Origin of the sequence: Streptomyces sp. NPDC101110 (assembly GCF_044759525.1) — a bacterium.
GTDB lineage: Bacteria > Actinomycetota > Actinomycetes > Streptomycetales > Streptomycetaceae > Streptomyces.
In genome coordinates, this window is the sequence record NZ_JBIVZM010000017.1 from 1 (window position 1) to 115,343 (window position 115,343).

Here is a 115,343-nt window from a genome sequence, read left to right on the forward strand (position 1 = left end):
TAGATGTCGCAATCCACACCGAACCCAGAAGGCCCTCACCTGTTCAAGCACCCAGCACGCGTGTCACCAACGTCCCGGGACAGCACACCTAGGCCGGTTCAGCGCTGGTAGCGGGCCAGCACCAGGTTGCCGTCCCGCTCCAGCCGCCGGCGCAGCTCCCCGATGCCGATCGCCCCGCTGTAGTACTCCTGGAAGGCGGGCGTGGCGACCTTGTCCTTCCACTCCGGGTAGCCGCGTACGGACTGGGCCAGTGCCGGTCTCAGGTGCTCGGCCAGGGCCGTGCCGGTGCCCCAGCCGTCCTTTCGCCGGTGCAGGGCGGGGTCCTTCAGGGCCTGCTCACCCGTGGGCAGCATCCAGTCGCCGAGGGCGAGCCGGACCATGTTCGCCGGCCGGAGGAAGAAGTCGAGGAACTGCGCGGCCTCCTTCTTGTGCCGGCAGTCCTCGGCGATGGAGAGGGTCTGCGGGCTGACGCCCTGGGTGAGCCCGGCGGCGCCCGCGGGGGCGGGCAGCACCTGCCACTCGAAACCCTTCGGGGCCTGCTGCGCGATCTGCTGGCGGTAGGAGAAGCCCAGCGGGACCATCGCGTACCGGCCCGCGAAGAAGCCGGGCAGCGTGTCGGAGCCACCGCTGCCCAGAGTCGTCGGCGAGGCGCTGCGGTCGGTGTTCGCCTGATCGTGGACGGTACGCGGCACCACCTCGTCGGCCGCCCCGAACCGGATCGTCACCTTGCCGTCCGGGCCCCGGTGGAAGAGCTGTCCGCCCGCCGACAGGGAGAGGTTGAGCGTGGCGGAGACGGGTTCCTTCAGGGGCCAGGCGACGCCGAACCTGCCCGGGCCGCTGAGGCGTTCGGTGATACTGCGGAACTCGCCCCAGCTCCAGGGCTGTTCGGGGGTCGGTATCCGCACTCCGGACCGCCGCAGCCACTTGGCGTTGGCGATCAGCACTCGGGGTTCCTGGAGGAACGGCACGCCGTAGACGCCGTCCCCGAAGGTGGCCGTCTCCCAGCTGCGCCGCGGGATGTCCGACGTGAGCCGGGCGGGCAGCAGCCCGGAGAGGTCGGCCAGGTAGCCGCCGTGGGCGAAGTCCGCGAGGTCGTCCGAGGCGTCGTGGACGATGTCGGGTGCCTCGCCGCCCTCGAACGCGGTCAGGAGCTGGTCGTGGACGCTGTCCCAGGAGCCCTGGACGTACTCGACCCGGACGCCCGGGTGGGTGGCGTTCCACTCCTTCACCAGCTGTTTGTTGGCCTCGACGGACTCCTCCTGCCAGGCCAGGGACTGGAACCGCAGCGTGATCCGGCCGTCGTCACGGGTGCCTCCGGCGGAGCAGCCGCCGAGCAGCAACAGCAGGACGAGGGCCAGCAGGCGTGTGCGCATCAGCTCTTCACCGCCCCCGTGAGCATGCCGCCGGTGATCCGCCGCTGGATGAGCGCGAAGACGGCCAGGGAGGGCAGGGTCGCGAGGAACGCGGCCGCCGCGAGCGGGCCGAGGTCGGCGACGCCCTCGGCACCGATGAAGTGGGTGAGGACCACCGGGAGGGTCTGTTTCTCCGGTGTCTTGAGGAGCACGAGCGCGAAGAAGAACTCGTTCCACGCGGTGATGAACGCGAACAGTCCGGTCGCCACGATGCCCGGCGCGAGCAGCGGAGCGGTCACCGACACCAGCGTCCGCACCCGGCCCGCCCCGTCGACCGCCGCGGCCTCCTCCAGCTCGGGTGGCACCGCCCGCACGTATCCGGTGAGCATCCACAGCGCGAAGGGCAGCGCCCACACCACGTACACCAGCACCAGCCCGGGCACGGAGTCGATCAGGCGGAGGTTCTTCAGGACGAGGAAGAGCGGGATGATCAGCAGGACGAAGGGGAACGCCTGGCTGACGACCACCCAGCTCGTCACCGCCTTCGTGAGCCGGGTGCGGCGGCGGGCGAGGACGTAGGCCGTCGGAGTCGCGATGAGCACGGCGACGACCGCCGCCGCGAGCGTGGCGACCAGGGAGTTGAAGGCGGCCCGCAGCAGCGGCTGTTCGCTGAAGGCCTGCCGGAAGTTGTCGAGGGTGGGATCCTCGGGGATCCAGGTGGGGTGCAGGCTGCCGAGTTCGCGCGGCGGCTTGAACGCGGTGGAGACCAGCCAGAGGAAGGGGAAGGCGAGGAAGACGAGGTAGGCGAGCAGCGCGGCGTACCGGCCGGCGCGGGCCGGGGTGGCGGTCCTCACGTCCGGTCACCTCCCCTGAGGTGTCCGGCGAGGAAGACGGCCAGGGCGATCGAGATCACGGCCACCATCACGCACCCCATCGCCGCCGCGTAGCCGAACTGCCCGTACCGGAAGGCCTCTTCGTAGGCGAAGAGCATGGGCAGCCGAGTCCGGCCTCCAGGTCCGCCGTTGGTCAGCACATAGACCAGGGCGAAGGAGTTGAAGTTCCAGATCATGTTGAGCGCGGTGATCGCGAGGGCGATCGGCTTGAGGGCGGGCCACGTCACCGTGCGGAAGCGGCGCCAGGCGCCCGCGCCGTCGACGGCCGCCGCCTCGTGCAGTTCGCGCGGGGTGTTCTGCAGCCCGGCGAGCAGTGCGACCGTCGTCTGCGGCATGCCCGCCCAGACGCCGACCATGATCACCGCGGGCAACGCGGTCGCCGGGCCACTGAGCCAGTCCCGGCCGTCGCCCAGGCCGAGGTCGCGCAGGGTCTCGTTGAGGATGCCCGCATCGGGGTTGTAGACGAGCCGCCACATGACGCCGACGACGACCTCGGGCATGGCCCAGGGGATGATCGCCAGGGCGCGGGCCAGCCAGCGCAGCCGCAGGTCCTGGTTGAGCAGCAGGGCGAGGCCCAGCGCCAGGAGGAACTGCGGCACTGTGACGCCGATCGCCCACACCAGCCCGATCCGGAACGACTCCCAAAACAGCGTGTCGTGCAGCAGGTCCCGGAAGTTCAGGGCGCCGATCCACTGTGTGGGTTCGGTGCGGCCCGCCTGGGCGTCGGTGAGGGCCAGCAGGATGCCGTACAGCAGCGGCCCGACGCTGAGGACGAGGACGGGGATCAGGGCGGGCAGCACCAGGAACCAGGCACCGTGGTCGACGCCCGGCCCGGGCCGGCCGGGGCCGGGTCTGCGGCGGGCGCGCCACCCCGGTGGCGAGGGCGGCGAAGGGGGTGCGGCCTCGGTCACCGATGTCACGGAATCAGCCCCTCTGCACGGCTCGCCGGCCCGGTCATGCTCGTGCAGGCCTTCTGCCTCGTCAAGGCACCGCGTACACCGTCCGACCTGTGCCGATGCGACACTGGCCGGTGGATGGCCGGAACCCGACGGCCGGGGCGTGGACGACGGAGGCGGACGATGGACGAGGCACGGGCACGGGACGTACTGGACGCGGCAGGGGTGCTGTCCGGTGCGGTCCGCGAGGCGCGGCTGCTCGCCCTGGGCGAGAACGCGGTGTTCGCCGCCGGTGACCTGGTCGTCAAGGTCGGCCGGGACGCGGAGCTCCTCGACCGGGCGCGCCACGAACTGGACGTCGCCCAGTGGCTCGCCGGGGCGGGTGTGCCGGCGGTGCGGGCAGCCGAGCCGGAGGCGCTGCTGGTCGACGGGCATCCGGTGACGGTGTGGCACCGGCTGCCCGATGCCGTGCGGCCCGCCGAGCCGCGGGATCTGGCCGAACTGCTGCGGGTCGTGCACGCCACGCCTCTTCCTCCCTTCGAACTCCCGGCCCGCGATCTGCTGGGCGGTGTGGAGCGGTGGCTGCGGCTCGCGGGGGACGCTGTCGATCCCGCGGACGCGGCGTATCTGCGCGAGCGCCGGGACGGGTTCGCCGCCCGGGCCGCCGCGCTCACGCCGCATCTGCCGCCGGGGCCGATCCACGGGGACGCGCTGCCGCGCAATGTGCACATCGGACCCGACGGGCCCGTGCTGGTGGATCTGGAGACGGTGTCCGCGGATCTGCGGGAGCACGACCTCGTGGTGATGGCGCTGTCCCACGACCGGTACGGGATGCCGGACGAGGCGTACGCGTCGTTCACCGAGACCTACGGCTGGGACGTACGCGGCTGGGAGGGTTGCGGGGTGCTGCGCGGCGCACGGGAGACGGCCAGTTGCGCGTGGGTGGCGCAGCACGCGCCGGGCAACCCCAAGGCGCTGGCCGAGTTCGAGCGGCGGGTGCGGTCCCTCAGGGACGGGGACGAGACGGTGCGGTGGTACCCGTTCTGACGGCCGGCGAGCCCTCCCGGACCGGTACCCCGGCCAACTCCCTCAGGGGCCAGGCCCCGTCGACCGAGGCCGTGGGGTCGCCCTTGCCGCGCAGGAAGCTCTGGAAGTCCGCAGCCCACTGCGCGTACCACTCGATCTGACGGTGGTGCAGGGCCGCCGGGCCGAGGGTGGCGATCTTGGGGTGGCGGTCGGCTATCGCACCGGCCAGGCGGGCCGCCGCCAGGGCGTCGGCCATGGCGTCGTGGGCGGTGTCGAGGACGACGCCGTACTCGGCGCAGACCGCTTCCAGGTTGCGTTTGCCGCGGCGGTAGCGGTCGACCCAGCGGTCGATGGTGTAGGGGTCGATGACCGGGGCCGGGTCCACGCCGCCCAGGCGGTCCCGCAGGGACGGCAGCCCGTGGCGCCGCAACTCCGCGGAGAGCAGGGTGAGGTCGAACGTCGCGTTGTAGGCGACGACCGGGACGCCCGACTTCCAGTAGGAGGTGAGGACGTCCGCGAGGGCGTCCGCCACCTGGTCGGCCGGTCTGCCCTCGGCCGCCGCCCGCTCGTTGCTGATGCCGTGCACCGCCACCGCGTCCTCGGGAATCGGCACCCCGGGGTCGGCCAGCCACTCGCGGTGCCCCATCGGCTCTCCGCCCCTGACCTCGATCACGGCCCCCGTGACGATGCGCGCCTCGCGCGGATCCGTACCCGTCGTCTCCAGGTCGAAGCCGACCAGCAGCTCCCGGTGCCAGCCCATGGGCGGTCCCCCTTCTTGTGGTGCGTTCCCCCAGTGGTAGCCACCTTCGCATGCACCACTGACAATCAGAGGATCGCGTTCCGCTCATGCCCGGCGCGGGCCGGAGAACCACCGTGCACCGGGACCCACTTCATGACACCGGCCGCGAATCCGCCCACATCACCTCGAACTCCTCGCGATAGGTGGGGAAGAGGCCGCTTTCGTCCGCCTCGCCCGACTTCACCACCTTGCTGCCGTTGCGCAGCACGAACACCGGCGCCTCCATGCCCCGGGTGCGGCGCAGATAGCTCTGCACGACCGCGATGCCGTCCGCGCCGTCCCCGTCCACCAGGTACGCCGTGAAGCGGGGCGTCTCGTCGAAGACCTGGATCTCGAAGGCGCCGGGGTCGCGCAGCCGGGCGCGGACCCGGCGCATGTGCAGGATGTTCATCTCGACGGCCCGGCTGAGTTCGCCGCGCTTGATGCCCAGTTCGCGCTCGCGGCGCTTGACCGCGCTGGAGGCCGGGTTGAGGAAGAGCAGCCGGACCCGGCAGCCGGACTCGGCCAGCCGCACCAGGCGCCTGCCGGAGAAGTTCTGCACGAGCAGGTTGAGGCCGATGCCAATGGCGTCGAGACGGCGTGCGCCGCCGAAGATGTCCTCGGCCGGGAACTGCCGCATCAGCCGCACCCGGTCCGGGTGCACGGCGACGACGTCGGCGTACCGGTCACCGACCAGGTCCTCGACCGCGTCGACGGGCAGCCGGCGTGCCGAGGGCACGTCACCGCCCGCGCCGAGCATCTCCAGCAGCCGGGCGGAGGCCCGCTCGGCCTGGTTCAGCACGGCCTCGGACAGGGCCCGGTTGCGGGAGACGACGTTGCGGGTGACCTCCAGCTCGTCCAGGGCGAGCTCGACGTCCCTGCGGTCGTCGAAGTACGGCTCGAAGCAGGGCCAGTGCTGCACCATCAGCTCGCGCAGCTGCGGCAGGGTGAGGAAGGAGAGGACGTTGTCGTCGGCCGGGTCGAGCAGATAGCCCTTGCGGCGGCTGACCTCGCGGACCGCGACCGCGCGCTGCACCCACTCCTGGCCGGCCGGTCCGGCGGCGGCCACCACCCAGTCCTCGCCGTGCACGGGTTCGTAGACGGGCCGCAGCACGGCGGCGACGACCGCGCGCAGCCGCTGCTCGACCAGGTTCAGCCAGATGTAGGCCCGGCCGGCCCGCTGGGCGCGGGTGCGCACCTCGCGCCAGGCGTCGGCGTTCCAGTCCAGTTCCGGGCCGATCGAGCCCGTCGCGTCCATCGGCCGTGCCAGGGACACGGCTCCGGTCGGGACATCTGTGGAGTTCCCCTCGTGACCCTCGTCACCAGGGGGCAGCTCCAGCCCTCCCGAGCCCACCCGCGCACCGCCTTCCGCTCCCCCGCACACTGCCCTTGTCAACGATCAAGGAAGGGTACTCCGGGAGCGGTCGGCGGTGCAGCCGGATGGGCAGGCTGATTCTCAACCCCGGGGCCGCCAGTGCCCGTTCTGCCATCCGAGCTCGGCCGGAGTGAGCGGATTCATGGCCGTGACGTCGCGCGGGACGATGGAGAAGCCCTGCCAGTGGACGGGCATGGGCTGCTGGTCCTCGTCCCGGGCTATGTGGTGGAAGCCGATGTTCGTCCAGACCACCGGGTGGGTCAGGGTCTGCCCGTTGACCCACTTGTCGACGGACTTCCCGGCGCCCGCGCCGCAGGCTCCGGGGTTGTTGCTGGCGAAGAGTTCGCACTTGTTGTACTGCGTGACGTACACGTCGTGCTTGGTGTAGCCGCGTCCCGGGTACCTGGTGGTGGGTCCGGGGACGATCTCGTAGGAGCGCGCGTGTCCGTCCTTGTTCTTGCCGGTGGCGCTGACCATGCGCCACCACCGGTAGCTCTTGCTGTCTCCGGCCAGCTCCTTGGTGACCTTGGTGCGGGTCGTCTTGACGGTGGGCGCGCGCTGACCACGGGTGGGGGCGGAGACGGTGGAGTCGTACTGCTCGACCCTGTTCTTGGTGGAGCCGTCCAGGGCGAAGTCGAGCCGCCAGAAGACGTTGTGGCTGTGACTGGTGGCCCTGGCGCTCGCCCCCTTGCCGATGGGCCACCCCCGGCCGTCGCCGGCGTCGTAGTCGTCCCAGGACAGACTGCCGGTCGCGCCGACGTTCATGGTGATGGTGCCGTCGTCCTGGAAGCGCCACTCGGTCATGTACTCGTACCAGCCGACCTGGTTCACCGTGTAGACGAGCAGGTCCTTGCCCTCGGCCTGGAAGACCTTGTTCGCGGTGTCGCCCTGCATGCGGTAGGCGTGGCCGCGGGATCGGGTGGTGGTGCACAGGCCCTTGACGTTCGGGTCCTCGTTCCAGGAGTCCGGGACCTTGACCGTCTTGATGGTGCCGCCGGGGCACTCGCCGGGTGCCAGGTTCATCAGGCCCTGGGCGAAGTCGAAGCCGGTGAGGTCGTCGTACTCGACCTTGCCGTCGTCGTAGGGGACGTGGATCTGGCCGAGGCGGGCGCTGTTGAGGACCTTGATCCGTTTGGGTTCGCCCTTGGGCTGGTACGAGATGTCGTCCAGCACGAGGCCGGCCTTGCCATCGTAGCGCCAGCACATCCGCCAGGTGGTGCCCGAGGAGAGCTTCTGCTCGATGCGGTAGGCGGCGCTGCAGTCGGCGGCCGGGGCGGGGGCGGCCTGCGGCCGGGCGGTGGCCGGTCCCGCCCCGGCCGTGGCGCCCGCGGCCAGCGCGGCCACGGTCAGGCCCACGGCCGCCCGCGTGCGGGCCTTGCTGTTGCTGTTCACGCGCATGACGAGATGACTCCCTGACGAGGAGGAGCGAGGGTGGACGGTGAGTGAAGCGGGCGGATCAGCGGCCGAGCCGGGCGACCTTGCGGCCGCTCAGGTCGATCACGAGCGACCTGGCGTCGACCCACGGACCGTTCTTGATCTTCGGGAACAGCCGGACGCAGCGGTGCTCCCCGCACTTGTCGAGCACGGCGGGCTGGGCGCCCGGCGCGGCCCGGTAGACGGCTCCGCTGAGCTGGAGCTGGTCGGGCGAGGTGAGCGCCTTGCCGGTGGCGTCCTTGTAGTCCGCCTTCAGGCCCGCGCCGAGCGGGTCGGCGATCAGAAGGCCGGCCGCCTCGGCCTTTTCGGCGCGGCTCAGCGGCGGCTGGACGCCGTGCCGGGTGTCGGTGTGCACCACCTTGCCGGAGCCGAGATCGACGGTACGGGTGACGAGGGTGTCGTCCCGGTAGTCGTAGAACGTCACGTCGGCGCGCCGGGGTGCGTCCGACCCGGCGGCCTCGTCGGCCTCGGGTTCGGCCAGATCGACGCCGAGGCGCTGCGGGCCCCGTTCCCCGTCGACGCTCTCACTGCTGCTGAACAGCTGCCGGCTGAGGGCGATCTTCTCGGCCCGCTCCAGCTCGTCGCCGGTCAGCGGATCGCTGCCCTCGCCCCTCTGCCCTTCGGAAGGGGCCGCCTCGACGACACCCGGTGCCACGGCCCGGCCGCCCGCCCGCGCGGCGCCCGCCCCCTGCGGGACGGACCGCCCCGCCCGGGTCCCGCTCTCGTCCGCCCCCGCCGTGCCCGGCAGGGTCACCGCCACCATCACAGCGGTCCCGGCCACCGCGATGGCCGTACCGGCCACCATCTTGCCCAGGTGGCGGTGCACTATGTTGCGCACGTTTTCCCCTTACTCCCCCAAGCCCCGGGAGTACGTGTCTGCCCCAATGGTTCGGCATATCGCGTATGCACTGGTCACTCGGTAGGAGGGAGATAAGTCATAGGAGGTTCCCTCACTTTCGGGGAGACTCGGGACCAAGGCGTCCCCACCGGCGCCGCACACCTGAAAGAGTCGTATCCATGCAGGTCTGGCCTGGCGAGGCGTATCCACTCGGTGCCACGTACGACGGCGCCGGTACCAACTTCGCGGTCTTCACGGAGGCCGCGGACCGAGTAGAGCTGTGTCTGCTGCACGACGACGGCTCGGAGACGGCGATCGAGCTCCGGGAGAGCGACGCGTTCGTACGGCACGCGTACGTGCCGGGCATCATGCCCGGGCAGCGGTACGGGTTCCGGGTGCACGGCCCGTACGCGCCGGAGCGCGGGCTGCGCTGCAACTCCGCGAAGCTGCTGCTCGACCCGTACGCGCGTGCGATCAGCGGTTCGATCCGCTGGGGCGAGGAGGTCTACGGCTACCACTTCGACGATCCCGACCGGCGCAACGATCTCGACTCGGCGCCGCACACCATGACATCGGTCGTGGTCAACCCCTACTTCGACTGGGGCGACGACCGCCGCCCGCGTACCGAGTATCACCACACGGTGATCTACGAGGCCCACGTCAAGGGCCTCACCATGCGGCACCCGGGCCTCCCGGAGGAGCTGCGCGGCACGTACGCGGCCCTCGCGCACCCGGCGATCATCGAGCACCTCACGGAGCTCGGGGTCACGGCCCTGGAGCTGATGCCCGTGCACCAGTTCGTGAACGATCACCGGCTGGTCGACATGGGCCTGAACAATTACTGGGGCTACAACACGATCGGCTTCTTCGCCCCGCACAACGCCTACGCGTCCTGGGGCGACCGGGGCCAGCAGGTGCTGGAGTTCAAGTCCGCGGTGAAGGCGCTGCACGAGGCCGGGATCGAGGTGATCCTCGACGTGGTCTACAACCACACCGCCGAGGGCAACCACCTGGGCCCGACCCTGTCCTTCAAGGGCCTGGACAACGCGCGCTACTACCGGCTGACGGACGACCCCCGCTACTACATGGACACGACAGGGACCGGGAACTCCCTGCTCATGCGCTCGCCGCACGTGCTCCAGCTGATCATGGACTCGCTGCGGTACTGGGTCACGGACATGCACGTCGACGGGTTCCGCTTCGACCTGGCGGCGACGCTGGCCCGCCAGTTCCACGAGGTGGACCGGCTGTCGTCGTTCTTCGACCTGGTGCAGCAGGACCCGGTGGTCTCCCAGGTCAAGCTGATCGCCGAGCCCTGGGACGTGGGCGAGGGCGGCTACCAGGTGGGGAACTTCCCGCCGCTGTGGACCGAGTGGAACGGCAAGTACCGGGACACCGTGCGCGACCTGTGGCGGGGCGAGCAGCGCACGCTCGCGGAGTTCGCCTCGCGGCTGACCGGCTCCTCCGACCTCTACCAGGACGACGGACGCCGCCCGCTGGCCTCGATCAACTTCGTCACCTGCCACGACGGCTTCCCGCTGCACGACCTGGTGGCCTACAACGACAAGCACAACGAGGCCAACGGCGAGGACAACCGGGACGGCGAGAGCCACAACCGGTCCTGGAACTGCGGGACCGAGGGCGAGACCGACGACCCGGACGTGCTGCGGCTCCGCTCCCGGCAGATGCGGAACTTCATCGCGACGCTGATGCTGTCCCAGGGCGTGCCCATGATCAGCCACGGCGACGAGTTCGCCCGCACCCAGGGCGGCAACAACAACGCCTACTGCCAGGACAACGAGCTGTCCTGGGTCGAGTGGCCGGAAGCGGACGAGGACGCGCAGGACGGTGCGGACACCGGGCTGCTGGACTTCACCCGCGCGATGGTGTGGCTGCGCCGCAACCACCCCGTCTTCCGCCGCCGGCGCTTCTTCCACGGACGGCCCGTGGAGGGCACGCACGACGACCTGTCCGACATCGCCTGGTTCACTCCCGACGGCCGGGAGATGACCCAGCGGGACTGGGACTCGGCGCAGGCGTCGGCGCTGACGGTGTTCCTCAACGGCAACGCGATCTCCGAGCCGGGCGCGCGCGGGGAGCGCATCACCGACGACTCGTTCCTGCTGATGTTCAACGCCTCGCCGAAACCGCTGGAGTTCGTCGTCCCGGTCAACCACGGGCGGCAGTGGGAGGTCGTGGTCGACACCGCCCTCGCCGACGGCGTGCCCCCGGACACCGGTCCCAAGGTGCAGGCCGGGGACCGGCTGACCCTGGCGGACCGGAGCATGACGGTGCTGCAACGGCCCGTGTGACCGCCCCCCGCGCGCGTCGCCCGGAAAGCCACTCGTCCGGGCGACGCGCGGCGCACCTGCCGCGGGAGATGACACGAACGGCGGCAGGGCGGGTACGTACGTTTCCATGACACCTGAGCGACTTGACCTGGTGGTGCCCACGGCCACGTACCGGCTGCAGCTGCAGCCCGAGTTCCCGTTCGGAGCAGCCGCGGCCGTCGTGCCGTACCTGGCCTCGCTCGGCGTCTCGCACCTGCACCTGTCCCCCGTGCTGGAGGCGGTGCCGGGCTCGACGCACGGCTACGACGTCGTCGACCACGCGCGCGTGCGCGCGGAGCTGGGCGGCGAGGAGGGGCTGCGGGCGCTTGCGCGCACCGCGCGCGAGCACGGTCTCGGTCTGGTGGTGGACATCGTCCCGAACCACATGGCCATGGCCCCGCGGCACAACCGCGCCCTGTGGGAGGTGCTGCGGGAGGGCCCGAAGTCGCCGTACGCCCGGTGGTTCGACATCGACTGGGAGGCGCAGGGCGGCCAGGTGCTGCTGCCGGTCCTCGGCGGGCCGCTCGCCGAGGTGCTCGACGAGCTGCGTGTCGACGGTGACGTGCTGCGCTACTACGACCACGTCCTGCCGCTGCGGGAGGGCACCGAGGACCTGCCGCTGCCGCATCTGCTGGACGCGCAGTGGTACCGGCCGGTCTGGTGGCGGCTGGCCCGGACCGAGCTCAACTACCGGCGGTTCTTCAGCATCTCGGAGCTCATCGGGGTGCGGGTGGAGGACCCGGAGGTGTTCGAGGCCACCCACGACAAGATCCTCGGGCTGCTGCACGAGGGCGTGATCGACGGGCTGCGCATCGACCACCCCGACGGGCTCGCCGACCCCGACGGCTACCTCCGCCGGCTGCACGAGGCGACCGGGGGCCGCTGGACGGTCGTGGAGAAGATCCTCGCCGACGGCGAGCACCTGCCGGCGTCCTGGCCCGTCGCGGGAACCACCGGCTACGACGCCCTGCGGCACGTGGACGGGGTGTTCACGGACCCGGCCGGGTTCGGGGACCTGCTGGGGCTCTACCGGCGCTTCGCCGCCCCGCAGACGGACCGGGGCGGGCAGTGGGAGGCGACGGTGCGCAGGGCGGCGTACAAGGTCCTCACGCACGAGCTGGCGACCGAGACCGACCGGCTCACCCGGGTGGTGAGCCGGCTGTGCGCGACCTCCCCGGAGCCCGCCCTGCGCGACCGCGCCCCCTGGGCGCTGCGCACCGCCCTCCAGGAGCTCCTGGTCCGCATGGAGGTCTACCGGCCCTACGAGTCCGTGGACGCCGCGGCCGTGGTCACCGAGGAGGCCGCCGCCGAGGCCCGCCACGCCTTCGCCGTCCCCGAGGAGGCCGGTGCGGTGGACGTGGTACGGGACCTGGTGCTGGGGCGCTACGGCGACGACCCCGGGCAGCTGGAGTTCCGGACGCGGTTCGCGCAGACCTCGTCGGCGCTGCGGGCCAAGTCCGTGGAGGACACCGCGTTCTACCGGTACCTGCCCCTGCTGTCGGCGACCGAGGTGGGCGGGAACCCGGGTGCTCCGGCCCTGTCGCCGGAGGAGTTCCACGCGTACTGCGCGCGCCTGCAGCGCGACTGGCCGGTCACCGGCACGGTCGCGACGACGCACGACACCAAGCGCAGCGCGGACGTCCGGGCGGCGCTGCACGTGCTCACCGAGTGCCCGGACCGCTGGGCGGACGTGCTCACGGAGGTCACCCGCACCGGGGAGGGCGTGCCGGACGCACAACTGGCGTGGGCGGCCTGGCAGACGGTGTTCGGGCTGGGGCCGGACCGGGAGGCGCCGGAGCGGGTGCGGGGGGCGCTGCTGAAGCACGTGCGGGAAGCGGGCCTGTATACGAGCTGGACCGAGCAGGAGCCGCCGTACGAGGAGGCGGTGGAGGCGTTCGTGGCGGCCGGGCCGTGCGGGGCGCCGGGTGAGCGGATCGCCGAGTTCCGCACGTCGCTGGCGCCGCACATCCGGGCCAACGTGCTGGGTACGGCCCTGGTGCAGCTGACGATGCCGGGCGTCCCGGACGTCTACCAGGGCACGGAGGCGGAGTACCGGGCGCTGGTCGACCCGGACAACCGGCGGGCGGTGGGCTTCCCGCCCGGGGAGTCCGGCGGCACCTCCGGGGAGAAGACCGCGGTGACACGGGCGGCGCTCGGGCTGCGGGCCCGGCGGCCCGGCTCCTTCGGTGACACGGCGACGTACATGCCGCTGCCGGCCGAGGGACCGGCGGCGGCGCACTGCCTGGCCTTCGTCCGCTCCGGTGCGGTGCTGACGGCCGTGACCCGGCTGTCCCTGCGGCTCGCGGAGGCGGGCGGCTGGCGGGAGACGCGGCTGCCGCTGCCGCCGGGCCGCTGGGCGGACGTGCTGCGGCCGGGGCGCGAGTTCTCGGGGCACGCGCGCGTGGCGGAGCTGTTCGCCGAGCTGCCGGTGGCATTGCTGGAACGGGTGGGTGACTGAGGTCAGGCGACCGCGGGGCCGTCCTGCGGGCAGTCCTCGTAGACGGGCAGCGAGGCCCTCGGGCGCGGCCAGGACGTCCGCAGCAGGCCGACGAACCTCTCCGCCGCGCCGGTCGGCGGCAGGCGCGAGAAGACCGTGAGGGTGCGCCGCCAGGCCGGGTCGGGGGTGAGGACGACACAGCCCCCGCCGACCGCGTCGCGGACCAGGTGGGCGGGGGCGGCGCAGACGCCGACCCCGGCGGCGGCCATCCGCACCGCTGTCGAGGTGTGCTCGGTGAACACGGCGGTGCGCGGGGTGAAGCCCGCGCGGCCGCACGCCCAGTCGAGGAAACGCTCCCCGTGGACGACCGGCTCCATGGCGCAGCGGATCCAGGGGCGGTCGGCCAGCTCCGGCAGGGTCACGGTCGTCCGGTCCGCGAAGCGGTCGTCGAAGGGCACCACGAGGACGATCTCCTCCTCGCCCACGGGGAAGACGGGGCCCGGCGGGTCGGCCGGCGCCGGGCCGACGGCGAGGTCGACGGTGCCGCGCCCGATCTGTTCCTCCAGCGCCTCGGCGGTGGCGTACTCGTGGAGGTGCAGCAGTACGCGGGGGTGGGCGGCGCGCCAGCGGGCGAAGACGTCCGGGAGGACACCGACCGCGACGGAGTGGACGGCGGCGATGTGGAGTTCACCGCCCTCGGCGCCGGCCGCGGCGCGGGCCGCGCGGCGGGCCTGTTCGGCGCTGCGCACCGCGAGTTCGGCGTGCGGGCGGAAGGCCCGTCCCATCGCCGTCAGTCGCACGCCCCGCGGCAGGCGCTCCAACAGGGCCCCGCCCACGGTCCGTTCCAGGGCCTTGACCTGGTGGGAGAGCGCGGGCTGCGAGACGTGCAGCAGCTCCGCCGCGCGGGTGAAGGACGCCTCCTCGACGACCGTCAGGAAGTACTCCATCTGGCGCAGGCTCACGGCCCCTCCCCCATAAACGTCCTGCATCGAATCCACAAAAACATTGCCTTGGACGCATGGCAAGGGCGGGGTGGAGGCTGAGGGCATGGACTCATCGGACGTCATCGTCATCGGCGGCGGCACGGGTGGTTACAGCACCGCCCTGCGCGCCGCGGACCTCGGCCTCGAGGTCGTGCTCGTCGAGCGGGACAAGGTCGGCGGGACGTGCCTGCACCGCGGCTGCGTCCCGAGCAAGGCGATGCTGCACGCGGCCGAACTCGTCGACGGGATCGCCGAGGCCCGCGAACGCTGGGGTGTGAAGGCGACCCTGGACGCGATCGACTGGTCCGCCCTGGTGGCGACCCGCGACGACATCGTGGCCCGCAACCACCGGGGGGTCCAGGCGCGTCTCGCGCGCGCGGGGGTGCGGGTGCTGGCGGGCGACGCGCAGCTCACCGGGCCGCGCTCGGTGCGGGTGACCGGCACGGGCACCCCGGGCGGCGGCCGTGTGGACCCGCACGGCGAACCCGGCGTGCGCGAACTCTCCGCGCGCCGTGGGCTTGTTCTGGCCACCGGCTCACGGCCGCGCACACTTCCGGGGCTCGAGCCGGACGGGCGGCGCGTGGTGACGAGCGACGACGCGCTCTTCGCCCCGGGCCTCCCGGCGTCCGTGCTGGTGCTCGGGGGCGGCGCGATCGGCGTGGAGTACGCCTCGTTCCACCGCTCCCTGGGCGCCGAGGTCACTCTGGTGGAGGCCGCCGACAGGATCGTGCCTCTGGAGGACGCGGAGGTGAGCCGTCATCTGACCCGGGGTCTGAAGAGGCGCGGCGTCGACGTGCGGGCGGGCGCCCGTCTGCTGGACGCGGAGGTACTCGGCGACGGGGTGCGCGCCCGCGTGCGCGGCGCCCGCGGCGAGACCGTCACGGTGGAGGCCGAACGGCTGCTGGTCGCGGTCGGGCGGGCGCCGGTCACCGACGGTCTGGACGTGGCCGCCGCCGGGCTCGCCACGGACGCGCGCGGGTTCGTCGTTCCGGCCGACTGGGACCGGCTGGAGACGGCTGTGCCCGGTGTCCACGTGGTGGGCGACCTGCTGCCGCCACCGTCGCCCGGACTGGCCCACGCGTCGTTCGCGGAAGGCCTGCTGGTGGCCGAGACGCTGGCGGGCGTGCCGTCCCCGCCGGTCGACTACGCGGCCGTGCCCCGGGTCACGTACTCGTCGCCGCAGACGGCGGCGGTCGGCCTGAGCGAGGCCGGGGCACGCGCGCGGGGCCACGAGGTGGAGACCGACTCCATGCCGCTGACGGCCGTGGCGAAGGGCATGGTGCACGGGCAGGGCGGGATGGTGAAGGTCGTCCGTGAGACCGGCGGGCGGGTGCTGGGCGTGCACCTGGTCGGTCCGCACGTGTCGGAGCTGATCGCCGAGAGTCAGCTGGTCGTCGGCTGGGACGCCGAACCCTCCGACGTGGCCCGGCACGTCCACCCGCACCCGACCCTGTCCGAGGCGGTCGGCGAGGTGTTCCTCACCCTGGCGGGGCGGGGGCTGCACCGGCGGTGAACGGCGGGCCGTGCTTCCGGGCGCCCCCTGGCGACTCCCTCGTCGCGCCCTTGACACCGCACCATGGCCGTGGGGTACTGCGATGGCGAACTCGGGCGGATGTGACGGGGGTGAGTGTCCTGCCGGAGCTGCGCTACCCGACGGTGACCGAACAGGTCTCAGCTGCCCGGGCGTTGACCGCTCAGCGCCCCGGGGTGTGCACCCTGCGGCAGGTGGGCGCCTCACGCGCGGGCAGGCCCCTGCACCTGCTGTCCGTGGGCCACGCCCGCCGTGCCGTCCTGGTGGTCGCGGGCGCCCACGCCAACGAGCCGACCGGCTCCTGCACGCAGCTCGACCTCGCCCGGCGGGTCCTGGAGCAGCGGGAGCTGCGCGACGGCGTCTCCTGGCACTTCCTGCTGTGCGCGGACCCCGACGGGGCGAGCCTGCACGTGACACCGGCGCCGCGCAGCCTCTTCGACTACCACCTGGGGTTCTTCCGGCCCGCCGGCCCCGAGCAGCCCGAGTGGGCGCCCTCGGTGCTGCCGCCGGACCGGTTGCCGCCCGAGACGCGGGCCCTGACGGGCGTCATCGACGAGCTGCGCCCCTACCTCCAGGTCACCCTGCACGGCACGGACCTGGGCGGCAGCTGGGTGCAGCTGACGAGGGACGTGCCCGGGCTGGCCGAGCCGTTCGCGAAGTCGGCGGCCGAGCTGCACATCCCGGTGGAGACCGGCGCCTCCGACGCCGCCGGATGGCCCGCGTCGGGGCCGGGCGTGCACGTGATGCCGGCGCCTGGGATCGGACCGGCGTACCCGAGCCTGCCGGACGACGCGCGGCACAGCACCTGGTACCACGCCCACCGGTACGGCGGGCTGACCGCGGTGGTCGAAGTGCCGATGTGGGCGAGCGACCTGGTGGACGACCCGGCTCCGCATCCGGCTCCGGCGGCGGCGATCGGGCGGCTGGCCCGCCGGCTGCAGCGTGACGCGCTGGAGGTGACGCGCGTGCTGGACCAGGCGCTGCCTCGGCTGGCGGACCTGGACGGTCCGTTGCTGCGGGCCGCGCGGTGGGGACTCGAGCTGGTGCCGGGGCTGGCCTCCGACCTGCTGCACACCCCGCCCGCCGATCTCACCCGGGCGTACGTCGGCAGCGTGGACGCGTTCGCGCGCCGTGTACCGCTGCGGGCGGCGGCCATGCTGCTGCGGGTGCTGCGCGGGACCGACGACCGGGCGGCGGAGCAGCTCGAAGAGCTCGTGTCGACCTGGAGCGACGCCTTCGCGGAGCGTTTCCGCGCCCGCTGGGTGCCTTTGGAACACCAGGTGGAGCACCAGTCCCGCACGGTCGTCGCGGCGGCGCTGCACGCCCGTGAGAGGGCGTGGTAGGGCCCGTACGGGGCGTACCGGGTACCGCGGGTGGCCGCCGAGCGGGGCCGGCCGGTGGGACAGGGGCCGGTACGGCCCGACGGCCACGGGCCACCCGGCTCAGTCGCGCTGCATCGGCACCGGCTCGCCCGGCCCGGGGCACGCGCGCGCGTGCCGGCCGGCCAGCTCGAACGCGGCGATCACCACGCGGGCCTGGTACTCCGCCTGGCGGGCGACCGGGATCCAGCGCGCCCCGCAGCCGTCGCGGTAGTCGGCGCACCACTGGTCGATCAGCCGGTCCAGCTCCGGCAGCGCCCCGGCCGGATCCCGGCCGGTGGCCCGGACGAGCTGGTGCAGCAGCCCCGCGGTGCGCAGCGCGAGCCGCCGCCCGGAGATCCGCAGGGCGACCAGGTGGGCGGTGCTCAGGGGCGGGAGGGGATGGGCCGGGCTGTCGCCGGTTTCGGGGTCCCAGGCGTCGGCGAGGCCGGGACAGACCAGCAGGTAGTCGTCGACCGGGGCCAGCAGACGGGCCGCGTCGGGCACGGCGGCGAGGTGCGGCCGGATCAGGGTCAGCAGGTGCCGCAGGAGGCCGGCGTCGTGGCGCAGGGTGCGGCTGACGGCGCGGAGCACGGCGTCCCGGTCCGCGGCCGGGGAGGCGTCCGCCACGGCCGGCACGCCCCACATGGGCGCCTCGACGACCGCGGTGACGGTGCCGTGCCGGTACGGGTGGAACCAGGTGGACTCGACGGCGGCCTCCGTGATGGCCGCGACCAGGTCGGCCCGGCGCGGCGGCGGGATGCGGTAGACGGCGGGCCCGAGGCCGGGCCAGTACAGGGCGTCGTACGCGCCGAGTTCGCGCGGGATGCCGAGCCGGGCGGCGATGTGGGCCAGGCGCCGGTCGAGGCCCGGAAGGTCGTGGGTGAGTTCGACGAAGCCGCCGCCGACGTCGACGCCGTGCAGGGAGCACTGGAGGAACGGGCGCAGCTCGTCCTGGAGGTCGAGCAGGGCCCGGGTCTCGGGCAGGGCGGCTCCGGCCGCGCCGTCGGGCAGCCACTCGGGCTGTTCGAAGAAACCGGGCCGGAAGAAGTTCCGGGCGTACTGGCCGAGGGTGTACGGGCCGGACAGCCAGCCCTCGTTGCGGCGCGAGCCGTCCGGATCGAGGCACAGCAGCAGGTTCCAGGTGGCATCGGCGCCCTCGGTGAGCCGCGGGTCGGCCAGGGCCCGCTCGGCCAGTCGCAGCACGGTGGCGCCGCCCACCGGTTCGTTGGCGTGCGGGCCTGCGACGACCAGGGCCTGACGGCTGCCGTGCCCCACCGAGAGCAACCACATGGGAGTGCCGGCGCGGGAGGTGCCGACCCGGCGCAGCCGTGCATCACGGGGGTGGCGGGCGACGAGGGCGGCGGCCCGGATGCCCAGTTCGTCGACGGTCGGGAAGCGCAGCAGGGGCGGCAGGGCACACCTCCCCGATGCGAAGCCGTCGGTTCACCAGCTGTAGATGGTGTACGCACAGTGAGTCACGACTTCGGGAGCGCGTCAACACCGTGAACCGCAAAGGGTTTTCGGCCAAGGTCACCGGGCCGGCGGTCGGCAAGGCCCAGGCCGGGACTGAGGTGTGACTCCGTTTCCGGTCAGCCGGACGACAGCCGGAACGTCATCCGGCCGAAGCCCACTTGGTCGCCCGCTCGGACGACGGCCGCGCCGACGACGCGCCGGCCGTTCACCGTCGTGCCATTGGTGGAGCCGAGGTCCCGCAGCACCCACAGACCGCCCTGGTGGCGGAGTTCGGCGTGGACGCGCGAGACCGTCTCGTGGTTGAGGCGCAGTCCGCTGGCGGGGTCGCGCCCTATGCGCAGCGGATGTCCGAGCGACGGGTGGGGCAGCTGCAGTTTGGGCAGCCGCTCGGCCTGCCAGGCCCTGCGCAGCCGCAGCGAGAATCCGGAGACCGCCTCGACGGTGCCGAACACCAGGCGCGAGACGCGGCTCTCGGTGCGCAGGTCGGCGGTGAGCACGGCGAGTTCGTCCGGGCGGCGGGCGGCGAGCGCCAGCTCCATGCGGCGGACGAACGTGTCATGGGAGAGGCGGCCCACGGCGACGCCATCGCGGAGCACCTTCAGCACCCGGTCGCGCTCCGCGTCGGAGAGCCGCGCGGGGGACGTGTTGAACTCGAAGGACGACGTCACGCTGGTGATTGTCGGGCAGCGCGAGCGGGCTGTCCAGAAAACGGGAAATCGGCCGCCACACGCGCGTACCCGGCGGGACCCGCCGCAAATGGGTGGATGCCCCGGCGGATTGATCTCTTTTGGCGCACCATGGACGGGCTACATCACGGTGAGCAGACGAAGGGGAACCGTCCGTGCAGTTCGAGGTGTGGGCACCACAGGCCGGCCGAGTGACGCTCAGGTGCGACGACGTCACGCACAAGTTGGAGCGCGATCCGGAACGAGCGGGGTGGTGGCGGGGCGAGGCCGATGCGCGCGAGGGATCCCGGTACGGATTCGCGCTCGACGACGGGCCCGTGCTGCCCGATCCGCGGTCGCGGCGGCAGCCGGACGGCCCGGACGGGCTGAGCGCGGTCGTCGACCACGAGCGGTACACGTGGCGCGCGCGGTGGCGGGGGCGGCCGCTGCCCGGCGCGGTGCTGTACGAGCTGCACGTGGGGACGTACACCCGCGAGGGCACCCTGGACGCGGCCGCCGAACGGCTCGGCCATCTCGCCGAGCTGGGCGTCACCCATGTGCAGCTGATGCCGCTGTGCCCCTTCCCGGGGACGCACGGCTGGGGTTACGAGGGGGTGTCGCTGTGGGCGGTGCACGAGCCGTACGGCGGGCCCGAGGCGCTGAAACGCTTCGTCGACCGGGCCCACGAACTCGGCCTGGGCGTGGTGCTCGACGTGGTGCACAACCACTTCGGGCCGTCCGGGAACTACCTGCCCGTCTTCGGCCCGTACCTCACGGACACCCACCACACCCCCTGGGGGGCCGCGGTCAACCTGGACGCGCCCGGCTCGGACGAGGTGCGCGCGTATCTGATCGGCAGCGCGCTGGCGTGGCTGCGCGACTACCGGATCGACGGGCTGCGCCTGGACGCGGTGCACGCGCTGGTGGACACGCGCGCGTACCACTTCCTGGAGGAGCTGTCGGCGGCCGTGGACACCCTGGCCGCGGAGACGGACCGGCCGCTGTTCCTGGTGGCCGAGTCGGACCTGAACGACCCGCGGCTCATCACCTCCCGCGCCGAGGGCGGCCTCGGACTGCACGCCCAGTGGAACGACGACTTCCACCACGCCCTGCACACCACGCTGACCGGCGAGTCGCAGGGCTACTACGCCGACTTCGCGCGTGCCCGGATCGGCGGGCTCGCCAAAACCCTGACCGGCGGCTACTTCCACGACGGGTCGTACTCCAGCTTCCGGCAACGGCACCACGGGCGCCCGCTGGACCGCACGCGGGTGGCCGGGCACCGGCTGCTCGGCTACGGCCAGACCCACGACCAGGTCGGCAACCGCGCCCAGGGGGACCGCCTTTCGGCCCTGCTCTCCCCCGGGCTGCTGGCGTGCGCGGCCACGCTGATCCTGACGGCACCCTTCACGCCGATGCTCTTCATGGGCGAGGAATGGGCGGCCGGCACGCCTTGGCAGTTCTTCACCGACCACACCGACCCGGAGCTCGCGGACGCGGTACGCCGGGGCAGGCGGCGGGAGTTCGCCGCGCACGGCTGGAAGGAGGAGGACGTGCCGGACCCGCAGGACCCGGCGACCCGGGACCGCTCCTGCCTCGACTGGTCCGAGCCGGAGCGCGAGCCCCACGCGCGCATGCTGGCCTGGTACCGGAGCCTCCTCGCCCTGCGCCACGAGCAGCCGGACCTGACCGACCCCGACCTCGCCGACACCAGGATGGCCTTCGACGAGGAGCGGCGCTGGATCGCCTTCCGGCGCGGGGACGTCCTGGTGGCGGTGAACCTGGCCGCCGAGCCGGCAGACCTGCCGCTCGGCGTGCCGCACGCGCGCGTGCTGGCGGCGTGGGAGCCGGTGGACGGGCCCGGGGAGGACGGCGTGGTGCGGCTGCCCGGGGAGTCGGCCGTGGTGCTCGCGCAGGACTGAGGACCGGGGAGGTCAGCGGAGTTTCGCGTCCTGTGCCTCGATCACGGGCGTGAGGAGCGCCGGCCTCCCGATGTGGGCACCGCCCAGCCGCGGTGCACACGGTGACGGTGTCCCCGTGGCGTACGACGGTGGTGCGAACCGGCCGGGTCGTGCCGCCCTCGGGCGTGACGACGGGCGAGGACAGCCGCACGGGAGCGTGGCATCGGCCGGCCCGGCGCCCGCCGTTGTCGTCACCGGGGCGGCGCCCGCTACGGGGCGTCGTGCGCGTCCCCCAGGTCCGTCACGCGTTCCAGCAGGATCGGTTCCCAGGCGCGCCGCAGCCGCGTCCGCAGCAGGGGGACATCCTTGCCTGCGAGGTCCTCGGCGAGGTGGACGACGGTGTCGCAGCGGGCGAGCCACAGACCGCGCAGGCAGGGGCGGGCACCGTAGCCGGCGAGGGTGGCGGCGCGTACGGCGGCGGGTGAGCCGACGGCGAGCGCGAGACCGGCGATGTCCTCGGCCGGGTCGCCGACGGCCGTTCGCGCCCAGCCGAGCACGCCGCGCACCCTGCCGTCGGCGCTGACCACGAGGTGGCCGCCCGTGAGGGCGTGGTGGGTGAGGACCGCCGAGCCGGGCTGGGCGGCGAGCTGGGACGCGGCGGGCGGGGTGAGCTGGTGCAGGCGCACGGGGTCGAACTCGTCGGCCTCGGCGAGGTGTTCGGCGGCGCGCACGGCGGCCCTGCGCAGCGCCTCCAGGGAGCGCGGCGCGGTACGCGGCACGCCGAGCGTCTCGGCCTGCCGGACCGGCACCTCGCGCAGCCCCGTGAGAAGCCCGGCGAGGTCGGCCTCGCCGACGGCGGACACGTCGTGCTCCTCGCCCGAGCCGCCGGGCACTTTGCTGTCCAGCGTGTAGCTCAGCCCGGGTGCCCACTCGCCGTGCGCGACGCTGATCGGCACCATCACCGGGACGTGCGGGCGGACGAGGTCGCGCAGGCGCAGTTCGCGGCGCTGGCGCAGGGTGGCCTCGCGGTCGGGGGCGAGGCGCAGGACGTGGCGGGCGCCGACCCACCAGGTGACGGGTTCGGCGTCCGGGGTGGCGGGCCTGACGTCCGGGCCGCTGCCGCCCTGCCGGGTCTTCGTGCCGCCCCCGCCGTCCTCGGCGTTCTTGCCCTGCTTGCTCTGCTTGCCGTCCCTGCCTTCCTTGAGGAGGGACCGGACCAGCCGTCGGACGGTGTCCGCGGTGGGGGTGGGTGCCTGGGTCATGGTCGCGCCGTTGCCGTTCGGGAGGCGTGCTGGGGACATCGGGGCCTCACTCCACTATGACCAGCTCGCGCGGGGTGGTGTTCAGGCGCCGCCCGCCGTCCTCGGTGACGGTCACGATGTCCTCGATGCGGACCCCGAAGCGGCCGGGCAGATAGACACCGGGTTCCACGGAGAAGCACATGCCGGGTACGAGGGGCCGTTCCTCGCCCTCGATCATGTAGGGCGGCTCATGGGTGGTGACGCCGATGCCGTGTCCGGTGCGGTGGATGAAGTACTCGCCGTAGCCGGCGTCGGCGATGACCCTGCGGGCGGCCCGGTCCACGTCCTGGCAGGCCGCCCCCGGCCGCACCGCGCGGAAGCCGGCCTCCTGGGCCTCGCGCACGACGTCGTGCACGCGCCGTTCCTCGTCGGTGGGTTCGCCCACGTGGACCGTGCGGGAGGTGTCGGATCCGTAGCCGTCGCGCAGACCGCCGAAGTCGAGGACGACCATGTCGCCGCGGGCGATGACGCGGTCGCCGGCCTCGTGGTGCGGATCGGCGCCGTTCGGGCCCGAGGCGACGATGGTGAAGTCGACCTGCTCGTGGCCGTGCCGGCGCAGCAGCCGGTCGAGGTCGGCGGCTACCTCGGCTTCCCGGCGTCCGGCGAAGGGGACGTTCCGGATCTCTTCGAACGTCGCGTCGGCGGCGGCTCCCGCGGCCGCCATGAGGTCCAGCTCGGCCGCGTCCTTGACGGCGCGGAGCATCGGCAGGGCCTCGGTGAGCGAGGCGTAGGAGCTGCCGGGCATGGCCTGCTGAAGGGCCAGCAGGTGCAGGGCCCAGGCGTTGTCGCTGATGCCGAACCGGCCCGAGGTGCCGAGGAGGGCGGCGGTGGCCGCGTAGGGGTCCTTGTCGTCGGTCCAGTCGCGCAGGGTCAGGGCGGCCGCACCGGCTGCCCGGTGCGCGTCCGGGGCCTCCAGGGCGGGCACCACCAGGACGGGGTCCTGTCCGGCGGCGAGGACCAGCAGGGTGAGCCGTTCGGTGACCGCGGGGGGTGTGTAGCCGGTGAGCCACACCAGGTCGGGTCCCGGGGCCACCAGCAGGCCCGCGAGACCGGCTTCGGCGGCCGTCCGCGCGGCGCGCTCCATGCGGGCCCGGTAGTCGTCGGCGGTGAAGGACGCTGCCGTGCTTCCGGTCATCCGGGCCTCCCAGGGCGGACGAAGGGGCTACGGGCAGCATCCTGCCCGGCCGGGGGAGGCGGCGCGAGCCGTCTGCGGTCATTCGCCCCGACAGGGCGGTCTAACGGCAGTGGGTTGCTCAAGCATTAGGCTAATGCTTGGATGCTGCCCTGCCGTTAACATTCGATCCAGGGGGCGTACGACGGTGCTGGTACTCGCACACATCAGCGATCTGCATCTGGACGGGAGCCCGCGGGCCACAAAACGGGCCGAGCGGGTGCGCGATCACCTCTGGGAGCTGCCGGGCCGCGTGGACGCGCTGCTGGTGACCGGGGACATCGCGGACCACGGCACTGAGGCCGAGTACGAGGAGGTCGCCCGCATCCTGGGGCTGCAGGCCGGTGACGCCCCCTTCCCGGTGCTGACCTGCCCCGGCAACCACGACAGCCGCACGGCCTACCGCAAGGCGCTGCTCGACCGCCCCGGGGGTGCGGGGCCGGTCAACAGCGTGCAGGTTTTCGACGACGGCGCGGTGCTGATGTGCGACTCCAGTGTCCCGGGCAGTGACGACGGGGAGCTGGACGAGGAGACGTACGACTGGATCGAGTCGACCCTCGACGAGCTCGACGAGAGCCTTCCGGCACTGCTCGCCTTCCACCACCCGCCGGTGGCACTGCACCATCCGCTGCCCGACTCGTACGCGCTGCGCGACCCGGGTGCGCTGGCCGGGCTGCTGGCCCGCCGGCCCGCCGTCGCGGGGCTGATCACCGGCCACGCCCACACCCCCGCCGCCACCTCGTTCGCGGGGCGGCCGCTGGTCGTCGGGCCCGGTGTGACGTGGACGCTGCGACTGCCGTGGGAGGGCGAGCAGATCGCGGACCGGGAGGCGCCGCCCGGGTTCGCCTTCCACGTCCTGGACGACTCGGGGCGGCTCACCAGCCACTTCCGCGTCGTGCCATGAGGGCGCATCTCGCGGTGATCGCGGCGCGCCGCGAGGGAACACGCTTCGCACGGTGATCACGCGTGCCGTGAAGGAGCACACATCGCACGGTGATCACGCGTGCCGTGAAGGAGCACACATCGCACGGTGATCACGCGTGCCGTGAAGGACCACGCATCGCACGGTGATCACGCGTGCCGTGAGGGCAGGCTTCATGTGGCGACGGCCGGTACGAGCGTCAGCTGCTCGTAGCCGCCGCTGCGGTGGCGGACCGTCAGCCTGACCTCGGCGCCCGGGCGGGCGCGGGCGACGGCCCTGACGAGATCGGCGGCGGTGTCGATCCGGGTCGCGCCGAAGGCGAGGAGGACGTCGCCGCGCACCAGACCGGCGGCCTGCGCCGGCCCGGGGACGTGCAGTCCCACGATCACGGCCCCCGGCTTGCGGGCGTCCATGACCTGCACGCCGAGCGTCACGGCGGCGGGCCCGGGAGGGGCGGAAACCGGCGTGCCAGCGGAGGCAGCGGGGGGCGACGGCGTGTGCCAGCCGCGCGGGACGAAGCGCACGCCCTCGCCGAGCAGCCGACCCCCCGTCGCCCCCAGACCGATCCCGCACAACACGAGGATCACGCCGGTGAGCCCCGCGAGCAGGACGTTCAGCAGCCGTCTCCCGCGCCGCCGCGCCGCGGGCGGGCGCGGCCGCGACGGGCCGGGCCCCGTCGTCGGCGCGGCCCCCTCGGGGTCCTGCCCGGGCATCGGCTTGGGTCGCAGCGCGGTCTGTTCCATGGCTCGCCTCCGGGTGGTGCCGATCGGCTCCGGCGGAGCCCGGAGCGATCACGGCAGGTGCTCTACCCGGCGCATCGGCGGCCGACGAGCCACGAACGAGTGAGACTGACCGGGACCCGGCGCGGTCAGGGATCAGCCGGTGTGCCCCTCCCCGTGGCCGCCGTGCGCACCGCCGTGGTCGAACTTCAGCACCTGGGCGGGCATCACGACGAAGGGCCGCATCATGCCCATGTCCTCGTGCTCCAGCAGGTGGCAGTGGTACATGAACCGGCCGTGCGCGCCGTCGAACTTCCCCATGACCCGCAGCATCTGATTCCCGGGCACCCGGAAGACGTCCTTCCAGCCGCGCTCGTTGGGCGCGAGCGGGATGCCTGTGCCCGCGTCGTAGCGGATCGGCGTACGCGTGCCGCCCACCGCCGGGTCGAAGCCCGACACGTCATAGGCATCGCGTCCGAGGAGCTGGAAGTCGGCCAGGTGGATGTGCATGGGGTGCACGATGGGCGCGAGGTTGAGGAAGCTCCACTGCTCGTGGCTGCCCTCGGCGAGGGTGTAGCCGAGGGCGTCGTTGAACGTCCGTGCCGTGCGCCGGTACGTCCTGGTCGTGCCGTCCGGGCCGGTGACCTGGATGACGCCGTCGGCCGGGACCTGAAGGCCGTCAGGGTGCTCGACCTCCGTCATCTCCCACATCTCGGGGTGCCCGCCGGCGCCCTTGGTGGCGGGCGGCGTCAGGACGACCAGGCGGTGGCCGTGCCCGATGTCGTGGGTGAGACGGCGGAAGGAACCCGAGAGCACCGCGGGCAGTTCGAAGGTGTCCGCCTCGCACGTCCGGCCGATCCGGAACTCCAGGACGGCCGGGTAGGGCACGTCACCCGCCGGGTCGGGCACGCCCGGCGGCTGGTTGCGGCCCTTGTTGACCAGGCGCAGGGTCCGGCCCGCGAGGCCGCGGAAGTCGGCCAGCAGGTCGAAGCGTTCGGCCGGGGCGGCGGTCAGCGTGGGCAGTTCCTCGTCGAAGTCGACCGGGACCGGGCGCGGCAGCAGTCCGCCGTCGCTGCCGATCTGGTGCAGTACGCCCGGCACCGGGTTGTTCTCCTCGTCGACGAGGACGAGGTCGTAGATGCGCGCGTTGGAGGCGTTGAGCAGCCGGAACCGGTACCAGCCCGCCTCGACGGCGGCGTACGGCCAGATGCGGCCGTTCACCGTGGTGTACGGGCCGGTGAACGGGATGGAGACCGGCTTGCCCGTCTCCGGGTTCGCGTCCTGGACGACGACGGTCTTGTGCAGCAGCCTGCCGTTGAGGCGGCCGTCCTCGTCGGTGTCGAGGTTGCGGTCGGCGAGCAGCAGCGGGAGCTCCCGCTCCCCGGACGGCAGACGCAGCGCGTCCTCCTCGTCGTCGCGGACGAGGTAGGTGCCGTACAGACCCGCCATCACGTTCCACCGGGTGATGTTCATGGCGTGGTCGTGGTACCACCACTGCACGGCCTGGTGGTCGTTCGGGTACTCGGAGAGCTGGGCGTCGCCGGAGGCGACCGCGTTGTCGGCCCAGCCGTCGTTGCCGCCGCCCGTCTGGGCACCGTGCAGGTGCGTGACGGACCAGGCGGGCAGCGCGGCGACGTTCTTGTCCGGCTCCACGCCCTCGCGCCCCGGTTCGGTGCTCGCCTGCGGGCGGCCGTCCCGGCGCAGCTTCACCTCGACGGAGGTGACCGGGTACTCGCCGTCCTCCGGGATGCGGTTGGTCCAGGCGATGCGGACCCGCTGCCCGCGCCGGACCTCGATGGTCGGGCCCGGCACCTGGCCGTCGTAGCCCCACATCAGGGTCGGCGGGAGCTGCGGGTGCAGACGTGTCCAGGCCGGGCGCAGCGCGATCTCGGTCTCGCGAAGGACGTCCCCGGAGGCCGGGCGCAGGACCGGCGGGACGGGTAACGGCGCGATGTACGGCGCCAGTTCGGCCGGTGCGGGTGCCTGTTCCGGAGTTTCCGTCTCCATGGCACCGTTCGGCTTTTCGATGATCTCGGTCAAGGTGAATCCCCCGTGGTGCGTCGTGTGTTCCCCTCACCCGGGAAGACCCCGGCGCACCACGGAGGGTTCCGTCATGTCCCGTTCCGCGTGGATCCGGCTGGAAATCGACGCCTCAGTTGAGGGCGGGCACGGCGGGCGGCCGGTCCGGCAGGAAGCGGTGGGTGCGCCGGGACAGCCACGCCTCCTTGTAGCGGTCGACCTCCCGGTGCCAGTGGAGGATGCCGGCCAGCCAGTTCCGCAGGTCCGCCACGTACGCCTCCATCGCCGCGCGCGCTTGCGAGTCGAGCTGGAAGTCCTCGTACAGGAGGGGCAGTTCGTGGGCGGCGACGTGCTCGAACTGGTGCATGCGCCGGCTCATCAGGTCATGCACGATGCCGAGCCCGGTCGGGTAGTCGCAGCCGAAGAAGGACTGCACGACGAGGATCGCGTTGTGGAACTCGCCCTCGAACTCGATCTCCTTCTGGTACGAGAAGACGTCATTGACGAGGCACGCGAAGTCCATCGCGGCGTTCTCCAGGGAGCGGACCGGCCCGCTGCGGTGGACCTCCGGCGGGACGGCCGGGCCGTGGCCCATCCGGCACAGGCTCAGGGTGAGGTCGGAGCCGAAGGTCGCCCTGCGCATCTCCAGGTAGTCGACGGGGTCGGGCACGCGGTTGTGCATCCGGTTGGACAGCTCCCACAGCCAGCTCTCGGTCATGACGTCGACCGCGGCCTTGAACCGGCGCCGCGCCCCGGGCGTCATCCGCGCGGTGGTGCGTGTCCACAGGTCGGCCAGCCCCCGCTCCAGGGCGTGGGCCGGGACCGGCGGTTCCTCGCCGTCGACCGGCATGCAGGCGGACAGGCGGGTCGTGGCCAGCCGGGCGGCGGCGAGATCGTGGCGGCGGCCGAAGACCAGCGGATAGTAGTCGTCGCCGTAGGTGCCCCAGGCGATCCACTGCGCGCTGAGGTCGAGGGCCTCGGACGTGGCGTCCGGGTCCAGGCCGGCCGAGCAGAGCGCGAGGTCGTAGGCGCGCAGCTTGTCCTCGTCCCAGACGCCCTCGGCGAGGAGGCCCACGCGGTCCGCCCAGACGCGCAGGCTCCGGCGGGCGTGGCCGAGGTGCGGGCTGAGCCGCAGGGGGAACGGCATGCGGATGTCGGGGATGCGCGACGGCCCCACCTTCTGGTGCGGCACGTGCGTGAAGGAGCGCAGCCGCTGCGCTCCGGCCGTCGTGAGCAGGGCGCGCACATCGGCCGCGGACGTGCCGATGCCGGTGTACCCCGGCCAGGGGCCGCCGCCGCGCACCGCGTTGCCGTTCATGTAGCGGCTGGAGCGCAGATGCCATTCGTGGCCGCCGGACTGCCAGTCCTGCAGTCCCTTCGTGTATGCCGCCACGGCCGCGAGTTCGTCCGGCCTGAGGCCCTTCTCCAGGGCCATTGCGGGCACTTCGGTGAGCGCCGTGTGCTCGAACTGGTGCAGGCGGGAGGTGAGGAGGTCGTTGACGGTGTCGGCGGCCTCCTGGGTGGTGCAGCCGAAGAACGTCTCCAGCACGAGCACGCCGTTGCTGTTCTCCCCCTCGTCCTCGACCTCGCGCTGGTAGGAGAACAGGTCGTTGCGCAGGTGCACGGCGTCGGAGAACGTCTCCATCAGCACCCTCAGCGGCCTGGTCCCGGCGACGCAGGAGGGCACTTCGGCGGTCGCGTACTCCACCAGCCCGGCCGACCAGGGGGCGCCCCCGACCTTGCGGCGCATCTCGATGTACTCGACGGGGTTGGCGATCCGCCCCTCGTCGATGTTGGACAGCTCCCACATCGACTCGTTGAGGAGGTTCTCGGTGGCCACGGCGAAGCGGCGGCGCCAGTCCGCGGACATCCTCGGCACCGTGCGCGCCCACAGGTCGGCGAGGCCCGCCTCGACCGGGTTCCGGGGTTCGGGTACGCGAGCGGACGGGTCCAGCGGCATGAAGAGGGGCAGCCGGTCCAGGTGGGCCTTGCCGGCGGCCCGGTCCGGGCTGCGCTTGTACCTCTCAAGGAAGTGGTCGTCGAAGAAGAAGACCCACACGTACCAGTCGGTGATGAGGGAGAGGGCGGGGCCGTCGCAGTCGGGGTGGGTGTACGCACAGAGCAGGCCGTAGTCGTGGGCGTCGAGGTCGGCCTGATCCCAGACGCCGGACCCTTCCAGCATGCCCGTCTCGCGCGCCCACGCGGTCGAATGGGCCCGGGCCTCGTCGACGTGCGGGTTCAGCCGCGCGGGGTGCGGCAGGTAGAAGTGCGGGAGCTCGAACGGCTGCGTCATGGCCGGGCCCTACCCGGCGCCCCGCGGCGGCATCCGCGGGGCCGGACATGATCACACCATCGCGTGAAGCGAACCTGACCCAGGCCTGGAGAGGCCGACTTGGCCTAGTCGGGGACCCTGACCTGGATCAGCGCGTGGGTGCCACCGGTGCGCCAGCGCCCCTCCTCCGCCGCGTCCAGGGCGGCCTCGGTGTGAGCGTCGAGGCCGGTGATCACGTCGGACTTCAGGGTGCGCAGGGCGGCGACCGGGCCGGGGAAGTGGGCGGTGACGTCGGCGAACGGCGTGGTCGGGGCCCAGAGCCTGTCGCCCACCAGGCGGCGGTAGTTGAGGTCGCCCTTGACGATCGTCAGCGTGGCCGAGGCGAACTCGGCACGCAGATCGGCGGGCATCTCCTCGTAGGGCAGCGGGGCGCTCGAGAAGGGGTGGGCGCGCAGGGTGAGGCGGCCGTCGGCCAGGGCGGACCACAACCGCCGCCCGTACCCGGCGGCGGCTCCCCCGGCGCTGGTCAGCCGGCGCAGTGCGTCGACGACGTCGGCGGTGGTCGCGTCGGAGACGTAGTAGGGGCAGGGCTTCACGTGCAGGACCGCCCGGCGGACGCGGCCGCTGTGCAGGAGGTGGGCGATGAGCAGGAGGTCGGGGACCAGTTCGCGGCCCGCGTTGTCGGCGACCAGGCACAGGGTGGCGCCGTCGGCACGGTCCAGGAGCGACCAGAGCCGTTCACCGTCGTCGGCGACCAGGCCGGGCGCGGCGTCCGCGGCCCGGGCGCCCTCGGCGGAGAGACGGAAGCCGAGGTCGGCGCGGTTGCCCCACAGGGAGCCGTGCAGCAGGGCCTGTGCCTGCTCGGCGGCGGGGCGGGCGGCGAGGTCGTCGAGGGCGGCGAGTTCCTCGTCGGTCTCGGCGGAGTCGAGTTCGGCGAGCTTGAACGGACGGAAGGGGTCGATACCCTGCCAGGGTCCGGGCCCGAACCAGCCGACGGCCTGCAGCAGTTGGCGGTAGAACCAGCTCTCGGACCAGAGCCACGGCACGTCGAACCAGGACCGGCCGGTGTACCCGGGCAGTCCCCACGCCTCCCAGTGGTCACGGTCCGGTGCGTCGGCGGGGAGGGGTTCGATCAGGCCCTCGGTGCAGTTGACGAGCAGGTCGTCGAGGGCGTGTTGCTGCGCGGGTTCGTACGGGAAGGCCTCGCGGACCTGCTTGATGATCGCGGGGTGCCGCTCGGCCAGCACGCTGTGCGGGAAGGAACCCGGCTGGTTGCCGAGGAGCAGGGGCGCGGAGGGGGTCTCGGGCATGCGCCTCACCGTAACGCGCGGGTCGCTCGCACGGGCCGAGCCGCCGCTCCGGGGGGTCAGACGGGCGCGATCTCCCGCTCCAGCCGCGCGGCCAGGCTCAGATAGCGGGCCCGGCGGGTCACCGGGACCAGGCCGCGGATGAGTATGTTCCACATCTCGGCCGTCCGGCGGGGCTGACGGGCGACCGGCTCACGGGAGCGGCCCACCACACGGGTGCCGACGAAGAAGCAGACCAACGAGTGGGCCACGACGTCGATGTCGACGTCGGGATGGACGTCGGCTTCCTTGACCGCGCCGACGAGCCGGGCCGTGACGATGTCCAGCCACTCGGTGAACGGGTGGCTCAGCGGCGGCCGGGGCCGGATCCCTCCCGTGGCCAGCCGCAGACCGGCGCGCAGCACCGGGTCCTCGACGGACATGCGGGTGATGCCGAACGTGAGACGCATCAGCGCCTCCAGGGAGGTGTGGCCGCGGTTGTCGGTCTCCGTCGCCAGTCGGCGGGCGGTGTGCGACTGCAGTTCGAGGATGGCGTGGGCGAGATCCTCCTTGGCCGCGAAGTGGAAGTACAGAGCGCCCTTGGTGACGTGGGCGTGCTCCACGATGTCGCTGAGACTGGTCGATTCGTAGCCGCGACGGTCGAACAGGTCAGCGGCGGCCGTGATGATCGTCGAGCGGGTCTGCTCGGCTCGCAACTGCCTCGCCATCGGCTGAACTCTCCCGGGACGGAAATGAACGGGTCATGCCGTTTGTTTTTACCCGCCGTACACGATAACTCACCCTGAGAGGGCTCTCACCACACCAGTGTGCCGGAGTGCGGGTGCACATCCGGCAAAACAAGCGCAACCGGTGAAAGAAAACAGCGCGTTCGGTATCTAACTGTGGGGGTTGTGGGGCCAGACGTAAAGGCGGGCCGGCCGGTGCCCCATCCGCACCGGCCGGCCCGCCCGCTCTGTGGCCTGCCTCGTTCAGCGTTCCCGCAGGAGGATCAGAAGGTCAGCTTCCATCCGTTGAGGGTGCCCGTGTCCTGCGCCGCGGTGTCCTGGACGCGCAGCTTCCAGGTGCCGTTGGCCGCCTCGGCGGAGGCGTTCACCGTGTACGTGGTGTTCACGTTGTCGGCCGAGTCCGACGCGGCGGACTTCAGGCGGTACGTCGAACCGTCCGGTGCGACCAGGTCGATGACGAGGTCCCCGCGGTAGGTGTGGGTGATGTCCACGCCGACCTGGAGGGCGGAGGGGGCGTTGCCGCTGCGGCCCGTGACGGTGATCGGCGACTCGATGGCCGCGCCGTTGTCCGGGATGGCCACGGCGGTGGTGCTGGAGAAGGTCGTGCCGGTGGACGTACTGCCCTTCACGGCCTGGACCGTCTTGGCGGCGTCCGCCAGGCCCGCGCCGCAGCCGCCGGAGCAGGTGCCGGGCAGCGCACGGGAGTTGGCCTTGATGGCCGACTCGATCTGGGCCGGCGTGAGGGCGGAGTTGGCCGACTTGACCAGCGCGGCGAGGCCCGCGACGTGCGGGGTGGCCATGCTGGTGCCCTGGTAGTAGGTGTAGTTCTCGCTCGACGGCGTCTTCGTGCCGGAGTTCAGCGTGGAGAGGATGCCGTTGGCCGTGGAGGTGCGGGTCTCACCGCCCGGGGCGGCGATGTCGACGAGCGAGCCGTAGTTGGAGTACGAGGCCCGGCTGCCGGCGCGGTTGGTCGCGGCGACCGCGATGACGTTGTTGCAGTTCGCCGGAGAGGCATTGGAGACGTTCTGGTTCTCGTTGCCGGCCGCGACGACGACCGTGGTGCCGCGGTTCACGGCGCCGTTGATGGCGCTCTGGGTCGCGGAGGAGCACGCGCCGCCCCCGCCGAGGCTCATGTTGATGACCTTGGCGACGTTGGTGTTGGCGGGCACGCCGGAGACGGTGCCGCCGGACGCCCAGGCGATGGCGTCGATGATGTCGGAGTCGTACCCGCCGCACTTGCCGAGGACGCGGACCGGGGAGATCTTCGCGCCGTAGGCGATGCCGGCGACACCCTTGCCGTTGTTGGTGGCGGCGGCGATGGTGCCGGCCACGTGGGTGCCGTGCCAGGAGGAGGTGGAGGCCGGGATGCCCTGGCCGCACTCGTTGTCGTTGTACCAGTCGCCCGGGTCGGCCGGGTTGCTGTCACGGCCGTTGCCGTCGACGGAGACGGCGGTGTCGGAGATGAAGTCGTACCCACCGACGATGTTCGCGGCCAGGTCGGAGTGGGTGACATAGCCGGTGTCGATGACCGCGACGGTGACGCCGCTGCCGGTGGTGGTGTCCCAGGCGCCGGGGACGTTCATGCCCGCGGTGGACTCGAACAGGTCCCACTGCTTGCCGTACTCGGTGTCGTTCGGGGTGACGGCCGTCGGCTTGTTGAGGCGGTCCGGGACGACGTAGGCGACCTGCGGGTCGGCCTTGTACTGGGCGACGACGTCGGCGACGGAGGCACGGGTGGGGTTGGTGCCCAGCTCGACGAGGGCGGCGCCGGTGCCGAGGCGGCGCTGGAAGTCGACGTCCTCGCCGGTCTTCTCGGCCTTGGACTCGGCGTCGGCGGCCGCGGCCTTGTTGGACTTGGCCTCGGTGGCGCCGGACTTGTAGCCGACGATGAGGCGCTCGGCCTGGAGGCCGGGGGCTGCCTCGGTCTGGGCGGCCGGGACCGCGGCCGCGCGGGGGGCGGACTCCTGGGCGACGGCGACCGAGGCGGGGACTGCGGTCAGCAGGGCGGCGGAGACTGCGGCGACGGATATCAGCTTCCGTCTGAGCTCTGGGGAGGTACGCACGGTCAATGCCTTTCGTGGCCGGCTCCGGGCTGGGCGGAGCGGCGGTGGACTCGCTTCGTCCTCGAAGCGCAGGGGGGTGGTTCGAAAAGCGAAGAGCGACGCGATGGCCGGCCAGGCGTGGGGTGGAAGCGGACCCGTTCGGGGTTACCTGTGGGTCAGCTGTGGTCGAACGATAGGCAAAGAGAAGGTCACCGGGATACGGGGGAAACCCTCGATCCGACGGGCACCCCACCCTCTATGAAGGGCAGTTGGGCGCCCAATGGACCCTTTTCGAGCGGGTCGTGGCGTGATGAACGCGTCGGGCCGTTTTCCCGTACTGCACTACCGAACGCCGCCGCCCCGGGCCGAGGAGAAGCAGACGGATGCCTCGTACGACCGCACACCGCACCGCACTCGCGGCCGCCCTCGTCACCCCGTTGCTGCTGCCGCTGTTCGCGGCGGGGCCGGCCCGGGCGCACGGTGCTCCGACGGACCCGGTGAGCCGGGTGGTGGCCTGCTCGCCCGAGGGTGGTGAGCGTGCGGGGACGGCGGCGTGCCGTGCGGCCGTCGCCGCGAACGGCGCGCCTTTCACGGCGTGGGACAACCTGCGGGTGGCGAACGTGAACGGCCGGGACCGGCAGGTCGTCCCGGACGGGAAGCTGTGCAGCGGGGGCCTGCCCGCCTACCGGGGCCTCGACCTCGCCCGTGCCGACTGGCCCGCCACGCGCATGACGCCCGGCGCGACCCTGCGGATGCGGTACGTCTCGACGATCCCGCACACCGGCACGTTCCGCATGTATCTGACCAAGCCCGGCTACGACCCGGCCCGGCCGCTGTCCTGGTCCGACCTGCCCGAGAAGCCGTTCGCCCAGGTGACGGACCCGGCTCTGACGGACGGCGCGTACCGCTTCGAGGCCACTCTGCCGTCGGACCGGACCGGGCGGCACATGCTGTACACGGTCTGGCAGAACAGCAGCACGCCGGACACCTACTACTCGTGCTCGGACGTGGTGTTCCCGGAGACCGAGAAGGAGTCGCAGAAGCAGGAGCAGGAGGAGAAGCAGGAGGAGCAGGAGGAGTCAAAGGAGCGGGCGGCGGGGCGGAAGAGCGAGGCGGTGAAGGAGAAGCAGAAGCCGGCGCAGAGCCCTGCCGTGCAGCCCTCCGGGCCCGCGCCGCAAGGCGACGAGGCGCCGCCGGCCACCACCTCCGCCTCACCGTCCGGCCCGTCCGCGCCCATGCTGGCGGGCGGCGCCGTCGCGGTGCTGTTGCTCACCGGCGGCGCCACCCTGGCCGTACGACTGCGGCGGCGCTGAGATTGCGCCCCGGCTGCGGCTAGTTGACGTTGACGGCGACGCCGCCCTTGTTGACCGGGGCGTACTTGGCGGTGAAGAAGGCGTTGGCGAAGCACAGCGACGAGCCGGACACCTTGGTGAACTGCTGGTTGGTGAAGGCGATGCTGTTGTCGGCGTTGCTCGCGGTGCCGGTCAGGCCGGGGGCCTGGTAGACACAGGTGACGCTGCCGAGCAGGGTGCGCAGCTTGACCGTGGACTGGACGGTGGAGCCCGCGGCCGGGGTCACGGAGACGGTGCCGCCGGAGGTCACGCTGGTGGTGTAGGGCAGGTTGTCGACGGTGATGCCGCTGACCCCGAGGACACCGACGACGTTGGTGGTGCAGCCGCTGGTGTCGAAGCTGTGCGAGGTCAGGGACTCGGTGGCGGTGCCGGGGGCGGCCGGGTTGTCGGTGACGGTGGCGGAGAACGCCGACTTGGTGCAGGAGATGCCGCTGGTGCCGGTCGCGCTGGAGTAGAAGGTGGCGGCGGTGCCGCTCGCCAGGGACGCGTCGAGCACGTCGCCGACCGCGACGGCCGCGCCGTCGGTGGTGGTCAGCACGGGGGTGTCGGCCGCGGAGGCGGGGGCGGCGAGGCCCAGGGCGGCGACGGCGGCGGTGAAGGTGAGGAGGGTGCGCGTACGCATGCGGGTGTACCTCTTTCGATAGCGGGGGGTGGGGGGTGCGCCGGGCGTCGGCCGTCGCCGGCCCGTCACGCCTTCTCCGTACGTGACGGGCCGGCAACGGCAGGCCGGTCACCGGCCGGAGGTTCACACGGGAGGGGACCTCCGGCCGGGCCGGGCGGGGGTGGCTGGTGGCGCGGCGCCAGGGAAGCGGCCGTGCCGTGGCAAGGGGGCTCGGGCGAGGAAGCCCGTGCGGACGCACCGGGCGACGAGATGCCCGTACGGGGACGGGCGGGTCCGGGACACGGGGACGTGCCGCGCGACGGATCCGGCGCCACGGACCCGGTGGGACGAGGAGAGTTGTAGACCTGCGTCTCCGCCAACGTCAAGGCCCCGCAAGGGAGTTGTCAGCAGCCTGAGCCTTTCGGAACAACGGCGACTCACCTGTGACGCACAATCACCACTCTTTGTCCACACTTCCCTTGACCCTTCATGTAACCCCCGGTAACTTCCTCATCGGCTACTGCGGCGTAACGAGAAAGCCCTTGCAACCTCCGGGAGTTGCGGGAGACGTGCGTACGCGGTCGATGTCCGCGCCAGGGCAACGTGCCACCGAAGTCCGATCCGCACCGACATGCACCTGGAGCAGACATGACCTCCGCCGAGCAGACCCCCGAAAGACCGGACGGCGTCACCGCCCCGGACGCCAGCGACGCTCCCGCGCGACGCGGACGGGTCCGCGCCCGCCGGGCCGCGGTGATGGCGGTGCCGGCCGCCCTGGCCGCCGCCAGCCTCGCGGTGCTCACCGCCCAGGGGGCGCTGGGCGTGCAGTTCGCCATCTCCGGCATGCCGTTCACCGTCACCGCGACCGAGCTGAACGGCACCGGCTTCGCGCAGTTCGGCGGCCTGGACGAGATGGCCGAAGGCAGCCCCAACGCCGGCGACACCGGTGGCCAGGTGCTGGTCGTCACGTCCGTGATCAAGAACGCCACCCTCTCCAAGCTGTGCCAGAGCGTCGATCTGGGCGGCACGAACCTGGTCATCCGGGCCGGTGAGGGCGCGCAGAAGGTCACCGCCAGCGACCTCACGACCGACTCGACCGAACTGACCGGCGACGCCGCGTTCAACAACATCGAGATCGGCAACGACGCCAGCACGCTCGACAAGGCCGGCCCCAAGGGCCGGGGGCCGAAGGGCGTCTTCAGCCAGCAGTCCGACACGGTGCACATCGCCAACCTGCGGCAGACCAACTACGCCACGACCGCCGGTGTGTTCAAGCTGCCCGGTCTGAAGCTGGGCTTCAGCGGATCGGGGTGCTGATGTCGCGCGGTCCGCGCGAGGGCGTCCGGCCCGCCTTCCGGCAGTGGCGGGCCGACCGCCCGTTCTGGGGCGGGCTGCTGCTCGCCCTGGGCGGGGCGGAGGTGCTGCTCACGCTGAAGGCGTCGCTGGACGTCATCCTGCACGTCGGCATGCAGGGCCTGGCCGGGTATCTGCTCCCGGTCGTGATGCTGCTGTGCGGGGTGCTGATCCTCTTCAACCCCGCCCAGCGGCTGTTCTACTCGGTCATCGGGGTACTGGCCTCCCTGGGCACCTGGCTGACCTCCAACCTCGGTGGCTTCTTCGTCGGGCTGCTCCTGGGCGTGGTCGGCAGCTGCCTCGCCTTCGGCTGGCTCCCCGACCAGGAACCCCGTGTCGGCCGCAGGCAGCGCCGCAAGGAGGCCAAGGCCGCGCGCACCGCATCTCATCCCCTGGAGCGGCAGACCGGCCAGACCGCCTGAATCAGGTCAGTGATCCTCCATCCCCTGGCGTCACCCGGCCACGGACCACTTGGCTGGACCTGGCGCGCGCCCGCCACCGGCGTGTGCGCGTCCCGTGACCCGCCGTCAGCCCAGGGAGATTCCGATGGAGTTCAGCCACCCGATGGTGATCGACCCGACCGGCCGCGACATCCACGGCGAGGCCGCCCGGATCCGCGCACGCGGCCCCGTCACGCCCGTCGAACTCCCCCACGGCGTCCCGGCCTGGGCGGTCAGCAGCGCGCCGCTGCTGAAGCGGCTGCTCACCGACCCGAGGGTGTCGAAGGACCCACGCCGGCACTGGCAGCGCTGGAACGACGGCGAGGTCTCCCCCGACTGGCCGCTGTACACCTGGGTCGCGGTGCGGAACATGTTCACCGCCTACGGCACCGAGCACAAACGGCTGCGCACCCTCGTCTCCAAGGCGTTCACCGCCCGCCGCACCGCCGCACTGCGGCCCCGGATCGAGGAGATCACCGAGGCGCTCCTCGACCGCGTCGCCAAGGCGGGGGAGGGCGGCCACGCGGTGGATCTGCGGGAGGAGTTCTGCTATCCGCTGCCCATCCAGGTCATCGGCCAACTGCTCGGCCTGCCCGAGGAGCTGGGCGCCGAGCTGCGGGTCGTGGTGGACGGTGTCTTCCACACCTCGGCCGACGCGGCCGAAGTAGCCGACATCTACGCCCGGTTCTACGCCGTCCTCGGTGAACTGGTCGCCGCGAAACGGGCGATGCCCGGCGACGACCTGACCTCGGCGCTGATCTCGGCCCACGAGGAGGAGAGCGGCACACGGCTCAGCGAGCAGGAGCTGCTCGACACACTGATGCTGATGATCAGCGCCGGTCACGAGACGACGGTGAACCTGCTCGACAACGCCGTACACGCCCTGCTCACCCACCCCGCCCAGCGCGCGCACGTCCACGAGGGGCGGGCCTCCTGGGACGACGTCATCGAGGAGACCCTACGGGCCGAGGCGCCGGTGGCCAGCCTGCCGCTGCGCTACGCCGTCGAGGACCTCCCCCTCGGCGAACTGGGCGGCCCGGACGGCGCGGTGATCCGCAAGGGGGAGGCGATCCTCGCCGCGTACGCCGCCGCCGGACGCGATCCGGAGCAGCACGGCCCGGACGCCGCCGTCTTCGACGTCACGCGCGCGTCCAAAGATCATCTGGCCTTCGGATACGGCGTCCACCACTGCCTGGGCGCCCCGCTGGGCCGGCTGGAGGCGCGCGTGGCCCTGCCGGCCCTGTTCGACCGGTTCCCCGGGCTCACGCTCGCGGCACCCGACGACGGGCTGCCGCCGGTGGACTCGTTCATCTCGCACGGCCATCGGTCCCTGCCGGTCCTGACGGGCTGACGGGCGGCACGGGGCCCGTGCGGTGCACGAGGCCGCCTCGCGGCACCGCCGGGCAGCCGTTTGACGATCATGGCATTCGCGCGGGCGAGGCGCGGCGCGGGCGGTGAGCGGTCCACCAGGAGCCGTACGGCCTCCACGATCTCGCCGGTCGTGGACGTCGTACACCTGGCGGGCCCGAAGGCCCCTCGGCGGCAACCGTTTCCGTCCGCCGTCAGGCCGGTCGCAGGGTCGGCCGAACCGCACGGACGGTACGGAAAGCCGAGGTGAGAGCATCCGCGACCGGGCATTGTTCGACCGGCCGGACAGATCATCACGATGCGGCAGCATCAACTCACGGCATGTGGCCGCTCACTTGACGACCGGTGGTCACACACGGTTGGCTCCGGGCCAGTGAGAGTCATCCGGTCGGTGCGCACCTGCGGCCCCGCCTGCGCTCTCCCCCTGCTCTTGCTCGGCCGCACAGCGAGGTCCGCCCCCCATGAACAGTCCCCGCCCGCCGCACACCTCCGCGAGAGGCCTGCGTGTCGCGGCCCTGGCGTCCGTCCTGTGTCTGCTGGTGTCGGGCTGCTCCCTCCTCGGCACCGCCGGGGACGGCCCGGACGGGGACGCGGCGGGCGGACCGGGCGGCGGGATGAAGATCGCCCTGGTCACACACGGCGGCAAGGGTGACGCGTTCTGGGACCTGGTGCGCAAGGGCGCCGAAACGGCCGCCGCGAAGGACGGTGTCGACCTGACGTACACCAGTGACGCCGACCCGGCCGCACAGGCCGCGCTGGTGCGCGACGCGGTCGACGACAAGGTCGACGGCATCGCGGTGACCCTCGCCAAGCCGGCGGCGATGCGCGGGCCGATCGCCCGGGCCAAAGCGGCCGGCATCCCCGTCGTCGGACTCAACTCCGGCATCGACGCCTGGCGGCCCGCGGGCCTGCTGGAGTACTTCGGCCAGGACGAGTCCGTCGCGGGCCGGGCCGTCGGCGACAAACTGGACGACGTCAAGGCCCGGCACGCCCTGTGCGTGGTGCACGAGCGGGGCAACGTCGCACTGGAGGCCCGCTGCGCCGGGATGAGGAAGACGTTCCACGGCGACACCGACAACCTGTACGTCGACGGCAGCGACATGGACGCGGTGACCGCCGCGATCGCGTCCCGGCTGCGCCAGGACACGAGCATCGACGAGGTCGTCACCCTGGGCGCCCAGTACGGGCTCAGCGCCGTCGACGCCGTGCGGCAGTCCGGCAGCCGGGCGAAGGTCGCCACCTTCGACCTCAACAAGGACCTGGTGGAGGCGGTGAAGAGCGGACGGGTGCAGTTCGCCGTGGACCAGCAGCCCTACTTGCAGGGCTACCTGGCGGTGGACGCCCTGTGGCTGTACCGGACCAACGGCAACGTCAGCGGCGGCGGGACGTCACCGGTGCTCACCGGGCCCGCCTTCGTGACCAGGTCGAACGTGTCCGCCGTCGCGCGGTTCGCGGCCGCCGGGACCCGGTGACCGGGCATGTCCTGTGACGGAGTCGCCAAAGATTCGGTCAGGCACGGCCCCCATGCCCACTTGTACGGATAACATCCTGCGCATCCCATGTGCCGCACCCGGGACGGCACCACCCACGCGCCCGTCCCCCACACCCTCCTACCGCTCCGCCTCCCCGCTCCTCACTCCCCGCTGATCGCCCTAGGACGACGATGTCTCGACGGACAGGTGCCCGGCGCCGCCTCGGTTCCATACGCCTCTCCCTGGTGCTCCTGGCCCTCGTGCCCAGCGTCACCCTCGCCGCCATGTGGGGCGTGACGACGATCCAGATGTTCTCGGAGGGCCTCAGGCTGCGCGACCAGACGGAGCTCAGCCGGTCGACCGGCGCCATGGGCACCGACGCGACGCTCGCGTTGCAGCGGGAACGCAGCCTGTCGGCCGCCTTCCTGGCCTCGCCGAAGAGCTCACGGGCGGCACTCGACGCCCAGCGCGAGAAGACCGACGAGGCGGTGGCCAAGCTGGTCGGGCAGGCGGACGCCATCGAGAAGGCGCCCGCGCGCATCTCCGACCGGCTGTACTCGGTCCTGGGCTCGGTGGGCAGCCTGGAGTACTACCGGGACCAGGTGGACAACCCGACCGACATCACCGCGCAGCAGGCGCTCGACCAGTACTCGTCGATCATCGACGACCAGATCCACGCGTTCCAGGAGCTCTCCCAGGTCGACGACGGCGACCTCACCTCGCAGGCCGGCCCGCTGATCGGTCTCGAGCACGCGGCGGAGCTGGTCTCCCGGGAGGACGCACAGCTGACCCTGGCCTGGCCGACGGGGCACCTGGACGACGGGACGTGGACCCAGTTCACGGAAATGGTCAACACCCGGCGCTGGCTGGTCCAGGACCAGGTCCTGCCGCAGCTGACCGGCAGCGCCAAGGCACAGACCGAGCGGATCCTGGCGAGCCCGGAGTGGCGGACGTTGCAGTCCGTCGAGGACCGGGTGCTGGCGTCGCGCAACGCGAGCGCCACCGCCGACCGGATCGCCCTGCCGGACGCGCACCGGCAGTGGTCCGCCGCCATGGCCAAGCTGTCCGACCGGTACGCGGGCCTCATCGAGCAGCAGACGTCGGGCCTGCTGCAGCGCAGCGCCGACAAGGCGGACGCCCTGCTGCTCAAGGCGGCCCTGCTGAGCGCCGGCGGACTGCTGGCGCTACTGGTGTGCGTCGGCATGTCGTGGCGGATCACCCGCTCGCTGTCCCGGCGGCTGCGCGGTCTGCGCCGGGCCGCCGTCAGCCTCGCGCAGGAGCGGCTGCCCGACGTGGTGGCGCGGCTGGAGCGCGGCGAGACGGTCGACCCGGAGTCGGCCACGACCCCACTGGACTACGGGCACGACGAACTCGGCCAGGTGGCCCGGGCGTTCAACACCGCCCAGCGCACCGCCGTGCACACCGCCGTCGAACTCGCCGACACCCGGCGCGGCTTCCAGAAGATCATCCTGGGCATCGCGCGGCAGAGCCAGAACCTGGTCAACCTCCAGCTGAGCAAGCTCGACACGCTGGAACGCGAGCACACCGACCCCGACATCCTCAAGGGCCTGTACGAACTGGACTCCACCGCCAGCCAGTTGCGCCGCTACGAGGAGAACCTCGTCATCGTCAGCGGCGAACGGCCCGGCCGCAGCTGGACCGAGCCGGTGGCGCTGATCGACATCCTGCGCAGCGCCGTCGGGGAGGTCGCCGAGTACAAGCGGGTGGAGGTGCTCACCGAGGAGGAGGTGTTCGTCGCGCCGCCCGCCGTCGCGGACGTCATCCATCTGCTGGCCGAACTCATCGACAACGCGACCGCCTACTCCCCCGCCCCGAGCGCCGTCACGGTGCGGGCCGGCATGGTGGCCAAGGGCCTGGCCGTCGAGGTCGAGGACCGGGGCCTCGGCATGTCGGAGGAGGACTACACGTCCTTCAACGAACAGCTGGCGGTGCCTCCGCAGTTCGACGTGGTGGCGCTCGCCGACGATCTGCGCCTGGGCATGTTCGTGATCGCCCAGCTGGCGCACCGGCACGGCATCGCCGTCACCCTGCGCTCCTCGCCCTACGGCGGGACCACGGCGATCGTGCTGGTACCGCACGAGATCGTGGTGCGGGAACTCTCGGACAGCGGGTCGACGGACGGCGACGCGCCGGAGGAAGGGCCGGGGGCCGTGCACGGACGGGGCGTGGGGGATGCCGAGCCGAGTGCGGAGCCGCAGCGCGGCGGGCCGGCGCGCGGGGGCGACAGCACCGCCGGGGCGGCGCGCGGGGGCGACAGCACCGCCGGGGCGGCGCGCGGGGGCGACAGCACCGCCGGGGCGGCCCGTGAACTCAGACCCCTCGTCACGGCCCGTACCGCCTCCACCGCCCCGTCGGCGGCCCGCGAGGTCCTCCCCCGCCGGGACGGTCTCGCCCCGCTCCCCCGCCGGGTGCCGCAGACCAGCCTGGTGGAGGAGTTGCGCGAGGAGGCCGCGCCCGCCGGTGACGACGACTCCCCCGACGACTTCACCGCGGAGGCCGCCGCGTCCTCCCTGGCCGGTTTCCAGCGCGGCACGCTCCGGGCCCGTGACGACGCCGCCACGTCGCCCCACTCCGACGAGACGCCCGTCGTACCCAGGCAGGCCGCCGCCGACCCCTTCCCCTCGACTCCGCCCGCCGACCGCTGACGAAGGACACCGCAATGACACGCCCCATCCCCGCCACGCACACCCAGCTCGACCAGCTGCTGACCGGACTCGTGGAGCGGGTCGCCGACGTGAACCAGGCCGTGGTGCTCTCCGAGGACGGCCTGGTGGTCAGCAAGTCCACCGGCTTCCTGCGCGACGACGCCGAGCGGCTCGCGGCGACCGCGTCCGGTCTGATGAGCCTCAGCAAGGGCGTCAGCATGGACTTCCGGGGCGGTCCGGTGCGCCAGGCGCTCATCGAGATGGCCAACAGCTATCTGATCCTGACCTCCGCCGGGCCCGGCGCGCATCTGGTCGTGCTGACCGGGCCGGGCGCGGACGTCGGGGTGGTGGCGTACCAGATGAACATGCTGGTGAAGAAGATCGGCGAGCACCTGAGCGCGGCGCCCCGGGGCGTGGCCGGCCCCGTCGTCGGCCCCGGCGTGTGAGGTGGACGTAGGTGATGCGGCGGCCCGGCTCGTCAGACCGTTCACTCTGACCCGTGGCCGGACCCGCCCGAGCCGCGCCGACTTCACACTCATCTCGACGGTCACGGCGGTCGATCCGCCGCCCGCCACGGCGGCCCGGTGCCAGCCCGAGCACACCCGGATCCTGCGGTTGTGCGCGGAGCCGGTCGCCGTGGCGGAGCTGGCCGCCCGGCTCGACCTGCCGGTGAGCGTGGTCGTCATCCTGCTGTGCGACCTGCTGGAGGCGGGCCGGATCACCGTCCGCCCGCCCCGCCCGGTCTCCCGTACCGCTCCGGACCTGGACCTGCTGCAGAAAGTGAGGGACGGCCTTGGCCGGCTCTGAGCTTGCCACTGACGCGTCTTCGGCACCCGACACGGTCAAGATCCTGATCGCCGGTGGCTTCGGCGTCGGCAAGACCACCATGGTCGGGTCGGTCAGCGAGATCGTCCCGCTGCGCACCGAGGAACCCCTGACCATGGCCGGTCTGGGCGTCGACGACCTCGACGGCATCGAGGAGAAGCGGGCCACCACCGTGGCCCTGGACTTCGGGCGGATCACCATCAGCCGGGAGCTGGTGCTGTACCTGTTCGGCACGCCGGGTCAGCAGCGGTTCTGGTTCATGTGGAACGACCTGGCCCTCGGCGCGCTCGGGGCCGTGGTCCTGGTCGACGTGCGCAGACCCCGGGCCAGCTTCGCCGCGATCGACTTCTTCGAGCGCCGGGGCATTCCGTTCGTCGTCGGGGTCAACGGCTTCCACGGCGAACACCCGTATCCCGCCGAGGAGATCAAGGAGGCGCTGGCGGTGCCGGACCATGTCCGGGTGCTGCTGTGCGACGCGCGGGACCGGGAGTCGTGCCGGGACGTGCTGATCGCGCTGATCGACCAGTTGATCGCGTCGGCGGTGCAGGCGTAGGGGCGGCCGCCGGAAGGGTCCGGCCCGGGTGGGAGCGGGTACCCCCCGGGCCGGACCGGCGGCCGCGAGACCGCCGGACCGCCGTGCCCGCCGGCCGTCAGGCACTCAGGCACTCGGCCCCTCAGGCCGTCAGGCCGTCTGTCACTCAGGCTCTCAGGCCGTCAGTTCAGGCCAGCCGACTTGAGCCACGTCGTCGCCACGTCCAACGGGTCCTTCTTCTCGAGCTGCACCTGCGCGTCGAGTTCCAGCAGGGTCTTCGTGTCCAGCTCGGCGGAGACGGCGTCGAGGGCGTCGACGCCCTTCGCGGGGAGGTCGCTCTTGTTGACCAGCGGGGTGACGTTGGCGAACCCGAAGAGGTTCTCCGGGTCCTTCAGGACGACGAACTTCTTCTTCACGATGGTCGGGTCCGTGGTGAAGATGTCAGCGGCCTGGATCGTGTTCCGGGCCAGGGCCGCCTGGGTCAGCGGGCCGCCCGCGTCGAGCGCCTTGAAGGACTTGAACTCCAGGCCGTACACGGACTTCAGGCCCTTCAGACCCTGCTGCCGGGTCTGGAACTCGGGGGAACCGCCGATCACCAGGTCCGGGGCGGCGTCCTTGAGGTCCGCGAGGGTGGAGGAGGCGGTGAGCCGGTACTTCTTCGCGGTCTCGGCGTTGACGGTGACCGAGTCCTTGTTCTCGGCGGGCGAAGACTGAAGCAGCGTCAGCTTCTTGTCCAGCTTGGCCTTGACGGCCGCGTTCACCGCGTCGGCGGACTCCTGCCCGGCCTTGGGGTCCAGGTAGGCCAGCAGCGAGCCGTTGTACTCCGGCAGTACGGTGACGGAGCCGTTCTTCATCAGCCCGTACGTCGTCTCACGGCTGCCGATGTTGTGCTTGTAGGTGACCTTGAGGCCCTTGGCCTTGAGCGCCTCACCGTAGATGTCGGCGAGCAGGGTGCTCTCGGCGAAGTTGTTCGAACCGACGACGACGGTCCCCGCCTTCGCCTTCTCGCCCGCCAGGGGGTTGTCGCCGGAGTCGCCGGACGAACAGCCCGCGAGCAGCGCCGCAGCGGCGGTGAGCGCGACGGCCGCCACGCTGGTGTGCCTCGTCCTGGACCTGCTGCTGTTCGCGGTGAAAGTCATTCACTGATCCAATCCAGCCGCTTTGTGATCAGTCAAGAGCGCCCTGGTCACGGTTTGTTACAGACTCCGGGCCGGTCTCAGCGTCGGCGCACCCCCGGTGACACGGCCACCCGGCCCGCCACCCAGAACAGCGCCAGCGTGACGAGGGCCAGGACCGCCACCAGGGTGGCGCCCCCGACCACCTTCTCGTAGTCGCGCTGGTAGAGCCCGTCGACGATGTACCGGCCGAGGCCGCCCAGGCTGACGTACGCGGCGATGGTGGCCGTGGACACGATCTGGATGGCCGCCGAGCGCAGACCGCTCAGGATCAGCGGAAGCGCGACCGGAAGTTCGACCTGGAACAGGATCCGCGACTCGTGCATGCCCATGCCGCGGGCGGCGTCCACCGGAGCGGGGTCGACGGTGCGGACCGCCTCGTAGGTGGTCACCAGGATCGGCGGCACGGCGAGGACGACCAGCGGGATCATCACGGGCAGCAGGCCGAAGCCCATCACGATGACGATCAGTACGAGCAGGCCGAAACTGGGCAGTGCGCGGGCCGCGGTGGCGATGAAGGCGAGGGCGTTGCCGCCCCGTCCGGTGTGCCCGGTCAGCAGGCCGACGGGCAGGCCGATCGCGGCGGCGAGGGCCAGGGCCAGCAGGGAGTACTGGACGTGTTCGAGCAGGCGTTGCGGGATGCCGTCGTAGCCGTGCCAGTGGGCGCTGTCGCTGAAGAAGGCGTTGACGAAGTTCAGTACGTTCACCGGGTCACGTCCTGCGGACGGGCGGGCAGGGGCTGCCGCGCTCCGGTCTTCGGGCGTCTGCGGGTGCCGCTCGGCATCCACGGGGTCAGGACCACGCGCAGCAGCACCAGCAGGGCGTCGCAGAGGATGGCCAGGACCGCCGTCGTGATCACGGAGTTGACGGCCAGTTCGGGCCGGTCGTACTTCTGCGCGTCGGCGAGCAGGTTGCCGAGAGCGCCCTGGTTGCCGATGAGGGTGCCGACGCTGACCAGGGAGATGCTGGAGACGGTGGCGACCCGCAGTCCGGCGATGATGGCGGGCACGGCGATCGGCAACTGCACCTGCACGTAACGCCGTACGGGCCCGAAGCCCATGGCGGTGGCCGCGGCCAGCGTCTCCTGGGGCACGGAGCGCACCCCGTCGACGATGGCCGGGACGAGCACCACGAGGCTGTAGACCGCCAGCGGGATCATCACGGTCAGCTCGGTCTGGCCGGTGTAGTCGATGAGGACCACGAAGAAGGCCAGCGAAGGGACGGCGTAGAGGATGGTGGTGGCGCCGAGTACGGGCGGGTACAGCCAGCGGAACCGGACGCAGAGCTGGGCGAGCGGCAGCGCGAGGACCAGCCCCGCCAGGACGGGCAGCAGGGCCTCACGCAGATGCAGTCCGATCAGGCCGGCGTAGCTGTGCTGGAGGTCGCTCGGGATGTCGAAGAAGCCGTTCACGAGGCGGCCTCGGCCTCTTCGGCGTGGCCTGCGGCGTGGGCGCTGCGGATCGCCTCGCCGATGGCCGCCTGGGAGACCACGCCGGTCACCCGCCCGGCGTCGTCCACGGCGACGGCCCAGCCGGCCGGGGAGAGCACCGCGCAGTCGAGGGCGGCACGCAGGGAGTCGGTGCCGGGGACGAACGGCCGTCCGTGCGGCAGGAGCCGGCCGGGGTCGATGTCACCGGCCGACAGGTCGCGCTGCTCGGCCCAGCCGAGGGGCCGGCCCTCGGCGTCGGTGACCAGCAGCCAGGGGGCGCCGGTAGCGGCGATCCGCTCGGCGCCGGCGTCGGCCGGGACGACCGGGCCGGTCGTCAGCGGGAGTTCGGCCGAGGGGAAGAACGACAGCCGCCGGATGCCGCGGTCGGCTCCGAGGAAGTCCTCGACGAAGGCGTCGGCGGGACTGGACAGCAACTCGGCGGGCGGGGCGTACTGGGCGAGGTGACCGCCTTCGCGCAGCACGGCGACCATGGTGCCGAGTTTGATCGCCTCGTCGATGTCATGAGTGACGAAGACGATGGTCTTGCCCAACTCTTCCTGGATGCGCAGCAGCTCGTCCTGGAGTCCCTTGCGTACGACCGGGTCGACCGCCGAGAACGGTTCGTCCATGAGCAGGACGGGCGGGTCGGCGGCGAGTGCCCGCGCCACACCGACGCGCTGCTGCTGGCCGCCGGACAACTGGTACGGGTACCGCTTGGCGAGCGCGGCGTCGAGACCCACGCGCTCCATCAGCTCCGCCGCCCGCTCCCGGGCCTTCTGCTTGCCCCAGCCCAGCACGCGGGGCACGGTGGCGATGTTGTCGAGGATCGTGCGGTGCTGGAAGAGGCCGGCGTTCTGGATGACGTATCCCATCGACCGGCGCAGGGTGGTGACGGGCCGGCGCTGGATGTCCTCGCCGTCGAGGAGGATCGTTCCCTCAGTCGGTTCGACCATCCTGTTGATCATTCGCAGGGTGGTCGTCTTCCCGCAGCCGGAGGGTCCGACGAGGACGGTGATCGAGCGGTCGGGTATCTCCAGGGAGAGCCGGTCGACAGCCACCGTGCCGTCCGGATAGCGCTTGGTGACTGATTCGATCCGTATCAAGGCGCCGGGGTCCTTCGGGTTGACGGAAGCGTTGGCCGATGGTCGTACGGGCTGTTTCCGGACGAGTCTAGTGCCGCGGCAGGAAACGTTTGCCCGCGGAGGAGCGGGGTCCGGTGCGTGCTCTCGGCGTGCCGGCCGGAAGCCCTCGTACTGGGCGTACTTGGGCTTTCGGACGGTGCGGCGGGAGGGCGTGCCGGGCGTCGCGCCGGGGCGAGCGTGCCTGCCGCGGCACTGGAGGGCGGCTTTCACCGGTCCGCGGGGCGTGCGCCGCTCCTGGGCAGGCGCACGGTGAACACCGTCGCTCCCGGTGCGCTGTTCACCTCGATGCGGCCGCCGTGGGCCCGGACCAGGGACCGGGCGACCGCCAGGCCCAGACCGCTGCCCCCTCGGTCGCGGCTGCGGGCCTTGTCGACACGGTAGAAGCGGTCGAAGACGCGGGCCCGGTCGTCGGGCGGGATGCCCGGCCCGGTGTCGGCGACCCGCACCTCGGCCTCGCCGGGTGTGACGGCCACCTCCACCGACACCTCCGTGCCCGCGGGGGTGTGCACGGCGGCGTTGGTCAGGAGGTTGTCGACGACCTGCCGGACACGCAGCGCGTCCATCGGCAGTGACACCGGGCCCGGCCCGGTGCGGACGGTCAGCGGATGGCCGGGGTGGCCGGCGCGGAAGGCGTCGGCGGCCTGCGCCACCAGCTCCACGAGGTCGGCTTCCACCAGGCGCAGCGGCGTCTCCACCTCCGCCGCGTCCAGCCGGGCGAGCAGCAGCAGATCGTCCAGGAGGATGCCCATGCGGGCCGCCTCGGCGCGCAGCCGGGCCAGGTGCCGGTCGCGTTCCTCGGGGGCGTTGGCGGCGGCGTACTGGAAGAGGTCGGCGTACCCGCGCACCGACATCAGCGGGGTACGCAGCTCGTGCGAGGCGTCGGCGACGAAGCGGCGCAGCCGCTGCTCGGCCTCGGCACGCACGGCGAGGGAGTCGTCGATGTGCTCCAGCATCGTGTTGAAGGCGGTGCGCAGTTCGTCCACCTCGGGCCCGCCGTCCCGGCCGTCGACGCGCAGCGGCAGCCGGGCCGCCGACTCGGACAGATCGTGTGAGGCGATGCCGTGCGCGGTGAACGCCATGTCGCTGAGCGGCTTCAGACCGCGGCGCAGCATCCGGCGGCCGAAGACGACCAGGGCGAGCAGCGCGAGCGCGAAGGTGACGACCTGGATGGTGATCAGCTGCTCGACCGTGTCCTCGATCTCGTCCATGGGCGCGGCGCTGACCAGGACCACCCCGCGCTCGACCTCGCAGGCGCGCAGCCGGTAGGTGCCGGCTCCCTTCAGGTGCTCGGTGCGCAGCAGTTCGGTGTGCGCGGCGGTCTGCGCCGAGGCCAGCGCGGTGAAGTCGTCGACGTCCTCGGGCAGGTCGACCGGGTCCTCGGGCCGGCGCAGTTCGGGTTTGCCCCCGGAGACGTCGTACACCGCGTAGAACCAGCTGTAGTACTTCTTGCCCGAGAGAGTGCCGTAGTCCGCGATGCTCTTGGACTGGGCGATCTGGGCCTGCGCCAGCTGGGTGTCGAGCTGGGCCGACAGATAGTCCCGCATGTAGGTGGTCAGGGCCGTGCCGACGACGGCGAACACGACCAGGGACAGGGCACCCAGGCCCAGGGCCAGCCGGGTGCCCAGCCGCATGGCGCGGTAGGCCCGTCGCAGCCGGGCGATCACTCGGCGGCCTGCCGCAGCACGTACCCGAAGCCGCGCACGGTGTGGATGAGCGCCGAGCCGCTCGCGTCGCCCTCGCCGGTCTCGTCGAGCTTACGGCGCAGCCGGCTGACGACCAGCTCGACGACGTTGGAGCGGCCGCCGAAGCCGTACTCCCACACGTGGTCGAGGATCTGCGCCTTGGTCAGCACGGTGGGCGACTTGCGCATCAGGTAACGCAGCACCTCGTACTCGGTCGGGGTCAGCGACAGCAGCCTCGCGCCGCGCCGGACCTCCCGGGTGTCCTCGTCCATCGTCAGGTCGCCGACCCGGAGCACGGACCGCTGGAAGGCGGGTCCGGCGCTGCGCCGCAGCACGGTCCGCAGCCGGGCCATCAGCTCCTCCACGGCGAACGGCTTGACCAGGTAGTCGTCGCCGCCCCGGGTGAGGCCGGCGACCCGGTCGGCGACGCCGTCGCGGGCGGTGAGGAAGACCACCGGCACCATCGTGCCGGAGGCGCGCAGCCGGTCCAGGACGCCGAAGCCGTCCACGCCGGGCAGCATCAGATCGAGCACCACGATGTCCGGGTGGAACTCGGCGGCCCGCCGCAGGGCGTCCTCGCCGGTGTACGCCGTGACCGCCTCCCAGCCCTCGTAGCGGGCGACGGTCGCGACGAGGTCGGCGATCGGCGGGTCGTCGTCGACGACGAGAAGTCGTACTTTTTCCACGCCCTCATAGTGCTGCACGCGTCCCGGGCCGCCACAGCCGCCCGCCCTCCCGCTGCCGGATCGATAAGCACCTGAAAGTCGAGTGACAGCTTCCCGACAGTTCCGGCGCGCCAAGCTCGGTGTACCAGGTGCCGATCAAGGAGCTGCCGATCGTGACGACCCTCCATCAACCTCCCGCGGCGACCCGCCCGGGTCCGCGCCCCCGAGTGGTGGGACGCACCGGCCTGTACGCGGTGCTGCTGGCGAACGCGGTCGCGGTGGCCGTGTTCTTCGTGCAGGCCGGTTTCGCCTCGAACGCGCTGATCGTGCTGGGCCGGCTGACCGGGCTGTACGCGGCGCTGCTGATGGCGTTCCAGCTGCTGCTGGTGGCCCGGCTGCCGTGGTTCGACCGGCGGATCGGCATGGACCGGCTGACGTCCTGGCACCGCTGGACGGGCTTCTCGGTGCTGTGGCTGCTGCTGTCGCACGCCGTGTTCATCGTCCTCGGCTACGCGCAGGCCTCGTCGCTGGACCCGGTGAACCAGCTGGTCGATCTCGCCGAGACGGTCGAGGGCGTGCTGCGGGCGATCGCCGCTCTGGTGATCATCCTGGTGGTGGGCGCGGTGTCGGCCCGGTACGCCCGGCGCCGGCTGGCCTACGAGACCTGGCACTTCATCCACCTGTACACCTACGTGGCGGTGGTGCTGGCGTTCACGCACCAGGTCGCGGAGGGGACGACGTTCGCCTCGTCTCCGGTGGCGGCGTCTTACTGGTACGGCCTGTGGGGCGCGGCCCTGGCCTCGGTGTGCGCCGGCCGGCTGCTGCTGCCGCTGTGGCGGAACCTCCGCCACCGGCTCCGGGTGACGGCGGTCGTCCCGGAGAACGACCAGGTCGTGTCGGTCTACATCACGGGCCGCGACCTGGACCGGCTGCCGGCCCGGGCGGGGCAGTTCTTCCTGTGGCGGTTCCTGACCAAGGACCGCTGGTGGCAGGCGAACCCGTTCTCCCTGTCGGCCGCCCCGGACGGCCGTACGCTCCGTCTCACCGTCAAGCGAGCCGGTGACGGCAGCGCGGCCCTGCGGCACCTGAAGGCGGGCACGCGCGTGTTCGCCGAGGGCCCCTACGGCGCCTTCACCGCACTGCACCGCACCCGGCCCGGCGCCGTGCTCATCGCCGGTGGCGTCGGTGTCACACCGATCCGGGCGCTCCTGGAGGAACTGGACGGGCACGCGGTCGTGATCCACCGGGTCGCGACGGACCGGGACGCCGTCCTCCACGACGAACTGCGCGACCTCGCGTCGGCCAGGGGCGCCGAGCTGCACCTGGTGACCGGCCCGCCCGTGCCCGACCGGCTGGCGCCGCGGGAACTCGCCGAGCTGGTGCCGGACCTCGCCGAGCGGGACGTCTTCCTGTGCGGCCCGCCGCCGATGATGAAGGCGGTGCTGGGCAGCCTGCGCGAGCTGGGCGTGCCCGGGCCCCAGATCCACTTCGAACGCTTCAGCCTGGCCGGATGACGAGGAGAGATTCGTGAAACGAGCCCTGCCCGTCCTCGTCCTCAGTGTCGCGGGCCTGATCCCGCTCTGGCGCTACTCCCCCTCGCACGACACCGGATCGTCGTCCGCGCCCGCCGAGGCGGCGGCGCCGGCGTCCACCCCCTCCGCGTCCTCCTCGGGCGGCACCACGACGACCGTCGTGCCGGGGCCCCTCGTCGACACCGAGAAGGGCCCGGTGCGCGTCGAGGTCACCTTCGACGGTGACCGGATCGCCTCGGTGCGGATGCTCCGGCAGCCGGACCATCCGCAGACCACGGCCGCCGTGCCCGAGCTGATCGAGGAGACGCTCCGGGCGCAGAGCGCCGACATCGACACGGTGTCCGGCGCGACGGTCACCAGTGACGGCTACAAGGAGTCGCTCCAGGCCGCCATCGACGCGAGGGGCTGAGGGGATGCGCCGCGTCGAGCACGTCATGGGGTTCCCGATGTCGGTGCGGATCGACGACGAGGACGTCCCCGAGGCTGCGGTGCACGCTCTGTTCGCCTGGCTGCGCGAGGTCGACGCGCGCTTCAGCCCGTTCCGCCCGGACAGCGAGGTGTCACGGCTGGACCGGGGCGAGGTGTGCGAGCCCGGCCCGGAGCTGCGTGAGGTCCTCGATCTGTGCGAGGAGTACCGGATCGCCACCGGGGGCGCTTTCGACGTGCGTCTGCCCGGCCGTGGCCTGGACCCCTGCGCCGTGGTGAAGGGGTGGTCGGTGCAGCGGGGGGCCGCACTGCTGCGGGCAGCGGGCGCGCGCCGCTTCTGCGTCAACGCGGGCGGCGACGTGGTCGCCTCCGGCGGTCCCTGGCGCGTCGGCGTGCGACACCCCGAACACGCCGACCGGCTCTGCACGATCCTGGACGTCACGGACCGGGCCGTGGCGACCTCCGCGCGCTACGAGCGGGGCGACCACATCCTCGACGGCCGCACCGGCCGCCCGGCGACCGGACTGATCAGCGTGACCGTCGTCGCCCCGACCCTGACCGAGGCGGACACGGTCGCGACGGCGGCGTTCGCGCTCGGCCGTGAGGGCCCCGAATGGGCCGCGGCCCGGGAGAACTGCGAGGTGTTCGCGGTGGACACGGAGCGACGGGTGCTGCGCAGTGCGGGATTTCCGGTGTCGGTCCCGCACAGCGACATGACCGGACGTCAATTGCCGGGCAGGTCCTCCAGGAAGCCCGCCGGCGGTACGAAGAACAGGCTGCCGGTGACGGCGCGCGAGTAGTCCAGCAGCGGGTCGGGGCCCGAACCCGGCCCGCCCAGGAACATCGTGCGCAGCATCGTCTCCGGTATCCCGGGGGTGCGCGCGTAGGCCACGAAGTACGTGCCGAACTCCCCGTGTCCGGGCCGGCCGAACGGCATCGCCGAGCGCAGGATCCGCCACTCCGCACCGTCCGGGCCGAGGAGGGTGTTGACGTCCTTGTGCGAACCGGGTGCGTCGAGTTCCAGGTTGGTGAGCTTGGTGCGGCCTATGACCTTCTCCTGCGCCTCGACGGCGAGGGCGTCCCAGGCGTCCACGTCGTGCAGGTACTTCTGCACCAGCGCGTAACTGCCGCCCCGGAAGCCGGGATCCTCGTCGCCGACCAGGGCCGCTTCGGCCGCGGCCTGCCCGACCGGGTTCTCGGTGCCGTCGACGAAGCCGAGCAGGTTGCGCGAGTCGAAGTAGGAGAAGGCCTGTGTCTCGTCCCGTACGGTGACGGCGCCGCGCAGCCGCCGCAGCAGCTCGGCGGCCAGCGCGAAACACAGGTCGGTGCGGGCGGCCCTGATGTGGAAGAAGAGGTCCCCCGGGGTGGACGGCGCGTGATGGCGGGGCCCGGCCAGTTCGCGGAACGGGTGCAGTTCGGCGGGGGGCCGACCGCCGAACAGCCGGCTCCACGCCCGGGATCCGACCCCGGCGACACAGCCGAGACCGCCGTCGGGGCTGGGGAAGCCGACGGACCGCACCAGGCCCGCGACCGAGCCCAGCGCCTCCCGCACGGCTTCTTCCCCACCGGGTTCGATCGTGGCGACCAGAAACACCGCGACCGAGGCCGGCGGGTTCAGCACCGGTTGCGGCAGCATCTCGCCCGAGGGCAGCGGTGACGTCATGGCTTCCCATCCCTTCGCCCGGACGGCACGGCCCGTCCGCTCCCCCTCCGGGACGGTACGGCCCACGCCCCTGACACGATGCCCAGCGAAGGGGTGGCCGGAACTCCCGGTCCCTCACGAGCGGTTGCCGCGCCCACCCCGCAGCCGGCCCCCCGGCGTCCCGCGGCCCTGGCGGCACCGCGTTCGCGGTGCGGAGCGGTGAGGGGCCGTCCGCCCGCTGCGGGGCGTGCGCGCCGGGCGGCAGGGGGAGGGAGTCGGCGCCGCCGACGGGCGGCGGGTCACGCGGACTGCCGAACCCGTCGTACGTCACCCGGCGGCCCCGGCGAGCCGGCCCGGCCGGCGCCGGCGCGGAACCGGACCCCCACCGACTTCGTACGTCACCCACTCGCACCTCATCGGCACCGGCTACTGTCGTAGGTCACCGAAGGTTGACGGGGGGTTGCCCATGGTGAAGGACGCTCGCACGCCGCCGGACTGCCCTGGGGGCCACGACGGCATGCCGGAGAGCGACGCCGCGCGCCATCTCCAGAACCAGCTCGAGATCCTCATCCAGGACTTCCGCAGGAGCACCGAACCACCGATGCCGGTGTTCGTCGTGCACGCTCAGGAGAGCGGGGACGACGACGCCGTGGCCGGGCTGGTCCGCCAGCTGCACACGGGCCAGGAGGCGCACGGCACGCGCTGCGCGGTGACACAGGACTCCTACGAGGGGTCCACGGAGGTGCGCCGGGCCGCCGCCCTGGTACGGGCGTTGAGCGACCCGCGCAAGTGGGGCGGCCCCAAGGCGGTCTACCGGCGCTACGCGTTCCCGCGGCTGCGGCTGGTGCACGCCATCGACGACGCGGTCGCCGCGCTCGGCGACAGCTGGCCGTCCCCCGCGCCGGGCAGCCCCGAGGCGGGTCAGGACCAGCGCCAGCGGCTGCTGAACGAGCTGGCGCAGCAGCGCTGGCGGCCGAAGAACACGGCCCGCTGGCGTTCCGGCCTGCCGCTGTTCGACATGGCGCACATCCTCCCGGCGAGCCTCGTGACCGTCCTCGCCGCGCTCCTGGCCCGCAGCGAGTGGTACGTCGCGGTGGGCGCCGGTCTGGTCTTCCTGTTGCTGCTGACCGTCCTCAACTACGTCCTGCCGGGCCGGGCTCCGATCTTCCTGTGGTTGCGCCGGGAGAGCCGCTGGTTCATGACGACGACGTTCCTGAGGGCGGCGGACCAGGAGGAGCCCACCGAGGCGTCGTTGCTGCGGCCGGTCCGCTCCTGGAGGGCGATCGCGGCCCGGGCCTACGACGTGGCGGAGGCGCTGACGGCGGGCGGTGACTTCCACCTCCAGCTGTGCGTGCTGGCGCTGCGCGAGGACCTGCGGGACAACCACCGCCGCTGGAGCTGGGACCTGCGCGGCTTCAAACGCCCGCGCCCGCCGATGCTGTTCCTGCCGCACGCGGACGACCGCAATGGCGGCATCGAGTTGATCCGGGCCATCAGCGACGTCCGCAGCCGGCGCAGCGAGCTCGACCCGCTGCTCGTGGTGGCCGCGGTGCGCGCGCACGACGTGCCGCGTCTGGAGCGCAGCGTCGTCCAGACGGCTCCCGCCCCGGACGCGGCGCCGCCCACGTTCGGGGTCCGGCTGCGCACCTGGTACCAGGAGTGGGGCCGCAACCTGCGCGCCGAGCAGTCACCCAGCCGGGAACGGTCCGTCCTCCCGTGGGTGATGAAGGTCCCGCTGCCGCACGACCAGCTGGGCCCCGTCGAGGAGGGCCGCCACCACCTGCGGGCCTCCGCCCGGCCCACACCCGCCCGGCTGGTGTGGGCGCTGCACAGCCTGGTCCTGGTCGTCGCCCTGGTCACCACCGCGGCCGTCATGCGGGCCGACGCCCTGCACGACCGGTACTGCTCGGCGTCCGTGCTGACCGCCAACCGGGACACCCGGCGCGAGCAGGGGTCCGACGGGCGTACGGAGTGCATCGGCATCGCGACGGACGGCGTCCGCTTCGCCGACTGGCTGCCCGCGCCCCAGGCCGGCGACGACGTCAAGGCGCTCACGGCCGACGAGGACACGCCCTGGACGGTCGCCGACCTGGAGGATCTCATCGCCCGGCAGAACGCGAACGTCCTCGGACGGCATGCCGGCAAGTACGTCACCGTCGTCTACGCCGGGCCGCTCAGCGCCGACACCGCGGCCGGCTCCTCCCTGGTGAAGGGCGCCGAGGAGCTGGCGGGCGTGTATCTGGCGCAGGCCGTCATCAACGAGAACTCCAGCGTCAAGCTGCGCGTCCTGATCGCCAACGGCGGCGTGGACCTGGGCCGGCAGGTGGAGATGGCGGAGGCCATCGCCGCGTACGCCGCCCACGACCCGACCGTGGTGGGTGTCGTCGGTACCGGCCGCGACCTGAAGTCGAGCCGGGCGACGACCCGCACCCTGATGGAGGCGGGTCTGCCGGTCGTCTCCGGCACGAACTCCGCCACCTATCTGCCCCGCGAGTTCGCCAACTGGTTCAGCCTGGCCGCGACCGACGAGTGGCAGACCCGGCAACTCGGCCTGATCGCCGCCCCGTTGCGCACACCGGACCGGCGTCAGTACTCCCTCGTCCTGGCCCGCGACACGGCGCGGACCGACGACCTCTACACCGACGAGCAGGCCCGCTACGGCCAGCGGATGCTGCGCCGGCAGGGCTTCACCCCGCTCGACCAGCGGCGCTACACCCTGAGCGGCGGCAAGCCCGAACTGCGCTCGCACGCCCAGGAGATCTGCCGTGGCGGCCGCGTTCCCTCGGTGATCTACTTCGCGGGCCGGGTGGAGGACATCGACCCGTTGATGAACCAGCTGGGCACCGAGCCGGGCTGTGCCGGAAAGCCCCTGGCCATCCTCACCGGCGACGACCTGTCCAAGGCCGACTTCGCGGGCGGCGGCCAGTCCGTCGCCCCGAAGGTCACGCTGTACCACGCGGCCCTCGCGGAACTGGAGACGGCCGCCACCAGCACGGGTTTCTACCTGGACGCCGCCAAGCACCTGCCCGGGCTGCGCGGCCACAGCCTGCGGTACGACAGCCCCGCCCTGGCCAGTGGCCAGACCGCGCTGGCCCATGACGCGACCCGGGCCCTGTTCTGGGCGGCCACGCGCGGCGACCGGCCGCAGAGCCGGGCTTCGACCTGGGTGAATCTGCGCAGCGTCAAGATCGAGGGCATGGCGACCGGCACCATCGACTTCACGGGAGCCCCCCTGTACGGCGACCGCACGGGGCACAGCATCGTCCTCAAGGAGGTCAGCCGTACCAACGACGGCACCTCCGAACCCCATGTGGTGTGCCGCCGCAAGGCGGGGGACACGGCACCCCTCACGCGGAAGGAGTGCCGGATCCGCTGAGCGCCGCCTCAGTCCTGCTCGGGGCTGAGGCGCAGCGCGATCGAGTTGATGCAGTAGCGCTGGTCCGTGGGCGTCGGATACCCCTCACCCTCGAACACGTGCCCGAGGTGCGAGCCGCAGCGTGCGCAGCGCACCTCGGTCCGCACCATGCCGTGCGAGCGGTCCTCGATCAGCTCGACCGCGTCGGTGTCCTTGGGGTCGAAGAAGGACGGCCAGCCGCAGTGCGACTCGAACTTGGTGTCCGAGGTGAACAGGTCCGCTCCACAGGCACGGCAGGAGTAGACGCCCCGGGTCTTGGTGTCGGTGTACTCACCGGTGAAGGCGGGCTCCGTGGCCGCCTGGCGCAGCACCGCGTACTCGCCCGGGCTCAGCTCCACGCGCCACTGCTCGTCCGGCTTCTCGACGTCGTACGGCATGAGCCTCCAGCCCCTCAGTTCGACAGACGGTCCAGGATGAGCGGGCCGAGGTCGGTGACGTCGCCCGCTCCCATCGTGAGAACGAGATCCCCCGGCTTCGCCATTCCCGCGACGACCGACGGGGCGTCCGCCTTGTCGTGCACCGGCGTCACGTCCGCACCCGCCGCCCGGGCCGCCTCGATGATCAGCTCGCTGGTCACACCGGGGATCGGGTCCTCACGGGCCGGGTAGATGTCCAGCACGACGGAGGCGTCCGCGAGGGCGAGGGACTGGCCCATCTCCTTGCCGAGCTCCTGGGTCCGCGAGAACAGGTGCGGCTGGAAGACGACCAGGATCCGGGCGTCGCCGGCCGCCGCGCGCATGGCCTCCAGATCGGCGGTCATCTCGGTGGGGTGGTGGGCGTAGGAGTCGATGACCTGGACGCCCGCGGCCTCGCCCTTCAGCTGGAGCCGCCGCTTCACACCCGTGTAGGCGGCGATCGCCGGGGCCAGCTCGGCCGCCGGGACGCCGAGGGCCGCGCCGGCCGCCAGTGCGGCGACCGCGTTGTGCGCGTAGTGCCGGCCGGGGACGGAGACCGCGAAGGTCAGCTCCGCGCCCTCCAGCACCACGGTGACCTCGCTGCGCAGCCCCTGCGGTACGACCGACAGGATGCGCACGTCGGCGTCCTCGGACTCGCCGTAGGTCACCACGCGCACGCCGCGCCCGGCGACCCGGCGCGTCAGTTCCCGCGCACCCTCGTGATCGGCCGCGATCACCAGCGTGCCGCCCTCGGTGATCCGGTCCACGAACGTCTCGAACGACGCGTAGATCTCATCCATCGACGCGTAGTTGGCGTGGTGGTCGAGCTCGACGTTGAGGACGATCGCGACCTCGGGGGCGTACTTGTGGAAGCTGCGGTCCGACTCGTCCGCCTCGGCGACGAAGATCTCGCCCTCGCCGTGCAGCGCGTTGGAGCCGGGCGCGTCCAGGTCCCCGCCGATCGCGTAGGAGGGCTTCAGGCCCAGCTCGCTCAGCGACACGGCCAGCATCGACGTCGTGGTCGTCTTGCCGTGCGTCCCGGCGACGGCGATCGGCCGCAGCCCGTCCATCAGGGCGGCGAGCGCGTCGGACCGGTGCACGACGGGGACGCCCAGCTCGGCCGCGCGGGCCAGCTCGGGGTTGTCCTGCCGGATCGCCGACGACACGACCACACAGCTCGCGTCGTCGGCGAGGTGCTCCGCGGCGTGCCCGATGTGCACGGTCGCGCCCAGCGCGCGCAGCGCCTCGGCCGTCGCCGACTCCTTGGCGTCACTGCCCGCCACGACGGCCCCGCGCTGCGCGAGGATCTTCGCGATCCCCGACATCCCGGCGCCACCGATCCCGATGAAGTGCGGTCGGTCCATGGCGGGAGGAAGGCCGGCTGCCATGCGTGTCTCCAAGTTCGGGTGACGGGGGTTAGCGGGGCCAAGCCTATGCGTGCGCAGGGCCGACACGCCCATCAGGGGCGCGGGGAGCCGCGCGAACGGCCACGAACGCCCCGCACCCGGCAAAACCCCGCGATCCGCCCCTACGCCTTGCTGTGCGAGAACAGCTTCAGCACCGGCACCCCCACCTTGTGCCGGGCCCGGGAAGCCCAGTCCCGGTGGAAGAACTCCTCCACGTAGTGGGGGTCGGTCAGCACGATGACCTCGTCCGCCCCGACCTCCTCCACCAGCGACTTCAGCGCGTCGAGCGGATGGTCCTCGATCAGCCGCCCCCGCGCCCCGCTGCCCGAGGCGCGCAACGCCGTGAGGGACACCTCCAGGGCCCGCTGCCCGACGCTCAGCGCTTCCTCCCCCTCGGGGGTCTCCCCCTCGCGGACGGCCTCGTCGAGCTCGCCGAGCGCCACGTCGTCGATGGCCCGCAGCAGGCGGTCCGCCTGCTCTCCGCGCGGCTGCAACAGCACCTCGAAGGAGACCTGCTCCTCGCCGTGCAGGGTGGTGACGAACTCCACGTCGGCCGACGTGAGCGCCTTCTCGATCATCAATACGCTTGTGAACACCAGGCGCCCCTTCTGCTCCGGGGGCCCATGGCCCCGCTTCGCCGCAGGCCGGCCGTGCCGGACCCTGCGGAAACCATCCTGCCCCGTCTTCGCACGGTTACTGCCGGATCCAGTGTGCCCTCCGAAAATCAAACAGAACGGCATATTCCACCGATTAACGGACTCATGGCGGGGCGCCCCGTTCCCGGACGTACCGGCCTTCCGCGCTCCCCGCCGCCGCCACCTTGTACCCGGAGCCCGGCGTTTCAGTACGCGCTCAGGTCCGCCCGTACCGGGTGAACAGGAAGCCGTCCTCCTCCAGCATCGACACCAGCCCGAAGCGGTGCGGGACCGTGACCGCCGGCCCCCCGGCGATGCGCTGCGCGTCGCCCGCCGTGAGCATCGGGGAGACGGTCAGGCACAGCTCGTCCAGCACACCGGCCGCGACCAGCTGCCCGAGCAGCCGCGGACCGCCCTCGGTGAGCAGCCGGGTGTGGCCGAGGTCGGCGAGGGCGCGGACGGCGCGGGCGGGGTCCACGCCGATGCCGTCCCCCGCGGTCAGGACCCGGGCGCCCGCCTTCTCGGCGGCCGCGACGCGGTCCGGGGCGGCCGCGGCGCCCGTGAGGATCAGGGTGGGGACCAGGGGCGAGGTGAACAGCGGGAGCGAGAAGTCCAGGTCGAGACTGGCGGTGACCACCGCGATCGCGGGTGCGGGCCCCTGGCCGGCCGCCGCCCGCATCGCCGCGAAGTCCTCCCGCGCGCGTGCGGGCCGGTAGCCCTCCTGCCGTACCGTCTCCGCGCCGACGACCACGACGTCGGCCAGCGCCCGCAGCGTGCCGAAGATCCGCATGTCGGCCGCGCTGGAGATGGGTTGCGAACGGCCGTCGTGCTGCGCGGCCCCGTCCAGGGTGGACACCATGTTGGCGCGCAGCCAGGCGACCGGTCCCCCGGGCCCCGGCTCGGGATAGGCGTACGCGGCGGCCAGCTCGTCCAGGCTCCACTCCCGCCCGGCGCCCTCACCGGACGCGCCGCCCGGCGCCGGAGCTGCTGTTTCATCGGTCACAGGGAACAGACGTCGCATGCCGTGCAGTGTTCCACGCGCCGTAGCATGGTGAACCGTGTCTTCTCCCCTGGCCCCCTCCGGAAGCGGCCCCATAACCGACCCGGCCCCGCTGTCGCTGTGCGCCCGTGAGCCGCGGGTGCCCGCGGACCGGCTGGTCGCCGAGATGGTGCCGCCGCCGCGGTTCGACTCCGTCCGCTTCAGCACGTACATCCCCGACCCGAACCAGCCCAGCCAGACGGAGGCCGTCCGGGTCCTGGAGACCTTCGCGGCGGGCCTGGACTCGGGAGGGTCCCCGGGCTCCGGCAGGCGGCGGCTGTTCGGTTTCGGCAAGGCGGCGAGGAAGGCCCCCGCCGGCCCGCGCGGCGTCTACCTCGACGGCGGCTACGGCGTCGGCAAGACCCACCTGCTGGCCTCCCTGTGGCACGCCACCCCTGCCGAGCCCGCGCTCAAGGCGTTCGGCACGTTCGTGGAGCTGACCAACCTGGTCGGCGCCCTCGGCTTCCAGCAGACCGTCCAGACCCTGTCCGGCCACCGCCTGCTGTGCATCGACGAGTTCGAACTCGACGACCCGGGCGACACCGTGCTGGTGTCCACCCTGCTCGGCAAGCTCGTCGACGCGGGTGTGGCGCTGGCGGCCACCTCGAACACACTGCCCGGCAAGCTCGGCGAGGGCCGGTTCGCAGCGGCCGACTTCCTGCGGGAGATCCAGGGCCTGTCGGCCCACTTCCGCGCCCTTCGCATCGACGGCGAGGACTACCGCCACCGCGGTCTGCCCGAGGCTCCGCCGCCGTACTCCGACGAACAGGTGACCCGCGCGGCGCACGCCACCGAGGGCGCCTCCCTCGACGCGTTCTCGCCCCTCCTGGAACACCTGGCCCGCGTCCACCCCAGCCGGTACGGCGCCCTGACCGACGGGATCAAGGCCGTGTGCCTCACCGGCGTGCACCCGGTTCCCGACCAGTCGACTGCCCTCAGGCTGGTCGTCCTCGCGGACCGGCTCTACGACCGCGAGGTGCCGGTGCTCGCCTCGGGCCTGCCCTTCGACCGGCTGTTCAGCGAGGAGATGCTCAACGGCGGCTACCGCAAGAAGTACTTCCGGGCCATCTCCCGGCTCACCGCTCTGGCCCGCGACGCGGGGACACTGGCAGACCCCCGGTGAACGGCCCCTGATACCGCGTCAACAGCCCGACAGAAAGAGCTTGTTCAAGCCACCCCACCTGCGGTTTTCAGGCTCTCTTCAGCTTGAAACGTTAAGTTAACCCTGCAAACGACTTTGCAGGGTTAACGTGTTTCTTGACCGGCCGTTGACCAACTGTTGGCCCGCACTAGACGTGCGAAGCACCGGGAGGGGGGCGCATGCACCGAGGTACGACGGCACGGACCGTGGTTTCGATCCTCGCCGCCGTCCTGCTCGCCCTCCAGTTCTTCGCACCGACGGCATCCTTCGCATCCGCGCATACGCACAGTCAATCCGAGGCCAAGGCTCAGCCCGGAACAAAGCCCTCCGGCAAGTCCTCCCGCCCCGGGCCCACCTCCCCGGGAAAGGCTCTGCGCGACGAGACGGCCACCTGCCGCGCCGGACACCACGGGGACCCGACCGGTCCCCTGCGGACCCGCGACCGGTCCCACACCGCGGACCTCACGCCCCCGGGCCCGGAGCGGCCGCTGCAACGGCACATCAGGCCGACGGCGCCCGAACCGGTCAGACCCGGCGCCGCGCACGACCACACGTCGAGATCCTCGACGTCGCACACTCCGGCGGCACTTCAGGTCTTCCGCTGCTGATCGGCAGAGCAGTTCCCCCCACCCCATGCCATGCCCGTCCGACGCGCCCCCACTGCGCGCCAGGAGGAGTCACCACATCATGCAACCCCTCATCGACAACGCCCGCATCTTCGGACAGCGCCCTGAGGAGTTCGCCGACCTCGCCGAGGGCCAGTCCCCCGACGTCCTGTTCATCACCTGCTCCGACTCCAGGGTCGTACCGGCCCTGATCACGGGCGCCCGTCCCGGCGAGCTCTTCGAGCTGCGCACCGCGGGCAACGTCGTCCCCCCGCACGCCATCGAGCACCCCACCTCGGAGGCGGCCACGATCGAGTACGCCGTGGAGGTCCTCGGCGTCAAGGAGATCGTCGTCTGCGGCCACTCGCACTGCGGCGCCGTGGGCGCGGTCGTGCGCGGCGACGACCTCTCCGGCGTCCCCGCCGTGCGCGACTGGCTCGCACGCGCCTGCGACCAGCCCAAGTGCGCGGACCCGGCCGACAAGACGGTCGCCGAGGCCGTGCAGAACCACGTCCTGACCCAGGTGGAGCAGCTGCGCGCGTACCCCTGCGTGGAGAGCCGCCTGACGGACGGCCGGCTCCGGCTGCACGCCTGGTTCTACGAAGTACACACCGGCACCGTGCGCGAACACCGCGCGGACACCGACTCCTTCGAGAAGTTGTGAGGGCGACCATGACCAAGTTTCCCCACCTGAAACAGGACTTCCTCGCCTCGATCGTCGTCTTCCTGGTCGCGGTCCCGCTGTGCGTCGGCGTGGCGGTCGCCTCCGGCGTTCCCGCGGAGCTGGGCCTGATCACCGGCATCGTCGGCGGGATCGTCACCGGGCTGATGCGCGGCAGCAGCCTCCAGGTGTCCGGCCCCGCCGCCGGCCTCACCGTGCTGGTCTTCGAGGCCGTCAGCCAGTTCGGGGTGGCCACCCTCGGCGTGATCGTGCTGCTCGCCGGCTTGCTCCAGCTCGCCATGGGCTTCCTGGGGATCGGCCGCTGGTTCCGGGCGATATCCGTCTCCGTCGTCGAGGGCATGCTCTGCGGCATCGGACTGGTGATCATCGCCGGGCAGGTGTACGCGGCGGCAGGCCTGAAGGCACCGGAGTCCGGACTCGGCAAGATCGCCGGCCTGCCTGGGATGTTCGCCGACGCGCTCGGCAGCACCGAGGCCATGACCTCCCTCGCGATCGGCGCGGGCACCATCGCCGTCATCGTGCTCTGGACGAAGATGCCGAAGGCGGTCCGGACCGTGCCCGGCGCCCTCGCAGCGGTCGTCCTGGCCACGGTCGCCACGCTCGCCTTCGGCCTGCCGGTCGCCACCGTCCAGGTGGAGGGCCTGCTCGGCGTCGTCCAGCCGCCCGGCGCCGAGGCCTTCGGTGAACTGGCGAACCCGGCCATCTGGGGCACCATCATCGCGTTCGCGCTGATCGCCTCCGCGGAGAGCCTGTTCAGTGCGGCCGCCGTGGACCGGCTGCACAACGGTCCGCGCACCGAGTACAACAAGGAGATGATCGCCCAGGGAGCGGGCAACACCCTGTGCGGTCTGCTGGGCGCGCTGCCGATGACCGCCGTCATCGTGCGCAGCTCCGCCAACGTGAACGCGGGCGCCAAGACCAAGGCCTCCCGGGTGCTGCACGGTGTGTGGCTGCTGCTGTTCGCCGCCGCGATGCCGTGGGCCCTGGCGCTGATCCCGATCCCCGCCCTCGCCGGCATCCTCGTGCACGCCGGCTGGAAGCTGATCCCGTTCCGCCAGCTCACGGCGCTGTGGGGGGCGCACAAGGGTGAGGCGCTCATCCTGATCGTCACCGCCGTGTCGATCGTCGCGGTGAACATGTTCGAGGGTGTGCTCATCGGTCTGGCCCTGTCGGTCGTCAAGACCGCGTGGGAGGCCTCGCACATCAAGCTCGACATCATCGACAAGGGCGCCGGCCCGATCCAGGCGTACCTGTCCGGCAACGCCACCTTCCTGCGGCTGCCGAAGATCCTCGACAGCCTGGAGGGCCTGCCGCAGGACCGCCCGGTCGAGCTGGACCTCTCGGGCCTGCACCACCTCGACCACGCCTGCCGCACGGCCCTGGAGAACTGGGCCGCACGCCACAGTGCGACGGGCACGGAGCCGGTGAAGGTCACCGAGCCCGAGGAGACCCCGGTGGAGCAGGTCGGCGTCGCCTGACCTGCGGGACGACTCACCCGGCCTGGTCCGGGGCGCGCCGGCTGCGCGCCCCGGACCACGTGTGTCCGCCCCCGTTCCGGCCCGATCACCGGACATGGCCCCACACACCGGTTCGGGCATATCGTTACAGGAGCGGACGGATTGGGACCTCTGAACGGGAGGTCGACATGGTCGAAGAGCTGGTCGGCGTGGTGGCCGCGGTCGGGGCCGGTGCGCTGGTGTACATGGCCGCGGCGGCCCGGGTCGTCAAGCAGTACGAGCGCGGGGTCGTCTTCCGGCTCGGGCGCCTGCACGGGGACGTGCGGCGGCCCGGGTTCAACCTCGTGATCCCCGCGGTGGACCGGATGCGCAAGGTCAACCTGCAGATCGTGACCATGCCCATCCCCGCCCAGGAGGGCATCACCCGTGACAACGTGACCGTGCGGGTCGACGCCGTCGTGTACTTCAAGGTGGTGGACCCGTCGGCCGCGGTCGTCAACGTCGAGGACTACCGCTTCGCCGTCTCGCAGATGGCGCAGACCTCGCTGCGTTCGATCATCGGCAAGAGCGAGCTGGACGACCTCCTCTCCAACCGCGAGAAGCTGAACCAGGGCCTGGAGCTGATGATCGACAGTCCGGCCGTGGAATGGGGCGTGACGATCGACCGCGTGGAGATCAAGGACGTCTCCCTGCCGGACACCATGAAGCGCTCCATGGCACGGCAGGCGGAGGCCGACCGGGAGCGGCGGGCCCGGCTGATCAACGCCGACGCCGAGTACCAGGCCTCCAAGAAGCTGGCCCAGGCCGCCCACCAGATGGCCGACACGCCCTCGGCACTCCAGCTCCGGCTGCTGCAGACCGTCATGGCGGTGGCGGCGGAGAAGAACTCCACGCTCGTCCTGCCGATTCCGGTGGAACTGCTGCGGTTCCTGGAGCGGGGCGCGCAGCCCGCGGAGAGCGCGGGACAGCCGCGGACCGCGGCACAGGCGGCGGACGCGGTACAGGCTGCGGACGCGGCACAGGCGGCCGAGGCGGGGCCCGCGGACCGCGCGGAGATCGAGGAGCGCACTGCCGACCTCACGGAGCAACGCGCCGTCGACCTCACGGAGCAGGCCGGGGAGGCCATGGAGCGGCTGCGGCGCGCGGTCGAGCAGTGACGCGCGCTACGCGCGTGGTTCCCGCGGCCCGCACCAGGTGATAGACACAGCGGGATCACAGTTCCTGTCCGCCAGCAGGAAGGTTTCCCCATGACCGAATCCGGTCGCTTCACCACCCGACGCCGGATGCTCGCCGGAACCGGCGCCCTGGGTGTCGGAATCGCGTTCTCCGGCGCCCTCTCCGAACTCTTCGCCGGCACCGCCGCCGCGCAGGGCCTCGGCCACACCGGCTACGGCCCGCTCGTCCCCGACCCGAAGGGCGTTCTCGACCTGCCGGAGGGATTCCGCTACCGGATCCTCTCCCGCGAGGGCGACGAACTGCGCTCCGGCGAGGGCAAGGTCCCCTCCAACCACGACGGCATGTCCGCCTTCGGCGGCAGAGGCGGCCGGGTCCACCTGGTCCGCAACCACGAGAACCGCGTGAGCGGCAAGGTCCCGGTCCCGACCGTCGAGGGCCTCACCTACGACCCGGCCGGCAAGGGCGGCTGCACGGCCCTGACGCTCGACTCCCGCAACCGGGTGCAGTCGGAGCGCGTCGCGATCGCCGGTACGGCCGTGAACTGCGCGGGCGGACCCACTCCTTGGGACACCTGGCTGACCTGCGAGGAGACCGAGGACAAGGCCGGCACCAACGGCTACACCAAGGACCACGGTTTCATCTTCGAGGTCGACCCGGCCGATCCGCACCGCACCGGGGCCGTGCCGCTGACCGCGATGGGCCGCTTCGCGCACGAGGCGATCGCCGTCGATCCCCGGCGGGGCGTGGTGTACGAGACCGAGGACGCCTTCGAGAAGCCCTTCGGCCTCTTCTACCGCTTCCTGCCGAACCGGCCGCTGGGCGGCAGGGGTTCGCTGCGCGCGGGCGGCCGGCTCCAGGCCATGCGCGTGCCCGGCGTGCCGGACCTGTCCTCCATTCAGGACGTCGGCGCCGAGTTCGACCACATCGAGTGGGTGGACGTACCGGACCCCCAGGCCGCGCAGACCCCGATCCGGTTCCAGGACTTCGGCCGCGGGGGCATCACGCACGCACAGAAGCTGGAGGGCTGCTACTGGGGCGGCCGTTCGGTGTACTTCGTGTCCTCCTTCGCACGCCGGTCCGACGGTTCGGCCGCCGACCACTTCGGGCAGGTCTGGCGCTACGACCCGGAGCGCCGCCGTCTCACCCTGGTGATCGTCTTCGGCCCGGACACCGATGTGCAGCTGCCGGGCGAGTCGCCGGACAACATCTGTCTGGCTCCCAGCGGCGGCCTCATGGTCTGCGAGGACGGCAACGGCGCCCAGCACGTCTTCGGTGTCACCCGGCGGGGCGAGGTCTACGCCATGGCCCGCAACCGGCAGAACATCGGTACCGAGCAGGAGCCCGAGTGGGGCGAGTTCGCCGGGGTGACCTTCTCCCCGGACGGCGACACGATGTATGTCAACTGCTACACGCCCGGCACCACGTTCGCGGTGACGGGCCCCTGGCGCCGCTGACCGGCACCCCGACCGGGCGCCGGGTGCGAAACCCGGCGCCCCGCCGGACGATCGAGGCACCAGACCGCGAAGGGAGCCCGGTGACACACAAGAACAGCTCCTCGTTGCGGGAGCGGCTGCGTCTGCCCCCGGGCCGTCCGGTCGACCTGAGCCGGTACGACGCCGCCGCCACTCCGGGCGGACCGCACGGCAAGGCGAAGGGCAAGGCGGCCACGGGCCGGATCGGCGAGCGGCTGGCCGTCCTCCAGGAACGGCTGTGGGCGGCGAGCACCGGGGGTGACCGGCGCCGCGTGCTGCTGGTTCTGCAGGGCATGGACACCAGTGGGAAGGGCGGCACGGTCAAGCACGTCATCGGCCTGCTCAACCCGTCCGGCTGCCGGATCACCGCGTTCAAGGCACCCACCGCCGAGGAGCGCGCGCACCCGTTCCTGTGGCGCGTGGAGCAGGCGCTGCCGATCCGCGGCGAACTCGGCATCTTCGACCGCTCTCACTACGAGGACGTCCTGGTCGCCCGTGTCCGGGAACTCGCGCCCGCGCCCGAGATCGCCCGGCGCTACGAGCAGATCAAACGCTTCGAACGGTCCCTCACCGACGACGGTGTGACCCTGGTCAAGTGCTTCCTGCACCTCTCCTACGACGAGCAGCGCCGTCGGCTGCTCAAACGCCTCGACAAGCCGGAGAAGCACTGGAAGTTCGCCGCTTCCGACGTCGACGACCGCGCCCTGTGGCCCGCGTTCCAGGAGGCGTACGAGATCGCCCTGGAGCGCTGCGGCACCTCGAACGCGCCCTGGTACCTGATCCCGGCGGACCACAAGTGGTACCGCAACTGGGCGGTCAGCACCCTGCTCCTGGAGCACTTGGAGGAGCTGGACCCGCGGTATCCGCAGGCGGACTTCGACGTCGCCGAGTGCCGGAGACGGCTGCTGGAGCAGCCCTGACCCGACGGGTTCAGGCGGCGAGCAGGGCGTCGATCTGGCCGACGGCCTCCTTCAGGCCCTCTTCCATGCCCATGGCGACCATCTGCTCCATCTGCTCCCGGGAGTCGAACAGGGAGCGCATCTCCATCCGGGTGCCGCCGCCGTGTTCGCTGAGCCGCACCGTCACGGACATGGTCGGCATGTCGTCCTTGGGCTTGCCGTCGTCGTCGGCGAAGCCGTCGGTGAACTCCAGGGCCGTCGGCGCGCTGACCGAGGTGACGCGCCACGAGCCGCGGTGCCGGTCGCCCTCGGGGCCGGTCATGACATACGTGACCTCTCCGCCGGGGGTGAGGTCGTGCTGCTCCACGGTCGCCGGGTAGGTCGGCGGGCCCCACCAGCGCTCCAGCTGCCGGGGGTCGGCCCACAGCCGCCACACCCGCTCGACCGGGGCGGCGAAGTCGGCGATCAGGGTGAGGGTGAGGGCGTCGAGGTCCTTGTCGACGCTGGTGACACTCATCGCTCGGGTCCTTCCGTCGGGTCGTTCGCTTCGGGTTCGGGGTCCTCGGCGAGCAGCCGGGCCATCCGGTCCACCCGCCCGCGCCACGCCGATTCGAGATCGTCCAGGGCCTGGCGTGCGCGGCCCACCGCATCGGGGTCGGTGCGCACGAGCTGCTCCCGTCCGCTGCGCTGCTTGGTGACCAGACCCGCCCGCTCCAGCACCGCCACGTGCTTCTGCACCGCGGCGAAGCTCATCGGGTAGGCCTCGGCCAGCCGGGAGACCGACAGCTCCCCGCGCACGCAGCGGCGCACTATGTCCCGCCGCGTGGTGTCGGCCAGGGCGTGGAACAGCCGGTCGACCGTCTCCTCACTCCACTCATATACAACCATTTGGTTGTATGTTAGCCCGGCCCGCCTCCGCTGTAAAGCGAAGCGCCCGACAGTGAAGCGGACAGACCGGGGTACTCGGCGACCCATGAGCGAGAAGCAGCAGGTCAGCAGCTCGTACTGGCTAGAGACGGCACCGGACGGCCGCCATCCGGCGCTGACGGAGGACCTGGACGTCGACGTGGCGGTGATCGGCGCCGGGATCGCCGGGCTGAGCACGGCGTGGGAGCTGACGCGGGCCGGGCGGAGCGTGGCCGTGCTGGAGGCCGGGCGGGTCGCGGCCGGCGTCACCGGACACACCACCGCCAAGGTCACCGCCCTGCACACGCTCGTCTACGACAAACTGCGACGCACCCGCGGCCCCGAGGGCGCCCGGCTGTACGCGCGTTCCCAGTCGGAGGCGATCGGGCACGCGGCCCGGATCGCGGAGGAACTGGGCGTCGACTGCGAGTGGGAGACGAGGAGCGCATACACCTACGCGCGCGACCCGGGCCGCGTGGCCGAACTGCGCGCCGAGGCGGAGGCCGCGGCCGACGCCGGGCTGCCCGCCTCGTTCGTGACGGAGACCGGGCTGCCCTTCCCGGTGGCGGGTGCCGTCGAGGTGACCGGGCAGGCCCAGTTCCACCCGCGCAAGTACCTGCTGGCACTCGCCGCCGACCTGGCCGGGCGCGGCGGGCGGATCTTCGAGGACACCACCGTCCTCGGCCTGGACGAGGGCGAGCCGTGCCGACTGTCCACCGCGACCGGGGCGACGGTCCGCGCCCGGGACGTCGTCGTCGCGACGCACTACCCGATCTTCGACCGTGCCCTGCTGTTCGCCCGCCTCTCCACGCGCCGCGAGCTGGTCGTCGCCGGGACGATTCCGGCGGAACGGGATCCGGGCGGCATGTTCATCACGCCCGACGAGGACACCCGCTCGGTGCGCACCGCGCCCCACGAGGACGGGCGGCGGCTGCTCATCGTCACCGGTGAGCACTTCACCCCGGGCACGGACGACCCGCGGGCCCGCTTCGAACGCCTCACTGCCTGGGCCACCGGCCACTTCCCGGACCTGGAGGTCACCCACCGGTGGGCGACCCAGGACACCGAACCCACGGACACGGTGCCGATGGTGGGCCCCCTGCACCCGGGCGCCCGGCACACGTACGTGGCCACCGGCTTCGGCGGCTGGGGCATGACCGGGGGCATCATGGCCGGCCGGCTGCTGAGCGCGCAGATCCTGGGCGAGGAGTGCGAGTGGAGCGGGCTGTACGATCCGCGCCGGGTCAAGCCCGCGCTGCGTGAGGCGCCGGCGTTCCTCAAGACGCAGGCCAAGGTCGCCGGGCATTTCGTCGGGGACCGGCTGCGGCCCTCGCCGCCGGTGGAGTCCCTGCCGTCCGGCGAAGGTGCCGTGGTCCGCGCCGACGGACACCGCCTCGCGGTGTACCGCGACGACGACGGCGGGCTGCACGCCGTCTCCGCCCGCTGCACCCACCTGGGCTGCCTGGTCGACTTCAACGCCGCCGAGCGCGCCTGGGAGTGCCCCTGCCACGGCTCCCGGTTCGACACGGACGGCAAGGTGATCCAGGGCCCGGCGACCAAGCCGCTGGAACAGCGGGACCTCTGACCGCCCGCCCCGGACCTACGCTGGACGTATGAGTGAGGACGACTACTGCCTGATCGACGCGACCAGGCCGCCCCTGGCGGAGGGGCCGCCGTACGCGGAGTGTGTCCTGTGCCGGGAACCCACGGAGTACCCCGAGTCGTACAAGGGCATCACGCTCTGCCCCGTCTGCGAGTGGCAGGAAGCGCAGCGCACGGCCTGTTCGGGGTGACCTCCGGGAGGCCGCACCGGCCACGGCAGGTACCTCGGCCGTGACCACGTCCGCCGCGGCCGGGGGCGGCAGCGTCGGCTGAGCCCGGCGGCGTCGCGCAGGCACGGGGGCAGGCGCATGCGGTCAGCCTGCACGATCTTCCGGCTGGCACACTGGGGCTCGTGAGCGAGAACCCGACGCCCGAGAGCGAAAGCGGCAGCCCCTTCCGGTCCGAGCCCTCGGCGCGCGACGAGGCACCGCAGTTCGTGCTGCCGCTGGTGGTGCGGATCGAGCGGGGGGACCCGCCGGCGCGCACCGACGCGCTGGAGACGGCCGCGCGGGCCGTGCTGACGATCCTGGCCGACGAGCGGTCGGCCGGTGAGGGCGAGTGGGCCGCGGCGATGCGGGACTGGCAGGACGCCAGGATCCGCAAGGTGGTGCGGCGGGCGCGCGGCGCGGAGTGGCGGCGGGCCGAGGCGCTGCCCGGCATCACGGTCACCGGCAAGTCGGCCGAGGTACGGGTCTTCCCGCCCGTCCCGCTGGACGGCTGGCCCAAGGACCTGGCCCGGCTTCAGGTCTCCGGCACCGACCTCGACGACCCGGAGTCGCCGGCGGACGCCGACCCGTCGGCCCCGATGCTGTGGCTCAACCCGGACCTCGGCATGTCGGCCGGCAAGGCGATGGCGCAGGCGGGCCACGCCGCCCAACTGGCCTGGTGGGAGCTGTCCGACGGGGAGCGGACCGCGTGGCGCGACGCGGGCTTCCCGCTCGCCGTGCGGACGGCCCGGACGGACCACTGGTCCGAACTGACCGGCCTCGGGCTGCCGTTGGTCCGCGACGCGGGGTTCACGGAGATCGCGCCAGGCTCGTGCACCGTGGTCGCCGACCACCCGGCGCTGCGCCGGGGACCGCACGGGTCCGGCCGCGCGACGTCCACTCGTTCGGAGTAGCCGCAGGCGCGCCCGTCCCGGACGAGTGCTCCAGTGGGGTTACCAGCCGACGCCCCCTGGAGGCAGCCATGACCAGCGCCGCGCCCCCTCCCCCCGCCCCGCCCGCCCCCGGCGACCGGACGCCCGGCGGCTCCGGTCCGGACGGCTCCGGCGACCCGTGGGCGGCCGGGGGGCTCGCTCTCGGCGGCATCCTGATGGTCGTCTACGGCCTCTTCGCGGTGCTCCAGGGCATCGCGGCGATCGCCGGCGACGAGGTGTACACGAGTTTCGGCCAGTACTCCTTCGAGTTCGACCTGACCGCGTGGGGCTGGATCCACGTGATCGTCGGTGTGCTCGTGGTGGCGGCCGGACTCGGCCTGTTCGCCGGGGCCACCTGGGCGCGGGTCGTGAGCGCGGTCGTGGTCGGCCTGACCCTCATCGCGAATTTCCTGTGGCTGCCGTACCAGCCCTTCTGGTCGATCATCATGATCGTGACCGGTCTGTTCGTCCTCTGGTCCCTGTTCAACTACCGCTCCTCCCGCCCGGTGTAGAGCTCCGGTCAGGACGGCGGCGGGCGCCGATCGCGCTCCGCGACCACCGCGTGCATCCGCCGTGTCAGCGCGGTGGCCGCCGCCGTGAGGAAGACGAACGTGTAGACGATCTGGACGACGGTCACCAGGCGGGCCTCCTGCCCGCTCGGGGTGATGTCGCCGTAGCCGACGGTCGCGAGCGTGACGACGGTGAAGTACAGCGCGTCGACGCGGGTGCGCAGGCCGGTGAACTGCCCCGGTTGCTGCGCCAGGGCGTAATACCCGGACGAGAACACCAGGACGGCCAGGCACATCAGCAGCGAGATCATGATGCCCGACCGGGCCTGTGGTTTCTCCAGAACGATGTCGCGCACATGGCGCAGCAGCAGCGCGGCGACGAGTGCCAGACACAGCACGAACAGTGGCCAGCCCAGCCAGGGACGGTCGGCCCCCAGCCCCTCCAGGGGCAGCAGGAAGTAGGCCGTGCCGCAGGCCAGGAGCAGGGCCCCGGCCCCGATCCGCAACCGGTGGACGGCACTCGCCGCGGACTTCGCCTCCCGGTCCCGCCCGGGGCTGTGGGGCTGCTCGCTGCCTTCGGGCATAGGTCCGGTGTACGACGTATCGGGGCGGTACGCGACCCTTGCGCCTCCGTCGGTGGGGACGGCTTGCCGGGTCCCCGAACCTCAAATGTTGCTCTGAAGGCGTCCTGGCGCGGTTGGGGAATGAACGGCTGGGCCATACCCCCCTCACGTTCGAGGAACGGGCCGGGCGGAGGAGGGGACGATGGAGCGACTGGGAACGGGCATCGGATGGCGACCGGAGATCGCGGACGCCGTGGAGCGGATGCCGGGGATCGACTGGGTCGAAGCGGTGGCCGAGAACGTCTGCCCCGGGCACCTTCCCGACTCCCTGCAGCGGCTGCGCGAGCGTGGCGTGACCGTGGTGCCGCACGGTGTCTCGCTCGGCCTCGGCGGCGCGGACCGGCCCGACGCCGGACGGCTGACCGCGCTGGCCGAGCGCGCCGAGGCGCTGGGCTCCCCGCTGGTCACCGAGCACATCGCGTTCGTACGGGCGGGTGGGTCGCTGACGGCCTCCCCGCACCTGGAAGCAGGCCATCTGCTGCCGGTCCCCCGGACCCGGGACGCCCTGGACGTCCTGTGCGAGAACGTGCGCATCGCGCAGGACTCGCTTCCGGTGCCGCTGGCCGTGGAGAACATCGCCGCGCTGATCTGCTGGCCGGGCGAGGAGATGACGGAGGGCCAGTTCCTCTACGAACTCGCCGACCGTACGGGCGTCCGCCTCCTCGTCGACGTGGCGAACCTGCACACCAACCACGTCAACCGCGGCGAGGACCCGTCCAAGGCCCTCGCCGAACTGCCCCTGGAGGCCATCGCCTACGTCCATGTCGCCGGCGGTTTCGAACGTGACGGCGTCTGGCACGACAGCCACGCCCACCCGGTCCCCCGGCCGGTCCTGGACGTCCTGACGGACCTCGCCTCCCGCGTCAGCCCGCCGGGTGTCCTGCTGGAACGGGACGAGAACTTCCCGGAACCGGCGGAGCTGGAAGGCGAGTTGACCGCGATCCGCCGGGCGCTGGAGGCAGGGGCGGTCGAACGTGTGAAGACGGAACTCCGCTCGGCCGCCGGCGCGGTGCGGGCGGAGCAGGAGACCGGGGCGGCCGGGGCGACACGGGGCGCCTCCGGCCCGCCCCCACCAGAGGGGGCCGGCGCCGCCCGGCAGCGGCTCGGGCTCGCGCAGGCCGCGCTGCTGTCGGCGCTGGTCGCCGGGACGCCCGTGCCCGAGGGGTTCGACCGGGTCCGGCTCGGTGTGCAGGCCCGGGCGCTCGCCGCGAAGCGGGCGGACGTGGTGGCGAAGGTCGCCCCCGAACTGCCGGTCATCCTCGGGGACGGGTACCGCACGGCGTTCCTCGGCTACGCCCAGACCCACCCGATGACCGCCGGATACCGGCGGGACGCCCTCACCTTCGCCGGGTATCTGCTGGCCGCCGGGCGCCCGGGGGACACGCGGGCGCGGCGGGAGCTGCGGGAGTGGTGGAGGGAGCGGTCGGGCCCGGCGCCCCTCTCCCGCCGGCCCGCCCGCCGGCTCGCCCGCGCCACGCGCAGGGTGCTGTCACGGCGTTGACGGGGACGAGGGGCCCGAACCGGCCGGCCCTGACGGCGCGGATCCCGAGCTCCCGACGACGCGGACCCGGGCCGCCGACGACGCGGGCCCGAGCTGCCGACCACGCGGGTCCGAACTGCCGACCACGCGGGCCCGGGCTGCCGAGGTGCGGGCCCGGGCCGGGCCCCGCACCGTCCTCGTCTCACCCCCGCGGGGTTCCGGGAGGAGGCCCCCCGGCCGTCGAACCGGTCTTCTGCCGCACCGCGTCGCCCGCAGGGGCGTCGCCGCGGCCGTAGTGGTGCGTGGTGAACATGTACAGCAGGCCGGTGCCCAGCACCACCGCGCCGCAGAGCAGCACGATCCAGTTCTCCCACCAGGGCTTCTCCGGGGTGCGGGCCCAGCAGATGTTGACGATGGCGAAGATGCCGTAGACCAGCGCGGCGATGTTCACGGCGAGGCCCCAACGGCCCAGGGTGAACTCCCCCGCCGGACGCCAGCCCTTGAGCCGGGCGCGCAGTGCGGCAAGGACCACCATCTGGAACGAGCCGTAGATGCCCAGGATCGCGAACGAGACGATGTTGGTGAGGGCGTCCTCGGAGAGCAGCGACGCGAAGGCGATGAGCAGCGGCACCGCCGCGGACACGAACAGCGCCCAGCTCGGCACCGCACGGGCGTGCACGAACCTCCGCAGCATCCGGTGTCCGACGATCATCTCGTCCCGGGCGTAGGAGTAGATGAGCCGCCCGGCCGCGGCCTGGAGACTGATCGTGCAGGACAGGAAGGAGATCAGCACCACGGCCATCACCAGCCGGGCCCCGGTCTCGCCCATGGCGTCGTACAGCACGTCCACCACCGGGTCGGCCACCTCGCCCGAGATGATGGCGTTGAAGTCCGTGACCGACAGCAGCAGTGACATACAGGTGAACGTGGCCGCGGCACCCCCGATGTAGATGGTGCGCCGCATCGCGCGGGGGATGACGCGCCCCGGGTGGGCGACCTCCTCCGCGGTGTCCCCGCACGCCTCGAAGCCGTAGTACTGGTAGAAGCCGATGATGGCGGCCGCCAGGAAGGCCGGCAGGTAGGAGCCGTTCTCCTCGATTCCGTAGGTGTCGAAGATGATGCCGACGTTGTGGTGCCGGTGAGTGGACAGCAGGTAGATACCGACGACGAGGGCGCCGATGAGCTCGCCGCCGAAACCGATGATGGCCGCCGCCGACAGCGCCTTGGTGCCCATGTAGTTGATGAGGATGGCGACGACGATGAGCACCGCGGTGCACAGCACGGTGGTGTGCACGGTGGCGTCGAAGCCGAAGAGGATGGCGATGTAGGGGCCGGCGCCGTAGGCGACCGAGGTGATGGTCACCAGCAGCGCCCACATGTACACCCAGCCGGTCATCCACGCCCAGCGCTTGCCCCACAGCCGCCGCGCCCAGGGGTAGACGCCGCCCGCGATCGGGTACTGGGCGACGATCTCCCCGAAGATCAGCGCCACGAGGAACTGGCCGCAGCCGGCCAGCACGAACGCCCAGATCATCGGCGGCCCGCCGTCGACGATCGCGATGCCGAAGAGGGTGTAGGTGCTCACCACCGGGGAGAGGTAGGTGAAGCCGAGGGCGAAGTTGGCCCAGGGGCCCATGTCCTTGCGGAACTCGGATCCCGGCTCACCGCCGGGGACGCCGGAGGCCGCCGCGGGAGGCTGGGTACCGGTCACCGCTGCACCTTCCGTCCTTCGGTGATCAGATCGGCGGCCCGTTCCGCGACGAGCAGCACGGTCACCATCGGGTTGATGGTGGGCATCGTCGGGAACACCGACGCGTCGACGATCCGCACGCCCTCGACGCCGAGCAGTCTCAACTCGGGGTCGCAGACGGCCGCGGGGTCGTCCGCGGCGCCCATCCGGCAGGTGCCGGCCGGGTGGTACACGGTGTGGGCCGCACGGCGGCCGTACTCCGACAGGTCGGCGTCGGAGACGACGTCCGGACCGGGGGCGACCTCGCGGACGAGCCAGTCGCGCAGCGGATCGGTCGCGGCGACCTCGCGTGCCACCTTCAGTCCGTCCACGATGGTGCGCTCGTCATGGCCCTCGGGGTCGGTGAAGTACCGGAAGTCCAAGGCGGGATGCTCGGCGGGGTTCCTGCTGCGCAGCCACATGCGGCCGGTGGAGCGGGCCCGCGGCACGTTCGGTGTCATGCACACCCCGTGCCGCGGCACGGGGTAGCCCAGCCGCTCGGTGTTGACGGTGAACGGCACCTGGTAGAAGTGGAACATCAGGTCGGGACGCGGCTGGCCACGGTCGCGGCGCAGGAACAGACCGGCGTCGGAATCCATGGCGGAGTTGGGCGGCAGCGGTCCCGCGGTCTCCCAGACGATCACGGACTCGGGGTGGTCGAGCAGGTTCTCCCCGACACCGGGGAGGTCGGCCCGGACCTCGATGCCCAGGGCGCGCAGGTCGTCGGCCGGTCCGATGCCGGAGAGCATCAGCAGCCGCGGCGTGTCGATGGCACCCGCGCAAAGCAGCAGTTCACGCTCGGCACGCACGGTGGCGGGTTCGCCGTCGGCACCCCGGACGGCGACCCGGGTGAGCCGGCCCGACGCGTCGGGGATCAGCCGGTGGGCCCAGGTCTCCAGCAGGAGCGTGAGGTTGGGCCGGTCCAGCACCGGGTGGAGGTAGGCGACGGACGCGGAGGAGCGCAGGTTGCCCTCCGGCTGGTAGGCCAGCGAGAAGAAGCCGGTGCCGTCGGCGAAGGGTTCGGCGTTGAAGTCGTCGACGACGGGGACGCCGAGGGCGCGGGAGGCGGCGGTGACGAAGTCCTCGGCGATGGCATTGCGGTCGGCCTCGGCCACGGGAACGATCCGGGTGAGCAGCCGGTCGCGGTAGGGCAGGATCGTCGCCGGGTCCCAGCCGGAGCAGCCCTGGCGGACCCAGTCGTCGAGGTCCTGCGGCAGCGGCAGAAAGCTGATCAGCGTGTTGTGCGAGGAGCAGCCGCCGAGCACCCGGGCCCGGGAGTGCAGGATGTGCGAGTTGCCGCGCGGCTGTTCGACGGTGGTGTAGCCGTAGTCGAACTCCGAGCCGAGCAGGTTGATCCAGTTGCGCAGGCGCAGGATGCGCTCGTCGCCGACGTCACTGGGGCCGCCCTCGATGACGCAGACGCGGCAGTCGGGGTCCTCGCTCAGCCGGGCGGCGAGCACGCAACCGGCGGTGCCGCCGCCGACGATGACGTAGTCGTAGGCGGACTCGGCGCCGTGCGCGGGAGTGGTGGCCATGCGCTGCTCTGCTTTCTTTCTCGTTCGGTGGGCCACGGGCTGGCGGGGTGCTTCCGCACGGGTCAGCCCTTGAACCAGCCGGAGGGGGCGGGGGCGAGGTTCTGGTAGATGTGCTTGGCCTCCTGGTACTCGCGCAGACCCGTGGGGCCGAGCTCGCGTCCGACGCCGGAGCGGCCGAAGCCGCCCCACTCGGCCTGGGGTACATAGGGGTGGAAGTCGTTGATCCACACGGTGCCGTGCCGCAGCCGCAGGGCGACGCGCTGGGCGCGGCTCGCATCCGAGGTCCACACACCGCCGGCCAGCCCGTAGCGGGTGTCGTTGGCCAGTTCCACCGCCTCGTCCTCGGTGCGGAAGCGCTCGACGGTGACGACCGGGCCGAAGACCTCCTCCTGGACGATCCGCATGGACCGGTCACAGTCGGCGAAGATCGTCGGCAGCAGGAAGAACCCGCGACTGAGGGCCGGGTCGTCGGGGCGGGTGCCGCCGGTGACGAGCCGGGCGCCCTCCTCCTTGCCGAGGGCGATGTAACCCTCGACCTTCTCACGGTGCTCGGCGGAGCTGAGCGGGCCGCTCTCGGTGCCCTCCTCCAGGCCGTTGCCGAGCCGGATCGCCCGGGCGCGCTCGGCGTAGGCCTCGACGAACCGGTCGTGCAGGGAGTCCTCGACCAGCAGACGCGATCCGGCCGAGCAGACCTGCCCGGAGTGCAGGAAGGCGGCGTCGAGGGCGTAGTCGACGGCGGCGTCGAAATCGGCGTCGGCGAAGACGATGTTGGGGTTCTTGCCGCCCAGTTCCAGCGCGATGTTGCGCGGGCCCCCGGCGGCGGCGGCCATGATGGCCCGGCCGGTGTTCAGACCGCCGGTGAAGGAGACCAGGTCGACGTCGGGGTGGCCGGTCAGTGCGGCGCCGACGGTCGCCCCGGATCCCAGCACCAGGTTGGCGACGCCGGGCGGTGCGCCGGCCTCCTCGATGAGCCGGATCATGGTGATCGTGGTGAGGGGTGTGGTCTCGCTGGGCTTCAGGACGAAGGTGTTGCCGGCGGCCAGGGCCGGGGCGACCTTCCAGGAGGCCTGCAGCAGCGGGTAGTTCCAGGGGGCGATGAGCGCGCACACGCCGACCGGCTGGTAGACGACGCGGCTGAGGACGTCCGGGCCGACGTCGACGACCCGGCCGCCGTCCTTGCCCGCGAGTTCGGCGAAGTAGCGGAAGGCGTTCGCCACGTCCTCCACGTCGATCCGCGCCTCGGCGAGCGTCTTGCCGGTGTCGAGCGTCTCGGTACGGGCGATGTCCTCGCGGTCGCGCAGCAGCAGGTCGTGGACGCGCAGCAGCAGGTCGGCGCGGCTGCGGGAGGGGGCGTTCGCCCAGTCCTCCTCGGCGAAGGCGCGCCGGGCTGCGCGCACGGCGCGGTCGACATCGGCGGCGTCGGCCTCGTCGACGGTGGTGACGACCGAGGCGTCGTAGGGGTTGACCACGTCGCGGCGGCCGCCGGCCGCCGCCTGCGTCCACTCGCCGTCGATGTACAGATCACCCACCGCGGGGCCTCCTTCGCGTCCGGCCGGAGCCCGATCGGCTCGACGACCAGCAACATGGCCCATCGGGCGTGCGGCGGCCACGGGCCACACCGCCGCGGCGGTGTCCGGCCTGCCCCTAGGACCCGGCTGGGCTAGTCGCACGGGCCCGGGCGTGCGCACCGAAGTGTGCCGGGACCGACAACCCCGCACACGAACCAGGAAGCCTCCGGGGGATTCACACCTGTTCGCACTGACATGACACCCGGCAGATGTCCCGCATTCGTCCCCGACAGCCCCCGAAACAGTCATTCGTCCCCGTACGGCCGTTGACGTAGACCCGGAAGTAACATGTCACCCGCGCACCCGAAGCGCACTAGCGTGCGGTGCCGTACCAGGAGGCACCACCATGCGACCGCGACCCCCCGTCAAGGGCCGAGGCATCTTCAGCGGCACCGGGCTCATCGTCATATGCCTGACGGCGACGCTCGCCGCGCTGGCCTTCCCGATCTGGTCGTACCCGGACCAGCCGGGGACGGCCCCGAACGTACTGAGCGCCCAGACCCTGCAGACGAGCTACGGCCCGCTCTCCGCGCTCGACCAGGATTTCCTCACGAAGGTCAGACTGGCCGGGCTGTGGGAGCTGCCCGCGGGGCGGCAGGCGCAGTCGAAGGGGACCACACCGGCCGTCCGGACGGCGGGCCGGCACCTCGTCGAGGGGCACCGGTTCCTGGACGAGCGGGTCCGCGGCGTCGCAGCCCGGCTGGACCTCGACCTGCCCGACGAGCCCAGCGCACAGCAGAGGCAGTGGCTGGACCGGCTCGAGCGGGCGCGGGGCACGGAGTACGACCGCGAGTTCGCCACCATCCTGCGGGTGGCCCACGGCACGGTGTTCCCGGTCGTCGCCCAGGTCCGCGCGAGTACCCGCAACTCCCTGGTGCGCGAACTCGCCGATGACGCCAACACGACCGTCCTCGACCACATCAAGGTCCTGGAGGCCACGGGTGAGGTCGACTTCGACGCCGTGGCCCGTGACCTGACCGCCGGCTCCACTCACCCCGCGGCCGCCCCCGGACTCGCCGTTCCCCCCTCTTCACCGCCCTCGTCGCCGCCGTCTCCGTCGCCGTCCTCGTCGGACTACACGCTTCCGCCGCCCGCCTACAGGCCGCCGCCGGACTGAACGGAACGTCACATACCGACAACACTCCGTCCGGATCGTGAACGAGGCATGGTGTTTTCGGGACCGTGTCACATACAAACAACATATGCTCTGGGTTCTTTTCCTGCTGGCGGCCTGGGCCGTGGCCGGCACGGCGTGCACGCGTCTGTGCCTGGCCGCCGTCCGCGCCGCGGCCGTGGCGGCGCAGACCGGCCGGGGTCGTGAACTCACGCTGTACGAGGCGGCGTTCCTCTCCGGCGGCCCCCGCCGGGTCGCCGACGTGACGCTGGTCGCCATGGCCCGTCAGCGTCGGCTGCTCCTCGCCCACACCGGCTGGGCGACGGTCGTCGACCCGCGCGGGCGGGACGACATGGAACGGTCGGTGATCGGGGCCATCGGCCCCGAGGGGCAGTCCCGGATCGCGCCGGTGCGGTCCACGGCCGCCGCGGCGGACGCGGTGCGCGGGATCGCCGACGGGCTGGTGCGCGCCGGGCTCGCGGTGCCGGACAGCGCCCGTACGACGGTCGCGACGGCCGTCCGCCAGGTCCGTGCCGCCGCGGTCGCCGTCCTCGGGCTGGGCCTGGCCGCCCTGCTGACGCCCGCTCCGCCGGACATGCCGCGGCATCTGGTCGCCCTGTGGTTCGCGCTGCCGCTCACCCTGGCCCTGAGCTGCCTGGCCGTCGCGCGGATCGAGATCCACCCCTACTCACGCTGGGCCTCCCCGGCCGGCCAGCAGATGCTCGGTGCGCTGACCCGCACCGCGGACGGCACCGCCGACGACCGCACCTTCCTCACCTCGGTGGCCGTGCGCGGTGTCGGCGCGATCGGCGAACCGGACCTGCGCGCCGCGTTCGCGCATCGCGAGCCAGGCGACTGACGCACGCCGGGGGCGCACCGGGGGGCACGGCGCCGACACCGGCGGACGGTGCTTGCCTTCCCCTCTCCCCGTACGAAACATCCCTTTCGTCGCCACCGTGCACCGAAGGGATACGCATGAGAGCCGCTCTCCTCTACTCGGCCGCAGGGTCCTTGCTGCTGAGCACCCTCGCCGGGGCCCCGGCCACCGCGGACCCGGCGGGTGCGGCGGAGCGGCGCGGCACGGCCGTGGCGGCCGCCCGGGCGAAGGCGGCCGGCGTCGACTTCGGCCCCTGCCCCGACGCGCAGGACCTGCCCGGCAGCATGCGGTGCGGCACGGTGCGCGTCCCCCTGGACTACGCCCGGCCGGACGGCGAGCAGATCGAACTCTCCGTCAGCAGGGCCCTGGCGACGCGGAAAGACCCCCGGGGCGGCGGCCACAAGGTCCTCCGGCAGGGCGCCCTCGTCCACAACCCGGGCGGCCCCGGTGCCGACGGCCTGTACTTCCCGCTGATCGGCCTGCTGCCCGAGTGGAAGCGCATCGCGGCGGCGTACGACCTCGTCGGCTACGCGCCGCGCGGTGTCGGCCGCTCGGCGCCGCTCTCCTGCGAGGACCCGAAGCAGTTCTTCAAGGGGCCCTCGCAGGCGCCGGCCCGGCCCTCCGCCTCGTACAAGAGGGAACGCATCGCGCGGGCGAAGGCGTACGCGCGCGGCTGCGCCGAGCGGGCCGGCGACGCGCTGCGGCACTACCACTCCCTCAACAACGCCCGCGACCTCGACGTCCTGCGCGCCGCGCTCGGCGAGGAGCGGCTGACCTTCATGGGCTCGTCGTACGGAACGTACTTCGGGGCCCTGTACGCGACGCTGTTCCCGGCGCACGTGCGGCGGATGGTGTTCGACTCGGTCGTCCACCCCGGCCCCGGGCGGATCTGGTACCGCAACAACCTCGCCCAGTCGGCGGCGTTCGAACGGCGCTGGGCGGACTTCCGGGCGTGGATCGCCCGCCACGACGACGTGTACGGGCTGGGCGCCACCGCGCGCGAGGTGCTGCGCGGCTACCGGCGGGCGAGCGCGCGCCTGGCCGCCGAGCCCGCGGGCGGGAAGGTCGGGCCGGGCCAGTTGCAGCGGGCGTTGCTTCAGGCCGCGTACTACGACGACCTGTGGCCGCACCGCGCGCACGCCCTGTCGGCGTACCTCGCGGGCGACCCGAAGCCCCTGATCGAGCAGGCGGAGCAGCATCCGGAGGCGGCGGCCGAGGCGGAGAACTCACGCGCGGTGTACCTGGCCGTCGAGTGCAACGACGCCCCCTGGCCCACGGACTGGACGGTGTGGGACCGGGACAACGCCCGGCTCGCACGGGTGGCGCCCTTCGCGACCTGGGACAACGCGTGGACGAACCTGCCGTGCGCCTACTGGCCGGCGCCCCGGCAGCGGCCGCTCGACGTCGGCGCCGCGCCGGGTGAGCTGCCGCCGACGCTGATCCTGGCCGCCGAGCGGGACGCCGCCACCCCGTACGACGGCGCCCTCGCACTCCACGACCGTCTCGCGGGCTCGGCCCTGGTGACGGAGCGGGACGCCGGCGCCCACGGGCTCGCGGGCGGCCCGAACGCCTGCGTCAACGGCCATGTGGAGGCGTATCTGCTGGAGGGGCGCCTGCCGGGACGGCGCGCGGAGTGCGCCCCCCACACCGAGCCGAAACCCACCGCCCCGCCCACCTGGCCTACACCGGCGGCCCCGGACGAGGCCGGGGCCGTGGCGCACAGAAGCGTCCGCTGAATCAGGCCGGCGAGGCGACCAGCATCAGGCCAGCGAGGCAACCAGCTCGGCGACGTCCTTGCGGCGGCCCGTGTAGAACGGCACCTCCTCGCGGACGTGCATCCGGGCCTCCGATGCGCGCAGGTGACGCATGAGGTCGACGATGCGGTACAGCTCGTCGGCCTCGAAGGCGAGGATCCACTCGTAGTCGCCGAGGGAGAACGAGGCGACGGTGTTGGCGCGCACGTCCGGGTAGCCGCGGGCCATCTTGCCGTGGTCGGCGAGCATGCGGCGGCGGTCCTCGTCGGGCAGCAGGTACCAGTCGTAGGAGCGCACGAACGGGTAGACACTCACGTAGTCGCGGGGCGTCTCGTCGGCGAGGAACGCCGGGATGTGCGAGCGGTTGAACTCGGCGGGGCGGTGCAGCGCCATGTTCGACCAGACGGGCTCCAGGGCGCGGCCCAGCTTCGTCCGGCGGAAGAGGTTGTACGCATCCTGCAGCGCGTCGCTGGTCTCCGCGTGCCACCAGATCATGAGGTCGGCGTCGGCGCGCAGGCCCGAGACGTCGTACGTGCCGCGGACCGTCACGTCCTTGGCGGCGAGCTGGTCGAACAGCTCCTGGACCTCGTCGGCGTACCCGGTGCGGTCCTCGGGGAGGACGTCCTTCAGCTTGAAGACGCACCAGAGCGTGTAGCGGATGACCTCGTTGAGGTCCTTGGCCAGCTTGCCCTTGTTCGGGATGCGGTCGGGCCCGGCGCTGGAGGCCGTGGTGGAGGCGTCGTCACTCATGCCTCTCATTCTCCCGCTCCGCCGTGCAGACTCTGCACCGGGTGGGCGGTGAGCTCCTGCACACCCCGCAGGTCACCGTGGATCTGGTCGACGGCGGCGTAGGCGCTCGCGATGCAGGCGGGGATGCCGACGCCGTCGTACGCGGCGCCGCACACGGCGAGGCCGGGCAGGCGGGCGACGTGCTCCCGGACGCGGGCCACGCGCGCGTGGTGGCCGACCGGGTACTGGGGCAGGCCGTCGTCCCAGCGGGTGACGCGGGTGGCGACGGGGACGGCGTCGAGGCCGGTCGCCGCCTTCAGATCGTGCCGGGAGACGTCCACCAGGTCGCTGTCGTCGCGCCGGAGGATCTCCGTCTCGCCGTACCGCCCGACGGAGGTGCGCAGGACGACCAGGTCGGGGTTCTCGTCGGCGATCCAGCCCCACTTCTGCGAGGCGAAGGTGGACGCCTTGATGGTGTGTCCGTCGACCGGCGGCACGAGGAAGCCGCTGCCCTCGGGCAGGTCCGTCCCACCGCGGCGGTAGGCGAGGGTGACCAGGGCCATGGACGCGTACTCGACGCCGTCGAGCTCCGCGGCGGCCCCGGGGCACTCGGCGCGCAGCAGCCGGGCCGCGGCGGGCGCGGGGGCGGCGACGACCACGGCGTCCGCGAGCCACTCGCGGTCGCCGGAGGCGACCTGCCAGCCGCCGTCCGGGGTGCGGCGCAGTCCCGTCACCGGTGTCCGTGTGAGGATCTCGCCCCCGCGGGCGAGGACCGAGTCCGCCACCGCGAGGGGCAGGGTGCCGATGCCGCCCCGGACACCCATGAACACCGGGCCGGTCTGCCCGGCCGCCGCCGCCCTGGCCTGGAGCTCCCGGACCCCTTCGGTCAGCGAGGTGTGGGTGCGGGCCACCTGGAAGAGCTGCGGGACGGCCGAACGCATGGAGATGCGGTACGCGTCCCCCGCGTACACCCCGCCCAGCATGGGCTCCAGCAGACGGTCGACGACCTCGCGGCCGAGGCGCCGCGCGACGTACTCCCCGACCGCCACGTCGTCGCCGACCTCGGTGCGGGGCAGTTCGGCGTCCCGCTCGATGCGGGCGAGGCCCTCCTCGGACACCACACCGGCCAGGGCGGACGCGGCGCCGGGCACGCCCATCACATGCCCCTTGGGGAAGGGGCGCAGGGCGCCGCGGGTCCACAGCGAGGCCGTCGCCGTGGCCGGGGGCTGGAGACGGTCGGCGAGGCCCACCTCGCGGGCGAGTGCCACCGCCTCGGGGCGGCGGGCCAGCATCGACTCGGCGCCGAGGTCCACCCGTGCGCCCGCGACCTCCCCGGGCAGCAGCTTGCCGCCGGTCCGGCCGGACGCCTCCAGTACGGTCACCCGCGCCCCGCGGTCCAGCAGCCGGTGCGCGGCGGCCAGTCCCGCGATACCCGCCCCGATGACGACGACCCGCCCTTGTGCTTCACGCATGCCCCCAGCCTCTCAGACCCCACCGGCGGTGCCGCCGCACCCCGGTGTCCTGCACGAGTCCCGACCGTGACCGCATCGGAACCGTCCCGGGCCAAACGATCGGCACCGTCCGGGCGTCGAAGAAGCGTGAGCAGAATCGACCTCCGGGGGGATGCCCGCATGCGCACACGACGATCGCGACGATCCACACGATCCGTACGACACACCGCCCCGGCCCTGGCCGCGCTGCTGCTGTCGGCCGCCCTCGCCCTGACGGGGTGCAGCGCCGGGGACGACGCGTCGGGTGGCAGCGGCTCCGCCGCCGACCGCGGGGCGGACGGCAAGGGCGTCTCGGGCGAAGCCGCCCCCGGCGGCACCGGAAACGGCGCCAGGGCCACGGCGCCGCCGAAGCTCACCCCGGCCCACATCATCCGCACGGCCTCCCTGACCGTGCAGGTCAAGGACGTCCCGCAGGCCCTGGAGCAGGCCCGCACCGGGGTGGAGAACGCGGGCGGCTACGTCGGCGACGAGACCACCACCCGCGACGCCGAGGGCCATGAGCGCACCCGGGTCGTGCTGCGCGTGCCCGTCGAGAAGTACGACTCGGTCCTGGACGCCCTGGAGGGTGCCGGCAAGCTCCTCGACCGCAGCGCGAAGGCCGAGGACGTCACCGACCAGGTCGTGGACGTGGAGAGCCGGATCAAGACGCAGCGCGCCAGCGTGGCCCGGATCCGCGAGCTGATGGACCAGGCCACCAAGCTCAGTGACGTGGTCACCCTGGAGGGCGAACTGAGCACCCGCCAGGCCGACCTGGAGGCGCTGATCGCCCGGCAGAAGTCCCTGAAGGACCGCACCAGCCTGGCCACCGTCACGCTGTCGCTGTCCGAGACCCCGGTGAAGAAGGAGACGAAGGACGACGACCCGGGCTTCGTGGACGCGCTCGCGGGCGGCTGGGACGCCTTCGTGACGATGCTGCGCTGGCTCACCGTGGTCGTCGGCGCCGTCCTGCCGTTCGCGGCGGTGGCCGCGCTGATCGTCTGGCTCTGGCTGCGCGTCGTACGCCCCCGGCTGCCGCGCCACCCCGCGCCCACCGCGACCGCGCCGGGCCCGCTGCCCACGGCCCGGCCGGCGCCGGAGTCCACGCAGCCGGGAACGCCGGGGCAGCGGGACTGAAATGCCCTGCTCCCGTAGCGTGTTCGCATGAACATGAGGCGTACACGGGAGCGACTGGTCGTCATCGGCGGTGACGCCGCGGGCATGTCCGCGGCGTCCCAGGCGCGCCGTCTGAAGGGCCCCGACGAGCTGGAGATCGTGGCGTTCGAACGGGGTCACTTCACGTCGTACTCGGCGTGCGGCATCCCCTACTGGGTCGGCGGCGACGTCACCGACCGGGACCGGCTCATCGCCCGCACGCCCGAGGAGCACCGCGCCCGCGACATCGACCTGCGGCTGCGCACCGAGGTCACGGAACTCGACCCCGACGGGCAGCGGGTACGCGCGCGTGACCTGGAGACCGGCGAGGAGTCCTGGACGTCGTACGACAAGCTCGTGATCGCGACCGGCGCCCGCCCGATCCGGCCGGACATGCCCGGGGCCGACGCGGCCGGGGTGCACGGGGTGCAGACCCTGGACGACGGTCAGGCGCTCCTCGACACGCTGGAACGCACGCGGGGCCGCCGCGCGGTGATCGTCGGGGCCGGTTACATCGGCGTGGAGATGGCCGAGGCGCTCATCAAGCGCGGCTACGAGGTGACGGTCGTCAACCGCGGCAGCGAGCCCATGTCGACCCTCGACCCCGACATGGGCCGCCTGGTGCACGACGCCATGGAGGGCCTGGGCATCACGATGGTGAACGACGCCGAGGTCACGAAGATCATGACCGGTGATGGGGGCACCTCCCTGCTCGGGCGAAGCCGAGAGCTCGGGGGAGGGCGGGTGCGGGCCGTGGTCACGGCGGAGCGCGAATTCCCCGCGGACGTCGTCGTGCTGGGCATCGGCGTGCGCCCCGAGACGGCCCTCGCGAAGGCCGCCGGCCTTCCCCTCGGCGCGCACGGCGGTCTCCTCACGGACCGCTCGATGCGCGTGCGCGGCCGGGAGAACATCTGGGCCGGCGGCGACTGCGTCGAGGTCCTCGATCTGGTCTCGGGACAGGAGCGGCACATCCCGCTCGGCACCCACGCCAACAAGCACGGCCAGGTCATCGGGACCAACGTCGGCGGCGACTACGCGACCTTCCCGGGCGTGGTCGGCACGGCGGTCAGCAAGGTCTGCGACCTGGAGATCGCCCGCACGGGTCTGCGGGAGAAGGACGCCCACCGGGTGGGCCTGCGCTTCGAGTCGGTCACCATCGAGTCGACCAGCCGGGCGGGCTACTACCCGAACGCCTCCCCGATGACGGTCAAGATGCTCGCCGAGCACCGCACGGGCCGCGTCCTCGGCGTCCAGATCGTCGGCCGGGAGGGCGCGGGCAAGCGGGTCGACATCGCGGCGGTCGCCCTCACGGCGGGCATGACGGCGGAACAGATGACGGCCCTGGACCTCGGCTACGCCCCGCCGTTCTCCCCGGTCTGGGACCCGGTCCTGGTAGCGGCCCGCAAGGCGTCGGCTAAGGTGCGCGGTTCGTTGTGAGGCAGGGCGGGGCCACGCCCTCAGGGCCGGGCGGGGCGCCTTTGTGGGGCAGGGCGGTGCCGCGCCCTCAGGGGCGCGGGGCTGTGTCAATGTGCGGCTCCGCCGCGTGGGCGCGACGAGCCACCACGCACCCGCACCCCTGCGGCGAAACGGCCTACGCCGTCCCCGCCGTACCGTTGATCCGGTCGATCGCCTGCCGCGCCTGCTCCGCCGGCGGCCGCGACGGCAACGACGACACCGACGCCGGAGCGGCCGTCACCGCCGGCGGCTGCTCCCCCGCCGGCTTCGCGTGCGTGGCCACCCGGGTCGACCGCAACCGGTGACTCACGGCCTCCTCCAGCGTCACGGGCCGCCGCAACTGGGTCGCCAGCCGCCCCGCCTCCTGGCCCAGGCGGGCCACGTCCTCCCAGGGCAGCCGCACCACCAGCGTCAGCTCCGCCTCACCGTCGGGCAGTGCGTGCATGGCGGGAGTAGCTCGGTCGTTCATCGCCTGTTCCTCACGTCGGCCCCGCGACCCGCCTTCCCCGCGCCGCGGGCGGTTGCCGACACATACGCACGCCCGTGCGGCCGCGTTCACCGAACCGGCCGATCGGGCCCGCGTCAGCTTGCGGTCAGCGTGTGCACGTGCTCGACCAGCCGCGTGAGGGCGTCCGGGTCCGTGGACGGCATGACGCCGTGGCCCAGGTTGAAGACGTGACCCTCGAGGTCCTTCGCCGAGTCCAGGACCTCGCGGGTCTTCGCCTCGACGGCCTCCGTCGGGGCGAACAGCACCGTCGGGTCGAGGTTGCCCTGGAGTGCCTTGCCGGGGCCGACCCGGCGTGCGGCCTCGTCCATCGGGACGCGCCAGTCGACGCCGACGACGTCCGCGCCGGCCTCGCCCATGAGACCCAGCAGCTCGCCGGTGCCGACGCCGAAGTGGATGCGCGGGACGCCGTACCCGGCGACCGCCTCGAAGACCTTCGCCGAGGCGGGCAGCACCGAGCGGCGGTAGTCGACGGGGGCCAGCGCACCGGCCCAGGAGTCGAACAGCTGGACCGCCGAGGCGCCCGCCTCGATCTGCACCTTCAGGAACGCTGCGGTGATGTCCGAAAGGCGGTCCAGCAGGTCGGCCCAGAGCTCCGGGTCGCCGTACATCATCGCCTTGGCGTTCTCGTACGTGCGCGAGGGGCCGCCCTCGACGAGGTAGCTGGCGAGGGTGAAGGGGGCGCCGGCGAAGCCGATGAGGGGCGTGGCACCGAGCTCGCGGGTGAGCAGGCCGATGGCCTCCGTGACGTAGGAGACGTCCTCGGGGGTCAGGTCGCGCAGCTGCGCGAGGTCCGCGCGGGTGCGGACGGGGCGCTCGACGACCGGGCCGACGCCGGGCTTGATGTCGAGGTCGATGCCGATGGCCTTGAGCGGGACGACGATGTCGCTGAAGTAGATCGCCGCGTCCACGCCGTGCCGGCGCACCGGCTGGAGCGTGATCTCGGTGACCAGCTCGGGCCGCATGCAGGACTCGAGCATCGGGATGCCCTCGCGCACCTTGCGGTACTCCGGCAGTGAGCGCCCGGCCTGTCGCATGAACCACACCGGTGTGTGCGGTACGGGCTCGCGCCGGCAGGCCTTGAGGAAGGCGGAGTCGTACGTGGCGGACGGCTGCTGGGCCCGAGGGGCGTCGTTGGCACTCACGGGGCCAAGTTTCGCACGGCGTGGAACGGCGTGATTCAGCCCCTGGAGAGGCGCGGGGTGTCTAGCCCCGCACGCGGGCTCGGGTCCCCGTAATCTTCCCGCATGGCTGCGGCTCAGGGACGACTGTCGGACGGCGCTGGCGGAATGGACGAAGCGAAGGACACCGAGAACGACCGGCGGGAGGCGGACTCCGCCCCGCTGCCCTTCCGGGCCGCCGTCGACGCGCTCAAGGCGGCGCGGCTGCGGCCCCAGATCGAGGTCGAGCCGACGCCCCCGCCGAGGCGGCTCGCTCCTCACAGCTACGCGTTGGAGGCGGCGGTCGTCGACGGCGACCAGGACCTGGCCGACGGTCGGCTGGTGCTGCTGCACGACCCGGCCGGGCACGACGCCTGGCGGGGCACGTTCCGGCTGGTGACGCTGGTGCGCGCGGAGCTGGAGCCGGAGATGGCGGCGGATCCCCTGCTGCCCGAGGTGTGCTGGACCTGGCTGACGGGCGCGCTCCAGGCGCGGGGGCTGACCGGTGGGGAGCCGAGCGGCACCGTCACGCGGGCGAGCTCCCACTACTTCGGCGGGCTGTCGGCTCGCCCGGCCGCCTCGCAGATCGAGATCCGCGCGTCGTGGACGCCGCGGGAGGGTCTGGGCGGCGTCCCGGACACGGCGGCGCACCTGGCGGCATGGTGCGATCTGCTCGCCCAGATCGCGGGGCTGCCCCCGGCCGTCCCCGGAGACGCGTCGGTGGTGACGCTGCCGCAGCGACGGGGCCCGCAGTCCCGCTGACCGCCCCCTGACCTGCCCGATCGACCTCTGACCGCCCCGCACTGATCGACCTTGTGCGGGGCGGTCAACCATGTCCCGTCGACGATCACACCTCAGTACCCCTCTTGGCCGAATCACTTTGTCGATACGGCCACTTTCGACCGCGTACCGACGCAGACCGAAACCGTCCGGCCTTCGAATGATCGACCGCGTGTCCGAATTGCACGGATTGTTATCACCGAATCGTGATCATTCTCTAAAGGCGGACGGATTCGGTGCCGAAGACGACTGTGACCTTGAAAGCACGGTTCGTCCCGGCTTCACCCCCCACGAGCCGGCCCCGTCCGCACCCCAGGAGGCCTGGTGTCCGTTCTCCTCGAGCAGCCCGCAAGCCTGGTCGCCTACCGCCCGAACAAGCCGACCGCCATGGTGGTCGTGGCCGACCCGCGCGTCCGCTCCACCGTCACCCGCCACCTGTGGGCGCTCGGTGTGCGCGACGTCATCGAGGCCTCGTCCATCGCGGAGGCTCGTCCCCGCATCGGCAACCCCCGCGACATCTGTGTCGCAGACGTCCACCTGCCGGATGGCTCCGGCCTCACGCTGCTGTCGGAGACCCGCGCGGCGGGCTGGCCCAACGGGCTCGCCCTCTCCGCCGCCGACGACATCGGCGCCGTGCGCAACGCACTCGCCGGCGGCGTGAAGGGTTACGTCGTCACCGGCACCCGCACCAACGTCGGGCTCCCCACCCGGCCGGGTGCCGCCCCCATCGGCGCCGCCGCCGCACGACTGCACCGCCGCCCCCCGGGTGCCCCGAGCCACCCGGGCGGCTACCGCGAACTGTCCGGCCGTGAGGTCGAGGTGCTGCGACTGGTCGCGGAAGGCCAGTCGAACAAGGCGATCGGCGTCTCGATGGGCCTGTCCGCCCTGACCGTCAAGAGCCACCTCGCCCGCATCGCCCGCAAGCTCGGCACGGGCGACCGCGCCGGCATGGTCGCGGTGGCGCTGCGGACCGGGATCATCCACTGACCCGCCCCCGACCCCTCGTGACCCTTCCCTCACGTGACGCGGGACCGGCCGCCGGCCCCGTTCACGTCACTCACGGTTCGTGAACCCGCCGCTTCCCCGACATGACTGGTTTGCGACCCCCGGGCGCCCGCCGACGGAACGTTCCGTCGGCGGGCGCTGTCCATACATGGATACCCTTGACAGGTGACCGACGCCCACGACACCGCAGCAGACAGCTCACTGCGAACCACCGGAGGCGCCCCTCCGGACGACGGCGGATCTTCTGTTACGGAGGCGCCGACCCCTCTGCTGGAGCCGCGTGAGGGCATTCCGCCCGTCATCGCGGACCAGACCGCCCTGGCCCGGATGATCGCCGCCTTCGAGGCGGGGTCCGGGCCCGTCGCCGTGGATGCCGAGCGTGCGTCCGGCTACCGCTACGGGCAGCGCGCCTACCTCGTCCAGCTGCGCCGCGAGGGCGCCGGGACGGCCCTGATCGACCCCGTGGCCTGCCCCGACCTGTCCGCCCTCGGTGACGCCCTGTCGGGTGTCGAGTGGGTGCTGCACGCCGCCACCCAGGACCTGCCCTGCCTGCGCGAGATAGGCATGGTGCCCACCCGCCTGTTCGACACCGAGCTGGCCGGCCGGCTCGCCGGGTTCCCCCGGGTCGGCCTCGGCGCGATGGTCGAGAGTGTGCTGGGCTTCGTCCTGGAGAAGGGCCACTCCGCGGTCGACTGGTCGACCCGGCCCCTGCCCGAGCCCTGGCTGCGCTACGCGGCCCTGGACGTCGAGCTGCTCGTCGACCTGCGCGACGCGCTGGAGAAGGAGCTGGACCGGCAGGGCAAGCTCGAATGGGCCCGCCAGGAGTTCGACGCGATCGCCTCGGCTCCCCCGCCCGAGCCCCGCAAGGACCCGTGGCGGCGTACGTCCGGCATGCACAAGGTGCGCCGGCGGCGGCAGCTGGCCGTCGTACGGGAGCTGTGGCAGACCCGGGACCGGATCGCGCAGCGGCGGGACGTCTCGCCGGGCAAGGTGCTCGGGGACGCGGCCATCGTCGAGGCCGCGCTGGCACTTCCGGCCAATGTGCACGCGCTGGCCGGGCTGAACGGTTTCGGCCACCGTGTGGGCAAGCGGCAGCTGGATCAGTGGCAGGCGGCGGTGGACCGGGCGAAGGCGCTGAGCGAGGCGCAGTTGCCGCAGCCGGGGCAGCCGGTGGCCGGCCCTCCGCCGCCGCGCGCCTGGGCCGACAAGGACCCCACGGCCGCGGCACGGCTGTCCGCGGCACGGGCCGGGGTGACGGCGCTGGCCGAGCAGCTGAACATGCCGCAGGAGAACCTGATCACCCCGGACACGGTGCGACGGGTGTGCTGGGAGCCCCCGGCGGTGGTGGACGCGGAGTCCGTCGCGGCGGCGCTGGCCGGGCATGGTGCGCGGCCCTGGCAGGTGGAGCAGGTGACGCCGGTTCTCGTGAAGGCGCTGTCCGCCAAGGAGGCCTAGCGGCCGCCGCTGGGCCTCGCGGCGTACGGCGGCTGCGGGTGGACTTCGGCTTGTGGCGCAGCTCCCCGCGCCCCGGAGGGGCGTCTACTTCGTGGCACCTCGGGTGAAGCCGTTGTAGATGTAGCGCTGGAGGCACAGGAAGACGATCAGCGTCGGGAGTATCACGAGAATCGCTCCTGCCGAGATGGTCTCCCCGTGGGCTCCGAACGGCCGGAGACGGCGGCCAGGGAGGTGTTCGCCGACTCCGCGGTGCCGAGCCGGCTGGGCGCCGAGCCTCACCGCTCGGACCTTGGCCGGATCGCGCGTGGATGTGGTGGGACTGACGGGGTGCCGGCCGGCCCGGGCCCTGGGGCTCGAACCCTGGTACCTGGAGTTCGTGTCCGGCGTGCAGAGCGTGCAGGCCGAGCACTCCAGCTCGCTGCTGCTGCGACTGGTGCGGAACATGGACGTGGAGGTGGGCGTCCAGGAGGCGTGGTGGCGAGCACGGCAGATCGGCGGGTCGATCCTCGTCGACTTCCGTGTCGCTGCCGGCCTGGGACGACTCGCAGCTGTGCCGGCTGACGTATCCGACGCTTTCGGCGATGAGCCATGACGTGCACGGGTTCGGAGCGGAGTGACCAGGACCTTGTTCCCGGTGATCACCGGGGGTGAGGGCGGATCACACCCGGTTGCCGACCCCTGTGCTGACGCCTCGGGGGTCCACTGCGCCGCCTCGGTGAGCGCCGTACGGGGGTGCGGGTGCGTTGTCGCTGGTCGCGCCGTTCCCCGCGCCCCTGAGGGCACCGCACCACCCGGAGAGGAGATGTGACCTTCACCGCTCCGCCTGCCAGGGCTGTGCAGCTACGTTACCCATAAGTAGCATGAGCCTGAGCGCGCGCTCAGCGCATCGCAGCAGCAATGCAGATCCTGACCCTGGAGGAGAGCCATCGTGCCTCGTACCGTCAGGGACGTCGTCTTCGTCGACGGCGTCCGCACCCCGTTCGGCAAGGCGGGCCCGAAGGGCATCTACCACGAGACCCGCGCCGACGACCTCGTCGTGAAGGCGATCCGGGAGCTGCTGCGCCGCAACCCCGGACTCGACCCGAAGAAGATCGACGAGGTCGCCATCGCCGCGACCACACAGATCGGTGACCAGGGCCTGACCATCGGCCGCACCGCCGGGATCCTCGCCGGTCTCCCCCAGTCCGTGCCGGGCTACTCCATCGACCGCATGTGCGCCGGCGCCCTGACCGCCGTCACCTCGGTCGCCGGTTCCGTGGCCTTCGGCGCCTACGACATCGCCATCGCGGGCGGTGTCGAGCACATGGGCCGCCACCCCATGGGCGAGGGCGTGGACCCGAACCCGCGGTTCGTCTCGGAGAAGCTGGTCGACGAGTCCGCCCTCTTCATGGGCATGACCGCGGAGAACCTGCACGACCGGTACCCGCAGATCACCAAGCAGCGCGCCGACGAGTACGCCGTGCGCTCCCAGGAGAAGGCCGCCAAGGCGTACGCCAACGGCAAGATCCAGGCCGACCTGGTGCCGGTGTCGGTACGCCGCACCTCCCCCGAGGCCGGTGAGACGGGCTGGGGCCTGGTCACCGCCGACGAGCCGATGCGCCCGGGCACGACCCTGGAGAACCTCCAGGGCCTGAAGACCCCGTTCCGCGTCCACGGCCGGGTCACCGCCGGCAACGCGGCCGGCCTGAACGACGGCGCCACCGCTTCGCTCATCGCCTCCGAGGACTTCGCGCGGGAGCACGACCTCCCCGTGAAGATGCGTCTGGTCTCCTACTCCTTCGCGGGCGTCGAGCCGGAGGTCATGGGCTACGGCCCGATCCCGGCGACGGAGAAGGCGCTGGCCCAGGCGGGTCTGTCGATCTCCGACATCGGCCTGTTCGAGATCAACGAGGCCTTCGCCGTCCAGGTCCTGGCGTTCCTGGACCACTACGGCATCGCCGACGACGACGAGCGCGTCAACCAGTACGGCGGCGCCATCGCCTTCGGCCACCCGCTGGCCTCCTCCGGCGTCCGTCTGATGACGCAGCTGGCCCGCCAGTTCGAGGAGCAGCCGCACGTCCGCTACGGCCTGACCACCATGTGCGTCGGCTTCGGCATGGGCGCGACGGTCATCTGGGAGAACCCGCACTTCGAGGGGGACAAGTGAGCACCACCGCCGAGCTTCTGAAGCAGGCTTCCGAACTGTTCCCGGACGAGGTCGTCACGAGTGCGCACGTACGCCACTTCGACCTGCCGCTGGGTGCGGGCCGTTTCGCCCTGATCACCCTGGACAACGGCCACGACCACACCAAGCCGACCACCTTCGGCCCGGCCTCGCTGGCGAACCTCGACGCCGCGATCGACCAGGTCGAGAAGGAGGCCGCGGACGGCGAGATCGTCGGCGTCGGCCTCACCGGCAAGCCGTTCATCTTCGCGGTCGGCGCCGACCTCAAGGGCGTGGAGATCCTCAAGGAGTACGAGCACGCCCTCGCCATCGGCAAGGGCGGCCACGAGGTCTTCAAGCGGCTGTCGAAGCTGGCCGTGCCGACCTTCGCGTACTACAACGGCGCCGCGATGGGCGGCGGTGTCGAGGTCGGTCTGCACTGCACCTACCGCACCGTCTCCGCCGCCCTGCCGGCGTTCTCGCTGCCCGAGGTCTTCCTCGGTCTGGTCCCGGGCTGGGGCGGCTGCGCCCTGCTGCCGAACCTGATCGGCCCCGAGAAGGCCGTCTCGGTGATCATCGAGAACAGCCTCAACCAGAACAAGCAGCTCAAGGGCAAGCAGGTCTTCGAGCTCGGGATCGCCGACGCGATCTTCGAGGGCGCGGACTTCCTGGAGCAGTCGCTGATCTGGACCGCTGCCGTCCTCAAGGGCGAGCTGGAGATCGAGCGCCCGGTCATCGACCGCGGCGAGGCCTGGGACCAGGCCGTCGCCAAGGGCCGCTTCATCGCGGACTCCAAGGTGCACGGCGCCGCCCCGGCCGCCTACCGCGCCCTGGACATCATCGCCGCCGCCAAGAACGGCGACCTCCAGCAGGGCTACGACGCCGAGGACAAGGCCCTCGCCGACCTCATCATGGGCGGCGAACTGCGCTCCGGCATCTACGCCTTCAACCTGGTGCAGAAGCGCGGCAAGCGCCCGGCCGGCGCCCCGGACAAGAACCTGGCCCGCCCGGTCACCAAGGTCGGTGTCGTCGGCGCCGGTCTGATGGCCAGCCAGCTCGCGCTGCTGTTCCTGCGCCGCCTGGAGGTGCCGGTCGTGCTGACCGACATCGACCAGGAGCGCGTCGACAAGGGTGTGGGCTACGTCCACGCCGAGATCGACAAGCTGCTCGGCAAGGGCCGCATCAACCAGGACAAGGCCAACCGCCTCAAGGCGCTGGTGTCCGGTGTGCTGGACAAGGCCGAGGGCTTCTCGGACGCCGACTTCGTCATCGAGGCGGTCTTCGAGGAGATCGGCGTCAAGCAGCAGGTGTTCGCGGAGGTCGAGGCGGTCGCCCCGGCGCACGCCATCTTCGCCACCAACACCTCCTCGCTGTCGGTCTCCGAGATGGCGTCGAAGCTGAAGCACCCCGAGCGGGTCGTCGGCTTCCACTTCTTCAACCCGGTCGCCGTCCTGCCACTGCTGGAGATCGTGCGCGGCGAGAAGACCGACGACGCCTCGCTGGCCACGGCCTTCGCCGTCGCCAAGAAGCTGAAGAAGACCGCGGTCCTCACCAAGGACGCCCCGGCGTTCGTCGTGAACCGCATCCTGACCCGCTTCATGGGCGAGATCCAGAACGTCATCGACGAGGGCACGCCGGTCGAGGTCGCCGAGAAGGCCGTGGAGCCGCTCGGTCTGCCGATGTCGCCGCTGGTGCTGCTGGAGCTGGTCGGCCCCGCGATCGGTCTGCACGTCTCGGAGACCCTCAACCGGGCCTTCCCGGACCGCTTCACGGTCTCCCCGAACCTCGCGGCGGTCGTCAAGGCCGGCAAGCGCGGCTTCTACGTCTACGACTCCGGCAAGCCGGAGTTGGACCCCGAGGTCGCCGCGCTACTGAAGCAGGGCGACACCGTCCTGACGGAGGAGCAGGTCCGCGACCGCGTGCTCGACGCGGTGGCGCAGGAGATCGGCATCATGCTCGAGGAGGGCGTCGTCGCCGAGGCCCAGGACATCGACCTGTGCCTCATCACGGGCGCCGGCTGGCCCTTCCACCTGGGCGGCATCACGCCGTACCTGGACCGCGAGGGTGTCTCCGAGCGCGTGAACGGCAAGAGGTTCCTGGCGCAGGGCGTCGCGAGCGTCCCGGCGTAACGCGTTACCCCTGAGGGGGGTGGGGCGTACGGTAACAATCCGTGCACCCGCCCCCCTTTCTGCATGCCGCCACAGATAGGATCCTCACACAATCCGACCATTGTTTACCTGAATCTGACGGTCTCCACAGCGGACCGCCGGGTGTCCTCGAAGGAGTCCTGCGTGGCGTCCCCTCGTCGCCGAACACCCCGACGCCGGGTCTGGCCCAAGATCAGGCTCCTGCTCCTCGTGGCGGTCGTCGCCGCCGGCGGTACGGCGCTCTACCCCATGTGGAAGGCCGCGAACCCGGATCCGCCCGAGCTGAGGGTCCGCTACCGGACCGACACCCCGGCGACGGCGACGGCGGCCAAGCCCTCCTTCGAAATCTTCAACGACACCGACAAAGCAGTCCCGTTGAGCGATGTGACGCTCCGGTACTGGTTCACGGCAGACGGCGCGGCAGGCCCCTCCTCGTACGCCTTCAACTGCGTCAACGTGGTCTTCGGCTGCTCGAACGTGGCCGGGCGGATCGTCGCGATGGACAAGGCCACCGACACCGCCGACCACTACCTGGAGGTACGCTTCACGGCCGCCGCGGGCAGCCTGAAGCCCGGCGCCAACAGCAAGGGCGTCGACCTCCAGCTCTTCCGCACCGATCACAAGAAGCTGAAGCAGTCCGACGACCGCTCCTTCGACGCGGAGATGACCAGCTACAAGGCGGCGGAGAAGATCACCGCCTACAAGCGGGGCGTCCTCGTCTGGGGTGAGGAGCCGGACGGCACCAAGGCCGGCGACGGGAAGAAGACGGCGGCAGCGAAGGCCGCACCCGAGCCGCTGCCCGCCCGGCCCGCCGGCGTGCTGTTCGACGACTTCACCTACCAGGGCCCCAAGGACCCGGCCCTGTTCAAGCACGGCTGGCTGGTCCGCACCAGCAAGGGCGGCCCGGGCGTCGAGAACACCTGGTCCGCGAGCGGCGTCAGCTTCCCCACCGCCGAGGGCTCCCACGCCGACGGCCAGGTGCTCAACCTGCGGGCGAGCACGGACGGCACCGAGGCCGGCACGAAGCAGGCGAGCCTCGGCACGGCCGCGAGCAAGTTCCGCGACGGCACCTACGCGGCCCGGATCCACTTCAGCGACGAGCCGTCCACCGGGGACTCCGGCGACCACGTCAACCAGACCTTCTACACCATCGGCGGCAAGGGCTCGAAGTACAGCGAGCTGGACAACGAGTACATGCCGAACGGCGGCTGGGGCCGGCCCGGCCCCAAGCTCGACACCGTGACCTGGTTCGACCACAAGACGAACGACCGGGTCTACAAGACCACCAACAAGAGCCTCGACACCTGGCACACCGTGCTGATCCGGGTGAAGGACGGCGTCGTCGCCTACTGGCTCGACGGCAAGAAGGTCTTCCTCAGCAACGGCAAGTACGCCCCGCGCGCGGACATGTCCGTGAACTTCAACCACTGGTTCATCGATCTGCCGTTCAAGGGCGACCGCGCCTGGGACATGAAGGTGGACTGGCTCTACTACAACGCGAACGAAACCCTCTCGGCGAAGCAGGTGCAGTCCGCTGTCGACGGCTTCACCGACGAGGGCATGAACTACTTCGACACGGTACGGGAGTCCCGGTGAGGAAAAGGCGGTCCGGCGCCCACAGGCACGCTGCGGAGGCGACGGAGGACAAGCCGGTGGTCAGCAGGCGCTCCGCCCTGCTGATGGGCGGTACGGGAGGCGTCGCCATGGCCGGTGGTGGCGCATGGCTGGGCAAGGTGGTGGCGCAGCCCGCCGCCGCCCCGGCCGCCGCGGGAGGCATCGGCGGCCTCACCACGCCTCCCCTCTACGCTCCCTCCGGGCGCCGCCCCAAGTACCGCCGGGCCACCTGGTCCCAGCAGTTCCAGTCCGGCCACGGCTGGACGCCCGGGGGCGCGGGCACCGCGTCGGCGGAGGCGAACGACAAGTCGGTCTTCGTGCGCGGCACCCAGTCGGTGCGGGTGACCACGGGCGGCAACGGCAAGCAGTCCTACGTCCGCAAGACCGGCATGACCGCGATGAGCATGACCGGCAAGATGATCCGGCTGGTCTTCCGCGTCGACGACGTGACGAACCTGGCCAAGCTCGTCTTCTACCTGGGCAGCGGCTCCCTGGCGAACCACTTCGCCTGGACCCACCACGTCCATTCCAAGACCTCGGCCAACTATGTCCAGTCCGGGGAGTGGGTGACCGTCCACCTCCAGTGGGCGGACGTCAACGCGGCGGCCGGCACGTACTCCATCGGCGCCGACGGAAAGCCGTCCACGAAGACCGGCTTCACGGACATGTCGTTCGCCGTGTACGACGACGCGGGCGGTCCGGTGACCTACCGGTTGCAGGCCGTCGAGCTGATACCGGACACCGTCTCGGTCTTTCCCAAGGGCGTCGTCTCCATCACCTTCGACGACTCCCACAAGTCCATCCACGATCTTGCCCGGCCGGTCATGGACCGCTTCGGCTTCCCCGGCACGGTCTACAACATCGCCGACGCCATCGGCACCGGCAGCTTCCTGACGCTCAACCAGATGCGGTCCATGCAGGACTTCTCCGGCTGGGAGATGGGCGGCCACTCGTACGCGAACGCCGTCCACACGGCCAGCTACCCCAAGCTCACCGCCGAGCAGGCCGACGACGACTTCCGCAAGCTGCGCGAGTGGCTGGTGTCCAACGGCTTCACCAGCGAGCACTTCGCCTATCCGCACGGCGCGTTCCAGAAGACCTCCGACGGGGTCCCGGTCGACCAGATCGCGAGCCGGCACTTCACCACGGCCCGGTCGATCATCTCCGAGACGATCGAGTCGTTCGCGCCGGCGATGCCGTACCGCCTGAAGGCGCTCACGGGGATCAACGACGGCACGGGGATCGGCGGTACGGCCCTGTCGAAGCTGACGGGCGCGGGCGGCCGGCTCGACCGGTGCGTCAACAGCGGCGACTGGCTGATCCTGTGCCTGCACAAGGTCGTCGACGGCGCACCCGCCACGAGCACCGAGATCGGCAAGGCGGGCCTGGAGACGCTGATGAAGGCGATCGACGACCGGGACATCCCGGTGCTGACGGTCGAGGAAGCGATGGCCTCCTACACCTGAGGCCCGTGGCCCTGCACGCCCGGCGCCCGGACACACAAGAGAGGGGCGGCCCCCCGGCCGCCCCTCTCTCCGTTCTCTCCCGCGGCGTTACCAGCCGCCCTGCCCGTAGCCCTGCCCCTGGCCCTGGCCCTGCTGCCACGACGGGTCCTGGTGCGGATAGCCGCCCTGCTGCGGGACGGGGCCGCCCTGGCCCGGGTACTGCTGCTGGTACGGGTCGTGATGCCCGGGGTGGCCGCCGCCCTGCCACTGCTGCCCGCCGGCCGGCTCCGGTGCCCCCCAGCTCACGCGCTGCTGCGGGACGCCCGCGTGGTGCTCCTCGTGGTAGCCGGGGATCGGCTGCGGCTGGGAGGGGATGCCGCCCGCCGGGCGGGGCCGGGTGCGCAGCGCCACACCCTCCAGACGCATCAGTTGGAGCGTCTCGGTGACCTTCTTGTCGGAGTACGGGTCCTCTTCCTCGAAGATCTCCGTCACGTCGCTCTCGTGGTCCCCGGCCACGGACACCTCGACGCCGCCCTGACGGGTGCCCCAACTGCCCTTGTGGAGGGTGAACAGGGCGTAGAAACGCAGCGGGGTCAGCAGCGTCAGCTGGATCACGCCGTAGATCGGCGCGAGCAGGAACATGCCGAAGCGCTTGATGAAGCCCATCCCGCGGCGCGGGAAGTCGAGGTAGCGCACGTTGCGCAGGTAGCCCATCAGTACCATGAAGACCAGGTAGTCGCCGATGTGGTTGACGAACTGGGCGGGCTTCATGATGGGCAGGATGACCATCGAGTAGAACATCGCCGAGCCGAAGACCAGCCACAGGGCGAGTTCCATGCAGGTCAGCCAGAAGGCCGGCCGGTACTTCTTCTGGTGCCGGAACGCCCAGAGCGACTCGCGGAAGAAGGACTTGTTCCAGCGCACCTGCTGACGCAGGAAGTGCGGCAGCTTCTCGGGGACGGCCGTGTAGCCGACGGCGGTCTCCTGGAAGACGACCTGGCCCTCCATCAGGCAGTAGTTGGTCATCCGGCGGTCGTCACCGAAGACGGCCGGCTTGCCGAGGAACTGCTGGTTGAGGAAGTCCGGCAGGTACTTGCGCACCAGCGTGCCGCGGTAGGCGGAGAGCGCGCCGCAGCAGCACAGGACCGACTTCAGCCGCGAGTAGGCGGCCCGTTCGAACAGGAACGAGTTGCCGTAGCGCAGGTCCTGGAGACGGGTGAAGATGTTGCTGTCGTGGTTGAGCGCGAGGACCATGCCGGTGGAGGCCATGATCTTCTCGTCGGCCAGCGGCAGCAGCAGCTCGCGCACGGTGTCCCGGGACAGCACGGTGTCCGAGTCGACGCACAGGAAGATGTCGGAGTACGGCGCCGCCTCGAAGCCGAGTGCGAGTGCCTCGCGTTTGCCCTTGTTCTCGGGCTGGACGCTGACGGTGTACTTGACGCCCTTGGCCTCGAACTCCCGGCGCATCTTCTTCGCGGCCCTGATGCCGGAGTCGTTGGCGCTGGCGTCGTCGATGATGTGGATCTCGTTCGGCAGGCGGCTCTGCGCGAGGAGGCTGCGCATGCCCTGCTCGAACATCACCGGGTCCTCGTTGTAGATCGGGATGACCGCGGTGACCCAGGCGTTCTCCAGGTACTCCAGCTCCTCCCGCCCGGCCTTGGCCGGACGGTAGAAGAGGGCGCCGAACATCTTCAGGGCGAGCAGGCCCATGGCTCCCATGGAGTACAGGTGCAGGGAGCCGGCGTCGAGCCGGGTGGCGATCAGCGCGGCCAGGCCCAGGAAGACGAAGTACGAGACCTTCAGGTGCCGCCGCTTGCGGTGGGCTCGGCGCCCACCCGAGTCGACGGCCCCGGGTATGTACGTATCTTCGGAAGTCACAGCTTGACCACCCGCGGGTGGTCGGCGGATTTGCCCCGGGTGTCGAAGAGCGATCGGGCGCGGTCGGCCAGCTCGTCGAGGTCGATCTCGCGGTGCGGCTGGAGCAGGATCGTCAGGTCGGCGGCCTCGGCGGCGGCGAGGTAGTCCTCGACCCGCTCGACGGGCGCACCGGCGACGCGCCAGTCCTCGACCCGCGGGTCGAAGTAGACGAGCTCGGCGCCGCGCGCGAGGAGGTTCTCCGCGACGGCCAGGGCCGGGCTCTCCCGCTGGTCGGAGATGTCCGGCTTGTAGGTCACGCCGAGCAGCAGGACCCGGGAGCCGCGCACGGCCTTGCCCTGGTCGTTGAGCAGATCGGCGGCCCGGTTCACCACGTGCACGGGCATGCGCTGGTTGATCTCCTGCGCCAGCTCCACGAACCGGAACGGGATGCCCAGCGAACGCACCTTGTACGACAGGTAGTTGGGGTCGATCGGAATGCAGTGCCCACCGACGCCCGGGCCGGGGTGGAACGGCGCGAATCCGAACGGCTTCGTGGAAGCGCACCGGATGGCGTCCCACAGATCGACGCCGATCTCGCGGCAGAACATCGACATCTCGTTGACGAGCGCGATGTTGACGTGCCGGTACGTGTTCTCCAGCAGCTTGGCCATCTCGGCCTCGCGGGTGCCCTTGGCCTCGACGACCCGGTTCACGAACCGCTCGTAGAGAGAGCGGGCGGCCTTGGTGCAGTCGGCCGTGATGCCGCCGACGACCTTGGGGGTGTTCTCCAGGCCGAAGGAGGGGTTGCCCGGGTCGATGCGCTCCGGGGAGAAGGCAAGGTGGAAGTCGACGCCGACGCGCAGGCCCCCGGCCTCCAGACGCGGCCGGACGACCTCGTCGGTCGTGCCCGGGTAGGTCGTGGACTCCAGGACCACGAGCGTGCCGGCGGTGAGGTGGGCGGCGATGTCGTCCACGGCGGCGTGCACCGCACCGAGGTCCGGGGCGCCGTGATCGGTGAGCGGCGTGGGAACACACACCACGACCGCGGCGGCGCCGGCGATCACGTCGGCCCGGTCGACGGCCTCGAAGCCCTGCTCCAGCATGGCCCGCACTTCGGCGTCGGTGATGTCGTCGACGTGTGAACGGCCGGTGTTCAGTCCGTCGACCACCCGTCGGCTGCGGTCGAGACCGACCACCTTCAGGCCCGCGGCGGCGGCGGACCTGGCCAACGGCAGCCCCACGTAACCGAGTCCGACAACGACAAGATCCACCGTGGAGGATCTGCTCACGACATCATTCCCCAACCCCGTTGCCACGGCGTCGGCCAGACGCAGCAGCAACCGGCCCCCCGAGCAAAATCGAACAAGTCCGAGGAGGTTAACAAGACCTTCACTTTTTGACCATGTTCACCCAAGGTGCGCCTTGTCACGCACACATCTGTACAACCCTTGACACATCTCATGTGTCTGGTGCGTCAAGAGCCTCAAGATGAAGGGATCAGTTCCGCTTCTTGAAGGCGGTCAGATCTCCCGCCAGGCCTCCAGGGCGAGCCCCGGCTCGTCCTTGCGGCGGGTGAACAGCACCGTCCCGGTCGACGGCGAGAGCGACGCGGCGACGACCTCGTCGTGCTCGTCCAGCGCCACCGACAGCAGGGCGTCGGCGGGCAGCCGGGGCCCGGACTCGGTCCACCAGGCACCGGCCGATTCCTGCTCGGTCGGGTACGCGGCGAACGCGACCCGGCCGTTCGCCGACCGCTGCGCGAGGACCGTGCAGTCGTGCCCTTCGATCTCGCACCGCACGGCGGACACCGGGCCCGGTCCCGCGCAGGCGAGGAGTGTCACCGGCTTCTCCCCGGGGCGCCAGGCGCACAGGTCGCCCGAGCCGTCGGTGAAGAACAGGGTGGTGTGCTCGGCGGACGTGGCGAGCGCGCGCAGGGTGCCCGCACGGACGGACGCGTCGACGCCCTCGGCCCGCACGGGCTTCCTGCCGTCCGACTCCTGCCGCCAGTGCAGGATCCCGCCGGGTACGGAGGCGTACAGCTCGACCAGCCCCGACTCGCCCGTGACGGCGGCCAACTCCCCCTCGACGTCGTGACCTTCGAGGTCCAGCCAGCCTCCCCAGCCGCCCTTCACCTTCTGGTTGCGCAGGCTGACTCCGCCGCTCCCGTTACGCACGAACACATAACCCCGTCCCGCCCCGTCCACGGTCACGGCGGGCGGTCCCGTACGGTCGCCCTTCTTGTCCGGGTGGCCGATGGGCGTCCAGTCCAGGGCCGCGAGGTGGGGGCGGAAGTGCGTGGAGTGCACGAGCCCGGACTCGCCCGGAGCGGTGGGCCGCCAGGCCGCCAGATGCGCGTAGCCGTCGGCGCCTTGTCCGACCGCCGCCCCCGGGTGCAGCTTCTGGGCGCCGCCGACGGTGCGCGGATCGTCCTCCCAGAGGCCGCCGGGGCCGCGTTCCGCCCGGCACAGGACGGCGTCGCCGGAGGGCAGGTAGACGGTGAGGCGGCCGTCGCGGCCGCGGATGAGCCAGTCGCCGTTCACGTGTTCACTTTATGCGGCAGCCCGGGCCCGGCGCGCACGCCCCTCCCCCGTCCCCGGCCCATCTCCCGTGCGACCCTGGCCACATGAACGAGCCATCGCCTCTCCTCGTCGTGGTCGACGCCGCGAACGTCGTCGGTTCCGTGCCGGACGGCTGGTGGCGGGACCGCCGGGGTGCGGCGGAACGGCTGCGGGACCGGTTGGCCTCGGACGGCGTTCCGGCCGTCGCCGGACCGGTGGAGATCGTCCTGGTCGTGGAGGGGGCGGCACGCGGGGTGGAGTCCGTGCCCGGGGTGCGGGTGTCGTCCGCGCCGGGCAGCGGAGACGACCACATCGTCGAGGTCGTGGCCTCGGCCGCTGAGCGCCCCGTCCTGGTGATCACGGCGGACCGGGAGCTGCGCAGGCGGGTCGGGGAGCTGGGGGCGGAGGTGGCGGGGCCGCGGTCCGTACGTCCATAGGTGCGGGCCGTAGGGGCTGCGACCGGGTGTCCGCAACCCGGCGACGCGGGGTGCCTCCCCCAGGCTCTCGGCTCCGCTCGAGTGGGGAGGGACCCCGTCGCCCACCCGTACCGCCCGCAGCGGCAGACGACCGCCGAACCCCAGCGCTTACGGCGTGCCGCCGCCCACGCCGGGCTGTTCCTCTCGCGCCTCGCCGCGGGCCAGACGGCTGTGGCTGCGGCCGTACAGGAAGTAGACGAGGAAGCCGACGGCCATCCAGATGGCGAAGCGGACCCACGTCTCGGCCGGCAGGTTGATCATCAGCCACAGGGAGGCGCACACCGACAGGATCGGGATGACCGGCACCCACGGGGTGCGGAACGACCTGGGCAGGTCGGGCCGGGTCCGGCGGAGGATGATCACGCCGATCGCGACGACCACGAAGGCGAACAGCGTGCCGATGTTGACCAGCGCGGCGAGCTCCGTCAGCGGCGTGAACCCGGCGAGGACCGCGATGAGCACGCCGAGCAGGATCGTGGGCCGGTGCGGCGTCTTGAACCGCGGGTGGACCCGCGAGAAGAACCGTGGCAGCAACCCGTCCCGGCTCATCGCGAAGAACACCCGGGTCTGCCCCAGCAGCAGGATCATGCACACCGTCGTCAGGCCGACCGCGGCGCCGAAGCTGATGAAGCCCGCGTACCACGGGTGCCCGGTGGCCTTGAAGGCATCGGCGAGTGGGGCGTCGACGGACAGCTCGGTGTAGTGCTGCATGCCGGTGACGACGATCGACACAAGGACGTACAGCGTCGTGCAGATGACGAGGGAGCCGAGGATGCCGCGCGGCATGTCGCGCTGCGGGTTCTTGGTCTCTTCCGCCGCCGTGGCCACGACGTCGAAGCCGATGAAGGCGAAGAACACGACCGAGGCGGCGGTGAAGATACCCATCACGCCGAAGTTGGAGGGCGCCCAGCCGAACATGAGCTGGATCAGAGGGGAGTCGAGACTCGCCCCGGCCTCCACAGGCTTCTCCTTCGGGATGAACGGGTCGTAGTTCTTCCCCTCGATGAGGAACGCACCCGCGATGATCACCACGAGGACGACGGTCACCTTGATGGCGACGACGAGCGACGTGATCCGCGCGGACAGCTTCATGCCGATCACGAGGATGCCGGTGAGGACGAGGACGAGCGCGGCGGCGAGGATGTCGAAGCCGAAGGCGTCGGCGCCCTCCCGGCTGCCCAGACCCGCGGGCATCGTCCAGCCCGCGTTGTCCATGAGCGACTGGATGTAGCCGGACCAGCCGACGGCCACCACCGCCGTACCGAGAGCGAACTCCAGAACCAGGTCCCAGCCGATGATCCAGGCGGGCAGTTCACCGAGGGAGGCGTACGAGAACGTGTAGGCGGACCCGGCGACCGGGACCGTGGACGCGAACTCGGCGTAACAGAGGGCGGCCAGGGCGCAGGCGACGCCGGCCGCCACGAACGCCAGAGCCGTGGCAGGCCCGGCGTTGTTCTTGGCGACTGTGCCGGTGAGAACGAAGATGCCGGTACCGATGATCACACCGACGCCGAAGACGGTCAGATCCAGCGCGGACAGGGATTTCTTGAGCGCGTGCTCTGGTTCCTCGGTGTCGAGGATGGACTGCTCGACCTTCTTCGTCCGGAAGAGGGTACTGCTCACGGGGTACCTCCCACGCTTGTCGTCCTCGACATGATCGAGAGGTGGCACCATCCGTATGCCCCGGCACGGACCAATTCACGCCAATGGGCCGGTTCCACCACCCTCACGGCGGGGAAACCGGCCCATCTCGCACCCGTTCGGCCGCGTCAGTCGCGGGCGGCGTCCACGGCATCCGCCGCACTGCGCTCGTAGCGGCCGTCCAGCTTGGCGACCAGCCCGGTCACCTGCCGGGCGATGTCCGGCGCGGTGAGACCGATCTCGGCCAGGACCTCCGCACGCGAGGCGTGGTCGAGGAAGCGCGGCGGGATGCCGAAGTCGCGCAGCGGCACGTCGACGCCCGCATCGCGCAGCGCCTGCGCGATCGCCGAGCCGACTCCGCCGACCCGGCTGTTGTCCTCGACGGTGACGACCACGCGGTGCTGCTCGGCGAGCGGTGCCATGGCCTCGTCGACGGGCTTGACCCAGCGCGGGTCGACGACGGTCGTGGAGATGCCCTGCTTGTCGAGCAGGGCGGCGATCTCCAGGCACATCGGCGCGAGGGCCCCGACGGAGACCAGCAGCACGTCCGGCCGGTCGGTGCCGGGCTCACGCAGGACGTCCATGCCGCCGACACGTCGCACGGCGGGCACGGCGGGACCGACGGCGCCCTTGGAGAAGCGGACCACGGTCGGTGCGTCGTCGACGGCGACGGCCTCGCGCAGCTGGGCACGGACCTGGTCCGCGTCACGCGGCGCGGCCAGCCGCAGTCCGGGCACGACCTGGAGGATCGACATGTCCCACATGCCGTTGTGGGAGGCGCCGTCGGTGCCGGTGACACCGGCCCGGTCGAGGACGAAGGTCACGCCGCACTTGTGCAGGGCCACGTCCATCAGCACCTGGTCGAAGGCGCGGTTGAGGAAGGTCGCGTACACGGCGAACACCGGGTGCACGCCGCCCGTGGCCAGGCCGGCCGCGGAGACTGCGCCGTGCTGCTCGGCGATGCCGACGTCGTATACGCGCTTGGGGAAGCGCTTGGCGAACTTGTCCAGGCCCACCGGCTGGAGCATGGCCGCCGTGATGGCGACGATGTCCTTCCGCTCCTCGCCGAGCTTGACCATCTCCTCGCCGAAGACGGACGTCCAGTCGGCGCCGGAGCTGGCGATCGGCAGGCCCGTGTCGGGGTGGATCTTGCCGACGGCGTGGAAGCGGTCCGCCTCGTCCTGGAGGGCCGGCTGGTAGCCGCGGCCCTTCTCGGTGAGGCAGTGCACGATGACCGGCCCGCCGAACCGCTTGGCCTTCGCCAGGGCGGACTCCAGCGCCTCCAGGTCGTGCCCGTCGATCGGGCCGACGTACTTCAGGCCGAGATCCTCGAACATGCCCTGCGGGGCGATGAAGTCCTTCAGGCCCTTCTTCGCGCCGTGCAGGGTGTCGTAGAGCGCCTGCCCGACGACGGGGGTGCGCTCCAGGACCTCCTTGGTGCGGGCCAGGAAACGCTCGTAGCCGTCCGTGGTCCGCAGGGTCGCCAGGTGGTTGGCGAGGCCGCCGATGGTCGGCGCGTAGGACCGCTCGTTGTCGTTGACGACGATGACGAGGGGCCGGTCCTTGGCGTCGGCGATGTTGTTCAGCGCCTCCCAGGCCATGCCCCCGGTCAGCGCGCCGTCACCGATCACGGCCACGACGTGGTCGTCGCGCTCCATGATCTGGTTGGCCTTGGCGATGCCGTCGGCCCAGCCGAGGACGGTCGAGGCGTGCGAGTTCTCGATGACGTCGTGCTCGGACTCGGCCTGCGAGGGGTAGCCGGACAGGCCGCCCTTCATCTTCAGCTTCGAGAAGTCCTGGCGGCCGGTGAGCAGCTTGTGGACGTAGGACTGGTGGCCGGTGTCCCAGAGCACCTTGTCCCTGGGCGAGTCGAAGACCCGGTGCAGGGCGATGGTGAGCTCCACCACGCCGAGGTTGGGGCCGAGGTGACCGCCGGTCTTGGAGACCGCTTCGACGAGGAAGCTCCGGATCTCCTCCGCCAGCTGGTTCAGCTCCTCCAGGTTGAGCCGGTCCAGATCGCGCGGTCCCGTGATTCGGGTCAGCAGCGGCACCCGTGCCTCCTTGCAGTAGAGCTGTTGCCGGGCTTGTCGAGTCTAATGTTCCGCCTTTGCGGGCGACGCCGAGGCTGTGCGTCGTACGTCACGCGTTCGGCTCTACCCATGGTGCGCCACCGCTACGACACAGCTGTGCCCGGTACCTGTGGGGTACCGGGCACAGGAGGTGTCACTCAGCGCTACGCGCGACCTGCGGTCTTCTGCGTCTTCCGGGTGACGGCGTCGATCACGACCGTGGCCAGCAGCACACCACCGGTGATCATGTACTGGACCGGGGAGGCGATGCCCTCCAGGGCCAGGCCGTACTGGATGGACACGATCACCAGGACACCCAGCAGGGCGTTCCAGGTGCGTCCGCGGCCGCCGAACAGCGACGTGCCGCCGATGACCGCCGCGGCGATCGCGTTCATCAGCAGGTCACCGCCACCGGCGCCCTGGTTGGCCGCCGCGATCTTGGAGGCGATGAACAGGCCGCCGACCGCGGCGAAGGTACCGGAGATCGCGAACACCGAGATCCGGACCATCTCCACGTTGATGCCGGCGCGGCGGGAGGCCTCGACGCTGCCGCCGAGCGCGAACACCTTCCGGCCGTACGACGTGCGGCGCAGTACGAAGTCCGTGACCAGCAGTACCGCGATGAAGATCACCACGGCGAGCGGCAGGCCCTTGTACTGGTTGAAGACGATGGCGACGGTGAACGAGAGCACTGCCAGCAGCACGGTCCGCACGATGGTCTCGCTCAGCGGCCGGGACGGCACGCCGGCGGCCTCGCGGCGCCGGTTGCCGAGGAAGGAGCTGAGGAAGAACCCGGCGGTCACCACCGCGGCCAGCGCGTACGCGGCGGCCACGTCGGAGAAGTAGTAGCTGGTCAGCTGGGCCACGACCCCGTCCGGGTCGAGGTTGATGGTGCCGTTGTCGCCGAGGATCTGGAGCATGAGGCCGTTCCAGAACAGCAGACCGGCCAGGGTGACGGCGAACGCGGGGACGCCGATCTTCGCGAAGAAGAAGCCGTGCAGCACACCGGCGACCGTGCCGGTGAGGATGGCCAGCACGAAGGCGAGCCACTCGTTCATGCCGTTGGTGACGTTCAGCACCGCGAAGCTGGCGCCCGCGACACCGGACACCGAGCCGACCGACAGGTCGATCTCGCCGAGCAGCAGCACGAACACGATGCCGACGGCGATCATGCCCGTGCCGACCATGGCGACGGACATGTCGGACAGGTTGCCCGCGGTGAGGAAGTTGGAGTTCAGGCTCGCGAAGATGAGCCAGATGATCGCCAGACCGATGACGACCGGGATGGAGCCCAGGTCACCGGACTTCATCTTCCGCTTGAACTCGGAGACGTAGCCCTTGAGGCCCTGCTCGCGCACCAGCAGCCGGGGGTCGACGACCGTGACGGCGGCCTTGGCCGCCTCGGGGTTCTCCACGACGTGCTCGTCGGGAGCCGTGGAGGTCTTGTCGATGCTCACTTGGAAACCTCCCCGTTCGTGCGCGCCGCACGGCGGGTCACGGCGTTGTCGGTGGCGCCGGTGATGGCGGAGATGATCTCTTCCTGCGAGGTCGACTTGACCTCGAAGACGCCGTTGTTGCGGCCGAGGCGCAGCACGGCGACCTTGTCCGCGACGGCCTTCACGTCGGCCATGTTGTGGCTGATGAGGATCACGGCGTGGCCGCGCTCGCGCAGCCGCTCGACCAGGTCGAGGACCTGCGCGGTCTGCTCGACGCCGAGGGCGGCGGTGGGCTCGTCGAGGATGACCAGCTTGGGCTCGCCGAGCATGGAACGGGCGATGGCCACGGTCTGGCGCTGACCGCCGGAGAGCGAGGCGATCGGGATGCGCACGCTGGGGATGCGGATCGACAGCGTGTCGAGCAGCTCGCGGGAGCGGCGCTCCATCTCCACCTCGTCCAGGACGCCGCGCTTGCGGATCTCCCGGCCCAGGTAGAGGTTGCCGACGACGTCGATGTTGTCGCAGAGCGCGAGGTCCTGGTAGACGGTCGCGATGCCCAGGTTCTGGGCGTCGTGCGGCTTGTTGATCTGGACGGAACTGCCGTCCCATTCGATGACGCCCTCATCGATGGGGTGCACGCCGGCGATCGTCTTGACCAGCGTGGACTTTCCGGCGCCGTTGTCGCCCACCAGGGCGACCACTTCACCGGCGTGGACCTCAAGCTCTACGTCGGTGAGCGCCTGAACGGCACCGAACCGCTTGGAGACCCCGCGCAACGCCAGCACGGGCGTAGCGGACACGTGAACCATCTCCTTCGCCGCCTGACCCGGCGGGAGGTTGTGCAGAAGTGTGGGAGGAGTGATCGCTCCGGCGCCCCGCATAGCTTGCGGGGCTGATGTGGCGGGGCGCCGGAGGAACTCAGGGGCAGCCGATCCTTGTCCGTGGCTCACGGGAGTCCGTGGGCGGACTCCCGCGACCCGGCAGGACCTGACGGCTGCTTAGCTGAGACCGGCCTTGTCGCAGGCGGCCTTGAACTTGCCCGCGCAGATCTCGTTCACGGTGTAGATGCCGTCCTTGATGACGGTGTCCTTGATGTTGTCCTTGGTCAGCGAGACGACCGGGACGAGGACCGACGGCACGGCCTTGGTGGTCGGGCTGTCGACCTTGTCCTTGGCGATCGAGTCGAGCGACTTGCCCTGGGCGAGGGCGACGGCCATCTCGGCCGCGACGTCCGCCTCCTGCGGGTAGGGCTTGTAGACGCTCATGTACTGCTCACCGGTGACGATGCGCTGCACACCCGCGAGCTCGGCGTCCTGGCCGGTGACCGGGACGTCGGCGATGCCGGCGGCCTTCAGGGCGGTGATGATGCCGCCCGCCATGCCGTCGTTGGCGGAGTAGACGCCGACGATCTTGTCCTTGCCGAGGGCGGAGATGGCGCCCTCCATGTTGGCGTTGGCGTTCTCCGGCTTCCACTCCTTGGTGTCGTACTCGCGGCCGATCTTCACCTTGCCGTCGAGCACCTCGTGGGCGCCCTGCTTGAACTGGGCGGCGTTCGGGTCGGTGGAGGACCCGTTCATCATGACGATCTGGCCGTCCTTGGCCTTGCCGCCGAGGGCCTTCAGCAGGGCCTCGCCCTGGGTCTTGCCGACGGTGACGTTGTCGAACGAGGTGTAGGCGTCGATCGGGCCCTCGGCCAGGCGGTCGTAGGCGACGACGGGGATGCCCGCGTCCTTGGCCTTCTTCACCGAGCCGGCGATGGCCTTGGAGTCCACCGCATCCACGATCAGCACGTCGACCTTGTTGGTCACCATCGTGTCGACCTGCTGGTTCTGCGTGCTGGCGTCCTGCTTGGCGTTGGCGTAGACGACCTCGCCCTTGCCGTCGGTGAGCTCCTTGACCTTCTTCTCGATGAGCGGCCGGTCGAACTTCTCGTAACGGGCGGTCGCGTTCTCCGGAAGGAGCAAGCCGACCTTGATGTCGTTGCCCTTCTTGGCGGACCCGGAGGAATCGGCGTTGTCGCCCGACTCCTTGGCGCTGCCACAGGCAGCAAGCGAAACGGCCATCGCACCGGCGGCAATAGCGACAGCGGCGCGGCGCATACGCGTGTTCACTTCACAAACCTCCCTGACGAGGCCGCGACATTGCGGCCGAGGTGGCTGGAAGTCAACTCGGCCACACGTGCGACGTCAAGAAGTAAATCCTTAACGAGATGGCAACGGTGCCATCCGTTCTCTAAGTGAAGGCAGGGGTGGCCGCCTTCGGTGCACCCGGGGCAGTTCCGTCAAGAAGGGTCGAATCGCCCATCTCGCTGAGGGCGAGAGCGAGCGCTCCGAGCACCTCCGCACGGCCGCCGAGGGCACCGGGGAGAACGGACAGCTGACGTGCCGCACTGGGGATCGCGTAGCGGCCGACGGACTCCCGGATCGGCCCGAGCACCAGCTCACCGGCCTCGGCGAGATCACCGCCGAGGACCACCCGGCTCGGGTTCAGCAGGTTGCAGAGATTGGCCACTCCACTGCCGATGTGGCGGCCGACGTCGGCGATCACCCGACGGCAGCCCGGGTCTCCGTCCCGCGCGAGCCGTACGACGCCTTCCATGGTCAGATCGGTGCCGTGACTGGACTGGAGGAGCGGGAGCACATAGCGCGCGGCCGCGAAGGTCTCCAGGCAGCCGCGGTTGCCGCAGCGGCACACCGGGCCGGATTCATCGAGTGTAATATGTCCGATTTCTCCGGCGGTGCCTCCGGGTCCCCGGTAGATCTTTCCGTCTATCACCAGACCGGCGCCGACGCCGCTGGCGACCTTGATGTAGGCGAGGTCGCGGACGCCTCGGCCGCTGCCCCAGACCATCTCGCCGAGGGCGCCGAGGTTGGCGTCGTTGTCCACGTGCACGGGGACGCCGAGGCGCCCGCGGAGCTCCTCCGCGGGCTTGGTGCCGGTCCAGCCGGGCAGGATGGCGGTCGAGCCGAGCGTCCCGGACTCGACGTCGATGGGGCCGGGGACGCCGAGGCCGACGCCGGCGATCTTGGAGCGGTCCACGCCGGTGGCTTCGATCAGACGGCTGACCAGCTGTTCCGCGCGGTCGAAGCCCTGGGTCGACGAGGCGTCGACGTCGAGGGGCTCGGATTCCTCGGCGAGGACCTGGTGAGCGAGGTTGCCGATGGCGACGCGGAGGTGGGTGTGGCCGAAGTCGACGCCGATGACGATGCCGGCGTCGCCGCTCAGCGACACGCTGCGGGCCCTGCGGCCGCCCGCGGAGGTCGGTGTGACCTCGACGGTGCCGCCGTCCTTCAACTCCCGGACGATGTTGGAGACCGTCGCCGCGGACAGACCTGTCGTCCGCGCGATCTCGGCCTGGGTGAGGGAGCCGGCGAGGCGCACGGCGCGTACGACCCGCTCCAGGTTGGCTCGGTGCAGCGACGACTGCGACCCCGGAGTCTCCACGACGACCTCCTGCGCACGGGGCCGCTTCGATGAGGCCCCGTCTATGTCCAACTAGTGAACTCTAAGCTGAGCCGTTCGGGTCGCCTCCCGTCAAGAGGTTGAACTGATTCCGGGGCGTGCGCGGATCGTCGCGGAGCGCTATGCGGGGGTACGCGCTTTCTGCGTGCGGTGGTCGGTACGGCTGCCTCAGGGGTGCGCGGCTTCGCCTTCCGCCGGGTGGCCGGGGCGCCGGCGTCACCGCAACTCGGCGCGCTACTTCAAGGCCCCCGCCGTCAGCCCCTGCACCACCTGCCGCTGGAAGATGATGTACGCCGCCAGCACCGGCAGCATCGCCATCACGAGGCCCGCGAAGAGGCCTGACCAGTCACCCTTGTACCCCTGGCTGACCGCCAGCTGCACCAGGCCCTGGGTGAGGACCCGCTTGTCGGGGTCGGTGTTGAGGACCGTGGGGAGCATGTACTGGTTCCACTGACCCAGGAAGTTGAAGATGCCGACGCTGATCAGGCCCGGCTTGGCCATGGGCAGCATGATCTGGAAGAACGTGCGGCTGTGCGACGCGCCGTCGACGAAGGCCGCTTCGGCGATCGACGTCGGCAGGGTGCGGAAGAACGCCGTGAGAAAGAACACCGTGAACGGCAGCGAATAGGCGATGTACACCAGGATCAGGCCGTGGATGGTGTTCAGCAGGCCCATGTTGTTCACGACGTAGAACAGCGGGACCAGCGCGAGCATGATCGGGAAGCTCATGCCGCCGATGAACAGGAAGTAGATGAAGCGGTTGCCCGGGAAGTCGAAGCGGGCCAGGACGTAGGCCGCCATGGAGCCCAGCACCAGGGTGCCGATGAGTGAACCGCCCACCACGAGCACCGTGTTGAGGAAGTAGTCGCTCATGTTGGCCTGCGTCCACGCCCGCGACCAGTTGTCGAAGTGCAGCGAGTCCGGGAGCGACCAGGGCGAGCTGAAGATGGAGCGGTCGTCCTTGAAGGACGTCATGACCGCCCAGAGCAGCGGCATGACCACCATGAACGCCCAGATGACCAGGACGCCGTGGGAGAAGACGTTGAGGACCGTGCCCTCCTTCTTCTCCTTCACGGGAGGGAGGGGCCGGATGTCCGTCTTGGTGATCGGGGCCCCGGACTCGGCCGGGAGCGGCGCGGGGGTTTCGGTCGTCTTCATCGGTCAGTACTCCAGCCGCTCGCGACGGCCCAGCCGCATCACCACGGCGGCGAAGGCCAGGGTGACGACGAGCAGGGCGACACCGATGGTGGTGGCGTAGGCGGCCTGCCCGTCACGGAACGCCTTCTGGTACACGTACAGGACCATGACGGTGGTCGAGTAGTCGGGACCGCCCGGCCCGGTGGTCATGATCTGCACGACCGCGAACGACTCGGCGCCCAGGGCGAGGATGCCCATGTAGACCCAGCCGGACTGCACGGTGTCCCAGAGGAGGGGCAGGGTGACCCGGAAGAACGTGGTGACGCGGTTCGCGCCGTCCAGCAGCGCTGCCTCGTACATCTCCGCCGGGATGGAGGCCATGCCGGCGGAGAAGAGGACCACGAAGAAGCCGACCGT

General features: G+C 71.8%; 95 protein-coding genes and 2 pseudogenes (1 of these 97 running past the window's edge). 45 read left to right on the forward strand and 52 right to left on the reverse strand.

From position 1 onward, the window contains the following. Positions 1 to 98 precede the first annotated feature (98 nt). Genes ACIQU3_RS31785 through ACIQU3_RS31795 form a run of 3 tightly spaced genes read right to left on the reverse strand, consistent with a single transcriptional unit; the run spans position 99 to position 3,165 of the window. Positions 99 to 1,373, reverse strand: a complete 1,275-nt coding sequence (locus ACIQU3_RS31785) for an ABC transporter substrate-binding protein (protein ID WP_403929052.1) — start codon at positions 1,371 to 1,373, stop codon at positions 99 to 101. Next, positions 1,373 to 2,206 carry a carbohydrate ABC transporter permease gene (locus ACIQU3_RS31790; protein ID WP_403929055.1) on the reverse strand — a complete coding sequence of 278 codons (834 nt, stop codon included), beginning with the start codon at positions 2,204 to 2,206 and terminating at the stop codon, positions 1,373 to 1,375. Before ACIQU3_RS31790 ends, ACIQU3_RS31785 begins: the two co-directional genes overlap by 1 nt. After that, positions 2,203 to 3,165 (reverse strand): carbohydrate ABC transporter permease, encoded by a 963-nt coding sequence (locus ACIQU3_RS31795; RefSeq protein ID WP_403929058.1) that lies wholly within the window; start codon positions 3,163 to 3,165, stop codon positions 2,203 to 2,205. Before ACIQU3_RS31795 ends, ACIQU3_RS31790 begins: the two co-directional genes overlap by 4 nt. Before the next feature lie 159 nt (positions 3,166 to 3,324). Between ACIQU3_RS31795 and ACIQU3_RS31800 the strand changes: the two genes are divergently transcribed. Beyond that, positions 3,325 to 4,188, forward strand: a complete 864-nt coding sequence (locus tag ACIQU3_RS31800; RefSeq protein WP_403741053.1) for a phosphotransferase enzyme family protein — start codon at positions 3,325 to 3,327, stop codon at positions 4,186 to 4,188. Here ACIQU3_RS31800 and ACIQU3_RS31805 read toward each other — a convergent pair. The 4 genes from ACIQU3_RS31805 to ACIQU3_RS31820 form a co-directional block, all read right to left on the reverse strand. Next, positions 4,148 to 4,927: a 3'-5' exonuclease gene (locus ACIQU3_RS31805; protein ID WP_403741056.1), complete on the reverse strand. Its 780-nt coding sequence runs from the start codon at positions 4,925 to 4,927 to the stop codon at positions 4,148 to 4,150. The genes ACIQU3_RS31800 and ACIQU3_RS31805 overlap by 41 nt on opposite strands. Before the next feature lie 130 nt (positions 4,928 to 5,057). Beyond that, positions 5,058 to 6,329, reverse strand: coding sequence for an SAV2148 family HEPN domain-containing protein (locus ACIQU3_RS31810; RefSeq protein WP_403741574.1), 1,272 nt, complete (start codon positions 6,327 to 6,329; stop codon positions 5,058 to 5,060). Between the two features lie 72 nt (positions 6,330 to 6,401). Then, on the reverse strand, positions 6,402 to 7,718 hold the full coding sequence (locus ACIQU3_RS31815; protein ID WP_403741058.1) for a copper amine oxidase: 1,317 nt from the start codon (positions 7,716 to 7,718) through the stop codon (positions 6,402 to 6,404). 58 nt (positions 7,719 to 7,776) lie between these two features. Next, positions 7,777 to 8,592, reverse strand: coding sequence for a Tat pathway signal sequence domain protein (locus ACIQU3_RS31820; protein ID WP_403741061.1), 816 nt, complete (start codon positions 8,590 to 8,592; stop codon positions 7,777 to 7,779). A 179-nt stretch (positions 8,593 to 8,771) separates the two neighbouring features. Here ACIQU3_RS31820 and glgX point away from each other — a divergent pair, with 179 nt between their 5' ends. Both glgX and treY read left to right on the forward strand, forming a co-directional pair. Further along, complete coding sequence (glgX, locus tag ACIQU3_RS31825; RefSeq protein ID WP_403741064.1) at positions 8,772 to 10,904, forward strand: glycogen debranching protein GlgX; 2,133 nt, start codon at positions 8,772 to 8,774, stop codon at positions 10,902 to 10,904. 106 nt (positions 10,905 to 11,010) lie between these two features. Further along, entirely contained in the window at positions 11,011 to 13,380 is a 2,370-nt protein-coding gene (gene treY / locus ACIQU3_RS31830; protein WP_403741067.1) for a malto-oligosyltrehalose synthase, read from the forward strand. A 2-nt stretch (positions 13,381 to 13,382) separates the two neighbouring features. On the opposite strand, the gene ACIQU3_RS31835 is transcribed toward treY, so the two are convergent. Continuing rightward, the gene (locus tag ACIQU3_RS31835) at positions 13,383 to 14,321 is read right to left on the reverse strand and encodes a LysR substrate-binding domain-containing protein (protein WP_403741070.1); all 939 of its coding nucleotides are present in this window, start codon (positions 14,319 to 14,321) and stop codon (positions 13,383 to 13,385) included. A gap of 85 nt (positions 14,322 to 14,406) precedes the next feature. Here ACIQU3_RS31835 and lpdA point away from each other — a divergent pair, with 85 nt between their 5' ends. Both lpdA and ACIQU3_RS31845 read left to right on the forward strand, forming a co-directional pair. Further along, positions 14,407 to 15,855 (forward strand): dihydrolipoyl dehydrogenase, encoded by a 1,449-nt coding sequence (gene lpdA / locus ACIQU3_RS31840; protein WP_403741074.1) that lies wholly within the window; start codon positions 14,407 to 14,409, stop codon positions 15,853 to 15,855. Between the two features lie 110 nt (positions 15,856 to 15,965). Further along, positions 15,966 to 17,216, forward strand: a complete 1,251-nt coding sequence (locus ACIQU3_RS31845) for a M14 family zinc carboxypeptidase (RefSeq protein WP_403741081.1) — start codon at positions 15,966 to 15,968, stop codon at positions 17,214 to 17,216. A 99-nt stretch (positions 17,217 to 17,315) separates the two neighbouring features. On the opposite strand, the gene ACIQU3_RS31850 is transcribed toward ACIQU3_RS31845, so the two are convergent. Beyond that, positions 17,316 to 18,647: a M14 family zinc carboxypeptidase gene (locus ACIQU3_RS31850; RefSeq protein ID WP_403741579.1), complete on the reverse strand. Its 1,332-nt coding sequence runs from the start codon at positions 18,645 to 18,647 to the stop codon at positions 17,316 to 17,318. A 176-nt stretch (positions 18,648 to 18,823) separates the two neighbouring features. Beyond that, complete coding sequence (locus ACIQU3_RS31855; protein ID WP_403741086.1) at positions 18,824 to 19,375, reverse strand: FHA domain-containing protein; 552 nt, start codon at positions 19,373 to 19,375, stop codon at positions 18,824 to 18,826. A 173-nt stretch (positions 19,376 to 19,548) separates the two neighbouring features. Between ACIQU3_RS31855 and treZ the strand changes: the two genes are divergently transcribed. Further along, positions 19,549 to 21,294 carry a malto-oligosyltrehalose trehalohydrolase gene (gene treZ / locus ACIQU3_RS31860; RefSeq protein ID WP_403741089.1) on the forward strand — a complete coding sequence of 582 codons (1,746 nt, stop codon included), beginning with the start codon at positions 19,549 to 19,551 and terminating at the stop codon, positions 21,292 to 21,294. Between the two features lie 248 nt (positions 21,295 to 21,542). On the opposite strand, the gene ACIQU3_RS31865 is transcribed toward treZ, so the two are convergent. Both ACIQU3_RS31865 and ACIQU3_RS31870 read right to left on the reverse strand, forming a co-directional pair. Continuing rightward, entirely contained in the window at positions 21,543 to 22,535 is a 993-nt protein-coding gene (locus tag ACIQU3_RS31865) for an aminoglycoside phosphotransferase family protein (protein WP_403741582.1), read from the reverse strand. Between the two features lie 46 nt (positions 22,536 to 22,581). Continuing rightward, entirely contained in the window at positions 22,582 to 23,709 is a 1,128-nt protein-coding gene (locus ACIQU3_RS31870) for an aminopeptidase P family protein (protein ID WP_403929061.1), read from the reverse strand. Positions 23,710 to 23,893: 184 nt separating this feature from the next. Here ACIQU3_RS31870 and ACIQU3_RS31875 point away from each other — a divergent pair, with 184 nt between their 5' ends. Then, entirely contained in the window at positions 23,894 to 24,649 is a 756-nt protein-coding gene (locus tag ACIQU3_RS31875) for a phosphodiesterase (RefSeq protein ID WP_403741098.1), read from the forward strand. A gap of 191 nt (positions 24,650 to 24,840) precedes the next feature. Here ACIQU3_RS31875 and ACIQU3_RS31880 read toward each other — a convergent pair whose 3' ends face one another. From ACIQU3_RS31880 to ACIQU3_RS31905, 6 genes are all read right to left on the reverse strand, one after another. Further along, complete coding sequence (locus tag ACIQU3_RS31880) at positions 24,841 to 25,410, reverse strand: PDZ domain-containing protein (RefSeq protein WP_403741101.1); 570 nt, start codon at positions 25,408 to 25,410, stop codon at positions 24,841 to 24,843. Between the two features lie 132 nt (positions 25,411 to 25,542). Next, complete coding sequence (gene phsA / locus ACIQU3_RS31885; protein ID WP_403929063.1) at positions 25,543 to 27,426, reverse strand: O-aminophenol oxidase PhsA; 1,884 nt, start codon at positions 27,424 to 27,426, stop codon at positions 25,543 to 25,545. 112 nt (positions 27,427 to 27,538) lie between these two features. Then, positions 27,539 to 29,698: a germacradienol/geosmin synthase Cyc2 gene (gene cyc2 / locus ACIQU3_RS31890; RefSeq protein WP_403929066.1), complete on the reverse strand. Its 2,160-nt coding sequence runs from the start codon at positions 29,696 to 29,698 to the stop codon at positions 27,539 to 27,541. A 104-nt stretch (positions 29,699 to 29,802) separates the two neighbouring features. Further along, positions 29,803 to 30,987, reverse strand: coding sequence for a damage-control phosphatase ARMT1 family protein (locus tag ACIQU3_RS31895; RefSeq protein ID WP_403741112.1), 1,185 nt, complete (start codon positions 30,985 to 30,987; stop codon positions 29,803 to 29,805). A gap of 56 nt (positions 30,988 to 31,043) precedes the next feature. Next, the gene (locus ACIQU3_RS31900; protein ID WP_403929068.1) at positions 31,044 to 31,691 is read right to left on the reverse strand and encodes a ScbR family autoregulator-binding transcription factor; all 648 of its coding nucleotides are present in this window, start codon (positions 31,689 to 31,691) and stop codon (positions 31,044 to 31,046) included. A gap of 281 nt (positions 31,692 to 31,972) precedes the next feature. Then, positions 31,973 to 33,772, reverse strand: coding sequence for a S8 family peptidase (locus tag ACIQU3_RS31905; protein WP_403929071.1), 1,800 nt, complete (start codon positions 33,770 to 33,772; stop codon positions 31,973 to 31,975). 362 nt (positions 33,773 to 34,134) lie between these two features. On the opposite strand from ACIQU3_RS31905, the gene ACIQU3_RS31910 reads away from it, so the two are divergent. Then, positions 34,135 to 35,064 (forward strand): lytic polysaccharide monooxygenase, encoded by a 930-nt coding sequence (locus tag ACIQU3_RS31910; RefSeq protein ID WP_403929074.1) that lies wholly within the window; start codon positions 34,135 to 34,137, stop codon positions 35,062 to 35,064. 19 nt (positions 35,065 to 35,083) lie between these two features. Here the strand turns inward: ACIQU3_RS31910 and ACIQU3_RS31915 are convergent, their stop codons facing one another. Then, positions 35,084 to 35,725: a Tat pathway signal sequence domain protein gene (locus ACIQU3_RS31915; RefSeq protein WP_403741125.1), complete on the reverse strand. Its 642-nt coding sequence runs from the start codon at positions 35,723 to 35,725 to the stop codon at positions 35,084 to 35,086. Between the two features lie 627 nt (positions 35,726 to 36,352). Here ACIQU3_RS31915 and ACIQU3_RS31920 point away from each other — a divergent pair. The 8 genes from ACIQU3_RS31920 (at position 36,353) to ACIQU3_RS31955 (ending at position 44,381) form a co-directional block, all read left to right on the forward strand. After that, positions 36,353 to 37,021: a DUF6230 family protein gene (locus ACIQU3_RS31920; RefSeq protein ID WP_403929076.1), complete on the forward strand. Its 669-nt coding sequence runs from the start codon at positions 36,353 to 36,355 to the stop codon at positions 37,019 to 37,021. Next, a complete protein-coding gene (locus ACIQU3_RS31925) occupies positions 37,021 to 37,479 on the forward strand; it encodes a DUF6114 domain-containing protein (protein ID WP_403929078.1) in 459 nt (152 codons plus the stop codon). Before ACIQU3_RS31920 ends, ACIQU3_RS31925 begins: the two co-directional genes overlap by 1 nt. Positions 37,480 to 37,603: 124 nt before the next feature. Next, on the forward strand, positions 37,604 to 38,848 hold the full coding sequence (locus tag ACIQU3_RS31930) for a cytochrome P450 (RefSeq protein ID WP_403929080.1): 1,245 nt from the start codon (positions 37,604 to 37,606) through the stop codon (positions 38,846 to 38,848). Positions 38,849 to 39,326: 478 nt separating this feature from the next. Then, positions 39,327 to 40,337, forward strand: coding sequence for a substrate-binding domain-containing protein (locus ACIQU3_RS31935; protein WP_403929081.1), 1,011 nt, complete (start codon positions 39,327 to 39,329; stop codon positions 40,335 to 40,337). Between the two features lie 191 nt (positions 40,338 to 40,528). Further along, on the forward strand, positions 40,529 to 43,003 hold the full coding sequence (locus ACIQU3_RS31940; protein WP_403929084.1) for a nitrate- and nitrite sensing domain-containing protein: 2,475 nt from the start codon (positions 40,529 to 40,531) through the stop codon (positions 43,001 to 43,003). A 14-nt stretch (positions 43,004 to 43,017) separates the two neighbouring features. Then, the gene (locus ACIQU3_RS31945) at positions 43,018 to 43,449 is read left to right on the forward strand and encodes a roadblock/LC7 domain-containing protein (RefSeq protein ID WP_366714400.1); all 432 of its coding nucleotides are present in this window, start codon (positions 43,018 to 43,020) and stop codon (positions 43,447 to 43,449) included. Between the two features lies 1 nt (position 43,450). Then, entirely contained in the window at positions 43,451 to 43,810 is a 360-nt protein-coding gene (locus tag ACIQU3_RS31950) for a DUF742 domain-containing protein (RefSeq protein WP_403741146.1), read from the forward strand. Continuing rightward, positions 43,797 to 44,381: a GTP-binding protein gene (locus ACIQU3_RS31955; RefSeq protein WP_403741149.1), complete on the forward strand. Its 585-nt coding sequence runs from the start codon at positions 43,797 to 43,799 to the stop codon at positions 44,379 to 44,381. The genes ACIQU3_RS31950 and ACIQU3_RS31955 overlap by 14 nt, the downstream gene beginning before the upstream one ends. Before the next feature lie 161 nt (positions 44,382 to 44,542). On the opposite strand, the gene ACIQU3_RS31960 is transcribed toward ACIQU3_RS31955, so the two are convergent. From ACIQU3_RS31960 to ACIQU3_RS31985, 6 genes are all read right to left on the reverse strand, one after another. Next, complete coding sequence (locus tag ACIQU3_RS31960) at positions 44,543 to 45,499, reverse strand: ABC transporter substrate-binding protein (RefSeq protein ID WP_403929086.1); 957 nt, start codon at positions 45,497 to 45,499, stop codon at positions 44,543 to 44,545. A gap of 77 nt (positions 45,500 to 45,576) precedes the next feature. Further along, the gene (locus ACIQU3_RS31965) at positions 45,577 to 46,242 is read right to left on the reverse strand and encodes an ABC transporter permease (RefSeq protein ID WP_403741155.1); all 666 of its coding nucleotides are present in this window, start codon (positions 46,240 to 46,242) and stop codon (positions 45,577 to 45,579) included. Further along, positions 46,239 to 46,946, reverse strand: a complete 708-nt coding sequence (locus ACIQU3_RS31970) for an ABC transporter permease subunit (protein ID WP_366714405.1) — start codon at positions 46,944 to 46,946, stop codon at positions 46,239 to 46,241. Before ACIQU3_RS31970 ends, ACIQU3_RS31965 begins: the two co-directional genes overlap by 4 nt. Continuing rightward, positions 46,943 to 48,067: an ABC transporter ATP-binding protein gene (locus ACIQU3_RS31975; protein WP_403741160.1), complete on the reverse strand. Its 1,125-nt coding sequence runs from the start codon at positions 48,065 to 48,067 to the stop codon at positions 46,943 to 46,945. The genes ACIQU3_RS31970 and ACIQU3_RS31975 overlap by 4 nt, the downstream gene beginning before the upstream one ends. Before the next feature lie 245 nt (positions 48,068 to 48,312). Continuing rightward, positions 48,313 to 49,770 (reverse strand): sensor histidine kinase, encoded by a 1,458-nt coding sequence (locus ACIQU3_RS31980; RefSeq protein WP_403741163.1) that lies wholly within the window; start codon positions 49,768 to 49,770, stop codon positions 48,313 to 48,315. Further along, positions 49,767 to 50,474 (reverse strand): response regulator transcription factor, encoded by a 708-nt coding sequence (locus tag ACIQU3_RS31985; RefSeq protein WP_403741167.1) that lies wholly within the window; start codon positions 50,472 to 50,474, stop codon positions 49,767 to 49,769. The genes ACIQU3_RS31980 and ACIQU3_RS31985 overlap by 4 nt, the downstream gene beginning before the upstream one ends. Positions 50,475 to 50,626: 152 nt before the next feature. On the opposite strand from ACIQU3_RS31985, the gene ACIQU3_RS31990 reads away from it, so the two are divergent. Genes ACIQU3_RS31990 through ACIQU3_RS32000 form a run of 3 tightly spaced genes read left to right on the forward strand, consistent with a single transcriptional unit; the run spans position 50,627 to position 53,211 of the window. Continuing rightward, positions 50,627 to 51,967 (forward strand): ferric reductase-like transmembrane domain-containing protein, encoded by a 1,341-nt coding sequence (locus ACIQU3_RS31990; RefSeq protein ID WP_403741171.1) that lies wholly within the window; start codon positions 50,627 to 50,629, stop codon positions 51,965 to 51,967. Positions 51,968 to 51,980: 13 nt separating this feature from the next. Then, positions 51,981 to 52,394, forward strand: a complete 414-nt coding sequence (locus ACIQU3_RS31995) for an FMN-binding protein (RefSeq protein ID WP_403741175.1) — start codon at positions 51,981 to 51,983, stop codon at positions 52,392 to 52,394. A gap of 4 nt (positions 52,395 to 52,398) precedes the next feature. Then, complete coding sequence (locus ACIQU3_RS32000) at positions 52,399 to 53,211, forward strand: FAD:protein FMN transferase (RefSeq protein WP_403741178.1); 813 nt, start codon at positions 52,399 to 52,401, stop codon at positions 53,209 to 53,211. On the opposite strand, the gene ACIQU3_RS32005 is transcribed toward ACIQU3_RS32000, so the two are convergent. Beyond that, positions 53,136 to 54,074 carry a Dyp-type peroxidase gene (locus ACIQU3_RS32005; RefSeq protein WP_403741181.1) on the reverse strand — a complete coding sequence of 313 codons (939 nt, stop codon included), beginning with the start codon at positions 54,072 to 54,074 and terminating at the stop codon, positions 53,136 to 53,138. The genes ACIQU3_RS32000 and ACIQU3_RS32005 overlap by 76 nt on opposite strands. A gap of 445 nt (positions 54,075 to 54,519) precedes the next feature. On the opposite strand from ACIQU3_RS32005, the gene ACIQU3_RS32010 reads away from it, so the two are divergent. Continuing rightward, positions 54,520 to 57,429, forward strand: a complete 2,910-nt coding sequence (locus tag ACIQU3_RS32010) for an ABC transporter substrate-binding protein (RefSeq protein ID WP_403929089.1) — start codon at positions 54,520 to 54,522, stop codon at positions 57,427 to 57,429. A gap of 8 nt (positions 57,430 to 57,437) precedes the next feature. On the opposite strand, the gene msrB is transcribed toward ACIQU3_RS32010, so the two are convergent. From msrB to ACIQU3_RS32030, 4 genes are all read right to left on the reverse strand, one after another. Continuing rightward, positions 57,438 to 57,845: a peptide-methionine (R)-S-oxide reductase MsrB gene (msrB, locus tag ACIQU3_RS32015; RefSeq protein ID WP_403741187.1), complete on the reverse strand. Its 408-nt coding sequence runs from the start codon at positions 57,843 to 57,845 to the stop codon at positions 57,438 to 57,440. Positions 57,846 to 57,859: 14 nt separating this feature from the next. Then, positions 57,860 to 59,251: a UDP-N-acetylmuramate--L-alanine ligase gene (gene murC, locus ACIQU3_RS32020; protein ID WP_403741190.1), complete on the reverse strand. Its 1,392-nt coding sequence runs from the start codon at positions 59,249 to 59,251 to the stop codon at positions 57,860 to 57,862. Between the two features lie 140 nt (positions 59,252 to 59,391). Beyond that, positions 59,392 to 59,865, reverse strand: coding sequence for an indole-3-glycerol phosphate synthase (locus ACIQU3_RS32025; RefSeq protein ID WP_403741193.1), 474 nt, complete (start codon positions 59,863 to 59,865; stop codon positions 59,392 to 59,394). Positions 59,866 to 60,121: 256 nt separating this feature from the next. Next, entirely contained in the window at positions 60,122 to 60,925 is an 804-nt protein-coding gene (locus ACIQU3_RS32030) for a pyrimidine reductase family protein (protein WP_403741196.1), read from the reverse strand. 37 nt (positions 60,926 to 60,962) lie between these two features. Here ACIQU3_RS32030 and zapE point away from each other — a divergent pair, with 37 nt between their 5' ends. From zapE to ACIQU3_RS32060, 6 genes are all read left to right on the forward strand, one after another. Continuing rightward, on the forward strand, positions 60,963 to 62,066 hold the full coding sequence (gene zapE / locus ACIQU3_RS32035) for a cell division protein ZapE (RefSeq protein WP_403741198.1): 1,104 nt from the start codon (positions 60,963 to 60,965) through the stop codon (positions 62,064 to 62,066). Positions 62,067 to 62,771: 705 nt separating this feature from the next. Next, positions 62,772 to 63,353: a carbonic anhydrase gene (locus ACIQU3_RS32040; protein WP_403741200.1), complete on the forward strand. Its 582-nt coding sequence runs from the start codon at positions 62,772 to 62,774 to the stop codon at positions 63,351 to 63,353. An 8-nt stretch (positions 63,354 to 63,361) separates the two neighbouring features. Then, positions 63,362 to 64,849 (forward strand): SulP family inorganic anion transporter, encoded by a 1,488-nt coding sequence (locus ACIQU3_RS32045; protein WP_403741202.1) that lies wholly within the window; start codon positions 63,362 to 63,364, stop codon positions 64,847 to 64,849. A gap of 167 nt (positions 64,850 to 65,016) precedes the next feature. Further along, positions 65,017 to 65,985 carry a slipin family protein gene (locus ACIQU3_RS32050; protein ID WP_403741205.1) on the forward strand — a complete coding sequence of 323 codons (969 nt, stop codon included), beginning with the start codon at positions 65,017 to 65,019 and terminating at the stop codon, positions 65,983 to 65,985. Between the two features lie 90 nt (positions 65,986 to 66,075). Continuing rightward, on the forward strand, positions 66,076 to 67,458 hold the full coding sequence (locus tag ACIQU3_RS32055; protein ID WP_403741208.1) for a PhoX family protein: 1,383 nt from the start codon (positions 66,076 to 66,078) through the stop codon (positions 67,456 to 67,458). Between the two features lie 80 nt (positions 67,459 to 67,538). After that, the gene (locus tag ACIQU3_RS32060) at positions 67,539 to 68,396 is read left to right on the forward strand and encodes a PPK2 family polyphosphate kinase (protein ID WP_403741215.1); all 858 of its coding nucleotides are present in this window, start codon (positions 67,539 to 67,541) and stop codon (positions 68,394 to 68,396) included. Positions 68,397 to 68,406: 10 nt separating this feature from the next. On the opposite strand, the gene ACIQU3_RS32065 is transcribed toward ACIQU3_RS32060, so the two are convergent. Both ACIQU3_RS32065 and ACIQU3_RS32070 read right to left on the reverse strand, forming a co-directional pair. Beyond that, positions 68,407 to 68,892, reverse strand: coding sequence for an SRPBCC domain-containing protein (locus ACIQU3_RS32065; protein ID WP_403741218.1), 486 nt, complete (start codon positions 68,890 to 68,892; stop codon positions 68,407 to 68,409). After that, on the reverse strand, positions 68,889 to 69,263 hold the full coding sequence (locus ACIQU3_RS32070; RefSeq protein WP_403929092.1) for an ArsR/SmtB family transcription factor: 375 nt from the start codon (positions 69,261 to 69,263) through the stop codon (positions 68,889 to 68,891). The genes ACIQU3_RS32065 and ACIQU3_RS32070 overlap by 4 nt, the downstream gene beginning before the upstream one ends. 85 nt (positions 69,264 to 69,348) lie before the next feature. Between ACIQU3_RS32070 and ACIQU3_RS32075 the strand changes: the two genes are divergently transcribed. The 4 genes from ACIQU3_RS32075 to ACIQU3_RS32090 all read left to right on the forward strand — a co-directional run bounded on the left by ACIQU3_RS32075 (position 69,349) and on the right by ACIQU3_RS32090 (position 72,533). Beyond that, positions 69,349 to 70,866, forward strand: a complete 1,518-nt coding sequence (locus tag ACIQU3_RS32075; RefSeq protein WP_403929095.1) for an FAD-dependent oxidoreductase — start codon at positions 69,349 to 69,351, stop codon at positions 70,864 to 70,866. 28 nt (positions 70,867 to 70,894) lie between these two features. Then, positions 70,895 to 71,074 (forward strand): hypothetical protein, encoded by a 180-nt coding sequence (locus ACIQU3_RS32080; protein WP_366714424.1) that lies wholly within the window; start codon positions 70,895 to 70,897, stop codon positions 71,072 to 71,074. 161 nt (positions 71,075 to 71,235) lie between these two features. Continuing rightward, a complete protein-coding gene (locus tag ACIQU3_RS32085; protein WP_403741229.1) occupies positions 71,236 to 72,003 on the forward strand; it encodes a peptidyl-tRNA hydrolase in 768 nt (255 codons plus the stop codon). A 68-nt stretch (positions 72,004 to 72,071) separates the two neighbouring features. Next, positions 72,072 to 72,533, forward strand: a complete 462-nt coding sequence (locus tag ACIQU3_RS32090) for a hypothetical protein (protein WP_403741233.1) — start codon at positions 72,072 to 72,074, stop codon at positions 72,531 to 72,533. 8 nt (positions 72,534 to 72,541) lie between these two features. Here the strand turns inward: ACIQU3_RS32090 and ACIQU3_RS32095 are convergent, their stop codons facing one another. Beyond that, positions 72,542 to 73,114: a potassium channel family protein gene (locus ACIQU3_RS32095; RefSeq protein WP_403741238.1), complete on the reverse strand. Its 573-nt coding sequence runs from the start codon at positions 73,112 to 73,114 to the stop codon at positions 72,542 to 72,544. 181 nt (positions 73,115 to 73,295) lie between these two features. On the opposite strand from ACIQU3_RS32095, the gene ACIQU3_RS32100 reads away from it, so the two are divergent. After that, positions 73,296 to 74,654, forward strand: coding sequence for a DUF692 domain-containing protein (locus tag ACIQU3_RS32100; RefSeq protein ID WP_403741241.1), 1,359 nt, complete (start codon positions 73,296 to 73,298; stop codon positions 74,652 to 74,654). Positions 74,655 to 74,835: 181 nt separating this feature from the next. On the opposite strand, the gene ACIQU3_RS32105 is transcribed toward ACIQU3_RS32100, so the two are convergent. The 3 genes from ACIQU3_RS32105 to ACIQU3_RS32115 all read right to left on the reverse strand — a co-directional run bounded on the left by ACIQU3_RS32105 (position 74,836) and on the right by ACIQU3_RS32115 (position 79,426). Further along, complete coding sequence (locus tag ACIQU3_RS32105) at positions 74,836 to 76,344, reverse strand: APC family permease (protein ID WP_403741244.1); 1,509 nt, start codon at positions 76,342 to 76,344, stop codon at positions 74,836 to 74,838. Beyond that, positions 76,341 to 77,897, reverse strand: a complete 1,557-nt coding sequence (locus tag ACIQU3_RS32110; RefSeq protein ID WP_403741247.1) for a GMC family oxidoreductase — start codon at positions 77,895 to 77,897, stop codon at positions 76,341 to 76,343. The genes ACIQU3_RS32105 and ACIQU3_RS32110 overlap by 4 nt, the downstream gene beginning before the upstream one ends. 62 nt (positions 77,898 to 77,959) lie before the next feature. Beyond that, a complete protein-coding gene (locus tag ACIQU3_RS32115; protein ID WP_403929098.1) occupies positions 77,960 to 79,426 on the reverse strand; it encodes an aldehyde dehydrogenase family protein in 1,467 nt (488 codons plus the stop codon). Positions 79,427 to 79,811: 385 nt separating this feature from the next. Here ACIQU3_RS32115 and ACIQU3_RS32120 point away from each other — a divergent pair, with 385 nt between their 5' ends. From ACIQU3_RS32120 to ACIQU3_RS32130, 3 genes are all read left to right on the forward strand, one after another. Next, positions 79,812 to 80,582, forward strand: coding sequence for a DUF4142 domain-containing protein (locus ACIQU3_RS32120; RefSeq protein WP_403929100.1), 771 nt, complete (start codon positions 79,812 to 79,814; stop codon positions 80,580 to 80,582). A gap of 85 nt (positions 80,583 to 80,667) precedes the next feature. Next, positions 80,668 to 81,438, forward strand: a complete 771-nt coding sequence (locus ACIQU3_RS32125; RefSeq protein ID WP_403929103.1) for a TIGR04222 domain-containing membrane protein — start codon at positions 80,668 to 80,670, stop codon at positions 81,436 to 81,438. A 116-nt stretch (positions 81,439 to 81,554) separates the two neighbouring features. Then, the gene (locus ACIQU3_RS32130; protein WP_403929106.1) at positions 81,555 to 83,192 is read left to right on the forward strand and encodes an alpha/beta hydrolase; all 1,638 of its coding nucleotides are present in this window, start codon (positions 81,555 to 81,557) and stop codon (positions 83,190 to 83,192) included. Between the two features lie 24 nt (positions 83,193 to 83,216). Here the strand turns inward: ACIQU3_RS32130 and hemQ are convergent, their stop codons facing one another. Together hemQ and hemG are read right to left on the reverse strand one after the other, a co-directional pair. After that, positions 83,217 to 83,960 (reverse strand): hydrogen peroxide-dependent heme synthase, encoded by a 744-nt coding sequence (gene hemQ / locus ACIQU3_RS32135; RefSeq protein WP_403929109.1) that lies wholly within the window; start codon positions 83,958 to 83,960, stop codon positions 83,217 to 83,219. A 5-nt stretch (positions 83,961 to 83,965) separates the two neighbouring features. Then, positions 83,966 to 85,411, reverse strand: coding sequence for a protoporphyrinogen oxidase (gene hemG, locus ACIQU3_RS32140; protein WP_403741272.1), 1,446 nt, complete (start codon positions 85,409 to 85,411; stop codon positions 83,966 to 83,968). Positions 85,412 to 85,570: 159 nt separating this feature from the next. Between hemG and ACIQU3_RS32145 the strand changes: the two genes are divergently transcribed. Both ACIQU3_RS32145 and ACIQU3_RS32150 read left to right on the forward strand, forming a co-directional pair. Beyond that, positions 85,571 to 86,563, forward strand: a complete 993-nt coding sequence (locus ACIQU3_RS32145) for a DUF4349 domain-containing protein (protein ID WP_403929112.1) — start codon at positions 85,571 to 85,573, stop codon at positions 86,561 to 86,563. A 27-nt stretch (positions 86,564 to 86,590) separates the two neighbouring features. Next, positions 86,591 to 88,018, forward strand: a complete 1,428-nt coding sequence (locus ACIQU3_RS32150) for an FAD-dependent oxidoreductase (protein WP_403929115.1) — start codon at positions 86,591 to 86,593, stop codon at positions 88,016 to 88,018. Positions 88,019 to 88,172: 154 nt separating this feature from the next. Here the strand turns inward: ACIQU3_RS32150 and ACIQU3_RS32155 are convergent, their stop codons facing one another. Together ACIQU3_RS32155 and hemE are read right to left on the reverse strand one after the other, a co-directional pair. Next, the gene (locus tag ACIQU3_RS32155; protein ID WP_403741283.1) at positions 88,173 to 88,505 is read right to left on the reverse strand and encodes a hypothetical protein; all 333 of its coding nucleotides are present in this window, start codon (positions 88,503 to 88,505) and stop codon (positions 88,173 to 88,175) included. A gap of 113 nt (positions 88,506 to 88,618) precedes the next feature. Then, positions 88,619 to 89,686, reverse strand: a complete 1,068-nt coding sequence (gene hemE / locus ACIQU3_RS32160; RefSeq protein WP_403741286.1) for a uroporphyrinogen decarboxylase — start codon at positions 89,684 to 89,686, stop codon at positions 88,619 to 88,621. Between the two features lie 102 nt (positions 89,687 to 89,788). On the opposite strand from hemE, the gene ACIQU3_RS32165 reads away from it, so the two are divergent. The 3 genes from ACIQU3_RS32165 to ACIQU3_RS32175 all read left to right on the forward strand — a co-directional run bounded on the left by ACIQU3_RS32165 (position 89,789) and on the right by ACIQU3_RS32175 (position 92,941). Then, positions 89,789 to 90,463: a DUF3000 domain-containing protein gene (locus tag ACIQU3_RS32165; RefSeq protein WP_403741289.1), complete on the forward strand. Its 675-nt coding sequence runs from the start codon at positions 89,789 to 89,791 to the stop codon at positions 90,461 to 90,463. Between the two features lie 342 nt (positions 90,464 to 90,805). After that, positions 90,806 to 91,468, forward strand: coding sequence for a response regulator transcription factor (locus ACIQU3_RS32170; protein ID WP_003993737.1), 663 nt, complete (start codon positions 90,806 to 90,808; stop codon positions 91,466 to 91,468). A gap of 183 nt (positions 91,469 to 91,651) precedes the next feature. Beyond that, positions 91,652 to 92,941, forward strand: a complete 1,290-nt coding sequence (locus tag ACIQU3_RS32175) for a ribonuclease D (protein WP_403741296.1) — start codon at positions 91,652 to 91,654, stop codon at positions 92,939 to 92,941. 84 nt (positions 92,942 to 93,025) lie between these two features. Here ACIQU3_RS32175 and ACIQU3_RS32180 read toward each other — a convergent pair. Then, positions 93,026 to 93,151: pseudogene (locus tag ACIQU3_RS32180) on the reverse strand (carbohydrate ABC transporter permease); the annotation flags it as partial. 49 nt (positions 93,152 to 93,200) lie between these two features. Between ACIQU3_RS32180 and ACIQU3_RS32185 the strand changes: the two are divergent. From ACIQU3_RS32185 to ACIQU3_RS32205, 5 genes and pseudogenes are all read left to right on the forward strand, one after another. Beyond that, positions 93,201 to 93,660, forward strand: a pseudogene (locus ACIQU3_RS32185) (hypothetical protein); the annotation flags it as partial. A 209-nt stretch (positions 93,661 to 93,869) separates the two neighbouring features. Next, entirely contained in the window at positions 93,870 to 95,087 is a 1,218-nt protein-coding gene (locus ACIQU3_RS32190) for a thiolase family protein (protein WP_403741300.1), read from the forward strand. Then, positions 95,084 to 97,213 carry a 3-hydroxyacyl-CoA dehydrogenase NAD-binding domain-containing protein gene (locus ACIQU3_RS32195; RefSeq protein ID WP_403741303.1) on the forward strand — a complete coding sequence of 710 codons (2,130 nt, stop codon included), beginning with the start codon at positions 95,084 to 95,086 and terminating at the stop codon, positions 97,211 to 97,213. Before ACIQU3_RS32190 ends, ACIQU3_RS32195 begins: the two co-directional genes overlap by 4 nt. 162 nt (positions 97,214 to 97,375) lie before the next feature. Further along, positions 97,376 to 98,827 carry a cellulose binding domain-containing protein gene (locus ACIQU3_RS32200; RefSeq protein ID WP_403741308.1) on the forward strand — a complete coding sequence of 484 codons (1,452 nt, stop codon included), beginning with the start codon at positions 97,376 to 97,378 and terminating at the stop codon, positions 98,825 to 98,827. 56 nt (positions 98,828 to 98,883) lie between these two features. Then, a complete protein-coding gene (locus ACIQU3_RS32205) occupies positions 98,884 to 100,311 on the forward strand; it encodes a polysaccharide deacetylase family protein (RefSeq protein ID WP_403741311.1) in 1,428 nt (475 codons plus the stop codon). Positions 100,312 to 100,398: 87 nt separating this feature from the next. On the opposite strand, the gene ACIQU3_RS32210 is transcribed toward ACIQU3_RS32205, so the two are convergent. The 3 genes from ACIQU3_RS32210 to ACIQU3_RS32220 form a co-directional block, all read right to left on the reverse strand. Then, positions 100,399 to 102,168: a glycosyltransferase gene (locus ACIQU3_RS32210; RefSeq protein WP_403741314.1), complete on the reverse strand. Its 1,770-nt coding sequence runs from the start codon at positions 102,166 to 102,168 to the stop codon at positions 100,399 to 100,401. Then, a complete protein-coding gene (locus ACIQU3_RS32215) occupies positions 102,165 to 103,436 on the reverse strand; it encodes a nucleotide sugar dehydrogenase (protein ID WP_403741319.1) in 1,272 nt (423 codons plus the stop codon). The genes ACIQU3_RS32210 and ACIQU3_RS32215 overlap by 4 nt, the downstream gene beginning before the upstream one ends. Before the next feature lie 231 nt (positions 103,437 to 103,667). Further along, the gene (locus tag ACIQU3_RS32220) at positions 103,668 to 104,687 is read right to left on the reverse strand and encodes a hypothetical protein (RefSeq protein WP_403741322.1); all 1,020 of its coding nucleotides are present in this window, start codon (positions 104,685 to 104,687) and stop codon (positions 103,668 to 103,670) included. An 83-nt stretch (positions 104,688 to 104,770) separates the two neighbouring features. On the opposite strand from ACIQU3_RS32220, the gene ACIQU3_RS32225 reads away from it, so the two are divergent. Then, positions 104,771 to 105,142 (forward strand): NTP pyrophosphohydrolase, encoded by a 372-nt coding sequence (locus ACIQU3_RS32225; RefSeq protein WP_403741325.1) that lies wholly within the window; start codon positions 104,771 to 104,773, stop codon positions 105,140 to 105,142. A gap of 147 nt (positions 105,143 to 105,289) precedes the next feature. Here the strand turns inward: ACIQU3_RS32225 and ACIQU3_RS32230 are convergent, their stop codons facing one another. The 8 genes from ACIQU3_RS32230 to ACIQU3_RS32265 all read right to left on the reverse strand — a co-directional run. Next, complete coding sequence (locus tag ACIQU3_RS32230) at positions 105,290 to 106,804, reverse strand: amino acid permease (RefSeq protein ID WP_403741328.1); 1,515 nt, start codon at positions 106,802 to 106,804, stop codon at positions 105,290 to 105,292. Between the two features lie 146 nt (positions 106,805 to 106,950). Next, positions 106,951 to 108,873, reverse strand: coding sequence for a 1-deoxy-D-xylulose-5-phosphate synthase (gene dxs, locus ACIQU3_RS32235; RefSeq protein ID WP_403741333.1), 1,923 nt, complete (start codon positions 108,871 to 108,873; stop codon positions 106,951 to 106,953). Positions 108,874 to 109,055: 182 nt separating this feature from the next. After that, a complete protein-coding gene (locus ACIQU3_RS32240; protein ID WP_403741335.1) occupies positions 109,056 to 110,348 on the reverse strand; it encodes a sugar ABC transporter permease in 1,293 nt (430 codons plus the stop codon). After that, positions 110,345 to 111,136 carry an ATP-binding cassette domain-containing protein gene (locus ACIQU3_RS32245; protein ID WP_403741337.1) on the reverse strand — a complete coding sequence of 264 codons (792 nt, stop codon included), beginning with the start codon at positions 111,134 to 111,136 and terminating at the stop codon, positions 110,345 to 110,347. Before ACIQU3_RS32245 ends, ACIQU3_RS32240 begins: the two co-directional genes overlap by 4 nt. Positions 111,137 to 111,325: 189 nt before the next feature. Continuing rightward, a complete protein-coding gene (locus ACIQU3_RS32250; RefSeq protein WP_403741585.1) occupies positions 111,326 to 112,426 on the reverse strand; it encodes a sugar ABC transporter substrate-binding protein in 1,101 nt (366 codons plus the stop codon). Between the two features lie 133 nt (positions 112,427 to 112,559). After that, positions 112,560 to 113,771, reverse strand: coding sequence for an ROK family protein (locus ACIQU3_RS32255; RefSeq protein ID WP_403741340.1), 1,212 nt, complete (start codon positions 113,769 to 113,771; stop codon positions 112,560 to 112,562). Between the two features lie 252 nt (positions 113,772 to 114,023). Next, on the reverse strand, positions 114,024 to 114,947 hold the full coding sequence (locus ACIQU3_RS32260) for a carbohydrate ABC transporter permease (protein WP_403741343.1): 924 nt from the start codon (positions 114,945 to 114,947) through the stop codon (positions 114,024 to 114,026). Between the two features lie 3 nt (positions 114,948 to 114,950). Further along, positions 114,951 to 115,343, reverse strand: the 3' end of a protein-coding gene (locus ACIQU3_RS32265) for a carbohydrate ABC transporter permease (RefSeq protein ID WP_031104949.1). 534 nt of this gene lie beyond the right edge of the window; the window shows 393 of its 927 coding nt (coding positions 535-927); the start codon falls outside the window, past its right edge; it ends in the stop codon at positions 114,951 to 114,953.

Excerpts from the sequence above, each read along its gene's own strand:
- ACIQU3_RS31785 (WP_403929052.1), bottom strand. The coding sequence starts at position 1,373 with ATGCGCACACGCCTGCTGGCCCTCGTCCTGCTGTTGCTGCTCGGCGGC.
- ACIQU3_RS31800 (WP_403741053.1), top strand. The coding sequence starts at position 3,325 with ATGGACGAGGCACGGGCACGGGACGTACTGGACGCGGCAGGGGTGCTG.
- ACIQU3_RS31805 (WP_403741056.1), bottom strand. The coding sequence starts at position 4,927 with ATGGGCTGGCACCGGGAGCTGCTGGTCGGCTTCGACCTGGAGACGACG.
- ACIQU3_RS31815 (WP_403741058.1), bottom strand. The coding sequence starts at position 7,718 with ATGCGCGTGAACAGCAACAGCAAGGCCCGCACGCGGGCGGCCGTGGGC.
- glgX (WP_403741064.1), top strand. The coding sequence starts at position 8,772 with ATGCAGGTCTGGCCTGGCGAGGCGTATCCACTCGGTGCCACGTACGAC.
- treY (WP_403741067.1), top strand. The coding sequence starts at position 11,011 with ATGACACCTGAGCGACTTGACCTGGTGGTGCCCACGGCCACGTACCGG.
- lpdA (WP_403741074.1), top strand. The coding sequence starts at position 14,407 with ATGGACTCATCGGACGTCATCGTCATCGGCGGCGGCACGGGTGGTTAC.
- ACIQU3_RS31865 (WP_403741582.1), bottom strand. The coding sequence starts at position 22,535 with ATGACCCAGGCACCCACCCCCACCGCGGACACCGTCCGACGGCTGGTC.
- ACIQU3_RS31870 (WP_403929061.1), bottom strand. The coding sequence starts at position 23,709 with ATGACCGGAAGCACGGCAGCGTCCTTCACCGCCGACGACTACCGGGCC.
- ACIQU3_RS31880 (WP_403741101.1), bottom strand. The coding sequence starts at position 25,410 with ATGGAACAGACCGCGCTGCGACCCAAGCCGATGCCCGGGCAGGACCCC.
- cyc2 (WP_403929066.1), bottom strand. The coding sequence starts at position 29,698 with ATGACGCAGCCGTTCGAGCTCCCGCACTTCTACCTGCCGCACCCCGCG.
- ACIQU3_RS31895 (WP_403741112.1), bottom strand. The coding sequence starts at position 30,987 with ATGCCCGAGACCCCCTCCGCGCCCCTGCTCCTCGGCAACCAGCCGGGT.
- ACIQU3_RS31900 (WP_403929068.1), bottom strand. The coding sequence starts at position 31,691 with ATGGCGAGGCAGTTGCGAGCCGAGCAGACCCGCTCGACGATCATCACG.
- ACIQU3_RS31910 (WP_403929074.1), top strand. The coding sequence starts at position 34,135 with ATGCCTCGTACGACCGCACACCGCACCGCACTCGCGGCCGCCCTCGTC.
- ACIQU3_RS31915 (WP_403741125.1), bottom strand. The coding sequence starts at position 35,725 with ATGCGTACGCGCACCCTCCTCACCTTCACCGCCGCCGTCGCCGCCCTG.
- ACIQU3_RS31920 (WP_403929076.1), top strand. The coding sequence starts at position 36,353 with ATGACCTCCGCCGAGCAGACCCCCGAAAGACCGGACGGCGTCACCGCC.
- ACIQU3_RS31925 (WP_403929078.1), top strand. The coding sequence starts at position 37,021 with ATGTCGCGCGGTCCGCGCGAGGGCGTCCGGCCCGCCTTCCGGCAGTGG.
- ACIQU3_RS31930 (WP_403929080.1), top strand. The coding sequence starts at position 37,604 with ATGGAGTTCAGCCACCCGATGGTGATCGACCCGACCGGCCGCGACATC.
- ACIQU3_RS31935 (WP_403929081.1), top strand. The coding sequence starts at position 39,327 with ATGAACAGTCCCCGCCCGCCGCACACCTCCGCGAGAGGCCTGCGTGTC.
- ACIQU3_RS31940 (WP_403929084.1), top strand. The coding sequence starts at position 40,529 with ATGTCTCGACGGACAGGTGCCCGGCGCCGCCTCGGTTCCATACGCCTC.
- ACIQU3_RS31945 (WP_366714400.1), top strand. The coding sequence starts at position 43,018 with ATGACACGCCCCATCCCCGCCACGCACACCCAGCTCGACCAGCTGCTG.
- ACIQU3_RS31960 (WP_403929086.1), bottom strand. The coding sequence starts at position 45,499 with ATGACTTTCACCGCGAACAGCAGCAGGTCCAGGACGAGGCACACCAGC.
- ACIQU3_RS32000 (WP_403741178.1), top strand. The coding sequence starts at position 52,399 with ATGCGCCGCGTCGAGCACGTCATGGGGTTCCCGATGTCGGTGCGGATC.
- ACIQU3_RS32005 (WP_403741181.1), bottom strand. The coding sequence starts at position 54,074 with ATGACGTCACCGCTGCCCTCGGGCGAGATGCTGCCGCAACCGGTGCTG.
- ACIQU3_RS32010 (WP_403929089.1), top strand. The coding sequence starts at position 54,520 with ATGGTGAAGGACGCTCGCACGCCGCCGGACTGCCCTGGGGGCCACGAC.
- msrB (WP_403741187.1), bottom strand. The coding sequence starts at position 57,845 with ATGCCGTACGACGTCGAGAAGCCGGACGAGCAGTGGCGCGTGGAGCTG.
- murC (WP_403741190.1), bottom strand. The coding sequence starts at position 59,251 with ATGGCAGCCGGCCTTCCTCCCGCCATGGACCGACCGCACTTCATCGGG.
- ACIQU3_RS32030 (WP_403741196.1), bottom strand. The coding sequence starts at position 60,925 with ATGCGACGTCTGTTCCCTGTGACCGATGAAACAGCAGCTCCGGCGCCG.
- ACIQU3_RS32040 (WP_403741200.1), top strand. The coding sequence starts at position 62,772 with ATGCAACCCCTCATCGACAACGCCCGCATCTTCGGACAGCGCCCTGAG.
- ACIQU3_RS32045 (WP_403741202.1), top strand. The coding sequence starts at position 63,362 with ATGACCAAGTTTCCCCACCTGAAACAGGACTTCCTCGCCTCGATCGTC.
- ACIQU3_RS32050 (WP_403741205.1), top strand. The coding sequence starts at position 65,017 with ATGGTCGAAGAGCTGGTCGGCGTGGTGGCCGCGGTCGGGGCCGGTGCG.
- ACIQU3_RS32055 (WP_403741208.1), top strand. The coding sequence starts at position 66,076 with ATGACCGAATCCGGTCGCTTCACCACCCGACGCCGGATGCTCGCCGGA.
- ACIQU3_RS32065 (WP_403741218.1), bottom strand. The coding sequence starts at position 68,892 with ATGAGTGTCACCAGCGTCGACAAGGACCTCGACGCCCTCACCCTCACC.
- ACIQU3_RS32070 (WP_403929092.1), bottom strand. The coding sequence starts at position 69,263 with ATGGTTGTATATGAGTGGAGTGAGGAGACGGTCGACCGGCTGTTCCAC.
- ACIQU3_RS32075 (WP_403929095.1), top strand. The coding sequence starts at position 69,349 with ATGAGCGAGAAGCAGCAGGTCAGCAGCTCGTACTGGCTAGAGACGGCA.
- ACIQU3_RS32080 (WP_366714424.1), top strand. The coding sequence starts at position 70,895 with ATGAGTGAGGACGACTACTGCCTGATCGACGCGACCAGGCCGCCCCTG.
- ACIQU3_RS32090 (WP_403741233.1), top strand. The coding sequence starts at position 72,072 with ATGACCAGCGCCGCGCCCCCTCCCCCCGCCCCGCCCGCCCCCGGCGAC.
- ACIQU3_RS32095 (WP_403741238.1), bottom strand. The coding sequence starts at position 73,114 with ATGCCCGAAGGCAGCGAGCAGCCCCACAGCCCCGGGCGGGACCGGGAG.
- ACIQU3_RS32100 (WP_403741241.1), top strand. The coding sequence starts at position 73,296 with ATGGAGCGACTGGGAACGGGCATCGGATGGCGACCGGAGATCGCGGAC.
- ACIQU3_RS32110 (WP_403741247.1), bottom strand. The coding sequence starts at position 77,897 with ATGGCCACCACTCCCGCGCACGGCGCCGAGTCCGCCTACGACTACGTC.
- ACIQU3_RS32120 (WP_403929100.1), top strand. The coding sequence starts at position 79,812 with ATGCGACCGCGACCCCCCGTCAAGGGCCGAGGCATCTTCAGCGGCACC.
- ACIQU3_RS32125 (WP_403929103.1), top strand. The coding sequence starts at position 80,668 with ATGCTCTGGGTTCTTTTCCTGCTGGCGGCCTGGGCCGTGGCCGGCACG.
- ACIQU3_RS32130 (WP_403929106.1), top strand. The coding sequence starts at position 81,555 with ATGAGAGCCGCTCTCCTCTACTCGGCCGCAGGGTCCTTGCTGCTGAGC.
- hemQ (WP_403929109.1), bottom strand. The coding sequence starts at position 83,960 with ATGAGTGACGACGCCTCCACCACGGCCTCCAGCGCCGGGCCCGACCGC.
- hemG (WP_403741272.1), bottom strand. The coding sequence starts at position 85,411 with ATGCGTGAAGCACAAGGGCGGGTCGTCGTCATCGGGGCGGGTATCGCG.
- ACIQU3_RS32145 (WP_403929112.1), top strand. The coding sequence starts at position 85,571 with ATGCGCACACGACGATCGCGACGATCCACACGATCCGTACGACACACC.
- ACIQU3_RS32150 (WP_403929115.1), top strand. The coding sequence starts at position 86,591 with ATGAACATGAGGCGTACACGGGAGCGACTGGTCGTCATCGGCGGTGAC.
- ACIQU3_RS32155 (WP_403741283.1), bottom strand. The coding sequence starts at position 88,505 with ATGAACGACCGAGCTACTCCCGCCATGCACGCACTGCCCGACGGTGAG.
- ACIQU3_RS32165 (WP_403741289.1), top strand. The coding sequence starts at position 89,789 with ATGGCTGCGGCTCAGGGACGACTGTCGGACGGCGCTGGCGGAATGGAC.
- ACIQU3_RS32225 (WP_403741325.1), top strand. The coding sequence starts at position 104,771 with ATGAACGAGCCATCGCCTCTCCTCGTCGTGGTCGACGCCGCGAACGTC.
- ACIQU3_RS32245 (WP_403741337.1), bottom strand. The coding sequence starts at position 111,136 with ATGGTTCACGTGTCCGCTACGCCCGTGCTGGCGTTGCGCGGGGTCTCC.
- ACIQU3_RS32250 (WP_403741585.1), bottom strand. The coding sequence starts at position 112,426 with ATGCGCCGCGCCGCTGTCGCTATTGCCGCCGGTGCGATGGCCGTTTCG.
- ACIQU3_RS32260 (WP_403741343.1), bottom strand. The coding sequence starts at position 114,947 with ATGAAGACGACCGAAACCCCCGCGCCGCTCCCGGCCGAGTCCGGGGCC.